Source organism: Peribacillus sp. YIM B13472 (genome assembly GCF_042788005.1).
Taxonomy (GTDB): Bacteria; Bacillota; Bacilli; order Bacillales; family DSM-1321; genus Peribacillus; species Peribacillus simplex_E.
In genome coordinates this window covers 1-115,343 of sequence record NZ_JBHZPG010000003.1, presented here as the reverse complement: position 1 = coordinate 115,343, position 115,343 = coordinate 1, and the positions used below count along the sequence as shown (strand labels likewise).

Here is a 115,343-nt window from a genome sequence, read left to right as displayed (position 1 = left end):
CGCAAATTGAAAGTAAGTGAAGCAAGAACCGTTTTAACAAATGAAGAAGCGGCAAAATTGATTGATATGGATGAAGTCACTTCCGATGCAGTATACGGGGCTGAGCAAAATGGGATTATCTTCATCGATGAAATAGACAAAATTGCCAGTAAGCAATCTGGAAGTTCATCAGCGGATGTATCAAGAGAGGGTGTCCAAAGGGATATCCTGCCAATTGTTGAAGGTTCGACAGTAGTGACTAAATATGGTTCAGTTAAAACGGATCATGTCTTATTCATTGCTGCAGGGGCCTTTCACATGGCTAAGCCATCCGACCTTATCCCTGAATTACAAGGTAGATTCCCAATTCGTGTAGAATTGAACAAACTGACTGTAGATGACTTTGTACGGATTCTTCATGAACCGGATAATGCTTTGTTAAAACAATATGTTGCTTTATTAGAAACTGAAGGTATAGAAATTGAATTTTCTGACGATGCTGTTCGTAAGATAGCTGAAGTGGCCTTCGAAGTAAATCAAAACACAGACAATATTGGTGCAAGAAGACTTCATACCATTTTGGAACGGTTGCTTGAAGACTTATCTTTTGAAGCTCCGGAAATAACGATGGAGAAGATTACAATTACGCCCCAATATGTCGAAGGTAAGCTTGGTTCTATCGCCCGGAACAAAGATTTAAGCCAGTTTATCCTTTAATTAAGAAACAATCTTGGCAATGAACATAAAATTACGGAAATACAACTTCATAGTTATTGTGAACCATGGTATTTTTAGGAGGAACAAATCAAATGAACTTATTAGCAAAAACAAGAAAAATCAATGCAATGCTTCAAAAAGCAGCAGGTAAAGCAGTTAACTTCAAGGAAATGGCTGAAAGTTTAAGTGAAGTTATCGAAGCGAATGTATTCGTCGTCAGCCGCCGCGGGAAATTACTTGGCATAGCGGTAAGTCAGCAAATTGAAAACGAACGCATGTACAAAATGTTGGAAGATAAACAATTCCCTGAAGAGTACACAAAAAACCTGTTCAATATTCCTGAAACCTCTTCGAATCTTGATATCGAAAGCGAATATACTGCTTTCCCAGTCGAAAACAAAGAGCTTTTCGCAACTGGATTAACGACGATCGTACCGATTATGGGTGGGGGAGAACGTTTAGGAACATTGGTTCTTGCCCGATTACAAGAAAAATTTCATGATGATGATTTAATTTTGGCTGAATATGGTGCGACTGTAGTCGGCATGGAAATCCTGCGTGAAAAATCTGAAGAGATAGAAGAAGAAGCTCGTAGTAAAGCTGTCGTTCAAATGGCAATTTCCTCGTTATCTTACAGCGAATTGGAAGCGATTGAGCACATTTTTGAGGAGCTTAAAGGTAATGAAGGTCTGCTTGTAGCATCCAAAATTGCAGACCGTGTCGGCATCACCCGTTCCGTTATCGTAAATGCCCTACGGAAACTGGAAAGTGCCGGAGTCATTGAATCCCGCTCACTAGGAATGAAAGGTACTTATATCAAAGTATTGAACGATAAATTCCTTCTTGAATTAGAAAAGCTTAAAAATAATTAACATACTAAAAAAGCAGTCCTTTAAAAAGGGCTGCTTTTTTTTGTGGTATTTGGATCTGTTGCTTTCTGGGACTAATAAGCAAAAGCGGGTGAATGTCAGGGGGAGAAAGGAAAAAGAGGTAATTCGAATTAAATGGAAATGTGAATATAGGCTTGATTTCTATTAGAATTGAAAAAATAGTTAAATTTTTCTTAAAAAGCGTAATTATATTATTATAACTGTTGTAATAGTGAAAATGAACGATGTTGTAACTTTTTGATTACTAAAACTCTATGGATAACGGTTTTAAGCCATTAGGGAATTTTGTCGAATGAATCAGCGTTTTGAAAAAAACGTTTTTTTTAAAAGGCAGTAATCCTTTGTTTTCTTATAAATCCTTTAATTAAAAGGGTAAAATCAACTAAAATGAAATAATTAATAGAAAGTAAATGTGAAAATTAGTTCTAAAGTATCAGGTATATAGGTTTGTTTTTCGATATGATATAAAAGCCAATAGAAGTAAAATTTGGTTAATATGTAGAATATCATATTAAAATGTAATATTAACCATGTAATCAAACTGAGAAAAACGACAAATTTAAACAATATGTGACAATTTCCGACGATAATAGGTCTAAAGTCTATGTGTTGTTTATGGACATAGTTATAATGTTTCTTTAAAATTAAAACGTAAATGCACTGGGTTAATTTATTGATAATGTAATTATCTGTTTATTATAGAAAGAGGTGATCGATATGGAGTTATTTTCAAATACTTTTCAATCACTAGAAAATGCCCTTAATTATTCTAATGTAAAACAAAAAGTCATTTCACAGAACATAGCCAATTCGGATACGCCTAATTATAAAGCCAAAGAGGTCAACAAAACGCAGTCCTTTAAGGCAGAGCTGGAATCTTCCCTGGAGTCATATCGTACCGATGAACGGCATTTTACTTTCAAGTCAGAGGGGAGTCATGCTTCTCAGATCGTGACGCAGAAAAATGTCCGATATAACAATAATGGAAATAGCGTGGACGTTGATAAGGAAATGACGGAGCTTGCAGCCAATCAGATTTATTATAATGCAGTAACCGACAGGCTTTCAGGTAAGTTTCAATCATTGCAGAATGTATTTAGAGGAGGTAAGTGATGGGAATCTTCCAAAGTATAAACATGACCGGATCCAGCTTGACGAGTCAAAGGGTAAGGATGGATGTAATCTCTGCTAATATGGCTAATGCCGATACGACCAGGGCGGAATATGACGCCGAGTCTAAAACATGGAAGCCGTACATAAGAAAATCGGTTGTGCTGCAAAGTAAGGAAAACGGTTTTTCAAGTTTCTTAAACGCAGCATCCCAAAAAACGAGCGAGGTAGGGAATGGAGTGAAGGTGACTGGAATAGTAAAAGATAAAACACCTTTTGAACTGGATTACAATCCCGAACATCCTGATGCCAATGAAGATGGTTATGTTGAAATGCCAAATGTCGATCCGCTTCGGGAGATGGTTGATTTAATGAGTGTCACACGTTCATACGAAGCAAATGTGACAGTTTTAAATGCATCAAAGGGAATGATGATGAAAGCTTTGGAAATTGGAAAATAAAAGTTTGAAAGGAGATTGTTGATATGGAGAGGATTTCTCTTTCTGCAGTGAACAATGCAAGTAATGTATTGAAAAAAAATCATACCAATACTAATACACCATACGAAGCACAGCGAAATTTTGCGTCGGTATTAAAAGAATCAATGAATAAAGTTAACGAAACACAAGTGTCATCAGATGATCTTACAACCAAATTGGTTAATGGAGAGGATGTTGAGCTTCACTCGGTGATGATAGCTTCACAAAAAGCCAGCGTTACCATGCAGGCTACATTAGAGGTTCGGAATAAGATTGTGGAAGCCTACCAAGAAATGATGAGAATGAGTATATAGCATTCATTTTTTAACCTCATTATATAGAGAAAAATGACTAGGGGGAAAAATACCCCAATCATAAATTCATAGACTGACCGGGGGATTTAAATGAATGAAGTACTAGTGAATTTTAATAACAAAATAGCTGCTTATTGGATGGGCCGCAGTAAAAAACAAAAATTCATGATGATTGGTTCAGCAGCATTAATTATCATCATCATTACGGCAGTTTCAATTTTAACCACGCGTACGACGCTGGTGCCCTTATATTCCAACTTAACTCCATCGGAAACGGGGAGCATTAAAGAAAATTTAGACAGTCAAGGGATTATGAATGAAATTTCTGAAAATGGAACGACCATAAAAGTTCCAGAAGAAAAACTGGATTCACTTAAGGTGGAACTGGCAGCAGAAGGTATTCCGGAATCTGGCAGAATCGACTATTCCTTTTTTAGTCAAAGTGCTGGAATCGGAATGACTGAAAATGAATTCAATATCATTAAACTGGATTCGATGCAAACGGAATTGGCCAGTTTAATAAAAAAGATTGATGGAGTAGAAGATGCCAGTGTTATGATCACTCTTCCTGATAAAGGAGTTTTTGTCAGTGATTCAGCTGGGGAAGCTTCAGCATCCATTGTATTGAATACGAAGCCCGGCTATAAATTTGAAGAAAGTCAAATCAATTCCCTTTATCATCTGGTCTCAAAAAGTGTTCCGAATCTCCCTACAGATAATATCGTCATTATGAACCAAGAGTTTGAGTACTTCGATCTTGAAAATGAAAATTCTTCTTTCGCTTCCGCATTTGCCACCCAAAATGAAATAAAAAAAGAAATAGAACGTGATATTCAAAGACAGGTGCAAAATATGCTTGGAACGATTATGGGGAGAGACAAAGTGGTTGTTTCAGTCACTACAGACATTGATTTTACTCAGGAAAATCGGGAAGAGAATTTAGTTGAACCGGTCGATGAAGAAAATATGGCTGGAATTGAGATTTCTGCGCAAAGGATCAATGAATCGTATAGTGGGGACGCAGCAGGTGCAGGAGGCGTTCCGCAAAGTGAGGATTCCTCAGATTCATTGGGATCCAGTTACGTTGAAGGCACAAACGGATCCGGTGATTATGAAAAAGTGGATGAAACGATAAATAGTGAAGTGAACCGAATCAAGAAGGAAATAGTCGAAAGCCCATATAAAGTTAAAGATTTAGGTATTCAGGTCATGGTCGAACCGCCCACCGCTGACGATCCGAATTCTTTATCTCAACAGAGTGTGGAGGATATTACACAAATCCTTGGTACGATAATACGCACGACAATCGAGAAAAAAGCTGAAGGGGAAGAACTGACGGACGAGGAGCTTAATAATAAAATTGCGATTTCCGTCCAGCCGTTTAACGGAAAAATGACGTTGCAAAAAGGTGAAGTGAATCCTTCGTTACCAATATGGGCATACATCGTAGGCGGAGTGCTAATTCTTGCCATTATCATTCTCTTAATCTTGTTCCTCCGATCCCGAAAGCAAGCTGAAATGGAAGAGAAGTACGTGGTTGAAGAGGAAGAAGTCGTATTCGATGTTCCGGATTTGAACAAAGAGAAGGAAACGGAAGCATTTTTAAAAAGAAAACAACTGGAGAAGCTTGCAAAAGAAAAGCCGGATGAATTTGCAAAATTATTAAGAAGCTGGATAGCAGAAGACTAGGAGGCTTTAGAAAGTGACAGATAGAAAAAAAAAGGCCGGATTGACTGGTAAACAGAAAGCTGCCATCCTCCTTATTTCCTTAGGCCCGGATGTTTCTGCATCCGTATATAAGCATCTTTCTGAACAGGAAATTGAGAGATTGACCCTTGAAATTTCGGGAGTGAGAAAAGTGAACTCCCATGATAAAGAAGAAATTCTGGAAGAATTCCATAATATTGCTTTAGCACAGGATTACATCTCGCAGGGCGGGATAGGATATGCGAAGCAGGTACTTGAAAAGGCATTAGGTAATGATCAGGCAACAGCCATCATTAACCGCTTAACATCATCCTTGCAGGTTCGGCCATTCGACTTTGCCCGAAAGGCAGATCCTGGACAGATCCTGAATTTCATCCAGAACGAGCATCCGCAGACCATTGCATTAATCTTGTCTTATCTTGATCCCACACAGGCTGGACAAATATTGTCTGAACTTCCGCAAGAGGTGCAGGCAGATATTGCAAGAAGGATTGCTTTAATGGATAGCACTTCTCCGGAAATCATCAATGAAGTGGAGCAAATACTCGAAAGGAAACTTTCTGCGACTGTAACCCAAGATTATACACAGACAGGTGGAGTGGAAGCTGTAGTAGATGTGTTGAATGGTGTTGACCGCTCAACGGAAAGAACGATTTTGGATGCACTTGAAATCCAAGATCCGGAGCTTGCTGAGGAAATCAAGAAAAGAATGTTTGTTTTTGAAGATATCGTGACCCTTGATGGCAGAGCGATTCAGCGAGTAGTCAGGGAATCTGATAACGAAGATCTTAAACTTTCTCTTAAAGTGGCTAGTGATGAAGTGAAGGAAATCGTTTTTCGAAACATGTCAAAACGTATGGTTGAAACCTTCCAGGAAGAAATGGAATATATGGGGCCAGTACGATTGCGGGATGTAGAAGAAGCACAATCAAGAATTGTTGCCGTCATTCGTCGTCTGGAAGAAACTGGAGATATCGTGATTGCCCGCGGCGGAGGGGATGATATCATTGTCTAGGATTATCAAATCCCAGCAGGCTAACCAGGAGAAAAGCAAAAAGATTGCAATAAAAGTCCGCCCTTTCGACTTTCCTCAAAATGATGATGCAGATGAGCGGAAAAACCGTCATTATATTCAATCTGATGAATTTCTCAATAATGCTAAACAGGAAGCGGAAACGTTATTGCTCGAAGCTAAACAAAAAGCCCAAGCAATTGCTGCAAAAATCCAGCAAGACCGAGAACAATGGGAGAATCAAGAAAAAGCAATGTTTATAGAACAAGCTCAAAAAGAAGGGTATCAGCAGGGAGTCGAAGATGGGATCCAAAAGGGTTATAACGAGATTGCAGCGGAAATAGCCTTCGCAAAAGAAGTGGTAGAGTCCTCTAAAAAAGATTATCGGCACAATATCGAATCATCTGAAACCGTTATTCTGAATCTTGCCCTGAAGGTGGCAGAGAAAATTATCGGGCAACAGCTTGAAAAAGATGAAGAGTCTTTTTTATCCATAGTCAAAAGAGCCATCAAAGAGGTGAGGGATTACCGTGAAGTGCAATTACATATCCATCCGATCCAATATCAATCGATTCTTTCTCATAAAGATGAGTTGATGGCAATCTTTCCGAAAAATACTGAGTTGTATATCTTTCCGGATGATGAGCTGGATTTAGGCAGCTGTATCATCGAATCCGAAAACGGAAGGATGGACGCCAGTGTCGACAGTCAGCTGCAGGAAATCAAATTGAAACTAACTGAATTGCTTGAAGGGGAGTAAAGATGAAAACTAGAGACCTATTGCCCTTAGTTGATGAAGTTGATCCATTCAAACACTATGGACGAATCAAACGTGTCGTGGGGCTAATGATAGAATCTCAAGGCCCTGAAAGCTCTGTAGGTGATGTTTGTTATATCTATACAGGTATACAAAAAAAGAAAAATCGAATCTTAGCTGAAGTTGTCGGTTTCCGTGATGAAATGGTTATTTTAATGCCATTTACAGCAGTTAGTGATATTGCACCGGGTTGTATCGTGGAAGGGAGCGGACGGAGCCTTGAGGTAAAGGTGGGAAGCGGGCTAATTGGCAAAGTAGTCGATCCATTGGGACATCCCATTGATGACTCACTGCTTCCAAAAGGTCTCGCGACAATTTCTGTGGATCAAGATCCGCCGAATCCGATGAAACGTCCTCCCATTAATGAACCGATAGATGTAGGAGTTCGGGTGATTGATAGTTTATTAACAGTTGGAAAAGGACAGCGTGTTGGTATCTTTGCAGGGAGCGGTGTCGGGAAAAGCACGTTGCTTGGTATGGTAGCAAGGAATACGACGGCTGACTTAAACGTAATCGCTCTTATTGGAGAACGTGGCCGTGAAGTTCGAGAATTCATTGAGAAAGATCTTGGACCAGAAGGGCTGGCACGATCAATCGTTGTAGTGGCAACATCTGACCAGCCAGCGTTGATGCGGATAAAGGGTGCATTGACGGCAACTGCCATCGCGGAATATTTTCGTGATAAGGGATTGAATGTGATGCTGATGATGGATTCGGTCACGAGGGTTGCGATGGCCCAGAGGGAAATTGGGCTTGCTATCGGGGAACCGCCGACGACCAAAGGATATACGCCATCCGTTTTTGCCATCCTTCCAAGGTTACTCGAAAGAACGGGAACAAATCAGTTGGGTACCATTACAGCTTTTTATACGGTACTAGTCGACGGTGATGATATGAATGAACCGATTGCTGATGCTGTCAGGGGAATTTTGGATGGTCACTTCATACTAGACCGTAACTTGGCCAATAAAGGACAGTTTCCAGCGCTCAATGTATTAAAGAGCATTAGTCGCGTCATGAATAATATTGTTGGTGACAAGCATAAGAACGCCGCAGAAAAATTGCGGGCAAATTTATCAACCTATATGGAGTCGGAAGATTTGATTAATATAGGAGCTTATAAGAAGGGTTCTTCCAAACAAATTGATAACTCGATTACAAGCTATCCGGAAATCATTTCATTTTTGAAGCAAGGAACCCATGAAAAAGCTTCCAAAGAAAATAGTATCAACGTCCTTGTCGAATTGATGGAGAAAGGTGATTAATAATGATTTATCAATATAAATTCGAGAAGATCCTGACCATCAAAGAAAAAGAAAAAACCGATGCACTAGCTAAATATAATGCTGCTTTAAAAAAATTTGAAGAAGTGGCAGAAAAGTTATATAAGCTTTTAAAGAAAAAAGAAGAGTTGCTTGAGTTTCAACAGGAAAAGCTGCGAAATGGATTATCCGTTCAGGAAATTCGTCATCATCAGTTATTTATGGACAACTTGGAAAAACTCTTAAGCCACTGTCAACAAGAAGTCATTGAAGCGCGATACAAGATGAATAATCAACGGGATATATTAATGGAAAGAAATATCGAGGTTAAAAAGTACGAGAAAATGAAAGAAAATGGTTTTCTTAAATTCCTCGATGTCATTAAGGAAGCTGAGAACAAACAAATGGATGGCATATCTATCCGGCAATTCTTAAGCAAAGGCGTAAGGTGATGGGATGCGTAAAAAAAGTGAATCTAATGGATTGGAAGAATTGAAAGAAAGCAAGATAAGTAAGTTTCAATGGTTTCTTGTCATCTTCATTCCATTGATCTTTGCGGTAACTGTAGCGTTGATCGTTTTTACAGTTGCAGGGGTGAATGTAGTGGAAAAGGCAAAGGAATTGTCTGCGAAAATACCCTTCACTGAATCGGATCAAAAGGATGAAGAGAAAGGGAAACCAGCCAAGAATGATGAGAAAGTTTCCATGAAACTCGAAAAATTAGAAACCGAGATTGAAAACAAGGAAAAAGAGATAGAAAAGCTTGAGGGCATCATTGATACACGTGACAAGGCCATTGCAAAGGCAGAAGCGGAAAAACAGCAGCTTCAAACGGAAATGAATCAACTTAGGGATAGTCAGAATAATAGTAAACAAGCGTTTAAAGATATAATCCGTACTTATGAAACGATGGCTCCCAAGAAGGCTGCACCTATCATTATGGAAATGAAAGACGAAGATGCAGTGGAGATTCTCTCTAGTATGAAAGCAGCCACTTTAGCTAAGGTTTTGGAGCAAATGACAACGGCTGATGCTGCAAGGTTAACGAAGAAACTAACGGAACAAAGTTCTTAAGTGGAAAGAGTGAGGAGGTGAATATATGAATTCAGCGATTAATTCTTTACTTGCCTTGGCATCATTAGGTCTAAAGGTACCAATTAAGCCAAAGCATCAAACTGATTCAGGGTTTGGTTCAGTCCTTCAATCAGCCATTGGGACAGAACCTCCCATTCCATCGGATATAAGCGCCATCACTGAAGGACGAATGTCTGTAATAAAGGATTTGCTTGTTTTTTTGAACTTGAAAGGCTATGTGAAACAGGGGAAGAGAGAGTTGCCGAAGCCCCTTCTGTAAACCAACAAGATAACAACCTAATTTTACAGGTCCTAAAAAATGTAGCCGGAAATGATGAGGGTGCCCTTGATGATTTCTTTGGGAGCATCGAAGATCTGGATTTAGAACAAGAAGTGGATGACTTCAGCCTGAATCCACAAAGTTTGTTATCAGCCAATGTCATGGATCTGTATACCATCCTGAAAAAAATTACTATTTTGAGCGAAGAAAAATGGCATGACCCCTCATTATCCGGTGTGGTGAATCTTTTGAAACTGGTGAAAACTCATGATCTTCTCTCGGAAAATAAGGATATGCCCCAAGATGAAGCGGCCATCCAGAAACAAATGAAACACCTGCTTGAAGGGTTAACGGGAAAGTTGGAGCGATGGCTGTCCAATCAGTCAAAAGCAGAACCTGATCAATCCAACACTCTGGAAAAAGGGCAAACTAAAACATTAGAAACATTGAAAAGTGCATTCTCGCAATTATCCGGGAGTGACAAGGTAAATAAAGACGGGACAGTCAGCAGCGGTGTGGCTTTGCAAAGTCCGGATAGTGGGAAACATCAAGGGACTGGTATGCCTTTTCTCATGACAAAGCTGGAGCAATTCGTCTTGGCAGCTCCCAAAGGTGAGCAAACTGTCAGTCAAGAAGAGTTTGTTAAACAATTTGAAAATATTTTGAGTAAGGCGAACTTTAGCGGAACTAACGGTGTAAATAAACTTTTGATCAGATTGACTCCTAAACATTTAGGGTCCCTAAGAATCGAGTTGATTCAAAAGGATGGTATGCTGTCAGCCAAGATTATGGCTTCTACTGCCCAGGCCAAGGAAATGCTGGAGAATCAGCTTCATGGCTTAAAACAAGCCTTTAGCGGACAAAACATTCAAATTGAAAGAATTGAAATATCACAGGCCTTCAATGCTTTTAACTCTGAGAAATTCAGCCATAAAGATGCGGATGAACATAATGAACAACAGGAGAGTAAGGAAGAAAGCAATGATGAAACGGAAAGCGAGTTTACGGGATCCCTTGCCGATGCTCTGTTAAATATGGAAGTGTAGGTGAAAAAATGACGACCATCGATACGTCACTATTATTATCAAAATCTCAAACTGAAAACAGAAAAACCGGGGATGCATTGGGAAAGGGTGATTTCTTGAAATTGTTGCTTACCCAGCTTCAAAAACAAGATCCGTCAAGTCCGATGGACAATACGGAATTCATCGCCCAAATGGCCACTTTTTCTTCTCTGGAACAGATGATGAATATGGGAGCCCAAATGGAAGAAATAATAGGGATCAATCAACAAAATAGTTTAATGAACTATAACTCTTTTGTCGGTAAGGAAGTAACTTGGCACAAATTGGATGAAGGCGATGGTGATCTTCCGATAGAAGAAGGGACAGGCATCGTTAAATCGATACAATATAAGGGTGATGGTGTTTATTTTCTTTTAGAAGATGGCACAAAGCTTGAACCCGCAAATATTTCAGCAATGAAACAACCAAGTTCCATGGCGAATAGCTTGACGGCGGCAAGTGAATTAATAGGCAAGCGTGTTTACTGGATGGACGATAAAAATGGTGAGTCGTCTGCTGTCGTAATCTCGGTATCCATGAGTAATGGCAAGCTGGAAATTGAAGTGGATGATGAAAATAACACTAAGTTATCATCAGAGCAATTGATAAAAATTGCTGAAGCTTAAGGGATGGGAATATGAATGAACTTGGTTTTCAAGTAAATTCCGCTCAGCTTTTGCCACAAACAAAATTACCGTTAAGGCAAAGGCAGATGATCCAACAAGACTTTCAACAGCATTTTCAAGTTGCTGTCTCCACAAATGAAAAATTGACCATTAGTAAACATGCTCAATTGCGGATAAGTCAACGGAATATAGAAATAGCACCAAAAACCTGGGACAAAATAGCTGATAAAGCCAATGAGGCCAAAAAGATGGGTGTAACTGAATCTCTTATCATTATTGATAATGCGGCACTCATAGTAAGCACGAAAAACAACAAGGTCATCACGGTCATGGACAGGGATGAAGCAACATCACAAATCTTCACGAACATCAATGGAACCATAATTTTAGATAAATAGGCTGGACCTGGAATAGGAAGCCTAGACTGTGGAATGACGGAAGGAGTCGATATATGAAAGTGGAGCTTTTACATGCTTCGTTCAATGTATTCGGGAATAAGCGGATTAAAAAACTTACAAACAAAATTGGATGTTATCGGTAATAACGTCGCCAATGTCAATACATATGGTTTCAAAAAAAGCCGTGTGACATTCAGCGATGCGATGAACCAAACGGTATCTGGTGCAAGTGCAGCAACAGCCAATAAAGGCGGAACCAATGCTAAACAAATTGGATTGGGCTCAACGATTGCTACAATCGATACGATCCATACACAGTCAAGCCTGCAAACGACCGGCCGCGATCTTGATTTAGGAATATCTGGTGATGGTTATTTTGTCGTCAAGCAAGGCGATTCACTTTCATATACACGTGCAGGAAACTTTTATCTGGATGATAACGGTACACTTGTCAACGCGAATGGTTTGAAAGTGCAGGCTTACAAAGTTGATGAAAACGGTAAACGATCAAAAACGATTGGCGACGTTGCCGTTAACGTCAATGCGATTTTACCTGCCATTGCCACTACTAAAATATCAGTAAGTGGTAATCTAGCTGCTGACGCAATTGATGGTACCGTATTTAGCCAGCAAATGAAAGTTGTGGATGAAAACGGTAAAGAACAAACGGCAACTATCTATTTCCAAAAAAACGGTGATGATAAATGGGAGCTTTTTGATGAAGAACCTGCTGCTTTGGGGGATACATCAACAACTAAACCAAAACCGTTCACTTCGGTGAATTTCGATGCAAATGGTCAGATAGTGGCAGCTGATAAAACCCAGACAGGTCAAAGCATTAACATTTCAAGCGGCAAAGAGGATGACTCGGATACAGCAGTTGATGAAAGCGTTCAAAAAGTTAATTTGGATTTTGATTTCTCGAACCTTACTCAAGTTAAAGGTTCCACTACTGCTCTTGTCAATCCGGATGGTAATAAAGAAGGAAAACTGGAAAGCTTTAATATTGGTGCATCAGGGGAAATAAATGGCGTTTATTCCAACGGTCTGATCACAACCTTAGGCCAACTGGCCGTCGCCAAGTTTTCCAATGCATCAGGCTTGACGAAAACGGGTGGTAACACTTTTCAGGAATCAATCAATTCAGGTACTGCAAACATCAATATCGCAGGTGAAGGGCGTGGTGTGATTGCATCAGGTTCATTGGAAATGTCCAATGTGGATTTATCCGAAGAGTTTACTGAAATGATCGTTGCACAACGTGGTTTCCAGTCGAATTCCAGGATCATCACGACGTCGGATGGAATTTTACAGGAATTGGTTAACTTAAAACGATAGGTTAAGGGAGGGAGGAGCCAGATGCTTTTGCTCTGGCTCCTAAATATCATTATCAAAGTCACAAGGCTCAATGGAAAATGCTTTCATATCAATGCATTGTACATAGACACAGTCGAGTCATTGCCAGATACGACCATTACTTTTACAAATGGTAAGAAAATCGTTGTGCTAGAGAAGGAAGAGGAACTGGTTGGAGCTATTATACAATTTTACCGTACCGTTAATATTCTCGGTTTTCGTAAGGATGTGGAGGAAAGTTCATGAAAAAAAATCTAATGTCTATTATGTTGATTATACTCGTGGCTATAACGCTTGTAGGTGTCATAGCGGTCGTGGTTGTGACAAAGTTATCAGATCCCACATCTGCCGAAGATAAACCTAGCATTGACGAAATTGTCAAATCATCAGTTGAGATTCCTGAAATTACTACGAATCTTGCCGGCAATGATTATATCAAAATCTCATTTATGGTCCTAACAGAAAATAAAAAAGCGAAAGAAGAGTTGGAAAAAAGAAATTTTCAAGTGAAAAATATAATTATTACCGAACTATCCGAAATGAAAGCGGAAGAGTTAACCGGTAAAAAAGGCAAGGAAAAGCTTCAAGAAGCTTTAAAGACTAGAATGAATGAATTAATGGAAGAAGGAAAAGTTGAAAAGGTTTATATAACTTCCTCGATACAGCAATAAGAACATCCTTGCTTCATTAAATAAGAAGGGGAAGCTTTGGAGGTGAGTGTTAATGTCCGGGGAAATATTATCGCAAAATGAAATAGATGCACTGTTATCGGCCATTTCCACAGGTGAAATGGATGCAGATGATTTAAAAAAAGAAGAAGTAGAAAAAAGAGTGAAAGTTTACGACTTTAAAAGGGCGCTTCGGTTTTCAAAGGATCAAATCCGCAGTTTGACTAGAATACACGAGAACTTTGCGAGGCTGCTGACCACATACTTTTCTGCTCAGCTTAGAACATATGTCCAAATATCGGTTGCTTCGGCAGATCAAATACCATACGAAGAGTTTATCCGATCGATTCCCAAAATGACCATCATGAATGTTTTTGAGGTACCGCCCTTGGATGGCCGGATCATTCTTGAGGTCAACCCGAATATCGCCTATTCCATGATGGATCGTGTTTTGGGCGGGCGGGGCATAAGCGTGAATAAGGTAGATAGTTTAACGGAAATAGAGACGAAAATCATGTCGAATTTATTCGAGAAGGCTTTTGAAAATTTACAGGAGGCTTGGGGAACGATTGTTGAAATCGAACCGGTGATGACAGAGTTCGAGGTGAATCCGCAATTTCTGCAACTGGTTTCACCCAACGATACTGTTGTGGTCATTTCCTTGAATACACAAATCGGCGAAACGAGCGGAATGATTAATGTTTGCATTCCTCACGTCGTATTGGAACCGATCATACCAAAGTTATCTGCTCATTATTGGATGGAAAATTCCCAAAAGGAAAAAATTCCAGAGGAAATCATGATTTTGGAAAAGCGTATCCGAAACGCAGATCTTCCCATTATTTCCGAACTTGGTTCTACGGATATCACTATCCAGGACTTTTTACTGCTTGATGTTGGCGATGTCATCGATTTGAATAAGGCAATCGATGAACCTTTGACGATTACAATTGGAGGGATTCCAAAATACAGTGGGCAGCCAGGAAAAGTAGGAAAAAAACATGCTATCCAGATTCTTGATATTTTGAAAGGGGGAGAAGAAGATGGTAAGTGATGAAATGCTTTCACAAGACGAAATAGATGCCCTTTTAAAAGGTACAAGTGATATAGAGGATGAGGTGATCCCTCTCACGATTGACGATTATTTATCAATGATGGAACTCGACGCCCTCGGTGAAATCGGTAATATCTCCTTCGGAAGTTCGGCCACTGCCCTATCCACTTTGTTGAATCAGAAAGTGGATATCACCACCCCGACGGTTACATTAATTGAAAGGGGACAGATCGCGGAAGAATTCCCGCATCCGTATGTAGCGATTCAAGTGCAATATACAGAAGGTTTTTCAGGTATAAATATGCTGGTCATCAAGCAGAGTGATGCTGCTATCATTGCAGATTTGATGCTTGGCGGAGATGGGGAGAATCCTTCTGACCTGCTTGGAGAAATTCAATTGAGTGCTGTTCAGGAAGCAATGAACCAAATGATGGGTTCTGCTGCGACATCCATGTCGACCATTTTCAGTAAAAAAGTGGATATTTCTCCACCTAGCATAGACTTACTTAATTTTTTAAACGGTGTAGGTGAAAATGCGATACCTGACGAGGATTTATTTGCAAAAATCTCGTTCCGCCTCCGTGTCGGCAACTTAATTGATTCCAGTATTATGCAATTGTTGCCATTAGAATTTGCTAAAGGGTTAGTTTCTGAATTATTAAATGGGACGAGCGAAAGCGAACCTACCGATATTAAAACGCAAAAAGTACTAAGTGATCCAGTAACAAACATTCCAAATCAGGAGCCGGCATCATTCCAGGACACCAGGTCTGATCGATCGGCAAACGAAACTTATGGACAAGGCGGTCACCAAACCCAACCTACGAACCAAATGCCGAATGCTCCACAACATTTTGGAGTTTCATCCGTACCAACAGGACAGCCGGTAAATGTTCAGCCGGCCAGTTTCACTAGTTTTCAGCCTTATCAGCTTCAGGAGTCTGAAACGAAAAATCTCAGCATGCTGATGGATATCCCTTTGCAAATAACTGTGGAGCTTGGAAGAACGAAACGCTCCGTCAAGGATATTTTGGAGCTGTCCTCCGGATCGATCATCGAATTGGATAAATTAGCAGGAGAGCCAGTGGATATCCTGGTAAACAGCCGCTTGATAGCAAAAGGTGAAGTAGTGGTGATTGATGAAAACTTTGGGGTACGTGTTACGGATATAATGAGTCAAAGTGAACGATTAAATAAAATAAGATAATTTGGGGGACGAGAATAATGGCTAATAGAATTTTAATTGTGGACGATGCAGCATTTATGAGAATGATGATAAAGGATATCCTTTCTAAAAATGGTTTTGAAATAGTCGGGGAAGCAGCAGATGGCGCCCAAGCAGTGGAAAAATATAAAGAAACCCATCCGGATCTTGTAACGATGGATATTACCATGCCCGAAATGGATGGGATTACAGCGTTAAAGGAAATTAAAAAGGTAAATCCTCAAGCTAAGGTCATTATGTGTTCAGCGATGGGGCAGCAAGCCATGGTCATTGATGCGATCCAGGCGGGTGCAAAAGACTTTATCGTGAAGCCATTCCAGGCAGACCGGGTATTGGAAGCCATAAATAAAGCATTAAGTTAAGAGGGTGTCTTCATATTGTTTTTAATTAAAAAATGGCTTCAGGTCTCACTGATGATAGCGGTATTCTTCTCTGGGGCCATACAGGTCCATGCGGAAAATCTTAAAAAAACAGTGAAGGATGTTTATGAGCAGCCAGATGATTTAAAGGTGGGTAAAGATGAATCAATAGACTGGAAATCTACCGAACAGGCTTCGAATCCTGACAAAGTGGGGATAACCGTTTGGGAGTTTCTTAGGATGATATTTGCTACTATTTTTGTTGTGGCCCTTCTATATATCCTATTGAAATTCATCAATAAAAAAAGTAAATCGTATCAAAAGGCAAATTCAGTGGAGAATTTAGGCGGTACGGGCCTTGGGGCAAATCGTTCAGTCCAGCTTGTTAAAGTCGGCGGGCGAATATTGGTGATCGGGGTTGGCGAAAATATTCAGCTCTTGAAAGAAATAGATGATCCCGAGGAATATGAACAGCTTTTGAAAGATCACAATGATAAGATCGATCAAATGATCCAGCCTGGGGAATTTGCAATGAAGTTGAAAAATAAGTGGTTGAAGAAAAGCGAATCCGAAACTGCCAGTTTCTCTGCAGAGTTCAAAAATCAACTTGATCAAATGTCTGATAGCAGGAAAAGGCTGTTAAATGAGCTTGGTAGGAAAGGAAGAGACAATGAATGAGTGAGTTCATGGAGTTTTTTAATAACAGTGATCCCACTAATGTCTCTACTTCCGTAAAACTTGTTCTTCTAATGACTATCTTATCGCTGGCTCCAAGCATATTGATCTTGATGACCTGTTTTACAAGAATCATCATTGTCCTGAGCTTTGTGAGAACATCGCTAGCTACCCAGCAGATGCCGCCGAACCAGGTGCTGGTCGGCCTGGCACTTTTCATGACATTCTTCATAATGGCACCGACTTTTCAGGAAGTGAATGAAAAGGCATTAACCCCATTATTTAATGAAGAGATAGATTTAGAAGAGGCGTATGTACAGGCCTCGATACCATTTAAGGAATTCATGAGTGCCCATACAAGGCAAAAGGATCTGGCGTTATTTTTGGAGTATGCCAAGGTGGATAAGCCGGAAACGATACAGGACATTCCCTTGACTGCCTTTGTACCAGCTTTTGCTATCAGTGAAATCAAAACGGCTTTTCAAATAGGTTTTATGATTTTCATTCCATTTTTGGTTATCGATATGGTCGTTGCAAGTGTCCTGATGTCGATGGGGATGATGATGTTGCCGCCAGTCATGATTTCCCTGCCATTTAAAATCCTCCTTTTCATTCTTGTTGATGGATGGTATTTAGTAGTGAAGTCTTTATTACAGAGTTTTTAAGCAGGTGAAAAAATATGAGTGCAGAGTTTGTAATTGATATAGCAGAAAAAGGAATTTATATGGTATTGATCATCGCTGGTCCATTGATGGTAATCGCTCTTATTGTAGGACTACTAGTAAGCATCTTTCAGGCGACTACACAAATTCAGGAACAAACCTTGGCATTTGTTCCAAAAATCGTCGCAGTCTTATTGGGACTCATTTTATTGGCTCCATGGATGCTGAGCCACCTATTATCATATGCAAATGAAATATTCGGTAATCTGAATCGATTTGTAGGGTAGTGCATGGAGGAACTATTTCCGCACTTTCCCGCTTTTTTATTAATTGTGGTACGGGTCACTACGTTTTTCGTGGCCATGCCGATTTTTTCGTACCGTTCAATACCGGTACAACATCGGGTAGGGCTTGGGATCTTCCTTGCCTGGATCATGTACTACACCATCGATGCTCCGGTTCTGGAATTGGATGTCACATTTTATTTACTGATCATGAAGGAAGCGCTGGTTGGGCTTTTCATCGGGTTTGCAGCTTATATGATTTTATCGGCCGTACAAATCGCTGGTGGATTGATTGATTTTCAAATGGGTTTTTCAATTGCGAATGTCATCGATCCCCAAACGGGGGCACAAAGCCCGCTGATGGGACAATACCTTTATACAATCGCTCTATTATTCCTATTGAGTACCAACGGCCACCATTTGCTTTTGGATGGAATTTTTTATAGTTATCAGTTCATTCCGATTGACCAATTATTTGTACCATTCGGAGATCATACACTGATAGAATATTTGGCCAAAGCCCTCAGCAAAGCTTTCATGATTGCTTTTCAAATGTCCATACCTGTAGTGGGAAGCATTTTTTTAGTGGATGTCACGTTAGGGATCCTTGCCAGGACGGTCCCTCAATTAAATGTGTTCGTTGTCGGGATTCCAGTGAAAATCATTGCCGGCTTTGCGGTTATCATACTGGTAATGGGGATGATGATGACAGTTGTAACACAACTCTTCAATTTCTTGCTTTTGACAATACGTCAACTAATGCAGTTGATTGGAGGCGTTTGATATGGAGAGTTTTCAGCTGGATTTACAGTTTTTCGCTGGAGAGAAAACCGAAAAGGCAACTCCAAAAAAACGTCAGGATTCGAAGAAAAAAGGTCAGGTGGCAAAAAGTCAGGATGTAAATACCTCTGTGAATTTAATTGCGGTGTTTTCTGTGCTATTGCTTATGGGACCATACATGTATAATCATCTGCTCGGTCTCATGAAAGAATACCTGCAACGTTTTTCCTTGAGTGGATTCAGCGAGGAGAATATGCAAATTATCATGATTGAGGTTTTAAAGGAGATGGGCTTAATCCTAGGGCCAGTTTTCGCAGCAGCGATAGTGGCTGGGATATTGGCTAATGTCATGCAAAACGGGTTTTTGTTTTCGACTGAATCCATTCAGTTCAAACTTGATAAATTGGATCCCATTAAAGGATTCAAACGTATTTTTTCAATGAGGGCCATTGTTGAATTATTGAAATCCACTCTTAAAATATCATTTGTTGGTGTTGTTGCCTTTTATGTACTATGGCAGCGCATGGACGAGATTATGATTTTATCACAGATTTCTGTGGAAGAAGCGATGGCAACGTTGGCGGATATTACGATTAAAGTGGGATTTTATGCTTCCGTGGCTTTATTGTTCATTGCTCTATTAGACTATTTGTACCAAAAATATGACTTTGAAAAAAACATCCGGATGTCCAAACAGGATATTAAGGATGAGTATAAAAATTCCGAAGGGGACCCGCTCATCAAATCCAAGATAAAGCAAAAGCAAAGGCAGATGGCCGCTCAAAGAATGATGCAGGAAATTCCCAATGCGGATGTCGTCATCACTAACCCGACGCATTTTGCTATTGCTTTAAAATATGATGAAGAAAAAGCTGAGGCTCCGTACGTAGTGGCGAAGGGCGTTGATTTTGTTGCTCAGAAAATTAAATTCATTGCTAAAGAAAACGATGTGGTCATGGTGGAAAATCGGCCTTTGGCCAGGTCTTTAAATGATCAAGCTGAATTAGGCCAGGCGATACCTGAAGAGTTCTTTAAGGCAGTCGCTGAAATACTGGCCTTTGTATATAAAACCAAAGGTAAACTGTAAAGAAGTAATAGGGTAACCCGCTAGTTAGGAGAGAAAAAACATGCGAGCAAGAGATTTAGTTGTTATATCAAGCGTCATCATGATCGTTGCCATGTTGGTCATTCCATTGCCAACCTGGTTGTTAAGTATTTTACTCCTTTTAAATATCTCTCTTGCGTTGCTGGTTCTATTGACTACGATGAATATGAAAGAACCTCTCCAATTTTCAATCTTTCCTTCCTTGCTCCTTTTACTGACATTGTTCAGGCTGGGGTTGAATGTTTCGACGACTCGTGCCATTTTGACCTATGGTGATGCTGGAGGAGTTGTAGAAACCTTTGGGTCGTTTGTAGTCGGCGGTAACGTGCTTGTAGGATTAGTTGTATTCATCATTTTGGTCATCATCAATTTCATCGTCATCACGAAAGGCTCCGAACGGGTCTCGGAGGTAGCGGCAAGGTTTACGCTGGATGCGATGCCAGGGAAACAGATGGCCATAGATGCAGATTTAAATGCTGGGATGATTTCCGAAAATGAAGCACGGGCCAGAAGGGAAAAAATCAGTAACGAAGCAGACTTTTATGGATCCATGGATGGAGCGAGTAAGTTTGTTAAAGGGGACGCCATAGCGGGCATCATCATTGTCATCATAAACTTGATTTTCGGTATGATTATTGGCTTCATGCAATTGGACATGAGCTTTGGAGAAGCAGCCGTCCATTTTTCCATGTTATCGGTTGGTGACGGTATCGTGAGTCAGGTACCTGCGTTATTGATTTCTACAGCTACGGGTATTGTCGTAACCCGGGCAGCCTCGAATGGAAACCTCGGAGCGGATATTGTTGAACAGTTATTCCAATTTCCCAAAATGCTTTACCTAACAGCAGCAACCATTTTCCTTTTAGGGTTATTCACTCCCATTTCCGACTTATTCACGATTCCGATCGCTGCTTTATTAGTTGTTGGAGGGTATACAATTTCAAGGATACCTAAGCAGGATGAAAATGAAAGGCAAGAAATGGAAGAAGTGCTGGAAACTGATGAAATGAAAAGTCCAGAAAGCGTCGTTAACCTTTTAAGTGTCGACCCGATCGAATTTGAGTTTGGATATGGATTGATTCCGCTTGCGGATGCCAATCAAGGGGGAGAACTGCTGGACCGAGTCGTCATGATCCGCAGGCAGCTTGCAATTGAATTGGGACTCGTGATCCCTGTCGTCAGAATACGTGACAACATTCAGTTGAATCCCAATGAGTATCGGCTGAAGATTAAAGGAAGTGTCATGGCCAAGGGGGAATTGCTCCTTAATCATTTCTTGGCCATGAGTCCAGGGATGGAGGATGATTCAATAGAAGGAATCGATACGATAGAACCGTCTTTCGGTTTACCGGCCAAGTGGATCACGGATGATATGAAAGAACATGCCGAGATGTTGGGTTATACAGTTGTGGACCCGCCAAGTGTTGTATCCACTCACTTGACGGAAGTCATAAAGGCCAATGCGCATGAATTATTGGGCAGGCAGGAAACGAAACAATTGATCGATCATCTCCACGAATCGGCACCTATACTAGTAGAGGAAGTCACTCCGAATCCCTTGTCCATAGGAGATGTACAAAAGGTATTGGCAAAATTATTGAAGGAAAAAGTTTCAATAAGGAACTTACCGATCATTTTCGAAACACTTGCTGATTATGGCAAGTTATCGACTGACACAGATTTGCTTACTGAATATGTAAGGCAGAATTTAGCCAGACAAATAACGAATTCTTTTCTTTCGGATGAAAATAGAATTAAAGTCATAACATTATCGGGGAAAGTGGAAAAGACCATCGCCGATGGTGTACAGCAAACCGAACATGGTAATTTTTTATCATTGGATCCAACTATATCGCAATCCATATTGGAGGCAATTGCAGCCAAATTGGAAGAGCTGAACCTAATGGATCACCAACCGATCTTACTCTGCTCTCCAGCGGTAAGGATGTATGCCCGGCAATTAACTGAACGTTATTTTCCTAATGTACCTATTCTTTCATACAATGAACTCGAATCGAATGTAGAAGTACAAAGTGTAGGGGTGGTGAATTTCGATTGAAGGTAAAGAAATATTTGGCACCATCAATGAACGAGGCAATGAAGCGAATAAGGGAGGAACTAGGCAGTGATGCGGTAATCTTAAGTTCAAACGCTGTATATACTGGCGGTTTCTTAGGATTATTCAAAAAGAGGAATATTGAAGTCATTGCAGCCATAGACCCCGTGTCCCAGCCTATCCAAACCGTAACCAAACAAAAATCGAAGAAGTTGCCATCAAAGCTGGAAGTGGCAATTCATGCTTCTGAACCTAATGAAGGCAATAGGGAAAGTGCGGACTTAGTAAAAGAAATCGAAGGTTTGAAAGATATGATAAAGAGTTTGCAAATCTATTCACCTGATAGAAAATATCCGGGGAAACTGCAGAAAATCCATGAATACCTAACCGAGCAGGAAGTGGATATATCACTTCGATTCCAAATCATGGATGAACTACTTGAAAAATGGTTCGTTTTTAAACAGCAATCCACTGATGAAGAGGTTCAAGTTTGGTTGGAAGAAGCCATGTTCGCGATTTTGGAAAAGGTCGAAAATGGAAAAAACGGGCTGCAAAAAAAGTATATTAATATTGTTGGCCCAACAGGTGTGGGAAAGACAACGACCCTGGCAAAAGTAGCTGCGGAAACCATGTTAAAGCATGATAAAAAGGTGGCTTTCATTACGACGGATACGTACAGGATCGCTGCAATAGATCAACTTAAGACATATGCCAAGATTCTAAACGTTCCCATTGAAGTCGCTTATAATCTGGAAGACTTCAAAAGGGCGGCTGAACGTTTCTCCCATTATGATTTTGTTTTTATTGATACGGCAGGAAGGAATTTCCGTAACCCGCAATATGTTAAGGATCTTAATGAAATCATCCATTTTACAGATGAGATGGAAACCTATTTAGTGTTGTCATTGACGTCTAAACAAAAGGATATGGAAGATATTTATCGACAGTTTGCTACCATACCGATTAAACAGGTCATTTTTACAAAAGCGGACGAAACATCCACTTTCGGGCCGATATTCAATTTTATACACACTCATAAATTGGGAGCGGCCTATATAACTGATGGACAGAATGTGCCAGACGATATTGAAATAGCTACATCATCACAGCTATTGAAAATGGCTTTCGGGGCTAAAAAATATGAAAGATCAAGCTGAGAATTTACGTAAAAGATTGGAAGCCCGCCAAAATAAATCAATGGCCAAAACGATTGCCGTATTAAGCGGAAAAGGTGGAGTGGGAAAATCAAACTTTACATTGAATTTTTCCATTGCCTTATCCCAAAGAGGCAAAAAGGTACTGGTGTTCGACATGGATATCGGTATGGCGAATATTGATATTTTGATAGGTAAACACTCTCCCTGCAGTATTATTGATTTTTTTGAAAAAGATTGTAGTTTGAAGGATATCATCATGTCAGGACCGGGAAATATTTCAATCATTACAGGTGGAACAGGGTTGACGGATCTCTTTTCACTTGATGAAGATAAGTATACTCGTTTTAATGAAGAATTCAGTTTATTGTTGGCGAATTACGATTACATCTTATTTGATATGGGGGCAGGCATCACTAAGGATTCCATGAAATTCCCGTTATGTGTGGATGAATTAGTCGTTATCACGACGCCTGAACCCACTTCTATCATGGATGCATACTCAGCAATGAAATATATCCATTCAGTAAATAAAGAGATTCCATTGTTCCTAGTTTGCAATCGGGTTTTCACGAGTAAGGACGGCAAAGAAACGATTAAGCGGCTCCAAAATGCACTAGTGAAATTTTTGGGACTGGAAACTGTAGCTCTAGGGTACTTGCCAGATGATAGAACCGTACCCAAATCTGCTACCAAACAAATGCCCTTTCTCCTTTTCGATTCTGAAGCCGATATATCCAAAGCCATTATGGACATTGCTTCGAGATATGCAAATCATTCATTTGGGGAAGAATTGACATTGCAAAAAAGCCATTTCCTCCAAAATATGAAGAGATATTTTTTTGGAAAGTAGGTCTCCTTATATGGGTAAAGTAAAAGTGCTGATAGTGGACGATTCTGCGTTTATGAGAAAGTTAATTTCAGAGTTTTTAGCAGAAGATAGCAGGGTGGAAATCATCGGGACTGCCAGGAATGGAAGAGATGCCATTGACAAAATAAAGTCTTTAAAACCTGATGTCGTGACTTTGGATGTGGAAATGCCGATTATGGACGGATTGGAAGCATTAAACCGGATAATGAATGAATGTCCAACCGCTGTAGTCATGTTATCAAGCACCACGAAAAAAGGAACGGAAAATACATTTGCCGCCATGAACAGTGGAGCCTTTGACTTTGTGGCTAAACCTTCGGGAGCCATTTCATTGGATTTACATAAAAGTTATGGCCGCCAGCAGGGCAAATGTTCACAAACTAGAAAAAAATGCGAAAAATATTGAAAGAAGCCCATCCGTTTGGGGGAGATATAGTGAAATAGATTCAATAAAAGTGTCAAAAAACGAAAAAAACCAAAAAAATGGTCCTATGGGTACAGGAAGATAATAGTCATCGGTACATCAACAGGAGGCCCGAGAGCTCTGCAGACTGTCTTGACAGGTCTCCCAGAAGAAATTGATGCTCCCATACTCATTGTCCAGCATATGCCCCCCGGTTTCACAAAATCCTTGGCAACACGCCTGAATTCATTATGCAAGATTAAAGTGAAGGAAGCTGAAGAGGGAGAACTGATTCAAAAAGGTGTCGCCTACATCGCACCTGGAGGTTTTCACTTGAAAGTGAGGAAGGTCGGGATGAACTGGGCAATCCTTTTGGATCAATCCGAAGTGCGTCATGGACATCGCCCGTCGGTTGATGTGCTATTTGAATCGGTAAGTGAAATGAATGATTCTGCGAAAATAGCCGTTATCATGACCGGGATGGGGATGGACGGGTCGAGGGGGCTTACCAATCTTAAACAAAAGGGTCCTTTAAAAGCGATAGCCGAATCACAGGAGACATCAATCGTTTTTGGTATGCCTAAGGCGGCAATCAATACCAAGTTAATAGATAGCGAAGAGGATGTAGAAAAAATAGCTAAAGCGATAATAAACTATTGTTAACACATGGAGGTGTGGGATTGTATGGATATGAATCAATATTTAGAGGTATTTATAGAAGAAAGTAAAGAACATCTTCAAACGTGCAGCGAACAGTTGCTGGTGCTTGAAAAGAACCCAGAAGACCTCTCGATCGTAAACGAAATCTTTCGTTCCGCCCATACCTTAAAAGGGATGTCGGCAACTATGGGGTATGAGGATCTAGCCAATTTAACTCATAAAATGGAGAATGTGCTGGATGCGATCCGAAACAGTCAAATCGCCCTTTCGCCTGAATTGTTTGATGTGATATTTTTAGCGGTTGATGATTTAGAAGCAATGGTCATGTCCATTGCTGAAGGTGGAGATGGAAAAAGAAATGTGAAGGATGTTGTCCATCAGCTGGAAATGATTGAAAAAGGGGAGTTGCCCTTTTCTTCCACCATTGCAGAGATTGCAGCAGCTTCTGCCGTCCTAGAAAAGAAGGAAATGATTGCGGGAGAGTACGATGAACTTGAATGGACAGTACTTCAACAGTCCAAAGATCAAGGCTTCAACAGCTTCGAAATTTCGATAGGGTTGCGTGAGGACTGTCTTTTAAAAGCTGCCCAGGTGTTTATGGTTTTCGAAGTGCTTGAAAAGTCAGGTGAAGTAATCAAGTCACACCCACCCGTCGAACTTTTGGAAGAAGAGCAATTCGATCAGCAATTTACGGTCACGATGGTAACAACAGAATCTGGTGAAGAGATAAAGAAAAAAATCATGAAGGTTACCGAAGTGGATCAAGTTGTTGTGAATGCACTTGATCTAGAAGGAATTCGGCATGAAGCCAATTCTAACGAGGATAAAGTTACTGAAATTCTAAAACAAGAGTCAAATAATGCCTTGCTTCCAACTGATAACGATGATAAGAAAAAACAGGCACCCGTTAAACCGGCATCAAGCAAGACCATTCGGGTGAACATTGAGCGGCTTGATATATTAATGAACTTATTCGAGGAACTAGTAATCGATAGAGGCAGACTTGATCAAATTTCCAGTGATTTGGCTAATCAAGAATTGCATGAAACGGTAGAAAGAATGTCCCGTATAACAAGTGATTTACAAACAATCGTATTGAATATGCGGATGGTGCCCGTGGAAACTGTATTCAATCGTTTTCCTAAAATGGTTCGTCAATTGGCAAGGGATTTAAACAAGAAAGTCAATTTGGAAATCACCGGTGCCGAAACGGAACTTGATCGTACAGTCATTGATGAAATCGGTGATCCTCTCGTCCATTTAATAAGAAATGCCATGGATCATGGAATTGAAACAACTGAAGAACGTTTGGCGAAAGGAAAGAATGAAGAAGGTAAAATCCTGTTGAAAGCCTATCACAGTGGTAATCATGTTTTCATTGAAATCGAGGATGACGGCGCAGGCATCAATAAAGATCGAGTCTTGAACAAGGCCCTATCCAATGGGATATTAACTAAGGAAACTGCCGCCACCCTAACGGATAAGCAAATCTATGAATTGATATTCGCTTCTGGTTTTTCAACAGCGGAAACCATTTCAGATGTATCGGGACGGGGTGTGGGGCTGGATGTGGTTAAAAATACTATTGAGTCCCTCGGTGGATCTGTCACGATCGATTCCAAAGAGAATGAAGGATCCATCTTCCTTATTCAACTTCCGCTTACATTGTCCATTATTTCTGTCATGCTGGTTGCAATCCAAAACGAAAAATATGCCATACCGCTTTCTTCCATTATTGAAACAGCAATCATAAAAAAAGCAGATATCATGAATGCCCATAATCAACAAGTTATTGATTACAGGGGGAAGGTTCTACCGCTTCTGTTCTTGAAAGATATATTCGAAGTGCCTATCAATCAGGAAGAAGAAGAGTCCCTCTCTGTAGTCATTGTAAGAAAAGGCGATAAATTAGCAGGATTAGTCGTTGATTCATTTATCGGGCAACTGGAAATCGTTCTGAAGTCACTAGGTAATTATTTAACCAGTGCATTTGCAATATCGGGGGCAACGATACTTGGTGATGGTCAAGTTGCTTTAATCATAGATTGCAACACATTGATTCATTGAATGATAGATAAATGGGGCAGGGTAATGGGACGTTGGTTCGACCGTGCCGATTCGTATTTCGTCAAGGCTTCCAATCATCATGAGTTTTTTTAAAAGGAGGGGAATAGATGTCGGAGGATATGAAAGTAATCGTATTTCAAATTAAGGATAAAGAATATGCAATTCCAGTGGATAAGGTCAGTGGTATCGAAAAGCTTCTGCATATTACCAGAGTTCCAAAGGCAGTAAAATTTGTTAAGGGAGTCATAAATTTAAGGGGTGTAATCACTCCAATTATTGATTTACGGGTTCGTTTTGGTTTCGAAGAGGTGGAATACGATGAATCAACAAGGATTATCGTCGTCATTCTGGATGGTATGGAAGTGGGGCTAATAGTGGACTCTGCCAATGATGTTTTGGATATTCCAGTGGAGAGTATCGAACCTCAGCCTGAAGTTGTGGGACATCTGGCTTTTGAATACATTAGCGGAGTGGCTAAAATTGAGAAGCGACTGCTCGTGCTAATTAATTTGGAGAAGGCCTTAAGTCTGGAAATGACTGAAAATATGTTAAGAGAAGGATAATCATATGTCATTCATTGAGAAAATCAACCCTCTTCAACTCGATATTTTGAAGGAAATCGGTAATATAGGTGCAGGGAACGCAGCAACTGCGCTTTCTGCCATCCTTAATAGGAAAATTGATATGAATGTTCCTGATGTCCGAATCGTTTCCTTTGATGAAATGATGGAAATGGCTGGCGGGGCCGATCACGTGGTTGCCAGCGTTTTCCTTAGAATAGAAGGTGATGCTTCAGGGAGTATGTTTTTTATCCTTTCGCTACCAGTAGCTGAATACTTGATTCGTAAGATGACTGGTGATGTGACCTTTTTGATAGATTCAGCACCCTATACTGAATTGGCACTCTCTTGCCTTCAGGAATTAGGGAATATTTTATCGGGATCCTATCTCTCTTCCCTTTCTGATTTCACTCGATTGAATATCCATCCATCCGTTCCATCCTTGAGCATCGATATGGTAGGGGCAACGATCAGTTATGGATTATTGGAATTATCTCAAGTAAGTGACGCAGCCATCGTCATTGATACAGTACTTGAAAAAGACCAGCTTTTTGCTGACTCCATTAATGGTCATTTCTTTCTATTACCTGATTCTGAATTTTTTGATATCATTTTTTCCGCTTTAGGAGTGTCACCTAATGACTGAACTGTCAAAGGTCCAGATTGTTAAGGTTGGAATAGCGGATATGAATATAATAAAACCTCCCTATACGATTCGTACTTCCGGGTTGGGGTCTTGTGTTGGTGTTGTGATTTATGATGAAAAAAAGAAATTGCAGGTTTGGCCCATATCATGCTGCCTGACTCTTCACTTGCTAAATCGGGACAGATCAACATGGCAAAATTTGCAGATACGGCGATAAAGGAATTAGTGCAGATCTTAGTAAAAGAAGGCGCAAGAGTGCCTTTCCTAAAAGCGAAGTTGGCTGGCGGAGCGCAAATGTTTCAAATTGCCTTTGGAGGGGATTTGATGAGAATTGGACCCCGGAATCCCGGAATGTGGAAGCTGTCCGGAAAGAGTTATCTGACTTGCGGATTAGAGTCGTTGCCGAAGATGTTGGCGGGAATTGCGGAAGAACGATCGAATTCAATTTAAATGATTGTTTGCTAAATATTCGGACCGTTACTAAAGGGACTAAAAACATATAGGATCGGAATTGGCTTTTGAAAAGCCAAAAATATGAAAGGTACACTTGCTACTGAATTATTATTGCATTTATGGCTTTAGGGGCCGTTTTGATCACAAATCGTATAACAAAATGTTAGGAGGATGTCCAATGTCTCATCTGACCATCGAAGAAGAGCAGTTATGTTGGAAAAATTGGGTGGATTGCAGAGATCCGCTAGCCGGGGACATTTTGATAAAGAAATACATACCTCTCGTATCGTATCATGTTCAACGTATTTCAGTAAGTCTTCCTAAAAATGTGAGCCGGGATGATATAAGGAGTTTAGGGATGATGGGGTTATTCGATGCCCTGGAACGCTTTGATACGAAGCGTGACCTGAAGTTTGACACATATGCATCTTTTAGAATTCGTGGTGCTATTTTAGATGGATTAAGGAAAGAGGATTGGCTTCCACGGAGTGCAAGAGATAAAGCCAAGAAAATTGAATCTGCAATAGAACAGCTGGAGCAGCAATACATGAGGAACCTTTCGCCAAATGAGATTGCCGCTGAATTGAATATCCCGGAAGGTGAAGTGTATGCTGCATTAAATGAGAATTTCTTTGCCAATGTACTATCAATTGATGAAAATCCCCAAGAGGACGATAAAGAAAGCGTGAATTTTCATATTAAAGATGAAAAGGCGGATTTACCTGAGGAACATGTGTTAAGGAAAGAACTATATGTGGAATTAGCCAAAGTCATAGAAACGCTTAATGAAAAAGAACAGTTGGTTTTACAGCTTTTTTATAAGGAAGAACTAACATTAACCGAAATCGGACAAGTGATGAGCCTATCTACGTCCCGGATATCCCAAATTCACTCGAAAGCGATATATAAATTAAGAAACACGATGCAAGATCAAAAGATTTAATCATGATATTTTGATTGAAGAGGGCTTTGGGGAGAACGAAGAAAGCCCCTATATGTCAACTTGAAAGAATTCTTACGGGTACCCGCATCAATAAATGATTCGAAATCACAGAATGTTCGAACTGTACTTTGTGTAATCAAGGAAAAACAACAGTGAAAAAAGATCCCCATCCGTATTAAGGTAACAGGATTGACTATTCCGGTTAATTAGGAGGCAATATGTCAGCGTTTTTTATATTTCTGTTGTTTGCATTAAACATATTCACCATTTTTGCCATCATCGTTTTATATCTTCGCCAAAATCGTTTAAGTAAGTTGGAAAAAGACCAAAAAGCCATCATTGGGGAAATGGAACAACTTTTGTCTGGTTATTTAATGGAGATGAAAGAGGACAACGAGACATTGGTAAAAGCATTCACCAAATCGGTGGCAATGAATCACGGTCATGGACAAAAAGGCCAAGAACATGTTTCAATCAAAGAAACTAAGGAAGATAAAGAAGAACAACAAGAACAACAAGAACAAAACATTGAGTATGAAGCGGGAAGTCGTGCCGCAGCTAAAATGCAGGCGATTGACGCTTATAAAATAGTACCTGAAGAAAATGAGGCCAATGCTTTACCCGTAAAAGTCGAGGATAAATTGGAGCTTTCATCGGCAGCCACTTCCCCTCAAAACGAGGGGAAGCCGGCTGGCATGGGATTTTCGGACATGCTGCTGGCTTCGTTAAATGAGCGGTCATTGAATGAAAAAGTGGATATGTTAGCGGATCAAGGGAATTCAGTAGAGGAAATCGCCAAAAAGTTATGTCGCGGTCAAACGGAGATAGAGCTATTACTGAAGTTTCGCAAGAATAGATAAAGTTATCTCTTGATTGTACAGAGCCTTTATGATATATTATGAAATGGTGTTAATACACACGCCCCGTGATTCTTGCAGATGGTGCTGTTACGACAGTTTCTGTATGAAAATGATCGGTGCGGAGGAAAAACAAAACCATTTAGGAGGAACTAAAATGTCAGTCATTTCTATGAAACAATTGCTTGAAGCTGGTGTGCATTTCGGACACCAAACACGTCGCTGGAACCCGAAAATGAAGAAATATATCTTCACTGAGCGTAACGGCATCTACATCATCGACCTTCAAAAAACAGTTAAAAAGGTTGAAGAAGCTTATAACTTCGTGAAAGAACTAGCTGCTAACGGTGGTACTGTTCTTTTCGTCGGAACTAAAAAACAAGCTCAAGAATCTGTTAAAGAAGAAGCTATCCGTTCTGGTATGTACTATGTAAACCAACGTTGGTTAGGTGGAACTTTAACAAACTTTGAAACAATCCAAAAACGTATCACTCGTCTTAAAAATATCGAAAAAATGGAAGAAAACGGAACTTTTGAAGTTCTTCCTAAAAAAGAAGTTATCCAACTTAAAAAAGAATGGGATCGCTTAGAAAAATTCTTAGGCGGTATTAAAGATATGAAGACTCTTCCTGATGCGATCTTCGTTATCGACCCTCGCAAAGAGCGTATTGCTGTTGCGGAAGCACACAAATTACACATTCCGCTTGTTGGTATCGTTGATACAAACTGTGATCCGGATGAAATCGATGTAGTTATTCCTGCGAATGACGATGCAATCCGTGCTGTTAAATTATTAACAGGTAAAATGGCAGATGCTATCTTAGAAGCTAAACAAGGCGAAGAAACAGCAACTGAAACAACTACTGCTTAATAAGTAAAAAAGGTTGCTTATTCAGTAAGAAAAAAGGTGATAAGAGGATAATGCCTTTTATCCCTTTTTTTTGCACTAAATGAACATACATAAAATCACTGTACGGAATGTCTTTTTAAAAAGGTATGGGCGATTTTTGAGGGATGAAAACATCAACTAGTTTAGCTCCGTCAAATTTTCTGAAAAAAGTTGATGTTTTTTCAGGAAAATTGTCAAGACTCGTTATTTTCTTTGATGATAACAAGTATTTTTGGCAATAATGGGTAAAGATTGAATAAATTGCATTTAATTTGAGGAGGATATATATTATGGCAATCACTGCACAATTAGTTAAAGAATTGCGTGAAAAAACTGGTGCTGGTATGATGGACTGTAAAAAGGCACTTGTACAAACAGAAGGCGATATGGAAAAGGCAATCGATTTCCTACGTGAAAAAGGGATTGCAAAAGCTGCTAATAAAGGCGATCGTATTGCTGCTGAAGGTTTAACTTCAATCGTTGTGGAAGGAAACCAAGCGGTTATTCTTGAAGTGAACTCAGAAACTGATTTCGTTGCTAAAAACGAAGGCTTCCAAACTCTTGTTAAAGAATTGGCTTCATTCCTTCTTGCTAACAAACCTGAAAGCGTTGAAGTAGCTCTTGAGCAAACAATGGAAAATGGAGCAAAAGTTGCAGATCATATCAATGCTGCTGTTGCAAAAATCGGGGAAAAATTAACTCTTCGCCGTTTCCAAGTCGTTTCTAAAACAGATAACGACGCATTTGGTGCATACCTTCACATGGGTGGACGTATCAGCGTACTATCAGTTCTTGAAGGTACAACTGACGAAGAGGCAGCTAAAGGCGTTTCAATGCATATCGCTGCAATTAACCCTAAATATATCTCTCGTGACCAAGTAGATGCCAGCGAACTAGAACGCGAACGCGAAGTTCTTACTCAGCAAGCACTTAATGAAGGAAAACCTGAAAAAATCGTTGCGAAAATGGTTGAAGGACGTATCAATAAATTCTACGAAGAAATCTGTGTTAACGAACAAGCTTTCGTTAAGAACCCTGATCAAAAAGTGGGACAATTCGTTGAATCTAAAGGCGGAAAAATCCAATCATTCGTTCGTTATGAAGTAGGGGAAGGTCTTGAAAAACGTCAAGAAAACTTTGCTGAAGAAGTAATGAATCAAGTTAAAAAAGACTAATTGTCAGATAATTAATAATAGGGAACACTCTTGTGTTCCCTATTTTTTGAAATGTCATGAATTTTTGGTAGTATTGCTAGAAAGCATGATGAACGAATGAAAAGATTACATAGTTGGAGGTTCTCATGAGTAACGCTAAATATAAACGTGTCGTTCTAAAACTAAGTGGCGAAGCATTAGCCGGTGAAGAAGGATTTGGAATTAACCCTGCAGTAATTAAATCCATTGCTGAACAAGTCAAGGAAGTGGCTGAGCTTGATGTGGAAGTGGCTGTTGTTGTCGGCGGCGGAAACATTTGGCGCGGAAAAATAGGCAGTGAAATGGGCATGGATCGTGCTAATGCCGATTATATGGGTATGCTGGCTACAGTCATGAACTCATTGGCATTACAAGACAGCCTTGATCAGCTTGGAATTGAAACGCGCGTGCAAACTTCCATTGAGATGAGACAAGTCGCAGAACCATACATTAGACGCCGTGCAATCAGGCACCTAGAGAAAAAGAGAGTGGTGATTTTTGCAGCTGGTACAGGTAATCCATACTTTTCAACGGATACCACTGCCGCCCTGCGTGCTGCTGAAATTGAAGCTGATGTCATCTTGATGGCGAAGAATAATGTGGATGGCGTATACAATGCAGATCCGGTTAAGGACAAAAATGCAGTGAAGTATGATAAACTTTCCTATCTTGATGTGATTAAAGAAGGGTTAGAAGTAATGGATTCAACTGCGTCCTCACTATGCATGGACAATGATATTCCATTGATCGTCTTCTCGATCATGGAAAAAGGTAATATTAAACGGGCCGTTTTAGGCGAAACGCTTGGAACTATCGTAAGGGGGAAATAAAAGATGCCGAAACAAGTTATTTCGAATGCGAAAACGAAAATGGAAAAAGCCATTGGAGCGTACACACGTGAATTAGCAAGCATCCGTGCCGGAAGGGCAAATGCCTCATTGCTTGATAGAATTTCGATTGATTATTATGGTTCGCCGACACCAGTTAATCAAGTGGCTGGCATTTCTGTCCCGGAAGCTAGATTATTAGTCATTCAACCATATGATAAAACGGTATTGGGTGAAATCGAAAAGGCGATTTTGAAATCAGACTTAGGCTTAAATCCTTCAAATGATGGATCGGTCATCAGGATAGCCATTCCGGCGTTAACTGAAGAGCGCAGAAAAGAGCTTGTGAAAGTTGTGAAAAAAGAAGCGGAAGAAGCTAAAATAGCTGTCCGTAATGTGCGTCGAGATGCTAATGATGATTTGAAAAAGCTTGAAAAAAGTGGTGAAATCACTGAAGATGATTTACGTGGCTATGCTGATGACATCCAAAAGATGACAGACGGCAATATCACGAAAATCGATGAAATTACAAAAGATAAAGAAAAAGAAATTTTGGAAGTATAATTTCCGCTGAAGAATTGATTAAATAAAGAGGGCCGAATCCATACCGGGTCATGTCTTGGTTCTAACATATAGGTGTGCTTAAAGGAGAAAACTGTTATAATAAGGTTTCTCCGATAATGATTACTCCTTGAGTTAGTATGTTGCATGCAAACGTTGGAGGTGGTCCTTTTTTTGCATTTTTCATGGTGATCATAACGGGTTTTAGAAAAAAAGAAGTAATGATTTCTCCCTTTCTAGCTTCTAATGAAGAAATAATTTTCATAATAATAATATGAGAACCAGTTTTTTTTTGATATTATAATATAGATTCTTTTTAAGCGGCAGAAAGCTTGATATACATAGTGCACGAAAACTTTGCCTTTGTAGAGAGATAAGTACAACCTGATGGGGGACTAACATATGTATTCACTTTGGAAGCGTTTCGTTAAAAAAGATGCTTCTTCCGATGTAACAAATAGGATTCAGCATATTAAACAGTTTGATGTTCCTCAGCATATCGCCATCATTATGGATGGGAACGGCCGTTGGGCCAAAAAGCGTGCATTGCCACGTGTAGCGGGTCATCATGAAGGTATGAAAACCGTTCGTAGAATTACGAAAGTTGCTAATAAATTAGGGGTCAAAACTTTGACGGTCTATGCGTTTTCCACTGAAAATTGGAAACGTCCGAAAAGTGAAGTCGACTTTTTGATGAAGCTTCCACAGGAATTTCTTGGGACATTTTTACCCGAGCTCATTTCCGAAAATGTAAGAGTTGAAATGATTGGGGACTTGTCTCACATCCCGTCACATACTCAAAGTGCCGTTAAACGGGCAATGGAAGACACGAAAGGCAATGATGGGATGATTCTGAATTTTGCCCTGAATTATGGAAGCCGCGGGGAGATTGTATCTGCAGTGAATAGCATTATTCAAGATGCTAAGAATGGTATAATAAAGGAAAATGTAACTGAGGAAATGCTATCCAGTTACTTGATGACCAAACATTTGTCGGATCCTGATTTACTGATCCGTACAAGCGGGGAAATCCGTTTAAGTAATTTCATGCTTTGGCAGGCGGCTTATACTGAAATGTGGTTTACTGAGGTGCTATGGCCGGATTTTAGTGAAGAGCATTTATTGCAGGCAGTTGAGGAGTATCAAAAGCGTTCACGAAGATTCGGTGGCGTTTAATGTAGAAGGTGAGGAAAATGGAATAATGAAACAACGAATTATTACGGCGGTCGTAGTTGCCGCTATCTTCATTCCACTAGTCATTTTAGGGGGAACTCCCTTTTTACTGACGGTTTATCTGTTAGGGTCAATTGGTTTGTATGAACTGATGAAAATGAAAAAGATACGTGTACTGTCTTTTGAAGCATTTCTTTCACACATATTACTGTGGGTGCTTTTATTGCCTAATGAGCATACCGCTTTTTTAGCAGAAATAAATTACGATAAAGTTCAAGTCTTCTTAATCGGGGTTTTGCTGCTGTTACTTTATACAGTCGTTTCAAAAAACCGTTTCACTTTTGATGACGCAGGCTTTCTAGTGATTTCAATCCTATATTTGGGGATAGGTTTCTACTACCTATTTGAAACACGTGACTCTTTGGGGTTGGGGCTGATCTATATCCTGCTTACCCTATTTACGATCTGGGCAACCGATTCCGGAGCCTACTTCATTGGTAAATCACTTGGTAAAAGAAAGCTTTGGCCAGAAATAAGTCCAAACAAGACGGTGGAAGGATTTATCGGCGGGTTATTTTCCGCTATGGTAGTGGGTGTTCTATTTTACTCCTTCTCCAACCTTGACTACACGTTATTACAATTATTATTGATTTCATTAATCATTGGGGTATTCGGGCAATTGGGTGATCTCGTCCAATCGGCGTATAAACGTCATTATGGCGTTAAAGATTCAGGGAAGCTTCTCCCGGGACACGGAGGAATTTTGGACAGGCTTGATAGCGTGATATTCATTTTACCGATTTTGCATTTATTGCATGTTTTATAATATAAATATAGGCAAGCGTTATTGAATTAGGAGATGAACAATTTGAAAAATATCAGCCTTTTGGGCGCGACTGGATCGATTGGTCAGCAAACAGCGGATGTTGTTAGGTCCCATCCAGATCAATTCAAGATCGTGGCGCTTTCTGCTGGAAAGAATATAGAATTGGTCAGGACTTATATACAAGAGTTTGAACCGAAACTGGTTTCAGTCCAGACGGAAGAAGATTATCATGTTTTGAAAAGTGAATTCTCCAGCCGTAAAGATATCGAGTTCATGTATGGAGACGAGGGATTGACTGCTGTTGCCGTTTATGGTCAGGCGACGATATTGGTCAATGCTGTCATCGGGAGCGTCGGTCTTTATCCGACACTTCAAGCAATTAAGGCTAAAAAAGATATTGCCATCGCCAACAAGGAGACTTTGGTGACGGCAGGTCATTTGGTCATAAGTGAAGCAAAAAAAGCGGGGGTCAGATTGCTTCCGGTTGACAGTGAGCATTCTGCTATTTTTCAGGCATTGCAAGGGGAAAAGGAAAAAAATATCGAACGGCTTGTCATTACTGCTTCAGGAGGCAGTTTTCGAGATCGGACCAGGGAAGAATTGAAGGATGTAACGGTGGAAGAGGCACTGAACCATCCGAACTGGTCAATGGGAGCTAAAATCACGATCGATTCAGCATCAATGATGAATAAGGGATTGGAAGTAATTGAGGCCCACTGGCTATTCGATCTTCCCTACGATAAAATTGATGTATTGCTACATAAAGAAAGCATCATCCATTCCATGGTTGAATTTCATGACTCCAGCGTGATAGCACAACTGGGGACACCGGATATGCGGGTGCCGATACAATATGCACTTACATATCCAGACCGTATTCCTCTAGTAGGACGCAAACGACTTAATCTTGCTGAAGCAGGCAAACTGCATTTTAGCAAGATGGATTTCACCAGATATCCTTGTTTGCAATTCGCATATAAAGCAGGTAAAATGGGCGGAACGATGACTACTGTGTTGAATGCCGCCAATGAAGCCGCAGTCTCTGCATTCTTATCTGGAAAGGTAACCTTCCTTGAAATTGAAACGTTAATTGAAAAAGCGCTGAATCAGCATTCCGTCATAGCTCTTCCAGATTTAGAAACGATTCAGGAAGTCGATAATATGACAAGGCAGTATATAGAATCTTTAGTGAAAGATAGGTGACCGGAACATGCAGACTTTAGAAACGATTATAGCGTTCATCATCATTTTTGGAGCTCTAGTATTTTTCCATGAGCTTGGGCACTTAGTGTTTGCAAAGCGAGCAGGAATTTTATGCCGTGAGTTCGCAATCGGTTTCGGGCCAAAAGTATTCACATATAAAAAGAAGGAAACCGTATATACCATTCGATTGCTCCCTCTTGGCGGGTACGTGCGTATGGCTGGTGAAGACGCAGAGAATATAGAATTGAAGCCCGGCTATCGGGTGGGATTAATGTTTGATAATGAAGAGAATGTTACAAAAATCATTTTGAACAATAAAGATAAATATCCTGATATTCGTCTTGTGGAAGTTGAAGTGATCGATCTTGATCATAAACTGATCCTTACTGGTTACGAAGAGGGCGAGGAAGATACACTAAAAACGTTTGCCATTCATAAAGAAGCGGTGATCGTTGAAAATGGTGTAGAGAACCAGATTGCTCCTTTTGACCGGCAATTTGCCTCAAAGTCGCTCGGGCATCGTTTCCTGACGATTATAGCTGGACCGGCAATGAATTTCGTTTTGGCTTTTGTCATTTTTGTGTTGATTGGCCTGTTTCAAGGAGTCGTGGTGGATGAAGCGAAACTTGGTGAGTTGACTCCAGATGGTTCGGCAGTAAATGCCGGTTTAAAATCGGGGGATGTCATTCAATCCATAGAAGGGACGGAAGTCTCCACTTGGGGAGATGTTCAGGAAAGCATTCAAAAGAACCCTGGGCAAGAGATCGAGTTCGTCGTTGACAGGGACGGGAAAACATTAGAAGTTCCGGTTGTTCCACAAGAAGTGGAGAGGGAAGGGAAGAAAATCGGCATTATCGGTGTTTACCCTCCGGTTGAAAAAGCACCGATTAAAGCTATACAATATGGTTTTACAGAAACGTATTTTTGGACAAAACAAATCTTCATCATCCTAGGTGACCTCGTAACGGGTGGATTTACGATCGACAGTTTATCTGGTCCTGTAGGAATATATAAATCAACTGAGGAAGTAGCGAAACAAGGTTTATTCACGTTAATGAAATGGGCTGGGCTGCTCAGCATTAACCTGGGAATCATGAACCTGCTTCCGTTGCCGGCATTGGATGGGGGAAGGCTGTTATTCTTTGTGGTCGAATTCTTAAGAGGGAAACCAATTGACCGTCAAAAAGAAGGAATGGTCCACTTTATCGGCTTTGCGTTGCTGATGTTATTGATGATTGTCGTTACATGGAATGACATCCAGCGATTCTTCCTGTAAGATAAGTTTGGATAATGCAAACCAGGCCAGCAGATTTATCTGTTGGCCGTTTCCTTATCTGAAGGGATTTCCTAGTTTTTTAACCGTTTTGGGGAAATTGTTTGTTTTCTAGGGAAATCGTAAGTATAATCGAGAATGAGTATATTAAATTAGCTTTTCTGAAAAACGCGGAAAGTCTTTTTTGTATGAAATGACCGTATTCATGTTGCGGTATGAATTTTACCGTAACTGCAAGTAATTTAAAGGAAATATTGAAGAGGTGCAGATATGAAACAAAGTATGACGTTGATCCCTACATTGAGGGAAGTGCCTGCAGATGCTGAAATCAAAAGTCATCAGCTGCTATTACGTGCAGGATTTATGAGACAAAACTCCAGCGGGGTTTATAGTTTTATGCCGCTTGGAAAAAAGGTGCTTCAAAAGGTTGAGGCGATCGTTAGGGAAGAGATGGAAAATGCTGGTGCAGTAGAACTATTGATGCCGGCTTTACAACAAGCCGAATTCTGGCAGGAATCTGGACGCTGGTATACCTATGGTCCAGAGTTGATGCGCCTTAAGGATCGCAACAACCGTGAATTTGCGCTTGGTGCCACACATGAAGAAGTGATAACCAGCTTAGTTCGTGATGAAGTGAAATCCTATAAGCGTCTTCCATTAACGGTATACCAGATCCAAACCAAATTCCGTGATGAAAAAAGACCGCGTTTCGGATTGTTGCGTGGACGTGAGTTCATCATGAAGGATGCTTATTCTTTCCATGCTAATCAAGAAAGTCTGGATGCTGTTTATAAAAATTTATATGCGGCATATTCGAATATATTTAGCCGTTGTGGGTTGAACTTCCGTGCCGTCATTGCCGATTCTGGGGCAATGGGTGGTAAGGATACACATGAATTCATGGTCCTGTCTGAAATTGGGGAGGATACCATCGCATATTCGGATACTACCGATTATGCAGCTAATATTGAAATGGCACCTGTGAGTGTAAAATATGAAAAAAGCACCGAAGAACAAATTGCACTTGAAAAAGTTCATACACCAGGTCAAAAATCGATTGAAGAAGTTGCTTCATTCTTGAATACAGATGCAGAGAAACTAATAAAATCGTTATTGTTTAAAGTGGATGAAAAGTATGTGCTAGTTTTGGTACGAGGAGATCATGAAGTCAATGATATCAAGCTGAAGAATTTCTATAATGCTTCAATCGTTGATTTGGTCGATCCAAACGAGACGAAAGAAGTCTTAGGATGTACAATTGGATCTCTTGGACCAATCAATGTCACTTCTGAAGTCGAAGTGATTGCAGATGTTGCCGTCGAGGCCATGGTTAATGGAATTTGTGGTGCAAATGAGGAAGACCACCATTATGTGAACGTAAATCCCGCTCGTGACTTTAACGTGGCCAATTATATAGATCTTCGTTTCATCCAAGAGGGTGACCCATCACCGGACGGAAACGGAAATATTAAATTTGCCAAAGGGATTGAGGTAGGCCACGTATTCAAACTGGGAACTAAATATTCTGAAGCTATGAATGCGACATTCCTGGATGAGAATGGACGGGCACAGCCTATGATCATGGGCTGTTATGGCATTGGTGTTTCCCGTACACTTGCTGCTGTTGCTGAACAATTCAACGATGAAAAAGGATTGGTCTGGCCAGCGAATTTAGCGCCATACCAAGTCCATTTGATTCCAATCAATATGAAGGATGAGGCTCAGGCTGCCCTGGCAGAAGATTTATATAATGATCTAAAGGCACAAGGCATGGAAGTTCTTATGGATGATCGTCAAGAACGTGCGGGCGTAAAATTCGCAGACTCTGACTTGATCGGTCTTCCTGTCAGGGTGACTGTTGGTAAAAAGGCATCCGAGGGAATCGTCGAAGTGAAAATCCGTAAAACGGGTGAGGTTCTTGAAATTGAAAGAGCTGAACTGACTCAAAAGCTTCACGAAATAATGGCATAATTTAAAAATAGCGGTATTAGGCATCATTCAATTGGATGATGCCTTTCCTTTTCATGGATTTGGATACTAGTGAAACATTCATGATATGTTATAATAGCCTCTGGTATCAAAAGAAAATGATAGTGAAAAATAAGAGATAGTAGATAGGGGAGAGAGGGAATGGATCAAAATCCAAATAGCGGTAGAGAGAGATTTCAACTCTTGCTCCAGCAAATGGGCTTGACTGAGGATGCCTTTGTGAATTATTTCATAGGTGCCGAAATTGATAAACTCTCAATCGAGAGGGAGTCCAAAACATGGCATTTTGCCTTTAATATACCTGCATTAATTCCTTGCAGTGTTCATACAAGACTTGCTACTCATCTAGCAAGTACGTTTTCCCATATTGCGAAGGTCACATTCAACTTGAACGTGGCTAATCCGCAAGTGACGGAACAATTGGTAAAAGAGTATTGGAAAAACTGCATCGGCGAGCTTGAAGGCATGTCTCCGGCACTGTTATCACTTCTAAATGAACAAGTGCCAACGGTGAATGGATATAAGCTTATCGTTAGCGCCCGAAATGATGCGGAGGCTGGTCAGTTGAAACGAAAATACTCCGGCATCATTTCGAATATCTACCAAACATTCGGTTTTCCTCCGTTGACACTGGAAGCGGAAGTGAAGGAAACGGTTTCGAATCCTGATTACCAGAAATTTTTAGAAGAGAAACAAAAGGAAGACGCAGAAAAGGGACTTGCTGCCCTAGTGGAAATGCAGAAAAAAGAATCGGAAAAAGGCGGCGACGATGCCGTCTACGACGGACCGGTTAAAATTGGCTATACGATTAAAGAAGATGCGGATTTCCGCAGGATCGAACAAATTATTGATGAAGAGCGCAGGATTGCTATCGAAGGCTTCGTATTTGATGCAGAAGTGCGTGAGTTACGCAGCGGACGGAGCCTGTTGACTTTTAAAGTCACTGATTATACGAGCTCGATATTGGTCAAAATGTTTTCGCGTGATAAAGAAGATGCTGCCATACTTGCCCGAGTGAAAAAAGGGATGTGGGTACGTGCCCAAGGCAGCATCCAAAATGATACATTCGTACGTGACCTTGTAATGATCGCAAATGATATAAATGAAATTTCTAAACAAGGACGGCAGGATAAGGCTCCAGAAGGGGAAAAGCGTGTAGAACTGCATATGCATACCCCAATGAGCCAGATGGATGCAGTGACACCTACTTCTACACTTGTTGCCCAGGCTGCAAAGTGGGGGCATAAGGCTGTGGCCATTACAGATCATGCGGGAGCACAATCATTCCCTGAAGCTTATAGTGCCGGGAAAAAGAATGGTATCAAAATCCTTTATGGTGTCGAAGTGAATCTTGTAGATGATGGTGTACCCATTGTTTATAATGAGGCGCATATCGCTTTGGCAGATGCCACCTATGTTGTATTTGACGTAGAGACGACAGGCCTGTCAGCCGTTTATGATACGATCATTGAATTTGCTGCAGTGAAAATTCGTGACGGTGACATCATTGATCGATTCGAGTCATTTGCGAATCCGCATCACCCACTATCCAATACGACGATAGAATTGACAGGAATCACTGATGATCTTGTAGAAAATGCTCCGGAAGTCTCGGAAGTACTAGAAAAGTTCAAGGAATGGGCGGGCGATGCGATTCTGGTTGCCCACAACGCAGCCTTCGATATGGGGTTTTTGAATATAGGCTATAAAAACTTGGGTTATCCTAAAGCTTCCAATCCTGTTCTTGATACATTGGAACTTGCCCGTTTCTTATATCCGGAGTTTAAAAATCACCGGTTAAATACATTATGTAAAAAGTTCGATATTGATTTGACCCAGCATCATAGGGCCATTTATGACGCCGAAGCTACAGGTTACCTTATGCTGAAGATGCTAAAGGATGCAATGGAAAAGGAGATTACCCATCATGATCAACTTAATGACAATATGGGTAAAGGAAATGCTTATCAGCGTTCCCGGCCGTCCCATTGTACGCTGATTGCGCAAACACAGGCTGGCTTAAAAAACCTTTTCAAATTGGTTTCAATATCACACATCGATTATTTCTATCGTGTGCCCCGACTCCCACGCTCACAACTTAAAAAGTATCGTGAAGGAATCTTGGTCGGATCGGGATGCGATAAAGGAGAAGTTTTTGAAGGGATGATGCAGAAGGGTTTTGAGGAAGTCGTCGATATTGCCGAATTCTACGATTATCTTGAAATCCATCCGAAGGAAGTGTATCAGCATTTGATTGAGCTTGAATATGTACGGGATGATAAATCATTAGAAACGATCATCTCCAATATCGTCAAGCTTGGTGAAAAATTGGATAAGCCAGTCGTAGCCACGGGAAATGTGCATTATTTGGATCCGAATGATAAAATTTACCGTAAAATCCTTGTGAATTCACAAGGTGGCGCAAATCCGCTGAATCGCCATAAGCTTCCTGACGTACATTTTCGGACAACAGATGAAATGCTGCGGGAATTCTCCTTCCTCGGTTCTGAGAAAGCCAAAGAGGTCGTGGTAACCAACACGAATAAAATCGCTGATATGATTGAAGAAATCAAGCCAATCAAGGATGAGTTATATACACCTAAAATTGAGGGTGCAGAAGAAGAAATGCGTCAAATGAGTTATGGCATGGCAAGGAAGATTTATGGAGAGAACCTGCCGGAAATCGTGGAAGCCCGTCTTGAGAAAGAATTGAAAAGCATCATTGGCCACGGTTTTGCCGTTATTTATTTAATTTCTCACAAACTTGTTAAAAAGTCCTTGAATGATGGTTATCTAGTTGGCTCAAGGGGATCGGTTGGGTCATCTTTCGTTGCCACCATGACTGAAATTACAGAGGTGAATCCGCTTCCGCCGCATTATGTATGTCCAGAGTGCAAGAAATCCGAATTCTTCAATGACGGTTCTGTAGGTTCCGGGTTTGACCTGCCAGATAAAGACTGTCCCGATTGTGGCATTGCTTATACAAAAGACGGGCATGATATCCCGTTTGAAACTTTCCTTGGATTTAAAGGGGATAAGGTTCCGGATATTGACTTGAACTTCTCTGGTGAATATCAGCCGAAGGCCCATAACTATACGAAGGTCTTATTCGGTGAAGAATATGTATATCGTGCCGGAACGATTGGTACGGTCGCTGAAAAAACGGCTTATGGATATGTAAAAGGGTATTCCTCTGATAATAACATCCATATGCGTGGAGCCGAGACTGATCGACTTGTTGCCGGTTGTACCGGTGTGAAAAGGACGACTGGACAGCACCCGGGCGGAATTATCGTTGTTCCGGATTATATGGATATCTATGATTTCACACCAATTCAGTTCCCTGCGGATGACAGGAATTCTGAGTGGAAAACAACTCACTTTGATTTCCATTCCATTCACGATAATATTTTGAAACTTGATATACTTGGTCACGATGATCCGACTGTAATCCGGATGCTTCAAGATTTAAGTGGCATCGATCCAAAGACCGTTCCCACCGATGATCCAGAAGTAATGAAAATATTCAGCAGTACTGAATCTTTAGGAGTTACCGAAGAACAGATCATGTGTAAAACGGGTACGCTTGGCATTCCAGAATTTGGTACGCGTTTTGTTCGGCAGATGCTTGAAGATACAAAACCTACGACATTTTCCGAGCTTGTTCAGATTTCAGGGCTTTCCCACGGTACGGATGTATGGCTGAGCAATGCACAGGAACTGATCCACAACCGCATATGTACATTAAGTGAGGTTATAGGCTGCCGGGATGATATTATGGTCTATCTGATATACCAAGGTCTAGATCCTTCCCTAGCGTTTAAAATCATGGAATCTGTACGTAAAGGGAAAGGGCTCTCGGAGGAATTCGAAGAGGAAATGAGGAAAAATGAGGTGCCGGAATGGTATATCGATTCATGTAAAAAGATTAAATACATGTTCCCGAAAGCCCATGCTGCAGCTTACGTCTTAATGGCTGTCCGGATTGCCTATTTTAAAGTGCATCTGCCTTTATTGTATTATGCAGCCTATTTCACAGTACGTGCCGATGATTTTGAAATCGACGCCATGACACGGGGATCGCAAGCAATCAAATCAAAAATGGAAGAAATCATGGTAAAGGGATTGGATGCATCCACAAAGGAAAAGAATACATTGACGGTTCTTGAACTTGCTTTGGAAATGTGTGAACGCGGATATTCATTCGCTAAAGTGGACTTGTACAAATCCAGTGCAGATCAGTTCTTAATTGAAGGAAATACTTTGATACCGCCTTTCAATTCGATACCCGGTCTTGGAACGAATGCGGCGATCAATATCGTCAACGCCCGGAAAAACGGTGAATTCCTTTCCAAAGAAGACCTTCAACAACGAGGGAAGGTTTCGAAGACCATCCTTGAATACCTTGATAAACAAGGCTGTCTGGAGTCATTGCCTGAACAAAATCAGTTATCTTTATTTTAAAGAGGAAACTGATTCCAAAAAGGAAGAAACAGACAAGATATTTGCATAAATATCTTGATTATGGTATATTTTTATTGGAAATACTAAGAGGAACCAATGGCAAGAGTGGGGAAACCCACTCTTTCGTGTTGTATTGACCATTTAATTTTGAATCCGAAACCAAGCGCATACAACGCACGTATGGAGGAAACAAATGAGTAAAAAGGTAACGGAAGTCGTAGAGGAATTAGCATTACCAATTCTTGAGGAATTGCAGCTTGAATTAGTCGAAGTGGAGTATGTGAAGGAAGGTAAAAGCTGGTTCCTTCGAGTGTACATTGATAAAGAAACAGGCGTAGATATTGAAGATTGCGGAAATGTGAGTGAAAAACTCAGTGAAAAGCTTGATGAGGTTGATCCGATTCCACAAAATTATTTTCTCGAAGTTTCATCACCCGGAGCTGAAAGGCCTCTGAAAAAAGAGAAGGATTTCCTTAATGCTATCGGTAAAAATGTTTACATAAAAACATACGAGCCCATTTTAGATGAAAAAGAATTCGAAGGAACCTTAACCAGTTTCGATGGTGCAGAAGTGACACTCGAAGTCAGAATCAAGACAAGAAAGAAAACGATCGTCATACCATTCGAAAAGGTAGCCAAAGCGAGATTGGCGATTACCTTCTCTTAAGTCAAGCAAATCATTAATTTAAATATCCGTAAGGGGGATCACCATGGGCAATGAGTTATTGGATGCTCTCTATATTTTAGAAAACGAAAAAGGAATTTCCAGGGAGGTTTTGATCGACGCGATTGAATCTGCCCTTATATCGGCATATCGCCGTAACTTTAACCAAGCACAAAATGTACGTATCGACTTGAATCTTGGTAAAGGAACTATGCGTGTATTTGCCAGAAAAGACGTTGTTGACGAAGTGTTCGATTCACGTCTGGAAATTTCTGTTGAAGAAGCAAGAGCAATTGATCCCAACTATCAGTTAGAGGATATTGTCGAAATGGAAGTAACACCTAAGGATTTCGGCCGTATTGCTGCACAAACAGCAAAACAAGTCGTCACTCAAAGAGTGCGGGAAGCTGAACGGGGCATCATTTATGCCGAATTCATCGATCGTGAAGAGGATATCATGACTGGCATCGTTCAACGCCAGGATTCCCGATTCATTTATGTGAGCCTAGGTAAAATCGAAGCTTTGCTCCCGGTGAATGAGCAAATGCCGAATGAACAGTATAAACCTCATGACCGCATTAAAGTGTTCATCACTAAAGTTGAAAAGACTTCCAAGGGTCCGCAAATTTTTGTATCCCGCTCACACCCTGGCCTTTTAAAACGTTTATTCGAAATCGAAGTGCCTGAAATTTTTGATGGAACAGTAGAAATTAAGTCAGTTGCCCGCGAAGCAGGCGACCGTTCAAAAATCTCCGTGCACTCCGATAACGAAGAAGTCGATCCTGTCGGTTCTTGTGTAGGCCAAAAAGGGCAGCGTGTTCAGGCCATCGTCAATGAATTGAAAGGTGAAAAAATCGATATCGTTAAATGGTCGGAGAATCCAGTCATTTTCGTTGCGAATGCTTTAAGCCCTTCAAAAGTACTTGAAGTTATTGTTAAAGAAGAGGAAAAGGCGACGACTGTAATCGTTCCGGATTATCAACTTTCCCTGGCAATTGGTAAGCGTGGACAAAATGCCCGTTTAGCTGCCAAGCTTACAGGCTGGAAAATTGATATCAAGAGTGAAACGGAAGCCCGCGAAGCTGGTATTTATCCTGTGGAAGAACAGGAATTCCTTTTGAGCAGAGATAGTTATGTTACTGAAGAGGAAACAGATTTCGAAGAGGATAACGAGTAATTCGAGGTGAAAAAAGATGAATAGCCGAAAAAAAATCCCGATGCGTAAATGTGTGGCGACAGGCGAAATGAAGCCGAAGAAAGAACTCATTCGCATCGTTCGATCTAAAGAAGGGGAAGTCAGCCTTGATCCGACCGGAAAAAAATCGGGAAGGGGAGCTTATTTGACTCTTGATCGGGATGTTATCGAGCTGGCCAAAAAGAAAAATGTGCTGGCTAATCACCTTAGTACCCAAATCGATTCTTCCCTTTATGAACAATTGCTTGAATTAGTGAATAAGGAGAAAAACTAACATCATGACCCAACAACAACAATGGATGTCTCTATTAGGTTTGGCCAATCGAGCACGCAAGCTAATTTCGGGTGAAGAATTAGTGGTTAAAGAGATTAGAAGCGGTAATGCCAAAGTTGTTATTTTATCCGCGGACGCTTCAAAAAACACTGAAAAAAAAATATCTGATAAGTGCGCATTTTATCAGGTTCCTTTAAAAAGAGTCGAAAGCAGGTCAATGCTCGGCCATGCGATAGGTAAGGATGCTAGAGTTGCCGTCGCAGTTCTGGATGAAGGTTTTGCACAAAAACTCCGAACGCTGCTCGATTAAATTTTACGGGGGTGAACGTATGACAAAATTGCGTGTATATGAATATGCAAAACAAAAGAACGTTTCAAGCAAGGATGTAATAAATAAACTTAAAGAAATGAATATAGAGGTAACAAACCATATGACAGCATTAGACGATTCAACTGTAAATAAATTAAACGATTCAATCAAACCTAAAAACGAAGATAAAAGCCAAGCTGCTGAACCAAAAGCTAACGCTACGGTCGCGAAGTACGAAGCTGAAGCGGATGAAAAGAGCACAGTCAATAAAGAAAAACTGAAGAAGAAACCACCCGTTAAACCTGTAGGGACGAAAAAACCAACAGGTCAGTTCAACAAGGGTCGCAATAACAAGAATAAAAATAATAAACAAAGACAACAAGCGCCTCAGGCACCTGTTACAAAACGTAAAGAAAGAGAACTTCCAGAGAAAATTACGTTTTATGAGTCTTTGACGGTTATGGAACTTGGAAAAAAACTTCACCGTGAACCTTCTGAAATCATAAAAAAGCTCTTTATGCTTGGTGTTATGGCAACAATCAACCAAACTTTGGATAAAGATGCAATTGAATTGATTTGTGCGGAATACGGTGTAGTGGCCGAAGAAGAGATTCGTGTCGACCTAACAGACCTTGAATCACTTGTCACTGAGGACGCTTCTGAAGATTTGATTGAACGTCCGGCTGTCGTGACGATCATGGGACACGTTGACCATGGTAAAACGACATTGCTTGATTCTATACGCCATACAAAAGTTACTGAAGGCGAAGCGGGCGGAATCACTCAGCATATCGGTGCTTATCAAGTTAAAGTTAACGATAAGAAAATAACTTTCTTGGATACACCAGGTCATGCTGCGTTTACAACAATGCGTGCCCGCGGTGCACAAGTTACCGATATCACCATTCTTGTCGTCGCTGCGGATGATGGCGTTATGCCCCAAACGATTGAAGCGATCAACCATGCCAAAGCGGCAGAAGTTCCAATTATCGTCGCTGTCAATAAGATGGATAAAGAGGCTGCCAATCCGGACCGTGTCATGCAAGAATTGACAGAACATGGTTTAGTTTCTGAAGCATGGGGCGGAGACACAATTTTCGTACCAATTTCAGCTAAAAACGGTGAGGGTATCGATAGCTTGCTTGAAATGATTCTTCTTGTCAGTGAAGTGGAGGAGTATCAGGCGAATCCATCTCGTAAAGCAAATGGAACGGTTATCGAAGCACGTTTGGATAAAGGACGCGGATCGGTTGCCACTTTGCTTGTTCAAAACGGAACGTTGAAAATCGGTGATCCGATTGTTATCGGTAATACATTCGGACGTGTTCGTGCTATGGTCAACGATCTTGGACGCCGTGTTAAGGATGCAGGTCCTTCGACACCGGTTGAAATCACTGGATTGAACGAAGTGCCACAGGCCGGCGATCGTTTCATCGTCTTTGAAGATGAGAAAACGGCCCGTCAAGTTGGGGAAGTGCGTGCACAGAGACAACTTGCTTCACAACGTAATGAGAAATCCCGTGTAACCCTAGATACATTATTCGAGCAAATGAAAGAAGGGGAAATTAAAGAATTGAACATCATTCTAAAAGCTGATGTTCAAGGTTCTGCAGAAGCAGTAGCCGCTTCCCTGAATAAAATAGAAGTGGAAGGCGCTAAAGTGAAAATCATACACATTGGCGTCGGTGCTATTACAGAGTCTGACATCATCCTTGCTACAGCTTCGAATGCAATCGTCATCGGATTCAACGTCCGTCCTGATGTGAATGCGAAGCGTGCAGCTGAATCAGAAAATGTTGATGTCCGTCTTCACCGCATCATCTATAAAGCAATTGAAGAGATCGAGTCGGCTATGAAAGGGATGCTTGACCCTGAATTCGAAGAAAAAATTATCGGTCAGGCTGAAGTTCGTACGACTTTCAAAGTATCCAAAGTAGGTACGATTGCCGGTTCTTACGTTACAGAAGGAAAAATTACACGTGATAGCGGAATTCGCTTAATTCGTGAAGGTGTCGTCATTTACGAAGGTGAAATTGATGCTTTGAAACGTTTTAAAGATGATGTAAAAGAAGTGGCAACGAACTATGAGTGCGGTATTACGATTAAAAATTACAACGACCTTAAAGAAGGCGATGTAATTGAAGCGTATGTAATGGAAGAGATCGAGCGTAAATGATCGTTGGCTCTGTTCAATGTGAATGCATCATCCATGACACCCATTCTTTGAAAGAAAAAAGGGCCGTGCTTCAGCGTGTAATGACACGACTTAAGCAGAAGTTCAATATTTCTGTAGCAGAGACCGATTTTCAGGATTTATGGCAGCGGACAAAGATTACTATCGTAACCGTAACATCCTCTAGGAAGGCTACTGAACGGGAACTTCAAAATGCCCTTAAATTTCTAGATTCTTTTCCGGAACTAGAGCGAACAATAACAGATATAGACTGGCTTTAGGCTATCGAGGTGATATTATGAGCCTTCGTTCAAATCGTGTTGGCGAACAAATGAAAAAAGAGCTAAGTGAAATTATCGGCAGAAAAATTAAAGATCCAAGAATCGGATTTGTAACAGTGACGGATGTCGCGGTTACAGGCGATTTACAACAGGCAACAGTTTATATTTCCGTTTTGGGTGACCAGGAACAAAGGGAGAAAACCCTTCAAGGTCTAGCTAAGGCGAAAGGATTCATGCGTTCAGAAATTGGGCAGAGAATCCGCCTGCGCAAAACCCCTGAGCTGTTTTTTGAATTTGATGAATCGGTCGATTATGGTAATCGTATTGAGTCATTGATTTCCCAAATCAATTCAGAGGATAAACCGGCTGAAAAAGACGAGGAATAAGCAAGCAGTAAAAGGAGGCCGACTCAATAAGTGCTTTGCACTTCTTGAAGTCGGTCTCTTTTTTTTGAAAACTGAATATGTAAAAAAGGAAAAACACCTTTCGGAATTGGAATTCATTTTGCTTTATGATAGTAGTTTAGGGTGTTTTATAAATGATGAGGTGAAAGCGTGAACGGTATTCTTCCATTATGGAAACCCAAGGGATTGACATCCCATGATTGTGTTTTTAAATTAAGAAAGATTTTAAAGACAAAAAAGGTTGGGCACACAGGTACATTAGATCCTGATGTAACAGGGGTTTTGCCTATTTGTATTGGCAGGGCAACTAAAATAGCCGAATATTTGACAGAAGCCGGTAAAGCGTATGAAGGGGAAGTGACCCTTGGTTTTTCAACGACAACTGAAGACGCAAGCGGTGAAAAAGTGGAAGAGAAAAAGATTGTTCAAGTGATTCAGCGTAAACGGATTCTTGAAGTGCTGGAATCATTGACTGGAAAAATTGAACAGACGCCGCCGATGTTTTCAGCGGTAAAAGTAAATGGGAAGAAGTTATATGAATATGCCCGTGCAGGGATAGAAGTGGAGAGGCCGACAAGGGAGGTCACCATCTATGAAATTACCCTTCTCGATGATCGTTCTGAATTTAAAGGGGAAACCATTTCTTTTCGTTTTCGCGTCAAATGCAGCAAAGGAACGTATATTCGGACGCTTGCAGTCATGATGGGTGAAGAACTGGGTTTTCCTGCCCATATGTCAGACTTGACACGTATTGAATCAGCAGGTTTTAAGCAGGAGGACTGTTTTACATTTGCTGAAGTGGAAGAGTTCATGGAAAGTGGACAAACGGATGAATTTTTATTGCCTTTGGAGCGGGGATTATTTCATTTGCCCAAATTTCAGATTAGTGATAAAGTAGCAAAGAAAGTACTTAACGGTGCGGTATTGGAACAAACAAAGGATGTTGTTGTTGAAAAAGGGAAGCCTTTTGTGATGGTCGATCCAGCAGATAAGGCCATTGCCATTTATCAAATACATCCGACAAAAGTGGGATTAATTAAACCTGTAAAAGTATTGGCACAAGAATTATAGACCGTTTTACCGCCGGAAAGAGGAGATTGAAAGGTGAAAGTGATCGCAATAGAGCATCCTCATCAATTTAATTCGGATGATTTTCCCGAGCTTGTAATGGCGCTTGGATTTTTTGATGGTATACATAAAGGTCATCAGATTGTTATTCAAACCGCCAAGAAAAAAGCCGATGAAATGAATCTTAAGTCAGCAGTCATGACATTTGACCCGCATCCTTCTGCAGTACTGGGTAGGAAAACGGAAAATATCCGCTATATCACTCCACTTGAAGATAAGGTGGATATCATAGAGTCGATGGAGATCGATTATTTATTCATTGTCCATTTCAGCAAGGAATTTGCTTCGGTACTGCCGGAACGGTTCGTTGACGAATACATTGCCGGGCTGAATGTGCGTCACGTAGTTGCAGGCTTTGATTATTCATACGGCCGCTATGGTCAAGGGTCGATGGAAGATTTGCCTGTTTACGCACAGGGCAGGTTCTCGCAGACAGTTGTTGAAAAGCAGACACTTGAAGATGAAAAGGTTAGCTCGACGAGAATCAGGGAAACTCTCGGTAATGGTAACTTTTCCGACTTTTATCATTTGGCAGGCCGCCGCTATTTAACGAAAGGTCATGTCGTTCACGGTGAAAAGCGGGGCAGGAAGCTGGGTTTCCCCACCGCTAATATTGAAGTAAGTGACGATTATATCTTCCCTGCTGCAGGCGTATATGCCGTCAGGATCAAAATAAGCGGTAAATGGTATTATGGAGTTTGCAATGTCGGCTACAAACCCACGTTCCACGAAGAAAAGCCTAAGTATCCCACTGTAGAGGTTCATGCATTGGAGTTCTCGGGAGATATTTATGGCAACCAGGTGTCGGTGGAATGGCATACAAGACTTCGGAGTGAAAAAAAATTTTCCGGACTTGAAGCATTGGTCGCTCAGATCGAAACGGATAAGCAAAATGCAATAGCCTATTTTGCAAAGCTTGAAGCATAAAAGACAATACTTGCAATTTTAATGAAAAACATGTATTCTATTGTATGTATGAAAATAACCATTGCTTGGCTAGTCGAGACTCCGACGCTGGCTCGGTAATAGGTGATTTTACAGAATTTTAGGAGGAATAATAACATGGCAATTACACAAGTACGCAAAAACGAACTTATCACTGAGTTCAGAACTCACGATACTGACACTGGATCTCCAGAAGTTCAAATCGCAGTATTAACAGAAGAAATCAACAACTTGAACGGTCACTTACGCACACACAAAAAAGACCACCATTCACGTCGCGGTCTTCTAAAAATGGTAGGTAAACGTCGTAATCTTTTAACTTACCTACGTAACAAAGACGTTACTCGTTACCGTACACTAATTAACAAATTAGGTCTACGTAGATAATTTTTTCAGGAAGGCGGGAAATTTCCCGCTTTTTTGATGTTAATCAAATGATTTGGACGTGTTCTACTTAAGGCTGGGCCTTCGTCCTTGGGACTCGGCAGGAGCCGGGTCCTTTTCCATTTATAAATGATTAGGATATACATAATCAAATGAATGAAATTTTTATTCATTTTACTGTTAATGCTTGTTTTTTTCGTGCATAATAGGAATAGTTTGGTTTTAACTCGAGTTCAGTTACTTTCACATATAAATGATTTAATCCAATACAGGTTTAGGTAAACTAAGCCTCTAAGTGAAGATTCAGAGAGGGGTTTAATTAATGGGACAGGAAAAACATACGTATTCATTTGACTGGGCCGGCCGTAATGTAACGGTAGAGATAGGGCAATTAGCCAAACAAGCGAACGGGGCAGTTTTAGTCCGTTATGGAGAAACTGCTGTATTAAGTACTGCGACAGCTTCAAAGGAACCTAGAAATGTCGACTTCTTCCCTTTGACAGTGAACTATGAAGAAAGACTTTATGCAGTCGGTAAAATTCCGGGAGGCTTCATCAAACGTGAAGGACGACCAAGTGAAAGGGCAATTCTTGCAAGCCGTTTAATCGATCGTCCAATCCGTCCGCTTTTCGCAGATGGTTTCAGGAACGATGTTCAGATCATCAGCATGGTCATGAGTGTCGATCAAGATTGCTCTACGGAAATGGCAGCCATGCTAGGTTCTTCCCTTGCACTTTCAGTTTCCGATATTCCGTTCGAAGGTCCAATTGCTGGAGTTGTAGTGGGGAGAATCAATAATGAATTCATTATTAACCCTACTGTTGACCAACTAGCCAAAAGTGACATCAATCTGACGGTTGCCGGCACTAAAGATGCTATAAACATGGTTGAAGCCGGAGCAAATGAAGTACCAGAGGAAACCATGCTTGAAGCAATCATGTTTGGACATGATGAAATCAAGAAAATCATTGCATTCCAAGAGAAAATCGTTGCTGAAATCGGCAAGGAAAAAATGCAGATCACTTTATATCAAGTGGATGCTGAACTGGAAGCAGAAGTGAAAGGCCTATGTGAAGCAGACTTGAACAAAGCTGTACAAGTTCAGGAAAAACATGCTCGTGAAGACGCCATCAAAGCAGTAAAAGATCGTGTGTTGGTTCATTATGAAGAAGAAACTGATGAAGAAAAATTAAAGCAAATCAAAGAAATCCTGAATAAATTGGTCAAATCTGAAGTTCGCCGTTTAATCACGGAAGAAAAAGTGCGTCCGGATGGCCGTAATCCTGACGAAATCAGACCATTATCATCAGAAGTTACCATTCTGCCCCGTACTCATGGTTCCGGATTGTTCACGCGTGGACAAACCCAAGCGCTATCCATCTGTACATTAGGTGCTCTTGGTGATGTGCAGATTCTGGACGGACTTGGTACCGAAGAGTCAAAACGTTTTATGCACCACTATAATTTCCCGCATTTCAGTGTTGGTGAAACTGGCCCTATCCGTGGGGCAGGACGCCGTGAAATCGGTCATGGTGCACTTGGTGAAAGAGCATTGGAACCTGTCATTCCAAACGATAAAGACTTCCCATATACAATCAGACTTGTTTCTGAAGTTCTTGAATCAAACGGTTCAACATCACAAGCAAGTATCTGTGCAAGCACTTTGGCAATGATGGATGCCGGTGTTCCATTGAAAGCTCCAGTTGCCGGTATTGCTATGGGTCTTGTCAAAACAGGTGAGCACTATACAATCTTAACGGATATTCAAGGTATGGAAGATCATCTGGGAGACATGGACTTTAAAGTCGCAGGGACTTCAAAAGGTGTTACTGCCCTACAAATGGATATTAAGATTGAAGGTCTATCAAGAGAGATTCTTGAAGAAGCTTTACTACAAGCCAAACATGGCCGGATGCACATTTTGGAATCAATGATGTCAACAATCAATCAACCGCGTGAGCAGTTATCCAAATATGCTCCAAAAATCGTTACAATGTCCATAAATCCGGATAAGATCCGTGATGTAATTGGACCGAGCGGAAAACATATCAACAAAATCATTGAAGAAACTGGCGTGAAAATCGACATCGAACAGGATGGAACGGTATTCATATCTTCTACTGATGAACCGATGATTCAAAAAGCGAAGAAAATCATTGAGGATATCGTACGTGAAGTCGTAGTGGGCGAACTATACTTAGGTAAAGTTAAACGTATCGAAAAGTTCGGTGCCTTCGTTGAAATCTTCAATGGTAAAGACGGTTTGGTACATATTTCTGAACTGGCTGAAGAAAGAGTCGGAAAAGTGGAAGATGTCGTTTCACTTGGCGATGAATTATTGGTCAAAGTTACTGAGATCGATAAGCAAGGAAGGGTAAACCTTTCCCGTAAAGCGGTCTTGAAAGAGCAAAAAGAGGCAGCCAACCCTTCTCAATCGTAATGGAAAATGAAAATCCGGCATGCGATTCCTTGTGAATCTGCATGCTTTTTTTGTTTGAAAGTATTGGAATATCCATATTGCGATGGCGTTATAAGCATGTCATGTTCTACCTTGTCCGTTTTCTTCATACATTTTGGTATGAAGGGGGCGTAAAAAATGAATAATAAATGGAAGCAGATAGTTGCGATAAGTGCCATTGCAGGTATATCATGGTTATTAGTGCAAAATCCATATACACAAGTTTATTTGACCCAATTAACCAATGATTCAGTTGCTTCAATGAAGCAAGAAGACGAGCTTCTTTTACAAATAAAAGAATCAACAAAAAAATATGAGATTGCACCACAGGATGCACGAATAGATTCTGTTTGGAAAACCGTTCCTGCATATAACGGCCTGAAGGTAAATATTGATGAATCGTATAAAGCCATGAAGAAGGAGGGCGTGTTCGATAAGGATAAGCTGGTATTTCAGCAGGTCCCTGCAAAGATTCATATGGAGGATCTGGATCCGGCTCCGATTTACCGGGCCCACCCCGAAAAGCCAGTGGTTTCATTTTTAATCAATGTGGCCTGGGGGAATGAATACTTACAAGATATGTTGGCCGTGTTAAAAAAGAATAATGTCAAGGCCACTTTTTTCCTTGAAGGGAATTGGACCAAGAAAAATCCTGATTTGGCCAAGATGATAAAGGGCGGCGGGCATGAAATTGGAAATCATTCTTTTTCACATCCCGATATGAAAAACATATCCGCACAAGCTACACGTGAGGAAATTCGAAAAACGAATGAAGTCATTGAAGCGGTGACAGGTTTGAAAATGAAATGGTTCGCACCACCAAGTGGAAGCTACCGGGATGAAACGGTGAAAATCGCGGATTCTTTCGGTATGGAGACCGCTATGTGGAGTGTGGATACGATCGACTGGCAAAAGCCAAGCCCTGAAGTCCTTCAACAAAGAGTGCTTTCTAAGATACACCCTGGAGCATTTATATTGATGCATCCGACGGAATCTACTGCAAAATCATTGGAGACGTTAATAATTGAAATAAAAAAGAAAGATTTAGATGTTGTTACCGTTTCGGAAGCAGTAGATGAAGAGCGATCGAATCCATAAAACATTGGTAACGATAGCAGCATAGAATGATTGGGAGGAATGTTAGTTGATTAAGAAATACACGTGTCAAAATGGAGTTAGAATTGTATTGGAAAATATTCCAACTGTACGCTCAGCAGCAATTGGAGTATGGATCAAAACAGGATCAAGAAATGAAACACCAGAATTGAATGGGGTTTCACATTTCCTGGAGCATATGTTCTTCAAAGGGACAACCACGAGAAATGCGCGTGAAATTGCCGAGTCGTTCGATAGTATTGGTGGACAAGTGAATGCATTCACTTCAAAAGAATATACATGCTACTATGCTAAAGTAATGGATAACCATGCAAGCTATGCGCTGGAAATCCTTGCTGATATGTTCTTCAACTCAACATTTGATGGGGAAGAATTGAAAAAAGAAAAAAATGTAGTCTACGAAGAAATCAAAATGTACGAAGACACACCCGATGACATTGTCCATGACCTTTTAAGCAAGGCGGTATATGAAAACCACCCCCTTGGCTATCCTATACTTGGGACGGAAAATACGCTTGAAACCTTCAATAGTGATACATTAAAAAAATACGTCCATGACATGTATACACCCGATAAAGTAGTAGTGTCCATTGCTGGGAATGTGGATGAAAAATTGATTCAGGAAGTCGAAAACTACTTTGGCTCGTATCAAGGAGGGGAAGACCGTCTTGAATTGGTCAAACCTTCCTTCCATGAAAATAGGATCACCCGTAAAAAAGAAACGGAACAAGCCCACTTATGCCTTGGTTACAAGGGGTTGGAAATCGGCAATGATAAAACATACAGTCTGATTACCTTAAATAATATTCTTGGAGGAAGCATGAGTAGCCGCCTATTCCAGGACGTCAGGGAGCAACGCGGCCTTGCCTATTCCGTTTATTCCTATCATTCCAGCTATCAAGATAGTGGTATGGTGACAGTATATGGTGGGACAGGCACAAACCAGCTTGACAGCCTGTATGAAACGATTCAGGAAACATTGGATACTTTAAAAAGGGATGGCATTACGGAAAAGGAATTACGGAATAGTAAAGAGCAACTTAAAGGAAGTTTGATGCTCAGCCTTGAAAGCACGAATAGCCGCATGAGCCGGAACGGAAAAAATGAGCTAATGTTGGGTGAGCACCGTTCCCTTGATGATATCATCATCAAGATTGACGAAGTGACAGAGGATACCGTCAATGAATTGGCAAATCAGATCTTTACGGAACATTCCTTGTCATTAGTGAGCCCGCTGGAAAACTGGGACAAATAATAACGACTAAGTCTGAACCTTCCTTTTATTAAAGGGAGGTCAGGCTTTTTTTCTTTGAATGTGGGAGGGTCCAGTTTTTTGGACAATATTTGGATAAATGCCTTCTAAGTTTACCTTTTTCGGATATAGATTGAATAGAAGGCGAAAAAGGGGGAACCAAATTTGAGGTTAAGCGAACTGAGCGGTAAGGAAATAGTCGATGTGAATAGGGCGGAAAGATTAGGAATCCTTGGTCAGACGGATTTGGAAATAGATGAAACTGGACAAATTACCTCGTTGATCATCCCATCTGTCAAATGGTTCGGCCTTTTAAGGAATGGCAGTGAAATAAGAGTGCCATGGGATCACATAAAAAAAATCGGTGCGGATATGGTCATCATTGATTTTCAAGAAGGACTTTCGCTTAAAGAAGGAGAGCAAATGGACGGATAATGACGCTCGCGCCTACTCCTTGGAATTTCTTGAAATGCAATCCCGAAAACGCCTTAGCTGGCAATAGCTAAGGCGTTTTTTGATTTCTTATCACCGTTTTTTAACTAAAAACATAAGATGGCAGGGTAACTAGAGAATGTAGCAAAAACCGAATTGCTTCCTGAAGGGATTGTATCACGGGGCAAGGAATGTTTAGGATCTTTTATATAAAGAAGGTGACGGTTTTAATGCTCACAGGCATGCAAATCGCTGTAATTGGTGGAGATGCGCGTCAGCTTGAAGTTGTCCGTAAACTGACGGAGCTTGATGCAAAGCTATTATTGGTAGGTTTTGAACAGCTTGACCATGCTTTTACCGGAGCGGTTAAGGAAAAAATGGAAGATATAAATTTCAAGGAACTAGACTCAGTTATTTTACCTGTCAGGGGCACGGATTCAGATGGGAAAGTAGAAACGATTTTTTCCAGTGAAGAGGTTGTTTTAACTGAAGAAATGATAAAAAAGACCCCGGCACATTGCACTTTTTATGCAGGAATCAGTAACGATTACCTCGATGAGATATTCAAGAGAGTGGATCGCAAACTCGTACTATTGTTCGAACGTGATGATGTGGCTATTTATAATTCGATTCCCACTGTTGAGGGTGCAATCATGATGGCCATTCAACATACGGATTTTACGATCCATGGATCGAATGTAGCCGTTCTTGGACTGGGAAGGGTCGGTATGAGTGTAGCCCGGTCATTCCATGCACTGGGAGCAAAAGTGAAGGTGGGGGCAAGAAAAAGCGAGGATATTGCGAGAATCAGTGAAATGGCATTAGCCCCTTTTCATTTAAATGATCTTGCTGGTGAAATGAAAAATGTGGATATATGTATCAATACGATTCCTTTTCCGATAATTACCGCACAGGTTATAGCCAAAATGCCCGTTCATACATTAATCATCGACCTTGCTTCAAAACCGGGAGGAACGGATTTTCGTTACGCTGAAAAAAGGGGAATTAAGGCGCTGTTGGCACCAAGCCTGCCGGGTATAGTTGCCCCGAAAACAGCTGGTCAGATATTAGCGAATGCACTGGGACTATTGATACAAGGCGAGTTCACGAAAAGGAAGGGGAAATTGATATGAGTCTCAAAGGTAAACGGATTGGTTTCGGATTAACAGGATCACATTGCACATATGATGAAGTGTTCCCGGAAATAGAAAAACTTGTAAATGAAGGGGCGGAAGTCATTCCAATCGTAACATCGACAGTTCAAAACACGGAAACCCGTTTTGGAAAGGGCGAGGATTGGGTCGAAAGAATAGAAAAATTGACGGGGAATCATGTCGTTGATACAATCGTCAAAGCAGAGCCTTTAGGACCTAAATTGCCACTTGATTGCATGGTGATCGCTCCTTTAACGGGTAACTCAATGAGTAAGATGGCAAATGCTCTTACCGATTCGCCAGTACTTATGGCTGCAAAAGCGACGATGAGAAATCACCGTCCAGTCGTGGTCGCGATATCAACAAATGATGCACTGGGGTTAAATGGTGTCAATCTAATGAGGCTGATGGCTGCAAAAGATATTTATTTCGTTCCATATGGCCAGGATAATCCCACAGGCAAGCCAAGTTCCATGGTTGCAAGGATGAGCATGATAAGGGATACGATCATAGCGGCACTGGAAAGGGAACAGATTCAACCTGTCATCGTCGAAAGGTTCAAGGATGATTTAGTCTGAACAAGTATTTCTGCCTCCAGCCCGCATTCTAACGACTGACATATATGCATAAATTTGTAGGTTGAAGTTATGAAAAACCACTCCGCTACCAGAATATTTTGTTAAAGTCCGACCCTTTGGAATGTTAATGTGATAAAATAAATGATATTCTGAACAAGAAGCAGTAAATCCAATAAATAACTAATTTAAGAGATAGAAAAGGAGTATGGATAAATGACTGAGACACAGGGATTGCGTATTGCAGTTGTGGGAGCAACTGGAGCAGTAGGACAACAAATGATTTCAACACTCGAACAAAGGGACTTACCGATAAAGAAAATCATCTTTTTATCATCGGCTCGTTCCGCTGGAATCAAACTTACATTTAAGGGCGAAGAAATCGAAGTGCAGGAAGCAAAACCTGAAAGCTTTGAAGGCATCGATATCGCTTTATTCAGTGCTGGAGGAAGCGTGTCTAAGGAATTGGCTCCAGAAGCAGTGAAACGCGGTGCGATAGTAGTGGATAATACGAGTGCATTCCGCATGGATGAAAATGTGCCGCTAGTCGTTCCTGAAGTAAATGAAGAAGACTTGAAACAGCATAATGGGATCATTGCAAACCCGAATTGTTCAACTATCCAAATGGTTGTGGCATTAGAACCTATCCGCCAGACATACGGGTTATCAAAAATTGTCGTTTCCACCTATCAGGCAGTCTCGGGTGCAGGTGCAGCAGCGATAAATGAATTAAAGGAACAGGCTCGTGACTTGCTTGATGAAAAAGAAATAGATCCGAAGATTTTACCGGTAAAAGGGGACGAAAAGCATTATCAAATCGCATTTAACGTCATTCCCCAAATCGATAAATTCCAAGATAACGGGTACACATTCGAAGAGATGAAAATGATTAATGAAACAAAGAAAATCATGCATATGCAAGACCTTCCAGTGGCTGCAACTTGCGTGAGGCTTCCTGTTGTAACAGGTCATTCGGAATCTGTATACATTGAAGTTGAAAAAGAAGGCATAGCGGCTTCTCAAATCAAAGATTTAATGAAAACGGCACCTGGAATAGTGTTAGAAGATGAACCCGAGCAACAAGTTTACCCTACGCCTGCTTCATCCGTCGGAAAGAATGATGTATTCGTCGGTCGGATTCGCAAAGATTTGGATGAAGATAAAGGCTTCCATTTATGGGTGGTTTCCGATAATCTATTAAAAGGAGCAGCTTGGAATTCCGTTCAAATTGCTGAGAGCCTTTTAAAATTAGGTTTGGTTACCGTTAAGTAATAATTTATTTTTAATGAACTAGATAGAAAATTAAATTCCAATAGGATAGAGAGTTTTTGTCAGCTTCCCGGATTGGGAAGCTGGCTTATATTTGGGGTGCATATTATGAAAATTATCGTCCAGAAGTACGGTGGTACATCCGTTCGCGATGAGGAAAGCCGTTCATTTGCCAAGGGGCATATTGAAAATGCGATTAAAGAAGGCTATAAAGTTGTGGTTGTAGTTTCAGCAATGGGAAGAAAAGGCGATCCTTATGCAACGGATACCTTACTTTCCCTAGTAAATGGAGCGAAAGCCAGCCTTTCAAAACGGGAACAGGATTTACTTATGTCAGTTGGAGAAACGATATCATCTGTCGTATTTACGAACATGCTCTTGGAACATGGTATTGATGCGGTCGCTTATACTGGAGCTCAAGCGGGATTCTTGACGAATACCGACTATTCAAGTGCGAAAATTATCGAAATGAAATGCGACCGTCTCATGAAAGAACTTGAGGTGAAGGATGTAATCGTTGTAGCAGGCTTCCAGGGAGCGGCTAAAAACGGGGACATCACGACCATCGGCCGTGGTGGAAGTGATACTTCAGCCGCTGCATTAGGTGCGGCATTGCAAGCTGAACGCGTCGATATTTTTACGGATGTGGAAGGAATCATGACGGCAGATCCACGTATTGCCGATCAAGCTCGTCCATTATCAATCGTTTCATACACGGAAGTTTGCAATATGGCATATCAAGGGGCGAAGGTCATTCATCCGAGAGCTGTTGAAATTGCGATGCAGGCGAAAGTCCCGATTCGGATAAGGTCAACATACAGCGAAGGTTTGGGGACCCTTGTTACAGGCATGAACAAGGGAAGCCAGGGCAGTGACATACGTGAAAGGCTCGTGACCGGGATTGCCCATGTACCAAAGATCACTCAAATCAAGGTCCGTGCGAAAAAAGATCAATATAATCTTCAGGCAGAAGTTTTCAAAGCAATGGCCAATGCCTCTATTTCAGTGGACTTTATAAATATATATCCAAGCGGCGTAGTTTATACCGTTTCGGAAGAGATGACAGAACTTGCCCTCTCGATTTTGGCCGAGCTTGGTCATGAACCGGTCATTGAAAGAAATTGTGCCAAGGTTTCAGTAGTCGGTGCAGGTATAAATGGTGTGCCAGGCGTTGCAGCGAAGATTGTCACAGCGCTTTCCGAAAAGGAAATTGCCATTCTCCAGTCAGCGGATAGCCATACGACAATTTGGGTACTCGTAAAAGAGGAAGATTTAATAGAAGCTGTTAATTCCCTGCACTATGCATTTCAATTGCATGAAAGGGAAGTCCAATGATCTGGTTTTTTAATGAATAAAGGTTTTAAAAATTAAAGAGGTGTTAGATGATGATATTTGGTAGAGTATCAACCGCAATGGTCACCCCTTTCGATGGCAAGGGAAATGTCGATTTTCAAAAGACGACTTCATTGGTTAATTACTTATTAACGAATGGAACCGATTCGCTTGTGCTTTCGGGAACGACAGGGGAATCTCCAACTTTATCTTCGGAGGAGAAAATTGCGTTATTGCGTCATGTTTCTAAGGTTGTTGAAAAACGTGTGCCCATCATCATGGGTACAGGAAGCAACAATACGTATGCTTCCATCGAGTTGACAAAAAAAGCGGAACAAAATGGCGCCGATGCGATAATGCTGGTGGCCCCGTATTATAGTAAAACGAATCAAGAAGGTCTGTACCAGCATTTTAAGGCTATTGCAGCTAGTACGACTCTCCCTGTTATGGTATATAATATCCCTGGGCGCGCTTCGATTAACATTGAACCGGAAACGATCATCCGCCTTTCAAAAATTCCTAATATCGTAGCCGTTAAGGAAGCGAGCGGGGATTTAAACGCTATGACCCAAATCATAGCCGGCACGGATGAAGATTTTGCGTTATATAGTGGGGACGACGCTTTAACACTCCCAGTATTGGCGATTGGTGGTGTGGGTGTAGTTTCGGTTGCTTCACATATAGCTGGTAATGAGTTGCAGAAAATAGTGGAGGCCTTCATCAGTGGGAATTTGAAAGAGGCAGCAAGGCTGCATCAGGAACTGTTACCGCTTATAAAAGGTTTGTTTGCAGCGCCAAGCCCTGCACCTGTTAAAACAGCGCTTCAGTTAAATGGAATTGACGTTGGCTCGGTGAGACTTCCAATCGTGCCATTGACGGAACAGGAGCGCCTTGCATTAACCAAGGTATTAAATAAATAAAAAGACACGGAACAAGCTGATCGTTGAAGATTGGCTTGTTTTTACATAATGATGTATATGAATGAGATATCCTTTCCGATTTCGGGATGAAAATATTTGAATTTTTTTATTATCAATCGAAATTGGATAAAAGTACAAAGAATCTCTAACATAATAGGTTGTTTTTTTGAATTAAATGAAAAAGTCCCTCTGAAAATGGTAAGTGTTGTCATGTTTTTTAAACATCGGTTATAATGAATTCATTGGGAAATTATGAACGGGAATTTTTAAGGAGGATATTCGATTGGGTAAAGATAAAAATAATGGAATAAAAGTCATTTCTCTTGGAGGACAAGGGGAACTTGGTAAAAATATGTACGTCGTTGAGGTGAATGAGGACATCTATCTTCTTGATGCAGGGTTAATGCTGCCTGAAGACGAAATGCTCGGAATCGATGCGGTTATCCCTGATATTTCTTATTTGATGGATAATAAGGAACGGGTGCAGGGGATATTCATTACCCATGGTCATGAAGACCATATGGGAGCGCTTGCTTATGTCTTGAAATATTTACCGGCACCTGTTTATGGAACAAAGCTTACACTAGCTTTAATCAAAACGAAATTAAAGGAAGATGGCTTTAACGGCAGGGCAACATTCACTGAAATCGATTCGGATTCTCTTTTAAGTTTCCCTCAAGCAGCCGTGTCTTTTTTCCGGACAAACCATAGTATTCCCGATTCCGTCGGAGTCGTGATCCACACTCGTGAAGGTGCAATCGTTTATACTGGGGATTTCAAATTCGATCAAGCAGCAACAGATCTATATAAACCGGAAATCGGTAAAATGGCTGGTATCGGTGAAGAAGGTGTCCTATGCTTGCTTTCGGATAGTACGGGTGCCGAGAGGCCAGGTTATACGACTTCAGAAGCAGTTGTGGCCAAAGATATTACAGAGGTTTTTCATGCAGCCTCCGGAAGGATCATCGTAGCGTGCTTCGCTTCGAACATCAACCGGATTCAACATGTTTTCAATGCAGCGGCAGCAAGTCGCAGAAAAGTGGCAGTTGTAGGAAAAAGCCTGCAACGCGTTTATGAAACAGCCTTGAACCTTGGCTACTTAAAGGTCGAAGAAGAGCTGATAATCCCGATTACTGAAATTAGCCAGTATGACGACCGTGAAATCGTCGTGTTATCGACAGGACATCAGGGGGAGCCCATTGCGGCACTTCAAAAAATGGCAAGACAGACCCACAAGCAGGTAACGATCAAAAAGGGAGACACAGTTTTGATCAGTGCATCCCCCCTACAGGGCGGCGAACTTATTTTATCCAAAACCGTCGATTTGCTTTACAGGGTAGGTGCTGAAGTGGTATCTGCAAATAAATATAAAGTGCACGTAACAGGGCATGGCAGCCAGGAAGAACTTAAAATGATGATCAATTTGATGAATCCAAAATTCTTGATCCCTGTACATGGGGAATACCGCCAGTTATATGCCCATCAAAAAGTTGGGATTGCTGCGGGAATTAAACGTGAAAACATCATAATTGCCGAAAAAGGTGATGTCATCGAACTAAAGGGCAATAAAATGGGTCTTTCCGGCAAAGTCTCTGCAGGAAATATCTTGATAGATGGCAGCGGTGTTGGAGATGTGGGTAATATCGTTCTTCGTGATCGGCGCTTGTTATCCCAGGATGGCATTTTGATTGTAGTGGTCACGTTGAACCGTCAGGATAAAAGCATTGCAGCAGGACCTGAAATCATTTCAAGGGGCTTCGTATATGTTCGCGAATCTGAAAAAATGATTGGGGAAGCAACTGAAATAGTAAGTGAAATCGTAAAGAAAAATGGGTCGCGCCAACCTTTTGATTGGTCCACGCTGAAGCAGGAAATGCGTGATGCGTTAAACCAATTCTTCTATGAAAAAACGAAACGCCGCCCAATGATTTTACCAATAATCATGGAATATTAAGTAAGGAACCCCTGGTTTAAAGAGTCAGGGGTTCTTTTTTCTGTGTCAAACCTCTTATATCTTGAAGAATGAAGTCCGAGACTCGAGACATAATAAAGCTATAGGCTTAAGAGAAAGGGGTTGGCATAGTGGATAATGCACCATTACCAAATGAAAATGAAGGCAAGCAGGAAGGTAAGAATTCAACTTTAATCGAAAAGATTCAACAGCTGGGGGCTACTAATGTTCCGCAACTATCTCAGGACTCAAAAATCCATTGTTTGACGATCATTGGACAAATTGAAGGACATATGCAGCTGCCTCCTCAAAATAAAACGACCAAATATGAACATGTTATTCCCCAAATTGTGGCAATTGAACAAAATCCCAATATAGAGGGGCTGCTTGTCATTTTAAATACAGTCGGAGGAGACGTCGAAGCGGGACTAGCCATCGCAGAAATGCTGGCTTCCCTTTCAAAGCCATCCGTCTCGATTGTACTTGGGGGAGGTCACTCGATCGGTGTGCCGATTGCGGTTTCGTGTGACCATAGCTATATAGCAGAAACAGCAACGATGACGATTCATCCCATTCGTTTGACAGGGCTAGTCATTGGCGTGCCTCAAACTTTTGAATACTTGGATAAAATGCAGGAAAGAGTCATTAAATTTGTTACGCGGCACTCCAACGTTTCGGAAGAAAGTTTTAAGGAATTAATGTTTGCTAAAGGAAATTTAACCCGTGATATCGGCACGAATGTAATCGGGGCCGAGGCAGTTGAAATCGGTATGATCGATGATGTAGGAGGAGTAGGCCAGGCCATGAGAAAACTAAATAGCTTCATGGAAGAAAGAAGGCCAAAAATTGCGGGGGAAGAGGAGGGGCTTCTGCAATGACGCTTTATACGATCGTTCCTGAAGAAATAATTTTCCCTCACCACCATGAGAAGACGGCAAATTTAATAGAAATGATCTATAATGGTGTACATGTGATGGTTGAACATGACGGTGGCCGCACGTTTCGCATTGATCGAATTGTAAGCACGGATCCTGAAGATTATATGAATGTACACATTCAGCCGGGGGCTGTCATAAATGTGTTCGAACAGATGAATCATTAGTAAAAACGACTAACTGAGGTAAATTATGATATACTGGAATGAAAATCAGCAGCCGCTTGGCTGCTTTATTCATTATATGGGCAAAATGTTCGTCTTAATAATAAATGGTATATATAACAAGGACAGGTACATATATATTTGGTATAATCAGTGAGCGAACGTTTGTTTCGAGAAGGGAAATCATGTAATGATGTTGAATAGGAAAGTTAGAATAGTTTCATGAAGAATCAGGTGATATTATGGCAAAGAAGAAACGCAGAAAAAAGAATAGTACAGAGAAGTTAAAACTAACGCTTAAATATGAATTGATCGGCCTCACTTTAATAGGTTTGGCCATCATTGCCATTGCCAAGCTTGGAGCAGTGGGAAACGGGACGGTCTTTTTAATCCGCTTCTTCATGGGGGAATGGTATATCCTCTTATTGTTGGGAGCAATTGCAGCTGGCTTCTATTTGATGATAAAGAGGGAGGTCCCTTACCTGTTAAAACGGCAATTCGTCGGGATGTATTTTCTCGTCGCGAGCATGCTCCTGCTAAGTCATGTGACACTGTTTAACATGCTTGCAGATGGAGGACCGTTTACGAAGCCAAGCGTCATTTCGAATACATGGGAACTATTCTGGATGGAAGTGACCGGCAAGGCCAGCACAAAGGACCTTGGTGGAGGTATGATTGGAGCGATATTATTTGCAGCCTCATACTTTTTGTTCGACGAAGCTGGATCGAAAATCGTTTCATTCCTTTTTATCATTGTAGGTGCCGTCCTATTGACCGGGAAAACGTTAGGTGATACCCTCGGCAAGTTTTTCAGGGGTCTTGGCGGCTTTTTCAAAAAGCAATGGTCCGCTTTCAGAGATGATATGAAAACGTGGAATGACGACAAAAAAGAAAAGAAAAAGAATCCCGTGAAAAAGAAGAAACGGGAAAACGATCCGGTAGAGGAAACGGATCAGCCCCTTCATCAAGAAGAGGAAACACAGCAAATGGCGACCGAACGGATCATTTCCAGCTTTGCTGATAAAGCCTATAGCGACGAAAACGAAATAATTCCCGTAGTTACGGAACCTGCAGCTGAAAATGCAGCAGAGGAACAGGATGACGCCGTTCCGCCTATGAATTTTACGGAAGTGGAGAATAAAGAATATCTTTTACCGCCTCTTTCTTTATTACTGCAGCCCAAAAAAACGGACCAAAGCGGAGAGTACCAATTGATCCATGAAAATGCGGCAAAACTTGAACGCACCTTTCATAGCTTTGGAGTGAAAGCGAGGGTCACTCAAGTTCATTTAGGCCCAGCCGTAACCAAATATGAAGTCCATCCGGATGTAGGGGTGAAGGTAAGTAAAATTGTCAGCCTATCCGATGACTTGGCCCTTGCACTTGCCGCAAAGGATATTAGGATCGAAGCCCCGATTCCCGGAAAATCGGCTATCGGAATAGAAGTGCCTAACTCCGAAGTGGCAATGGTGTCATTAAGGGAAGTTTTAGAGGCCAAAGAAGTTGACAAGCCTGACGCAAAACTGCAAATAGGCTTAGGGCGGAATATTTCTGGTGAAGCGGTTAAGGCGGAGCTTAATAAAATGCCGCATTTACTAGTGGCTGGTGCTACCGGCAGCGGGAAATCCGTTTGTATCAACGGGATTATCACGAGTATTCTGATGCGGGCAAAACCGCATGAAGTGAAAATGATGATGATCGATCCAAAAATGGTGGAGTTGAATGTCTATAATGGCATTCCCCATTTACTCGCACCTGTAGTGACCAATCCAAAGAAAGCTGCACAGGCTTTGCAAAAAGTGGTCAGTGAAATGGAAAGGCGCTATGAGCTATTTTCTCATTCCGGTACCCGTAATATTGAAGGCTACAATGATTATATTAACCGGTATAACATTGAAGAAGATGCCAAACAACCGCTCTTGCCTTATATCGTAGTCATTGTCGATGAGCTGGCAGATTTGATGATGGTCGCCTCAAATGATGTAGAGGATGCCATCACACGGCTTGCACAAATGGCACGTGCCGCGGGCATCCACTTGATAATTGCCACTCAGCGGCCATCCGTAGATGTAATTACAGGGGTCATTAAAGCGAACATCCCATCTCGAATTGCTTTTAGTGTCTCATCAATGACCGATTCAAGAACGATCCTCGACATGGGCGGAGCCGAAAAACTGTTAGGACGGGGTGACATGCTCTTCCTGCCTGCAGGAGCTTCAAAACCGGTTCGCGTTCAAGGGGCCTTTTTATCCGACAATGAAGTCGAGGAAGTTGTCACATATGTCATTTCACAGCAAAAAGCACAATATAACGAAGAGATGATACCGGATGAAATTGCAGAAACTTCAAATGGTGAAGTCGAAGATAGTTTATACGGGGATGCGGTGTCCTTGATCGTAGAAATGCAGACTGCATCTGTTTCCATGCTGCAGCGCCGTTTCCGGATTGGCTATACCCGGGCAGCAAGATTGATTGATGAAATGGAAGCGAGGGGAATTGTCGGTCCATATGAAGGCAGTAAACCACGAAATGTATTGGTTACTAAAGATGAACAGGATGAAGCGCATTCATCATAGTTGAAAAAAACCGGGCTGCAGCCCGGTTTTTTAATTATTCATCGCCTCGTCTAAATGTTTAAGGCAGAAGTCGGTAATCATCGCTTCTTCATCTTCTTCTAAATCGAATTCGAGTGCGCCTTCGTTCCCTTTTTCAAAAATATCATATTTAATCAATTTGCCTATTTGTTCTTCCACTACAAAAAGCACCCGGATATATAAACCATTTTCTGAAAAGAGCTCATCCTCTTCAGGCACTTCAATATCCAAGAACAACTCGTAACGTTCCCCGGACAAAATACCAAATGGATCATTCAATTTTTCAATCGTGTATTCTGTAATCTTTAACATCTTGTGTACATCCCTTCAAAGAAGATAAATCCTATTATACAGGAAAACATCATCTTGAACAGAGCTGCATTCATTTTGCATTTTCAAAATAAATTTATCTGATTTAGGAGAATAATCGTACAAATTCCTCGGTCATATCTAGATTGAAAGACACAGGGAAGGGTAATTTCTCCTAAATTCTTTTAAAGTAAATAGTAAAACACTATTTATTTATATCAAAAAAAATGTTATATTATTTTCGATTAGTAGGAATGATTCAACATCAGAGGTCTGATGTCTTAAGAAATTAGCTGGGGGAAACTGTATGTCAATAAAATCAGATAGTCGACATTTATATTTGCAGGTCATTGATTACCTGAAGCAGGATATTGAAGCAGGAGTCTATCAGGAAAATGAAAAATTCCCTTCAGAATTCGATCTTGCAAAAAAATTGGGAGTGAGTAGGGCGACACTTCGAGAAGCGCTGCGAATTTTAGAGGAAGAAAACATCATCATTCGCCGCCATGGAGTTGGGACTTTCGTCAATCCGAAACCTCGGTTCACTTCAGGTATCGAGCAATTAAAAAGTGTCACGAACATGATTGAAGAGGCAGGAATGAAGCCGGGTACGATTTTCTTAAGCTCGACGGCCCAAGAACCTACAGAAGAGGATATACGCAGGTTTTCTTGTTCAACAGATGAACGCATCGTCATCATCGAGCGAGTAAGGACAGCGAATGGGGAGCCAGTTGTCTACTGTATTGACAAAATTCCTGAATCTATACTATCAGAAAATTTTGACCGTAATGATGAGTCTCTTTTTGATATTTTGGAAAGAGATGCGCATCGGAAAATTACGCATGCCGTAGCGGAGATTGAGCCTATTGGATATCATGAGAAAGTTTCTCCTATCCTTAAATGCTCTCCAGAAGCCGCACTACTCGTTCTAAAGCAGATGCATCTGGATGATTGGGACCAGCCTATCCTGTATTCTGTTAACTACTTTAAAGCCAATATGTTCAGCTTTCATGTTCTTCGTAAACGTGTGTAGGCCTTGACTCTGCATACGGGTGAATGCAAGCGTTTGTTTTGATTCCTTAAAAGCCAAATCAAACGTATGCAAAAAAAAATTAACGAGAAGTGAAAACGCAAACATAAATGACTTTTCAGAACATTCCTGCTCAAAAAACTATGTAAATTAGGGGGATAAAAATTGAAAAAGCGCAAATTAGGTCTAGCTCTTTCACTTGTTCTTGCAGCAGGTACGCTACTAGGGGCATGTGGTAATTCAGAGAATGATGATAAAGAATCTTCAAATGGGAAAAACAAAGATAACTTCACGGTATCGATGGTAACTGATATTGGTGGTATCGATGACAAATCCTTCAACCAATCTGCTTGGGAAGGCCTTCAGGCTTTTGGAAAAGACAATGGATTGGAAAAAGGAAAAGACGGCTATAATTACCTTCAGTCAAAATCAGATTCTGAGTATACGACGAACCTAAATACTCTTGTTAAAGAAGATTACAATCTTATCTACGCTATTGGCTATGCATTAGCCGAATCTGTTGATGAAGTAGCAACACAGCGGCCTAAATCTCAATTTGCAATTGTTGATAGTGTTGTTAAACAAGATAATGTAGCAAGCATCGTTTTCAAAGAACAGCAAGGGTCATTCCTAGTAGGAGTTATTGCTGGCTTGCAGACAAAATCGGATAAAGTAGGCTTCATTGGTGGTGTGGATTCTGAACTAATTAAGAAATTTGAAGTAGGCTTTAAAGCTGGTGTTCTCTCTGTTAATCCTGATGCAAAAATTACAGCACAATATGCAGGATCGTTTGGTGATGCGGCAAAAGGACAACAAATGGCAAACAACATGTATTCATCAGGAATTGATATCATTTACCAAGCAGCTGGCGGAACTGGAAACGGCGTCTTCACATCTGCAAAGGAATTGAAGAAAAAAGATCCTAAAAAGAACATTTGGGTTATCGGGGTAGACCGTGACCAAAAAGAAGAAGGCGCATTGAAAGTGGATGGCAAGGACTACAATGTCACTTTGACTTCCATGGTAAAACGTGTGGATGTAGCAGTTCAAGATTTAGCGAAAAAGACAAAAGAGGGTAACTTCCCTGGTGGAGAAACAATTGAATATGGTCTTGAAGAAAACGGAATTATGATTTCGGAATCTCAAGAAAATGTAACCAAGGAATCATTAAAAGCGGTAGAAGAATATGTTGAAAAAATTAAATCTGGTGAACAAAAAACTCCTGGAACAGAAAAAGAGTTGAAGGAATTAGGATTTAAATAATTCAAGCATAACATGATAAGGAGAGGAGAAGGCCTGTCAAAGGCCTTCAAATCCTCCTTCATACTGAAGAAAAAGCCGAATGAAAGACTATAAAAGAATTTGTAGTTTTTCATTTGGTTTTTTATAAAAGAAAACCAATTAATGAGAACTATTAGGAATTTATCAATATCTCCTAGTTAGGTATCAGAATCCTCATTTTTATAGGAGTTGATTATACGTGGAACATGTAATTGAGATGCTTAATATTCGTAAAGAATTTCCTGGTATTATTGCAAATGATAATATAACCCTTCAAGTGAAAAAAGGGGAAATTCACGCATTGTTAGGTGAAAATGGAGCTGGTAAATCCACGCTTATGAATGTGCTTTTCGGATTATATCAACCGGAACAGGGCGAAATCCGAGTAAATGAGCAGATTGTTCAGATTACAAGCCCGAATGTTGCCAATGACCTCGGAATTGGGATGGTGCATCAGCATTTTATGCTGGTTGATCCATTTACAGTTACCGAAAATATCATTCTTGGAAAAGAACCATCAAAATATGGGAAAGTTAATGTAAAGGGAGCGAGTGAAGAGGTAAGGGAACTTTCTGAACGATATCATTTAAGCGTAGATCCAGATGCGAAAATCGCAGATATATCGGTGGGGATGCAACAAAGAGTAGAGATTTTGAAAACTTTGTACCGTGGTGCTGAAATTCTGATTTTCGATGAACCTACTGCGGTTTTGACACCCCAAGAAATAAAAGAATTAATAACGATTATGAAAGCTCTTATTAAAGAAGGAAAGTCGATTATCCTGATTACACATAAGTTAAAAGAAATTATGGAAGTTTGCGACCGGGTCACGGTTATTAGAAAAGGCAAAGGTATAGGTACAGTGAACGTAAAGGATACAAATCCTGATGAATTAGCCAGTTTAATGGTTGGGCGGGATGTAGTTTTTAAAACAGATAAATCGGTAGCAATTCCGCAAGAAGTCGTTTTAGAAGTGAAGAATCTGGAAGTGAAGGATTCCCGTGGTGTATCAGCTGTTCATAACCTTGACCTATCTGTACGTGCCGGTGAAATTATCGGAATTGCCGGAGTGGATGGGAACGGACAGTCTGAACTTATCGAGGCACTTACAGGATTGAAGAAAGTGGCTTCAGGTACTATAACATTAAACGGTAAACAAATACAAAATATGAAACCGCGTAAAATCACCGAATCTGGAGTAGGACATATACCTGAAGACCGTCATAAACATGGTCTTGTCCTTGATTTCAGCATTGGGGAAAATATCGTGCTACAAACTTATTATCAAGAGCCTTTTTCAACAGGAGGCATTTTACATTCGAAGAAAATATTCGAAAAAGCTCGTACTATCATAAAAGAATATGATGTCAGGACCCCTAATGAATATACACCGGCACGGGCACTATCAGGCGGTAATCAGCAAAAGGCAATTATCGGTCGTGAAGTCGACCGGAATCCTGATTTACTAATTGCAGCACAGCCCACACGTGGATTGGATGTTGGTGCAATCGAGTTCATCCACCGTCGATTGATTGAACAGCGTGATGCGGGGAAAGCTGTACTTCTCATATCTTTTGAGTTAGATGAAATAATGAATGTCAGTGATCGAATCGCTGTTATTTATGAAGGGGAAATCGTTGCAATAGTTGATCCTAAAGAAACAACAGAACAGGAATTGGGATTATTAATGGCTGGAAGTAAGCGTTCGGAAGCAGGTGAAAGAGAGAATGTCTAAATATTTTTATAAATTAACGAGTCCATTATTTGCTGTCATACTCGGATTGCTCGCCGGTGCCATTATCATGTTGGTCAGTGGGTATAATCCGGTTGAAGGTTATGGAGCAATGTTAGCGGGAATCCTAGGTGATTCCTACTATGCTGGAGAAACCTTAAGGACGATCATTCCTTATATTCTTGCTGGTTTAGCCGTTGCCTTCGCCTTTAGGACAGGACTGTTCAATATTGGAGTAGAGGGTCAATTAATTGTAGGTTGGCTTGCAGCGGTTTGGGTCGGTGTAGCTTTTGATCTTCCTAAGATCATTCACTTACCATTAGCAGTGCTTGCTGGTGCTGCAGCTGGGTCTCTATGGGCTTTTATTCCTGGGTATTTGAAAGCTAAATTCCGTGTGCACGAAGTAATTGTATCCATCATGCTTAATTACACTGCTTTATATGTAACGAATTATTTAATTCAAAATGTTATTTCTGATAACCAGGACAAAACTGAACGGATTGCTGAAACAGCATCTCTTCGTTCTCCATTTTTTGAGAGTTTAACAGACTTCTCCCGTCTTCACTGGGGAATCTTTATAGCGATCATTTGTGTATTCATCATGTGGTTCATCCTGGAAAAAACAAAAACCGGTTTCGAATTAAAAGCTGTTGGGTTTAATCAGCAGGCTTCGGAATATTCGGGTATGAGCGTAAACAAAAATATTATTCTATCTATGGTCATTTCTGGTGCGTTTGCAGGACTTGCTGGAGCTATGGAAGGCTTAGGCACTTTCGGCTATGCAGCCATTAAAGGTGGATTCACGGGAATCGGCTTTGACGGGATTGCGGTCGCCTTACTAGGAGGCAACTCAGCGATTGGGGTCGTGTTAGCTGCTTTCTTGTTCGGTGGTCTTAAAGCAGGGGCAATCAATATGCCATTGGAGACCGGGATTCCAAGTGAAATTGTTGATATTGTCATAGCATTAATCATATTCTTTGTTGCATCAAGTTATTTTATTCGTTGGATTGTGCAACGCTTTAAGAAGGGGGCGAAATAAGTGGACTTTTATCAAGTGTTACAAATCATCATTCCGTCCATGATTGCTTACGCTGCCCCGCTGATTTTCACTGCGCTTGGTGGTGTGTTTTCTGAACGATCTGGTGTTATCAATATAGGGTTAGAAGGGTTAATGGTAATTGGCGCTTTCACAGGAATCGTTTTTAACTTAATGTATGCAGATGTATTTGGAGTTTGGACACCATGGCTATCCGTTGTTGTCGCCATGCTTGCTTCCCTGCTATTTTCAGCTCTTCATGCAGTGGCATCGATAACATTCCGAGCGGACCAAACGGTAAGTGGGGTTGCTATTAACTTACTGGCGGTTGGACTCACATTATTTCTAGTAAAGAAGATTTATGATAAAGGGCAGACGGATATAATTACGGAGACTTTCCCGAGGATAGATATTCCCTTGTTAAGTGATATTCCTTTTATTGGTCCAATCTTCTTCTCAAATGGTTACTATATTGCATATCTTGCCATTATCGTAGCCATTATCGTTTGGTATATCATTTTTAAAACTCCATTCGGACTTCGTCTCCGGGCTGTAGGGGAACATCCGATGGCTTCGGATACAATGGGCGTAAATGTAACGAAGATCCGTTATCAAGCTGTCCTTCTTTCAGGAGCTTTTGCTGGTATCGGAGGAGCAATCCATGCGACTTTATTTGCGAATGATTTCAGTCATACGACAATAAATGGGCAAGGTTTCATGGCCATTGCCGCAATGATCTTTGGTAAATGGAATCCACTTGGAGCCATGGGAGCTGCGTTATTTTTTGGTTTGGCACAAAGTTTAAGTATTGTCGGATCCAGTCTGCCATTCATAAAAGACATACCATCCGTTTTCTTATTAATTATGCCATATATCTTGACGATCATTGCACTAACTGGTTTCATTGGACGTGCAGATGCTCCGAAAGCATCCGGACAGCCATACATCAAAGGGAAAAGATAAGTATTTAACCGGTCAGTAAACTTTGCTGACCGGTTTTTTCTTTTGAGATTGAGCCATAAGTGTTGGTGAGTTGGTGAAATACCAAAAAAAGTAGCTGTAACTTGCATGATTTTTCCTTTCACATGTATATTTTAAGTAGATGTTTAAAAGGGTTCCAATCTACAAACAATAAGCTAATAAAGGTGATTTATATAATGAGGAGGATTATTCATGTCTATTGCTTCCGATACAATTACGGAAAAAAGCGGCTACAAGCTTCATGTGGTCCAGACGGATAAATATAAAACGAATACTCTCGTGCTGAAGATGAAAGCCCCGTTGACAAAAGAGGACGTTACATATCGTGCATTGCTGCCATATGTGTTACAAAGCAATACAAGTAAATACCCTTCAACACCCGAGCTTCGATCATATCTTGATGATTTATATGGAGCAGGGTTTTATGTCGATGTAGCTAAAAAAGGAGAATATCAAATCATAAGTTTTACGATCGATATCGTTAATGAAAAATTCCTTAGTGATTCAACCCCGCTTCTCGAAAAGGCTTTTGGGTTATTATCAGAGGTGATCTTTAATCCGAAGAAGAACGGCGAAGCCTTTGACTCTAAAACGGTTTCCAATGAAATCCGTTCTTTAAAACAGCGGATTCAATCCATTTCCGATGACAAGATGCGATATTCAGCTACACGCCTTGTAGAGGAAATGTGCAAAAACGAACCATATGCTCTAGAAGCGAGCGGCAATCTTCAAGACTTGGAAACGATAACTCCAGAATCCCTTTACGCCTATTATAAAAAAGTGCTGACGGAGGATGAAATCGATTTATATGTGATCGGCGACATCGATGAAACGGAAGTGGAAGCTCTAGCAGACAAGTATGTGTCACTAAAAGAACGGGAGCCGGTGAGCCCGACAAGGAATACGGATAAAGACGTGGATAAGGAAAAAGAAATCATTGAAAATTCGGATGTGAAACAAGGTAAATTGAATATCGGTTATCGAACCAATGTGGCATATGGTGACCCGGAATATTATGCACTTCAGCTCTTCAATGGGATCTTTGGTGGTTTTTCACATTCAAAACTTTTCATTAATGTCAGGGAGAAAGCCAGCCTTGCTTATTACGCAGCTTCAAGGCTCGAAAGTCATAAAGGCCTATTAATGGTCATGGCGGGCATTGAAAATGCCAACTACAAGCAGGCACTGGAGATCATTCACGCACAAATGAATGAAATGAAGCAAGGGAACTTTTCCGAAGAAGAACTGGAACAAACGAAAGCGGTCGTAAAGAACCAGCTCCTGGAAACCATTGACGTGTCGAGAGGACTAGTGGAAATTTTATATCATAATGTGATTTCCGGCTTGGATATTTCACTAGACGATTGGTTTGCAAAAACAGAGCGGACGACAAAGGAAGAAATCGTTGCCGTTGGTCAAAAGATTCAGCTTGATACGATTTATTTCCTAACGGAAGCGGAGGTGCAAGGGTAATGGAGAAAATAGCATTCACTCAATTAAAAGAAGAACTTTTCCATGAAAAAATGGAGAATGGCCTAGAAGTATATATTCTTCCGAAAAAAGGGTTCAATAAATCATTTGCGACGTTTACGACAAATTATGGTTCAATCGATAATCATTTCAAACCATTGAATGGAACAGAATTCTCTAAAGTGCCTGATGGAATTGCCCATTTTCTTGAACATAAGCTTTTTGAAAAGGAAGATGGTGATGTTTTTCAGCAATTTTCAAAGCAGGGTGCATCTGCAAATGCCTTTACTTCTTTCACCCGTACAGCATATTTATTTTCCAGCACGTCCGATTTCGATAGGAATTTAACCACCTTAATTGACTTTGTCCAGGATCCTTACTTTTCGGAAAAGACGGTAGAGAAGGAAAAAGGAATCATTGGGCAGGAAATTAATATGTATGATGATAATTCAGACTGGCGATTATATTTCGGGACGATAGCCAATATGTATCATCAACATCCAGTGAAAATCGATATTGCCGGTACTGTGGAATCCATTGCGGATATTACGAAGGATATGCTTTACGAATGTTATAATACGTTTTACCATCCTAGCAACATGCTCCTATTCGTTGTAGGACCGGTAGATGTCGAAAGCACCATGAAACTGATTCGGGATAATCAAAGTAATAAAGGGTACAACGAACAACCTGCAGTGGAACGTAAATTTGACGAAGAGCCGGAAATCGTTGCCAAGGATAAGGAAGTCTTAAGGATGAATGTCCAGACACCAAAAGTGATGCTGGGTATCAAGGCCATCAATGTGCACCAATCAGGTGTACAGCTTTTGAAAAGGGAATTGGCGACCAATATTTATTTGGAAATGCTGTTTGGCAAGAGTTCACCTTTGCATGAGGAGCTATATGAGGAAGGGTTGATCGATCAAAGCTTCTCTTATGATTATACACAGGAACAAGGTTTTGGGTTTGCGTTAATTGGCGGGGACAGTGCCAAACCTGATGAGTTGACGGAGTCTTTATTTGGTATCCTGCAAAAATCAAAAGCCGGAACCGGCCTGAATGAAGAAAGCCTGCAAAGGACAATCAAGAAAAAAATCGGTTCTTTCCTTCGTTCCCTGAATTCTCCGGAATATATAGCGAATCAATTCACCAGATATGCATTCAATGATATGAACTTGTTCGATGTTGTATCGGTATTGGAAAAACTAACGATCGAAGATATCAGGGAGGTCGCCAAGGACTTAATATCCGATCAACGGATGACTGTCTGCCAGGTACTTCCTAAATAATATAAAGGGGGCGGCAAAGTGGGGAAACGTTTTGCCCTTATTACTGGAGCCAGCGGAGGAATCGGCAGGGAAATCGCTATAAAGCTCGCCGAGGAGAATTACTCACTTTATTTACATTATAACAGCAATGAAGAAGCGATACTTGAATTGATTGAAGAACTGAAGCCTCATCAAGTCGAACTTATTCCGGTTCAAGCGGATTTGGCTGCACCGGATGGATACAAGAAATTGGCGGAAAATATTTTTGCCCTCCATGCAATCGTCCTTAATAGTGGTAATAGCTATTATGGGCTTATATCAGACATGGATGAGACAATCGTTAATGAAATGGTCCAGCTGCATGTAACGAGCCCTTTCCAATTAACGAAGGAACTGCTTCCAAAGCTTATGTACCAAGAACAGGCTGCCATCGTTGCGGTCACATCGATTTGGGGGCAGACAGGTGCATCTTGTGAAGTGTTATATTCTATGGTCAAGGGCAGTCAAAATGCTTTTATCAAGGCGCTTAGCAAAGAAGTATCGCTCAATGGAATCCGGGTGAATGCCGTTGCCCCCGGTGCGATTTCCACTTCCATGCTCGAATCATTCAGTGCGGAAGATCTGGAAATCATCAAAGGCGATATCCCGATGGGCAGGATGGGGCATTCCAAAGAAGTCGCCGAGGCCGTATACTATTTGCTTTCCGACAAGTCGTCTTATATAACCGGGCAAATCTTAGGCGTAAATGGCGGATGGTACACATGATTTTTTTTAGACATGTATAATTTTCTCGGTTCCTTCACAAAATATCTATGTACTATTTTTAAGGAAAGGGTGACCATACATGTCTGTACTGGACAATTGGGATCAATGGAAAAATTTCTTAGGCGACAGATTAAATCAAGGTGAACAACAAGGTTTGTCAGAAAGTGCTGTTAACAACTTGGCTTTCGAAATCGGTGATTACCTGGCTCATCAGGTTGAGCCCCAGAATGATCAGGAGAAAGTTCTTGCTGATCTTTGGTCGGTCGCAAGCGATCAAGAAAAGCATGCTATGGCAAGCGTCATGGTCAAGTTAGTCGAGAACAATGGAACGAAGTAAAATATCAATTCCAAAAGGCCCTGTTATTAAATAACAGGGCCTTTTGGATTGAAGTGGATGACTATTTATCCCCTTATATAAAAATGAATATTTTTCTAGGGTTTTTCCTTTTAACTTATCACGAAATGCTATATTATAGAAGCTAGACAATTAATATTAAAGTGTTCAGACCTTGAAAATTTACGATGGATAAGTTTTTTGCCCCTGAGAGGGTAAAGACTTTTAGGCTTAAGGAGTGTTATCGTGGATAATAAAGAATGGTATTTTGAATATGAAATTCAAGTCAACCGTCCTGGTTTATTAGGGGATATTTCATCCCTTCTGGGTATGCTTTCCATTAATATCATCACCATCAACGGGGTCGATGAAGGCAGGCGTGGTTTACTTTTGTTGGCGAAAGACAGCCGTAATATAGAAAGGTTCGAGTCAATCCTCCGTACGATGGATACGATAAAGGTCATTAAGCTTAGGGAACCTAAATTGCGTGATCGCCTCGCAGTCAGGCATGGACGTTATATTCAGCGCGATGCCGATGAGAAAAACACCTTTAGGTTTGTTCGTGATGAACTAGGCTTGCTTGTCGATTTCCTGGCCGAGCTATTTAAACAGGAAGGTCATAAATTAATTGGGATACGAGGGATGCCGCGTGTCGGGAAAACTGAATCTATCGTAGCCTCGAGTGTATGTGCTAATAAGAGATGGTTGTTTGTGTCATCGACCCTTTTAAAGCAGACTATCCGCAGTCAGCTAATTGAGGATGAATATAATAATGATAATTTGTTCATTTTAGATGGAATTGTTTCCACTCGCCGTGCAAATGAGCGTCATTGGCAGTTGATTCGCGAAATTATGAGGCTTGATGCTGTCAAAGTAATCGAACATCCGGATGTTTTTGTCCAAAATACGGAGTATACCCTTGAAGACTTTGATTATATTATTGAATTGCGAAACAATCCTGAAGAAGAAATAACATATGAAGTTGTCGACCAAAAAGACCAGTTCTCAGGGTCCGATTTTGGTTCCTTTGACTTTTAAAATGGCAGGTGTTTTATTTGACTGAGTTGGGTAATCGATTAAAGGAAGCTAGGGAAGCCAAAGGTCTTAGCTTGGATGATTTGCAGGAATTAACAAAGATTCAAAAGCGTTACCTTATTGGCATTGAAGAGGGAAATTACAGTATGATGCCTGGAAAGTTCTATGTACGGGCATTCATAAAGCAATATTGTGAAGCGATCGGACTGGATTCAGAAGAGATTTTCGAACAATATAAGAGTGAGATACCATCGGTCTATAGCGAGGAATTGCCAGAACAGCTTTCAAGGGTCCAATCCCGGAAAACAATGCCGGCAGGAGATTCAAAGGTTGTAGAAATGTTACCGAAAATCTTGGCTGCCGTTTTAGTCATTGGTGCGGCCGTATTGATTTGGGTGCTGGTATTGAATTATATGAGTAATCCGGATAACGATGACAAAAAGGACGCAAAACAGAGCGATGCCGTGGGTTACAATAAAAGTGAAGAGTTTAACAAAGAAGAAGAGACTGCAGACCAAAAACAGAATGAAGAAAAATCAGATTCATCTGATAAGAAGAATGAAGAAGATGCAGTTGTCAAGGATGAAAAGAAAGAGCAAAAACTTGCCGTCACCAGTTCCAACGGTAAAAATAGTACGTATGAATTAAAAAATACCGATACCTTTAAATTAAAGGTGACCTCCAAAGGCTCACCATGGGTAGGCATAAAAAATGGTGAAGGTAAATTACTTTTCCAGGGTACTATCGACAAGGACAAAAGCCAGGAAATTGATTTCACCAATGAGAAAGAAGCTGTCATAAATATAGGCAGAGCATATGAAACTGAGATTTATGTGAATGATGAGAAGCTGGAGTATTCCATTTCACCGACTGAAGTGAATACGCAATTGGTTACGATACAATTTACGAAAGCCGAATAGTCATCTTATAGATGACTATTTTTGCTCTATATAATAGTAAGGCGACGGGAAATGCTTTACCCGGCATATAAGATTGGATTTTGAGTTAAATTATACATATAAGCATTATTTTAGTCTAAGACGCATTGCCTAAATGGCAGGCGTAAATTTTGGAGGTAAAAGTTTTGAATCTGCCTAATAAGATTACAGTAGCAAGAATCTGTTTAATACCAGTATTTTTAATCATCATGCTCGCTCCTTTTTCTTGGGGGACGCTAACTTGGGGAGACTACAGTTTGCCAGTGGCGCACCTGGCTGGAGCCATCCTCTTTATTATCGCTTCCACTACGGATTGGATCGATGGCCATTTTGCAAGAAAATATAATATGATTACTGATTTAGGGAAATTTTTAGATCCATTGGCTGATAAACTTCTGGTTTCGGCTGCCTTAATCGTTTTGGTTGATCTAGATTTAATGTACGGTCAATCTTGGATAGCCATCGTGATCATAAGTCGCGAGTTTGCAGTCACCGGATTGCGTTTGGTGTTAGCGGGTACAGGGGAAGTGGTAGCAGCGAACCAGCTTGGAAAAATTAAAACATGGGCACAAATTGTTTCTATTTCGGCTTTATTGCTGCATAACCTTCCATTTGCCCTCATTTCACTTCCTTTTGCAAATATCGCATTATGGATTGCATTAATCTTTACAATCTGGTCAGGTTTGGATTATTTTATAAAAAACAAAGAAGTATTTGTTAATTCAAAGTAAATCGAATGGTGGTTTTGAAAAGATGGATGCAGAAATCATTGCAGTGGGCTCAGAGCTTCTTTTAGGACAAATCAATAACACTAATGGAAGATTCTTATCGCAGCAGTTTGCGGAAATGGGGATCAACGTTTTTTACCATACTGTGGTCGGGGATAACGACCGCCGTTTACAACAAGCTATAGAAATCGCTGAATCAAGGGCGAACTTGATTGTCTTTACAGGTGGACTTGGCCCTACCAAAGATGATTTGACGAAAGAAACGATTGCTCGCCATATAGGGAAAAAGCTCGTTTTTAATGATGAAGCTTTGCAATCCATTGAAGCTTACTTCCAAAAACGGGAACGTCCGATGACGGAAAACAACAAAAAGCAGGCCCTTGTCTTAGAAGGCAGTGAAGTGTTGGCAAACGATCATGGGATGGCACCGGGAATGGTCTTGTCCAAATCTGGGATTACATATATGCTTCTACCTGGTCCGCCAAGTGAAATGGAGCCGATGTTTTTAAGTTATGGTTATGAAAAGATCATGAATAAATTGGAAAAGCATGAACGGATCGATTCCAAGGTTCTTCGGTTCTACGGTATAGGTGAAGCCGAACTGGAAACGGTGATTGAAGATCTTCTTGTCAATCAAACGAATCCGACAATTGCCCCGCTGGCAGCCGAAGGGGAAGTGACGTTAAGGATCACCGCTAAAGACTCTTCTAAAGAAAAATGCGAAGAGCTTATATTGGAAGCGGAAAAAGAAATTCTTAGCAGGGTCGGCAAGTTCCATTATGGAAGTGATAATACTTCGCTAATAAAGGAACTTGTAAAAGAATTAACGGTCCGCAAGCTTTCGATTGCGGCAGCTGAAAGCTTGACCGGAGGGATGTTCCAAGAACAGCTGACAACCATCCCGGGCGCCGGTAAAGTCTTCAAAGGCGGGATGGTCTGCTATACGAATGATGCGAAGTCGAATGTCCTCGGCGTCAGTGATGATACCATATCCAAGCATGGGGTGGTCAGCGGTGAGTGTGCTATGGAAATGGCCTCTAATGTCCGGAGCAAGCTCGATGCGGATGTGGGCATAAGCTTTACGGGCGTTGCAGGGCCGGATGAACAAGAAGGCAAGCCTGTAGGGACAGTATTTATTGGCATTTCCTATCGGGATGGAAATACTCATTTCAAGGAGTTGAATCTTTCCGGAAGCAGGGCGCAAAACCGTATTCGGAGTGTGAAGTACGGCTGTCATTACCTATTAAGGGATTTATAAACGCTATAAGCAGAGCTTTTTACAGCTCTGCTTTTTATTTGGTTTTAGAAGTTTGTTTCTTGAAAAATAGGGAAAAAAAGAAAAAAGTTAATTCAATGAAAATGTTTTTTTGGGGGAGTAAGTGAAACAAAATGGAGATTTCTTTAAGATAAAACGCTTTTTTACAAAGAATATCCCGAAAGAAAAAAACGAATGAATGTTCGACTTTTTGCTTGGCAAAATAGTAAAAAGAGTATATAGTAAAGATAGGTTTTGAGACAGGATACAAACCTTGATCTCAAATAATTGCTAACGTAAGTACACCTTTAATCGGACAGCCGATTATTTGAATATAGAGGAGGAAATTGAGTGAGTGATCGTCAAGCGGCTTTAGATATGGCGTTAAAACAAATTGAAAAACAATTTGGTAAAGGTTCTATTATGAAACTTGGGGAACAGTCTGATCGTAGGATTTCAACGATTTCAAGCGGTTCTTTAGCATTGGACGTAGCATTGGGAGTTGGCGGATATCCAAGAGGCCGGGTCATTGAGATATATGGACCTGAAAGCTCTGGTAAAACGACTGTTGCATTACATGCTATTGCAGAGGTCCAAAAGACTGGCGGCACGGCTGCATTCATTGATGCCGAGCATGCTTTAGATCCAGCATATTCAGAAAAACTCGGTGTGAATATCGATGAGTTACTGCTTTCACAGCCTGATACGGGTGAACAAGCCTTAGAGATCGCTGAAGCGCTAGTTCGAAGTGGAGCGGTAGATATCATTGTCATTGACTCGGTGGCAGCACTTGTTCCTAAAGCTGAAATCGAAGGCGAAATGGGAGATTCCCATATGGGTCTTCAAGCCCGGATGATGTCTCAGGCACTTAGAAAACTGTCTGGTGCCATTAATAAATCAAATACCATTGCCATTTTCATTAACCAAGTCCGTGAAAAAATCGGTGTTATGTTTGGGAATCCAGAAACGACTCCGGGAGGCCGGGCATTGAAGTTCTATTCAACTGTTCGTCTGGAAGTGCGGCGTGCGGAACAATTAAAACAGGGTAATGAAATCGTCGGTAATAAAACGAAAATCAAAGTTGTAAAAAACAAGGTTGCTCCACCATTCCGTCAAGCAGAAGTTGACATCATGTATGGTCAAGGGATTTCCCAGGAAGGTGAAATCATCGATATGGGTGCAGATCTTGATATCGTCCTTAAAAGCGGCTCATGGTATTCATACAATGAAGAGCGTGTCGGACAAGGCCGCGAAAATGCGAAGCTGTTCTTGAAAGAAAATCGGGATATCGCTCAGGAAATTTCTCAGAAAATCAGAGATCACTATAATCTCGATGGAGAGCATGAATTACCGCCAGAAGAAAATGAACCAGAAGAGCATTTTGAATTGCTTGATTAATGATATTTAGAAAAGGCCTAAGCTTGTTCGCTTAGGCCTTTTATGTATATTTTGAGAAAAGTGCGAAATTTTCAGCGGATTAAAGGGCATTGAAATCAGATTTACAGACTTCTTCCATAATGAATGCTATAGATTATGATGGTTGATATTAAGAAAACTTGAATAATCATTGATACATAAGGGACAAACGCTTGACAATAAAAATTCTCAACTATACAATTAATATGTATATTTTACAATTTTTCAAACTAAAATTTTGAAAATTAAGTGCTGTATATTGAATTTATGTGCAATGTACTTGCCGACAGTTCAACATTTTATGTAAAAAGTTCATAGCAAGGGGAGGTGAAACGATGGAACCCATGACAATCATCTTCACTTTGCTTGGCCTAATCGTCGGTGCAGTTGTTGGTTATTTTATTCACAAATCAAAATTTGAGAGTAAAATAGCAGGGGCAAAGGGCTCTGCAGAACACATCCTTGAGGATGCAAAACGTGAAGCGGAAGCACTTAAGAAAGAAGCCTTGTTGGAAGCAAAAGATGAAATTCATAAAGTTCGTGCCGATTCGGATCGGGAAGCCCGTGAAAGAAGGAACGAATTACAAAAACAAGAAAATCGGTTATTGCAAAGAGAAGAGAATCTGGACCGCAAGGATGAAACGTTAGACAAACGTGAGAGCCTTTTGGAGAAAAAAGAAGATTCTCTAAACCAAAGACAACAGCATATTGAAGAGATGGAAAGCAAAGTGGACGAGACGGTTCGAAAGCAGCAAACAGAGCTTGAACGTGTTTCCGGTTTAACTCGTGAAGAAGCTAAAGCAATCATTATCGACCGAATGGAAAACGAGCTGGCTCACGATGTAGCGCTTATGATTAAAGAAAGTGATACCCGTGCCAAAGAAGAAGCTGATAAAAAAGCAAAAGAAGTCCTTTCTCTTGCCATTCAGCGTTGTGCGGCTGATCATGTTGCAGAAACCACCGTTTCTGTAGTAAATCTTCCAAACGATGAAATGAAAGGACGGATAATCGGACGTGAAGGACGAAATATCCGGACGTTAGAAACGCTAACAGGTATTGACCTTATTATTGATGATACTCCTGAAGCTGTCATTTTATCCGGATTTGATCCAATTAGACGGGAAACGGCACGCTTGGCTCTTGAGAAACTTGTTCAGGACGGACGGATTCATCCGGCTCGCATTGAAGAAATGGTTGACAAAGCAAGACGTGAGGTAGATGAACATATTCGTGAAATTGGTGAACAAACAACCTTTGAAGTTGGAGTTCACGGTCTCCATCCAGATCTCATCAAAATACTAGGACGTTTGAAGTTCCGTACCAGTTATGGGCAAAACGTACTTAAACATTCAATTGAGGTGGCCCAGCTTTCAGGTTTACTGGCCGCTGAGCTTGGTGAGGATGAAGTTCTTGCCCGCCGTGCAGGTTTATTGCATGATATTGGGAAAGCGATTGATCATGAAGTGGAAGGCAGTCATGTTGAAATTGGCGTTGAATTAGCAACCAAATATAAAGAGCATCCAACTGTCATTAACAGCATCGCTTCACATCATGGCGATACGGAACCAACTTCCATCATATCAGTGCTTGTGGCTGCCGCTGATGCATTATCAGCTGCAAGACCGGGAGCTAGAAGTGAAACGCTTGAAAATTACATTAGAAGACTTGAAAAACTTGAGGAAATTTCCGAATCCTATGATGGAGTGGAAAAATCTTTTGCGATTCAAGCCGGACGAGAAGTGCGGATTCTAGTGAAACCAGAACAAATCGATGATCTTTCGGCACATCGACTCGCACGTGATATCCGGAAAAGGATTGAAGAAGAGCTCGATTACCCAGGTCATATAAAAGTCACGGTCATACGTGAAACAAGAGCAGTCGAATACGCCAAATAATTGTAAAAGAAAGACGAAGTGGTGCAAACCACTTCGTTTTTTCTATTTCCGATATTAGTCGTTAAGCGTAATTCCTATAATTACCCCAAATTATGTTACAATACATACTTGAATAATTCATATAATTAGGTGAATCTAGAAAGGATTTTACAATGAAATTGCTATTTATTGGAGATGTAGTGGGGTCTCCTGGTCGTGACATGATCCAAGAATACCTTCCTAAGTTAAAAGAAAAGTATCGTCCGCATATCACGGTCATCAATGGCGAGAATGCAGCAAGTGGCCGGGGAATTACAGAAAAGATTTACCGCAGTTTTTTAGAGTGGGGAGCGCAGGCGGTAACCATGGGAAACCATACATGGGATAATCGTGATATTTTCAATTTTATTGATGAAGCGAAATATCTCGTCCGTCCAGCTAACTTTCCAGAAGGGGCACCTGGAGAAGGAATGAAATTTTTAAAATTGAACCATCATGAAATAGCGATCATCAATTTGCAAGCGAGAACATTCATGCCTGATTTGGATTGTCCGTTCAAAAAGGCGGAAGAACTCGTGGCGGAGGCTCGAAAAAAGACACCGATCATCTTTGTCGATTTTCATGGAGAAGCTACAAGTGAAAAGCAAGCTATGGGGTGGTTCCTGGATGGGAAGGTTACAGCCGTTGTCGGTACACACACACACGTCCAGACAGCCGATAACCGTATATTACCTGCAGGCACCGCTTACATATCAGATGTAGGCATGACAGGACCATATGATGGTATCCTTGGTATGGAAAGAGGGGCAGTCATCCATCGGTTCCTAACTAGCCTTCCTGTACGTTTCGAAGTGCCAAAAGAGGGGCGGACCCTTTTAAGTGGAGTTCTCCTTGAAATTGATGATAAAACCGGCAAGGCAATAAAAATAGAAAGGATACTGATTAACGAAGATCATCCATTTTATCAATGATTCGAACGGATGGACAGTCAAACTGTCCATCCGTTTTTCCATTCATTAATAAATGGTGGACAATCCCGTTTTTCTTTGTCATACAAGTTTTACTTGATGAATATAGTAGCAGTGGAAAGTGTTATAACTATTGAGCCAAGTTAGAATCGGCAGGGAAAACAAGGAGGACTAGGAATGGAAATATTAAAAGTTTCAGCAAAATCTAATCCTAATTCTGTAGCAGGCGCACTAGCGGGAGTGCTCAGGGAAAGAGGAGCAGCCGAAATTCAAGCAATCGGTGCAGGTGCGTTAAATCAAGCCGTCAAGGCAGTAGCAATCGCGAGAGGGTTTGTCGCACCTAGTGGAGTCGACTTGATTTGTATTCCTGCCTTTACAGATATACTTATTGATGGCGAAGAGAGAACGGCAATAAAACTAATCATTGAACCAAGATAATTTCATGTTTGGGTGCCCTGTTTGTCGGAAGGCGAGCAGGCTCTTTTTTGTCCTGAAATCCAAAGGACGAAAAATCCATGTCCCTTTATAATGGAATATATAATCTTAAAAAAGATACAGGAAGGGGAATTACATTGGCGATTTTTGATGCACATTGTGATGTGCTGATGAAAATGTTCATCGATCCGGATATTTCTTTTACGAATAGTGATAAATTACATATAACAAAGCGGGGATTATTGGATGAAGGGGGAAAGGTCCAATGTTTTGCAATATATATTCCTGAAAAAGTCCACCCTGATATGAGGTTTCAAGCCGCTTTGGCGATGGTGGATATTTTTCATGAAAAGATTTTATCTGAGCCGGAAATGAAATTTATAAAGACCAAGGCAGACATCGAAACTTTAAAAGAAGAGGAAATAGGTGCAATGCTAACTTTGGAAGGGTGCGATTGCATTGGGAATGATTTGTTGAAACTAAAAACACTTATTCATCTTGGAGTGTCCTCCGTAGGTCTAACTTGGAATTACGCTAACTTGGTAGCGGATGGGGCATTAGAAACAAGAGGGGGCGGCTTGACAGGGTTTGGAACAGAGGTGGTGGCACTATTGAATGAGAAGTCAATTTGGTGTGATTTATCCCATTTATCTGAAGCTGGATTTTGGAACACCCTGAAGTTGGCGAAATTCCCAATTGCCTCCCATTCGAATGCTCATCATCTTTGTCCGCATCCACGAAATTTAAAGGACGGGCAGATAAAAGCCCTTTTGCAGAGAAATGGGGTGATCGGCGTAACCTTTGTCCCGCAATTTCTTTCAAATGACGGTTCGGCTACGATAAAGGATATCTTGAAACATATAGAACATATATGCAGTTTGGGAGGGGAAAGACAAATTGGATTAGGGTCTGACTTCGATGGAATCGATCATATGGTAGAAAATTTAATGTCTTATAAGGATTATCATAACTTAATCAATGAACTGAACAGGCTATATTCCAGTGAGTTTGTAAAAGGACTCCTTTTTGATAATTTCACCCGTAATTTTCCTCTTGAAAAGGTAATATCTTAAGTGATTTTCAATTCTTACTATATAGATATGAATAAATATTCTGAAAATATAAAAAATAAAAGCAAAAAGGTTGCAATTTAATGATTTAACCGATAGAATTGAAAGCGTTTAGTACACCTTTCCTAAAATAGAACGATTAATTATACATAGTTGAATGTTCTGAAGAGAGGTGCGGTTAAATGCATTTATATACGAACGTCCTAAAGGAGTGTAAGACATGATCAATCAACTTTCATGGAAAGTTGGCGGACAACAAGGTGAAGGTATTGAAAGTACAGGAGAAATATTCTGTATTGCCCTCAATCGCTTAGGTTATTACTTGTATGGCTACCGTCATTTCTCATCCCGAATCAAGGGTGGACACACGAATAACAAAATTCGTGTAAGTACTACGGAAACTCGTGCTATCTCTGATGATTTAGACATCTTAGTTGCTTTTGACCAAGAAACAATTGACGTCAATTATAAAGAATTACATGAGGGTGGCATCATAATCGCAGATGCAAAATTCAAACCTGTCTGCCCAGAAGATACAAAGGCAGAATTATATATTGTTCCATTTACGGAAATAGCAGCCGAATTAGGAACATCATTAATGAAAAATATGGTGGCCATAGGCGCGACATGTGCTGTTCTAGGAATGGAAATTTCCGTATTCAACGATGTGGTTGATGAAATATTCGGCCGTAAAGGTGAAGAAATCGTTAAGAAGAATATGGATGCCATTACTGCTGGCTATAAGGCAATGGAAGTGTTGCTTGGAGAAAAACTGGGAGCAATGGAACTGGAAAAGGCAGACGGCCAAAAACGAATGTTCATGATTGGTAACGATGCCATCGCTTTAGGCGCAGTTGCAGGCGGTTGCCGCTTCATGGCAGCTTACCCGATTACTCCAGCCTCTGAAATTATGGAATACTTAATTAAAAAACTTCCTCAATTTGGTGGGACGGTCATACAAACTGAAGATGAGATCGCGGCGGCTACAATGGCAATCGGTGCAAACTATGGCGGTGTACGTGCCATCACAGCTTCAGCTGGACCTGGACTTTCCTTGAAAATGGAAGCGATTGGTTTAGCGGGCATTACCGAAACGCCAATTGTCATCGTCGATACTCAACGTGGCGGTCCATCTACGGGACTTCCTACAAAGCAGGAGCAATCCGATTTAATGGCGATGATTTATGGTACACATGGTGAAATACCTAAAATCGTCATGGCTCCGAGTACTGTTGAGGAAGCTTTTTATGATACGGCAGAAGCATTCAACCTTGCAGAGGAATATCAATGTCCAGTTATCGTTTTATCCGACCTACAGCTATCATTAGGTAAACAAACGGTTCAGCCGCTTGATTACGGCAAAGTGGAGATAAGACGCGGAAAATTGGTTGACTTTGAAATTGAAGAGTCTGAAAACAAATCTTACTTCAAGCGTTATGAAGTAACGGAAGACGGAGTCTCACCACGTGTAGTGCCTGGTATGAAAAATGGAATTCACCATGTTACAGGTGTTGAACATGATGAAACGGGCAGACCTTCTGAGACGGCTTTGAATCGTAAATTGCAAATGGATAAACGGATGCGTAAGCTGAATAATTTAACTAACACATTCCAAACACCAGTATACAAAAACACACCGCATGAAGAAGCGGATTTATTAATTCTTGGCTTTAACTCAACACGCGGGACGATTGATGAAGCGATCGGCAGGTTAGAAACGGATGGAATGAAAGTGAATCATGCGCATATCCGTTTGATTCATCCTTTCCCAGCTGATGAAGTCCTATCATTGGTGCAGAGTGCTAAGAAAGTGGTAGTTATTGAAAATAATGCGACTGGACAATTGGCTAATATTATCAAGATGAATGTTGGACATGTTAATAAAATTAAAAGCATCCTAAAATATGATGGCAACCCATTCCTCCCGCATGAAATTCACACACAATGCAAGGAGATGTTCGAATATGGCAACGTTTAAAGAGTTTCGTAATGATGTAAAACCTAACTGGTGTCCTGGCTGCGGAGATTTCTCCGTTCAGGCTGCCATGCAGCGTGCGGCAGCCAATGTAGGACTGGAGCCGGAGAATTTGGCCGTTGTTTCCGGTATTGGCTGTTCAGGTCGTATATCGGGTTACATCAAGTCCTATGGTTTCCATGGCATCCATGGCCGCTCACTGCCAATTGCCCAAGGAGTTAAAATGGCCAACCGTGAATTGACCGTTATAGCTTCAGGCGGTGACGGAGATGGTTTTGCGATCGGGATGGGACACACCATCCATGCGATCCGCCGTAATATCGACATTACGTATATTGTCATGGATAACCAAATTTATGGATTGACAAAAGGCCAGACTTCTCCTAGGTCCGCTGCTGGATTTAAAACGAAATCCACTCCAGAAGGATCAATAGAACAAGCTGTTTCACCTATGGAATTAGCATTGTCAGCTGGTGCTACGTTTGTCGCCCAAAGCTTTTCCACTGACTTGAAAGACCTGACGGCGATCATTGAAGCAGGGATAAATCATAAAGGGTTCTCCTTTATCAATGTTTTCTCTCCTTGCGTAACATATAATAAGATCAATACGTATGATTGGTTTAAACAAAACTTAACTAAATTGAACACGATTGAAGGCTATGATTCATCAAATAAAGAACAGGCCATGCAGACTTTGATGCAACATGACAGCCTTGTGACAGGGATTATTTATCAAGACTCTTCACGCCCTTCGTACCAGGAATTAGTGCCAGGGTATGCTGAAAAAGGGTTAAATAAATCAGAGCTGACACTGGATCAAGAACACTTTGATAAGCTCGTTGCTGAATTTATGTAAAAAGTTAAAAGGTTCACCCCTTAAGATGGGGTGAACCTTTTTTGTGATTAATTGGAAAGCTCAGTAGAGAGAATCACCATAATCCCTAAATTAGCTTACTACCAACCGTTATTGCATCCACAGCCGAATGAGAAGATATTGCAACGATTTCTTCTGCGACAATGGCGGTTGCGATCACGGTCGCGATCACGGTCACGATCATGGTCACGATCACGGTCGCGGTCGCGCCTATTACAGCCTCTCACGGCACGACAAAAATCGTCTGCGATTCTATCGTTATTATTGTCGTTACGATGATGGTCCCGGTCCCGATCCCGATCCCGATCCCGATCCCGGTCGTGATCGCGGTCGCGGTCGCGTCTATTACAGCCCCTCACAGCACGACAAAAATCGTCTGCGATTCTGTCGTTATTGTTGTTATCACGATGATCATGATTATTGCATCCACATGACATATAAGTCACTCCTTCAATAATTTTGTTGTACAAGATATCTTATTCGAGAGCGGACAAGATGCTATAGAAACATGACCCATTTAACAAAAATGTACGAAAGCCTAAAAATCATCATTATTAATGTGAAAAGGCCGGTACAAAAGCGATTATGGTATTTTTGTGATGGATTTTTCATATCTTTACTTATTGAGGTAAATGAAAAAGAACAGCCCTATTTTTCAGGGGGAATGTACATGTTGAGAGGTAAAATGAAAGCCATCGTCAAACACCACCGAGGTTATGGGGCACAATTACAAGTTGTCGATATACCGGATATTCGTGATGACGAGGTATTGATTAGGGTGAAAATGACCTCGATCTGCGGAACGGATATTCATATTTTCACCTGGGATGAATGGTCACAGGGAAGGGTGAGCCCGCCATACGTATTTGGGCACGAATTTGCTGGGGAAGTAATCGAGATAGGAGCAAGGGTCAGCAATGTTTCAATTGGTGATTGTGTATCTGCCGAAACACATATCGTTTGCGGTACATGCAGGCAGTGCTTAACCGGGCAATTCCATATTTGTCAAAAAACAAACATTATCGGTGTTGATAAACAAGGGTGCTTTGCAGAGTATATAGCTCTGCCAGCCAAAAATTTATGGAAAAATCCAAGTGATATGCCACTCGATATAGCTACCATCCAAGAACCGATGGGGAATGCAGTCCATTCAGTGCTAGCTGGCGAGGTGCTGGGTAAAACGGTGGCAATAATCGGTTGTGGTCCAATTGGGCTTATGGCGATTGCTGTAGCAAAGGCCGCAGGTGCTGATAAAGTAATCGCTCTTGATATTAATGATTATCGACTTCAGCTAGCCAAAAAGATGGGTGCCACACACCTCATTCATTCAATGAATCAGGATCCAGTGGAAATCACGAAAAGCCTCACAAGTGCGGATGGGGTGGATGTTGTTTGTGAAATGAGCGGTAATCCAGCAGCTATCCAACAAGGGTTCAAGATGGCGACCAATGGTGGAAGAATATCCATTCTAAGTCTGCCTTCTAAGCCCGTCACGATTAATATAACAGAGGATATCGTATTCAAGGGTCTTACTGTCCAAGGGATAACTGGAAGGAAGATGTTTTCAACCTGGCAACAGGTTTCAAGTCTGCTTGAAAGTGGCAAGGTTGATGTAAAACCAATGATTACCCATCGGTTCTCACTCAGTGATTTTGAAAAGGGATTTGAACTGATGATCAAAGGCCAGTGTGGTAAGGTTCTCCTTATACCTTGAACACCTAAAACGGTGGAAATTGCATGGTCTGCATTTGAAAAATCATGAAAGGGGAAAGCGTCATCCAAAAATGATAAGAAGAGGCTAAATTCGTCATAGCCTCTTCTTTCATGTTCTTATTTTCAATATTTGTGAAAAATTTCTTACAATTGAAGAAGCCACGACAGAATGATTGTTTCTTGCTGTTAAAAGCTTTATACTATGATAATGTGGATATATCACACTTAATAGCTAATATTTACTGGAAATTCTTAAAAAGGAATCCGTATAAATCCATTTGATGATAGGTCTTGGAATAGTTGGTGAAAGAAATAAACTAACTATTTTGAAAGGAGATTAACTATGAACGAGAAACAACGATTAGAATCACAACAAGTACAGGCTGAGAATCCAGCGGACAAAAAATCCGAAAAGGACTTCAGTAAGTACTTTCAAGCCGTTTATATTCCGCCTTCCTTAAAGGATGCGAAAAAGCGAGGAAAAGAAGAGGTAGAATATCATGATGACTTTGCCATTCCTGAAGGCTTCCGCGGAATGGGAGAAGGTAAAAAGTTTTACATTCGCACTTTTGGCTGTCAAATGAACGAACATGATACAGAAGTCATGGCGGGCATCTTTATGGCACTTGGTTATCAGGCGACAGACTCGGTGGATGATGCTAACGTCATTTTACTTAACACTTGTGCGATTCGGGAAGGCGCAGAGAATAAAGTGTTCGGTGAATTGGGGCATTTGAAATCATTGAAATTGGAAAAGCCGGATCTACTGCTTGGGGTTTGCGGCTGTATGTCACAAGAGGAGACAGTTGTAAAGCGGATTCTAGAGAAGCACCATTTTGTAGATATGATTTTCGGAACGCATAACATCCACCGCCTGCCGCAAATTCTTAATGAAGCTTATCTTTCCAAGGAAATGGTCATCGAGGTTTGGTCTAAAGAAGGTGATGTAATCGAGAACCTTCCGAAAGTGCGTAAAGGAAAAACCAAGGCATGGGTCAATATCATGTATGGCTGCGATAAGTTTTGTACATACTGCATCGTACCTTACACAAGGGGGAAAGAAAGAAGCCGCAGGCCTGGAGATATCATCCAGGAAGTCCGTCATTTAGCGGCACAGGGTTACAAGGAAATAACCCTGCTTGGACAGAATGTGAATGCTTACGGTAAAGATTTTACGGATATCGATTATCGTTTCGGCGATTTGATGGATGAAATCCGCAAAATCGACATTCCGCGTATTCGTTTTACGACAAGCCATCCCCGTGATTTTGATGATCATTTGATTGAAGTACTGGCTAAAGGCGGAAATCTCGTTGACCATATCCATCTTCCAGTTCAATCGGGAAGTACGGAAACACTTAAAATCATGGCCCGTAAGTATACACGCGAACAATATTTAGAGCTAGTTAAAAAAATCAAGGAAGCTATCCCAAGTGCATCGCTAACCACGGACATCATTGTAGGCTATCCGAATGAAACGGAAGAGCACTTTGAAGAAACGATGTCATTATACCGTGAAGTTGGTTTTGATGCAGCATATACTTACATCTATTCACCACGTGAGGGAACACCGGCTGCGAAAATGCAGGATAATGTACCGATGGAAGTGAAAAAGGAACGTCTGCAACGCTTGAATGCCCTTGTAAATGAAACGTGCGCATTGAAAATGAAAGAGTATGATGGACAGATTGTTGAAGTGCTCGTTGAAGGCGAAAGCAAGAAGAATGCGGAAGTATTAGCAGGTTATACAACGAAAAATAAGCTCGTGAACTTCAAAGGACCAAAATCCGCTATTGGCAAAATCGTAAAAGTGAAAATCACCGGAACGAAAACATGGTCATTAAATGGGGATATGGTTGAAGAAGCAACGGCGATTGAGGTGGAGTAATATGACTAAATATACTAAAGATGACATTCTGAATAAAGCGGCCGAGCTTGCTGAAATGATCGCAAGCACGGAAGAAGTCGATTTCTTTAAACGGGCAGAAGCTCACATCAATGAAAATCAAAAAATCCGTGAAATGATCGCCAGCATCAAGAGTTTGCAAAAACAGGCTGTAAACTTCCAACATTACGGCAAAGAGAAAGCATACAGTCAAGTGCAGGCCAAAATTGATGCACTGGAAAAACAATTGGATGAACTTCCGATCGTGCAAGAATTCAAACAATCCCAAGTGGATGTAAATGATCTTTTACAAATGGTCTCATCACAGGTATCGAATAAGGTGACGGACCTGATTATTGAATCAACCGAAGGCGATGTCCTTCGCGGTGAGACAGGTTCACAGGTACAAGCAGGCGGCGGAAGCTGTTCATGAATATTAAAAAAGCCCTTCTGGTTTCAGAAGGGCTTTTTTAATATGCGGAAATCCTTATACAGTGCCCATTCGTGACACATATCCCAAAACATGCGCATAAAATAACCTAGGTTTAAAACATTACAGCAGTTTTCAAACAATTAAAATTCTACGCACAATAGACTTTTACCACGCATAGGATGAATGGAAACTGTATGAGGAGGGTTCGCTAGCATGTCACAATATAGAGAGATAATTACTAAAGCGGTGGTGGCAAAAGGACGTAAATTCACAAAGTCCTCTCACACCATTTGCCCGGCTCATCATCCTTCTAGCATTCTAGGTTGTTGGATCATCAACCATAAATACGATGCAAAGAAAGTCGGCAAAAAGGTAGAAATTCACGGCAGCTACGAAATCAACGTCTGGTATTCTTATAACCATAATTCGAAGACGGAAGTTGTAACTGAAAAAGTGCAATATACCGACGTTATTTCGCTGAAATACCGTGATCCCGATTATCTTGATGACCATGAAATCGCTGCAAAAGCTGTCCAACAGCCGAATTGTTTAGAAGCATGCATCTCCCCATGTGGACAAAAAATCATTGTCCATGTGGAAAGGGAATTCTTTGTGGAAGTCGTCGGCGAAACGAAAATTTGTGTCGCTGTAAGTCCAGATGGCCGCTGTGAGGATGACTGGGGCTCTGATTTCGATGATGAGGATTTCGAAGATTTAGATCCGGATTTCCTTGATGAATTCGAAGACGAATAGAATATAGAAATTAATACCGGATGACATTCCCTTCATCCGGTTTTATTTAATTTGAAGTGGGACAAGTCCCTATGGCTTTGCAGATACAGCTAGCTTACAATGTAAAGGATAATTGATTTACCATGCAATTTCGAATACAGGCCATGTTGCATTTTCGTATGTTATAATGAAGGACATAAATGTGTAATAGATTATAGTTTGGAAAGGTTTTGAAGGAATGGCTGGATATACTCCAATGATACAGCAATATTTAAAAATTAAGGCAGAGTATCAGGATGCCTTTTTATTTTTTCGTTTAGGCGATTTTTATGAAATGTTTTTTGACGATGCACTGAATGCATCACAAGAGCTCGAAATCACATTAACGAGCCGAGAAGGCGGTAGTGAAGAGCGAATTCCGATGTGCGGCATTCCGTATCACTCGGCAGCTAATTATATTGATATATTGATAGAAAAAGGTTTTAAAGTAGCTATTTGTGAACAAACCGAAGATCCGAAGCAAGCGAAAGGTGTGGTACGCAGGGAAGTTGTCCAGCTGATTACCCCGGGAACGAAAATGGATAGTAAGGGTCTTCGTGAAAAGGAAAATAATTATATTGCCACCATCACTTATTTTACGGATGGTCAGTTTGGCTTTGGATACAATGATTTATCGACAGGGGAAAATAAGGTTACATTGATTGAGAGTTTCGAGGAAGTTCTGAATGAATTTGCCATCCTTGGTGCGAGTGAAGTGGTCATTGCCGAGGATTTCAATGAAGAATGGAAAAAAAGGCTTCAAGAACGGGGCGCAGCCGCTCTATCCCTAGAGAGTAATTTGGTCCAAAGCGAGTCATTCGCTCCATTGCTTCATTTGTTAAAAGACCAGAAACTGGCGACAACGACCTCACGTTTATTGAATTATCTATACCGTACCCAAAAACGCAGCCTGGATCATTTACAGCCAGTGCTTGCATATGAAACATCACAATATATGAAAATTGATTATTATAGCAAACGTAATTTGGAATTAACTGAAACCATTCGTTCCAAAGGTAAAAAAGGCTCATTACTATGGCTGCTTGATGAAACAAAAACAGCCATGGGCGGAAGGATGTTGAAGCAATGGATTGATAGACCGCTCATAAATAAAAAACAGATCGAGCGGAGACAAAGCCTTGTTGAAACCCTGAAAAATCAATACTTCGAACGACAAGACTTACGTGAACGCCTGAAGGAAGTGTACGACTTGGAGCGGCTTGCCGGAAGGGTGGCCTTCGGGAATGTAAACGCTCGGGACTTGATTCAACTGAAACGTTCCTTGCAACAGGTGCCGGTCATTCGTGAAATCGTGAAGTCAATGGCTTCCAATCAGGATATTTCAATCCTGGCCGATAAATTGGATCCTTGTGAAGAAGTGACGGATTTACTTGAAACGGCGCTTGTAGAAAACCCTCCATTGTCCGTGAAGGAAGGGAATATCATTCAGGATGGTTTCCATAAGGAGCTGGATACATACAGGGATGCCAGCAGAAACGGGAAAACTTGGATTGCACAGCTTGAACGCGAAGAGCGGGAACGCACCGGGATCAAATCCTTGAAAATCGGATATAATCGTGTATTTGGCTATTACATTGAAGTCACACGAGCAAATTTGCATCTGCTTGAAGAAGGCCGTTATGAACGGAAGCAGACTTTAACGAATGCCGAACGTTATATCACACCTGAATTGAAAGAAAAGGAAGCTTTGATTTTACAAGCAGAAGAAAAAAGCATCAGTTTGGAGTATGACTTATTCCTCAATCTTCGTGAAGAGGTCAAAAGCTATATCCCGCGCTTACAGGATTTGGCGAAAGGCGTCAGTGAACTGGATGTCCTGCAGTGCTTTGCGACGATTAGTGAAGAACGCCATTATGTGAAGCCTGTCTTTTCCGATGATCGAAGAATCGTACTGAAGGAAGGCAGGCATCCAGTGGTCGAGAAAGTCCTTCAATCACAGGAATATGTCCCCAATGACTGCTTTATGGATGGAGATCGGGAGTTACTCTTGATCACAGGGCCCAATATGTCGGGTAAAAGTACGTATATGCGTCAAATAGCGCTAACATCGATTTTAGCGCAAATTGGATGCTTCGTATCCGCAAGTATAGCTGAATTACCTATTTTTGATAAGGTATTTACCAGGATTGGCGCGGCAGATGATTTGATTTCCGGTCAAAGTACATTCATGGTCGAGATGCTTGAAGCAAGAAATGCCATCATGAATGCGACAGAAAACAGTTTGATATTATTTGATGAAATAGGCCGGGGAACATCAACTTATGATGGGATGGCGCTTGCTCAGGCTATCATTGAATATATTCATGAGGAAATTGGGGCAAAGACACTCTTTTCGACTCATTATCACGAATTGACTGTATTGGCAACGGAACTCCCAAAATTGAAAAATATCCATGTAAGTGCCATTGAGCAAAATGGAAATGTCGTTTTCCTTCATAAAATTAAAGAAGGGCCAGCAGATAAAAGCTATGGAATTCATGTGGCTAAGCTTGCTGATTTACCGGAGCAGTTAATAGATCGGGCGGCTGCTATTTTAGCCCAGCTAGAGAATGAAAATGGACAGGCAAAGGCGATTCCTGAACAGCCTGCTGCTGAAAAAGCATCTATTGCCGAAGCTGCCCCTGTTGCATCCGTCAATGAGGCACAGCTTTCCTTCTTTCGAGAAGAAGCTCCTAAAGGAAGGGTGAATTCTTCACCAAAGGAAAAAAAGGTGCTGGATGACATAAAATCACTGGATATCCTTGAAATGACGCCGCTTGAGGCAATGAATACCCTTTATAAATTACAAAAGAAACTTAAATGAGAATTAAAGCGAGGCGATAAAAATGGGAAAAATCATACAGCTTGATGAGGCTTTATCTAATAAAATCGCAGCTGGCGAAGTTGTTGAACGCCCAGCCTCAGTCGTTAAGGAACTTGTGGAAAACGCAATAGATGCAAACAGTACCATTATAGAGATTGAATTGGTGGAGGCTGGACTTGGTTCCATTCGGATCGTGGATAATGGCGATGGGATTTTACCTGATGACATAGAAGCCGCATTTAAACGTCACGCCACTAGTAAAATTAAAGATGAAAATGATCTCTTCCGAATCCGAACACTTGGCTTCCGCGGTGAAGCCATGCCCAGTATTGCTTCAGTTTCCCGTTTTGAAATGAAAAGCAGCACTGGCGAAGGGGTAGGAACGCGCATACTTCTTGAAGGAGGCTTGGTTAAGGAACTTGAGGCTTCATCCAGCCGTAAAGGAACGGATATCCTGGTTTCCGACTTGTTTTTTAATACCCCTGCACGGTTGAAATATATGAAAACCATTCATACCGAGCTAGGAAATATTACGGATGTCGCTAACAGGCTCGCACTTTCACATCCGGATGTTTCTATACGGTTAACACACAATGAGAAGCGTATCCTCCATACGAATGGTAACGGTGATGTCAGGCAGGTGCTAGCGGCAATCTATGGTACGAATATTGCCAAAAAGATGATTCCGGTTCAGGCAAGCTCCTTGGATTTCAAATTATCCGGATATATCGTCATGCCCGAGATCACCCGGGCATCAAGGAATTACATTTCAACCATGATAAACGGGCGCTTCATTAAAAACTATGCGCTCGTGAAAGCAATCCTGGATGGGTATCATACACTTCTTCCAATTGGACGTTTTCCAATCGCTTTGCTGAATATCGAAATGGATCCGATTCTTGTCGATGTCAATGTACATCCATCCAAAATGGAGGTAAGGCTCAGCAAGGAACAGGAATTGTACAGTCTTGTATCGGAAACGATTAAATTTTCGTTTAAAAAGATGTCTCTAATACCAAGTGGATATACACCAGCAGCAAAGCCGGAACAGGTGAAAAGTGAGCAAACCACTCTGGAATTGGACCATGTTGTGGAAAGCGGCAAGCGGGTCCTGGAAGAAGCCAAGAAAGAAGCTTCCCTCTTGAAGGATACCTTGATTCGGGAAAAGCAGGAACAAAAGAATTACGTGGATCATAATGAAGATTTCAATCTTGAACCAATAAAGGAAATAATCTATAGCACTGAACAGCAGCAAATGGAAGATGTCTATGTACCGGTCTTACAAGATGATGAAAGCAAATCATATTTCGAGTCTGCTGAAAAGTTTACAACCTACACAGTCGAACAAGAGGAGGAAATCGAGGCGAATGAACCGGAAAGCCGCATCCCTCCGATGTACCCGATTGGGCAAATGCATGGAACATATATTTTCGCCCAAAACGAAAAGGGCTTGTATATCATAGACCAGCATGCTGCCCAGGAACGGATCAAATACGAATACTTTAAAGAAAAAGTCGGTCGAGTTGAAAACGAGCTACAGGATATGCTGGTCCCCATCACCCTTGAATTTTCAACGGATCAATGTATCCGGATAAATGAATATCGGAATGAGTTGGAAAAAGTCGGCGTCTTTTTAGAGGAGTTTGGCTATAATGCCTATATTGTCCGATCGCATCCACAATGGTTCCCTAAAGGAATTGAACAGGAAATCCTTGAGGAAATGATAGAACAATTGCTATCGATGAAAAAGGTCGACATCAAAAAATTGCGCGAAGAAGCAGCCATCATGATGAGCTGTAAAGCCTCCATAAAGGCAAACCGTCATCTGCGCAATGATGAAATCCAAGCACTATTGGATGAACTAAGGCGGACAACCGATCCCTTCACATGCCCTCATGGAAGACCTATCATCATCTCATATTCCATATATGAAATGGAAAAAATGTTCAAACGGATCATGTAATTAAAAGCAATGGAGAATCCTTAGGTAATGGGGTTCTTCATTGCTTTTTTAGTTAAATGACCACATTTATTGGTCTATGCTCTTTATTCCTAGAGCTTTTGAAAAGTTTTCTGCTGAAGAGTCCTGATTTTGAATGTCCTAATCTTTCTGATACCACTTTGGAATTTTCTCCAATCTCCAACATTATAGTTGCATGTGTATGGCGTAAATCATGAAATCGAATCCTCTTCCTTCCGGCAAGCTTAATATCATAAAGAAACTGTTTGTGTATCGTATTGGGATTGACCGGTTTTCCACCAAAAGCAGAAACGACAAAGTGATCCTCTATTAACTTCAACCCCACTTCTAGTAGTTGTGCCTGTTTCTTAACTTTGTATGATTGTAATTCTTCAATGTAAGCGGATAAACAATTCGATCAGGGTGGTTTTGTATGTCCGGTGATCCTTTATACAACTCTAACAGGTGCGTTAGCTCCATAAGGCATAAAGGCCACAATAATTGTTCTCTTTTTTCACTAACCTGAACTTTATTAGGGAAGGAGTTTTTCTTCTGCTTTGAACAAGAATGTCTGTTCGATAAAATTAATGTAAAGGAGGAATCTTTCTATTGGGTACAATTCGTGATAGAGGGCTCGTTAAATAGGGGAGGTTGATTATTTCTTAAATAAAAAGCCTATCCTTGATGAATTCCAGATTGAAGAGTTTGAACACCACATTTGTTATGCGATGGAATATCATTTACCTACGAGGGAAATCCACATATATCCTATCACGAAAGAGTTACGTATTCAGAAGAAAGATAGCTCCTTTGAGGCATATACAGTTTAATGAGATTATTGTAGATGATTAATAAAAGCCCATCTCTAAAGTGAGAGGGGCTTGTTTTTTTGTTTTAATTAGGCTTAACTTTCTTAACTAACTCTAAATTTTGGTTCTCCATTTTAGGCCAATTTATAATAGCAACGTGATTATCCAGTCAGAATCCTAAATAGTTTATTAGTTAATGAAGATTGTCTATACCATTAATTAAAATATGCATAACGTATTAATAAGGTTTTTAGTATGAGCAAATTTAATAAGAATGGAGAACGATAATGGCAAATGGATGTAACCAAAATCCGATAGGGGCGTGTTCGGAAGCGGAAGGAATCAATACAACTGCTAATGGGACAGCCTCTCATGCGGAAGGAATGAATACAATTGCAAACGGGACTGCTTCTCATGCGGAAGGAAGTACCACAACTGCTGGTGGTAACGCTACACATACGGAAGGGTATGATACCGAAACAACTGCTGATACGGCACACGCAGAGGGATCTACTACGATAGCAAGCGGGGTTGCTTCCCATGCAGAGGGTTATCAAACTACCGCTATTGCAAATACTTCCCATGCTGAAGGAAGTGAAACAATCGCGACGGGAAACTCCTCCCATGCGGAAGGGTTTCGGACAGCGGCGACAGCAGATACAGCACATGCAGAGGGATCTACTACCACAGCAAGCGGGGTTGCTTCCCATGCGGAAGGTTTTAAAACTAATGCAATTGGAGCTCAATCGCATGCTGAAGGGAACAATACAATAGCTGCCGGAGCTAATTCACACACAGAAGGTTTGAATACGCAAACAACGATAAGCGGTGTTAACGCGCATGCGGAAGGAGAAGGGAATACAGCAAGTGGCAGGGCCTCCCATGCGGAAGGAGGTGGAGTAGATCAAATGGGTAATCCCGCACCTACCTTAGCAAGCGGGGATGGTGCTCACGCAGAAGGCATAGGGACAACAGCTAGTGGTCCTGGAGCCCATGCAGAAGGATTCCAAACATCTGCCAGTGGTCCTGGAGCCCATGCAGAAGGATTCCAAACATCTGCCAGTAATCCTGCTGCCCATGCGGAAGGAATTAGTACAAACTCCAATGGACTTGCTTCTCATGCCGAAGGCGTCGATACAACGGCGAATGGATTTGCTGCGCACGCGGAAGGATTAAGTACAAATGCTAGTGGGGATTCTTCCCATGCAGAAGGGGAGGGTTCTGTCTCCAGTGGGCCACGTTCTCATGCGGAAGGGCAAAGTACAACCGCCAGTGGAGATGCTTCTCATGCCGAAGGGCAATCTACAATTGCTGATGGACTATTTTCCCATTCTGAGGGAAATTCTACAACGACAAATGGATTTGAAGGAGCCCATATTATGGGATTAAATGGGGCGGTTAACGACGTAGATGGTGACCCAATTTATTCGTGGAATGTAGCTTTCGGAGTAGAGCAGTATGACCCTACAGGACTGGTTGGTAAACTTCTGAATAACGGTAATATGTTTATTGACGGTGCATATGGGACACCAGCCGGTGATTACGCAGAGATGTTTGAGACTGAAGATGGAAACCCAATTGATGTTGGCTACTTTGTTGCAGCATCAAATGAAGACAAAATTCGAAAAGCCACTTCAATAGACCACTTTATTTTAGGCATTACTAGTGCAACGCCAGGTGTATTGGGAAACAGTGGAGGTTTGCGCTGGCAAGGAAAATATCAAACCGATGAATGGGGAAGAAAAAAATATCATGATGTCACTCTTCCAGCTCAAAAAGACAAAAAAGGGAATGAAATTATTCCAGAAAGAAAAATAAAGCAACCCGTTCTTAATCCGGAATGGAACCCTAACCAAGAGTACTTGTCTCGTGTAAATCGACAAGAATGGGTAGCTGTAGGGATAATTGGTCAAATACGGGTTCGAGATGATGGAACAAGTGAAACTCACGGGTATTGCTGGCCAAATGATGAGGGGATCGCGACTAAAGCGGAGAAAGGATTTTTTGTATTAAAGCGTACCGGACCGAATCAAGTATTAGTTTTGGTCACTCCACTTCAAAAAAATTAAATGGTTAATACCATTGTATAGATCGGTTAGCTGATGAAGTGTAAAGAACGTATGATAATATGGAAAAACAAAACTCCAGAAAGATACAAAGAATCAGGATTGAACACATTTGTATGGGGGGGGTTCCTTGTTATTAAGGGGGATCAAATTGAGAATCCCTTATATTATAAGAAGAAACTCGGTAGAATACTGGGGATTGTATAACGGATAATTGTATCCAAGCGTGTTATGGATTTTATAATATCCATAAATCACGTTTGGTGACCACCATAATGTAAGGTGTGGCGAAGTAAATGAATACGGCTTTTTAACGGGTCATGTAATTAAAAGCAAGGGAGAACCCTTATGTAAAGGGGTTCCCCCTTGCTTTTTCGATTTCGATTTATTAGACGCCATCCATGAAGCGGGTATAGGACTTGAACAGGGTTAAACGGGTTCCAGGCACTTTCTTCAATAATAATAATATGGCGGGGTAGGCTGGTATTGATAGTTGTAAGACGGGGCAGTATACATTTGGTTATCATAGTGATTAGTATATTGAGGATACTGCTGCATGTCTTCTTCGGCCGCTCGATGGCAATTGGCTGGCGGACCGATGAATGTTGATGGCTGAACTGGTGCAATTACTTTTTTCCATTGGTTTTCATCCATGCAATAAGTATGAGCCATAATATTTGCAGGCGTCAATTTCAAGATATCTGAACCGAGGATCACCTCAGGTGTCGGTGCATTAAAAATGGCGAGCAAGTGGGTATTATCAGCATTAGCCACTTCATAATGCCACCAACCTTGTGGGACGTTGGCTACTTGACCGGGTTTAATGGGATAATTTTGAATTTGCTTTGTAAATGGATTCAGTAAGGAAACGGTTGCCGCTCCAGAAATGCAATACACTAGCTCCGCTGCATTTTGGTGATAATGCGGTTCTACGACATTGTCTGTACTGAGGTAAATATCTAATAATGAAACATTTTCGAGGGTATTTAATTGTTTAACACCTAATGCATTAATATAGTTTTGATTGTCTTTTTTCATGAAATTGCTTTTATTGACATCGAAAAAGAATTGTGTGGATGGTGAAGTATAGTCCATATAAGAGACCATGAATTTATCATTCCTTTTTTAAGACTTGATTTTTCAGGATATGTTAAATCTCATTCTAATGTGCACTAACCCAGTGGTTATGTGTCTATCGAGGTGATAAGGGTTGCTGATGATACTGTCATTGAATGAATGATAAAACAGTGACTTCGGGTAACGTATTAGTCATGGTTATTATATCAATATTATTTTATATATTTTATAACCGAAATTACTAATCTGATTATTGGATATAATCAAACTTTTAATAAGCAGGATTTCCCCATTGCGTGACTTTAAATTACAGTGATATAATGTTCTCTATGATTTTAAAGTTTAACATAGGAAGTGGCTAAATTGTCGAACAATTCAAAAGAGAGTAAATTCGTCCCGTACGTCTCTGCATCTAAATCTCTACCGGAATTAACTGCAACTGCAATCATTCTAGGGATCATTCTTGCAATCGTATTCGGGGCGGCAAATGCATACTTAGGCCTACTTATTGGTTTAACTGTCTCTGCTTCAATACCCGCAGCGGTAATTTCAATGGCTATCTTAAGAGGGGTTTTTCGCAGGGATTCAATATTAGAAAACAATATTGTGCAAACGATGACCACAGCAGGTGAAGCTATTGGTGCCGGTGCTGTATTTACCATACCAGCATTATTCATGTGGGACATGGACGTGAGTCAAGGATTCATCATTTTCGTTGTATTAACTGGGGGATTTTTAGGGGTCTTCATGATGGTTCCCCTTCGCCAGCTTTTGATTGTAAGGGAACATGAAACATTACCATATCCTGAAGGTACGGCATGTGCCGAGGTCCTGAAGTCAGGAGAAAAGGGTGGTACAAGCGCGAAACTAATCGGAGCCGGTTTGGTTATCGGCGGTGTCGTTAAAGGGCTTGGTGATGGATTTAAGCTTTTCAAGACAGAGGTTGAAACAGGAATCACGAATTTTAAAAATGCAGTGGTTGGTCTTGATGCCTTTCCTTCCCTTTTAGGTGTAGGTTATATTATTGGACCGCGTGTTGCAGGACAAATGCTAGGTGGGGGTTTATTAGCCTGGGTCGTTCTAATACCGGCCATCAGCTTTTTTGGCGGAAGCAATGGAACAGCCATTTTCCCCTCTGATGTACCGATCGGTGAATTGGATGCATGGGGAATTTGGGATAATTATATACGCTATATTGGTGCTGGTGCCGTTGCAACTGGCGGATTGATCACATTGATCAAAACATTACCAATACTTTTCAGTTCAGTTTTTGATACTCTTAAAGGCGTAAAAGCCAATAAAGGACAACTAAAATCAGGTTCGATCCGTACAGAACAAGACATGCCGGCTAAATACGTTTGGCTGGGAACGACCATCGTAATTTTAATCATTGCTTTCACACCTATAACAGATGTAGGAATCATCGGTGCGATTGCAATTGCGATTTTTGGATTTTTATTCGTTACAGTGGCTTCAAGGGTTGTTGGAATCGTTGGAAGTTCTTCTTCCCCTGTTTCTGGAATGACGATAGCTACACTATTGATTGTGGCCATTGTCTATAAAGCTACTGGTTTTACTGGTACGACTGGAATGGTAGCCGCATTAACCGTCGCTGCGATCATTTGTACGGCACTTGCGGTTTCAGGTGATGTTTCACAAGATCTAAAAACAGGATATATCGTCGGCGGAACACCATGGAAACAACAAATTGCCATGATGATAGGTGTTGTTGCGTCCGCTTCTGTCATTGGTTTTATCCTGGTTCTGATGGATAATGCATATACGATGGGATCTGCAGAACTACCTGCACCTAAAGCGGCACTAATGAAAATACTTGCTGAAGGTGTTCTAGGGGGGGATTTACCTTGGACCCTCATCTTTATCGGTGCTGCTATTTCCATCACATTAGAGTTTTTCGGTCTGAATTCACTTGTTGTTGCAGTAGGCATTTACTTGCCGGTTCATACTAGTGCCCCAATCATGATCGGTGGATTTATTCGATTCTTCGTTGAGTTCTTCTCGAAAACAAAAGAAGCGCTTAAAGAACGGGTTGATAGAGGGGTATTATTTGCCTCTGGTTTAATAGCAGGTGAATCATTGATTGGTGTTCTTATTGCCATATTGATCGCAGCAGGCGTCCAAGTTCCGGCTGCGGCTAAATTAGCCAGCAATTTGCTGCCATTCCTACTATTCCTTGCTCTAGCTGGATTGCTTTGGTTCGTATCCAGCAAAGGGAAAAAAGAAGATGCTTCGTAAACGCCAATCAAAGAAGAGGAACCTGTTAACTATGGTTCCCCTTTTGGAAAGACGCGTCACTATGGTACATGAATCTTCGGAAGCAACTTTTTTGGTCATTCAAAGGACCAATTTTGTGGAACGAATTACAATTCGTTTCTTTAAACAACCATCAGTCCGTAAAATCAAGCTTGATAAGTTTGGGGCATATGCCATTAAACAGATGCAGTTCCAAAGGAATGTAAATCAGATTTCTGAAGCGATGAGTGAACATTTTGGCGAGGATGCGGAACCAGCCTTACCGAGGTTGATGAAGTTTCTGGAGATTCTTGAGGTTCATGATTGGATCATATGGGATGATGAAGAAGAAAAATGAAAAAAAGCTGAAGCACTTCTGGGTGCTTCAGCTTTTTTCTGTTTTAAATAAATTTTCATTAGGTTTACGACATTTTATTAACCTGCATTTTCTAGAATTGGACTATTAGTATAATTATTTGTAATAACTTTATATAAGTTGTATTCTTGTACTGCTGTTCATGATTAATAAAAGCAAAAATATTCATATTTTGAAGAGCAGGTGGGTTATTATGGGAAGGGTACAAGGTAAAATAGATAGCATTAGTGACAGGTGGAGCTTCAGGTATAGGGTTATCCATATCCACACTGATGGCTAAAGAAGGCGCAAAAGTCGTGATTGCTGATTTTAACGAAGCAGGAGCAAAATAAGCGGCCGAAAACATTAAAAAACAAGGTGGGGAAGCGGCTGGAGTATTCTTGGATGTTGGACCGAGCAGATTCTATCCAGGCAGCAGTCGACTTTACAATTGAACAATATGGTGCGGTTACGGTACTTGTTAATAATGTGGGTGTAACTAACCTGCATAAAGATCTGGATGTCGTGAATTTAGATTTGGAAGAATGGAACCGACTGATGTGAATTTAAAAAGTGTCCTATTGGGAAGCAGGTTTGCAATTCCTCACATGATTAAAGCGGGAGGGGGATCGATAATCAATACTGCCTCGATGGCTGGGTTTACAGGTGACACCGTACGCTCTGCATATGGTGCGTCCAAAGCGGGGGTAGTGAATTTGACCGGTATATCGCTGCACAGTATGGTAAAGATCATATTCGTTGTAATGGAGTGGCACCGGGCCTTATTTTAACTCCTGCAGCGAAAAAAAATATGCCTCAGGCCGTACTCGATATTTTTGCCAAATTTAATGCATTGCCATATCATGGTGAAGCGGAAGATATCGGCTATACCGTGCTATTCCTTGCATCTGACGAGTCCAAATTCATTACAGGTCAGACGATCCAAGTGGAAGGCGGTCATTATATAGCCAACCCAAGCATCTCTGATTTTAATGATTATGTAACTAAAGAAAAATCCAATTAATTGTCTGGACATTCATATAACAAAACCTTACCCTGGATAAGATCAGCCTTATCCGGGGTTTTTAATTAGGAAGCCCTAAATTTTAAAAAACATGAAGCAGGTGTAAATAACAATGGAAGAAACGAATTATGATGAAATGCTGAACATCAGGACGGAAGGTGAACAAAAAAAATTCAATGATTCCTTGCATTATCACCGCTATGAGCCTACGCCATACAGTGCATTAGAACATTTATTCAAAAAATATGCACTGAAAAGAAATGATCGCATTGTGGATTTTGGATGCGGTAAAGGACGCTTGAATTTTTTTATCCATCACTTATATCAATCATCTGTAGTTGGCGTGGAGATGAATGAAAATTTCTATAAAGAAGCGATCGAGAATCTGAATGGCTACATGAAGAAAAGGAAAAACAACAATGGAAATATAGAATTCCACTGTTGTTTGGCAGAAGAATATGATATTGATACGAAAGACAATCGTTTTTATTTCTTTAATCCGTTCTCGGTACAGATTTTCATGAAAATCATCAATAACATTTTGCTTTCCTTTGAAAAAGAACCGCGCCAAATCGAAATTATATTATTTTATCCTTCACAGGATTATATTTTTTTCCTCGAAAATCAAACCGCATTCGAGCTGAAAAACGAAGTGATGTTACCTGGCTTGACTGAATCTAATCCTTTTGAGAAATTCGTCATATACGAATTGTTGAATTGAATGGATACTCGTTTTTTGGTGATAATCAAGTATATATTAAAAGCACCCAAGCAATCATTGATGCTTGGGTGCAATGAGTGAAGCCATTAAAGATGCTTAATTTACAGCATATTGTAAAATCTTTTGAGACTGTGGTACATATTGTTTTCCTATATAAAATTGAAGCCAAATCATAAAAATTAAATGGTCCAGGGCTTCCGGCTGTTGTCCGTATCTCCCTAGTCTATTAGATTAGGTTATGATTTCCTCTCATAATGTAGTCGATTTGCGTAAGATTTTTTTTAATTAAAGTTCCAGTTGGTTTCAGAAATTCCCTCCCTTTCCACCGACTGTCTGTAAAACCTCATCAAGGAAGATCCAGCCGAGGCTGGCTAGCCCGTTATTTTGTAGCAGTGTCGCAAATTTCTTCAATCTAGTGAGGGTTTCATCAGTAAAAAGCGTCTCCTTTTAAAAATTATGATTAGGTGTGTGCTCGAATTAGAATCAAAATGCCGTATTAAAAGTTTACAAAAAAATGGGATGCCTTAATTAATAAGGCATCCGTCTTATTTCAATAGTTCCGCTCGATGATAAAGTGTGCGCGATCGCCTCTAAAGAGAGTTTTAGAGAATTCAATGACCGATCCGTCATTCTCATATGTGTAAGTTTCTAAGGAAAAACAAGGTGAGCCGTTCGGTACATCCAATTTGTCAGAAATGGAATCGTCGGCAAGTGAAAATTCCAAGTGTTCGACGGTTTTTTTTACTTTTAAATTGAATTGTGTTTCAAGTACTTTAAAGAGTGACTTTTCACAAGCTTCGATATTAAGCCCGGGTGTTTTATACCAAGGGAGAAAGGCAATTTCATATTGAAGGGGGATGTCGTTTACGTAACGTATCCGTTCCAGTTTATTTACAGGGTCTCCAATATTCTGTTTGAAAAGCTTGGCAAGGGTAGCATTTGCTTCAATCACCTTTAAGCTAATGACCTTTGTAGAAGGGTTTTTACCTTGCATCGTGACTTGCTCAGAGAACTTTTCAACCGTGCTTGTAAGAAATTGCTTCACTTTATTCTCCGAAACGAAAGTCCCTTTGCCTTGAACACGGTAGATATAGCCTTCGACGTTCAATTGCTGCAAGGCCGTACGAACTGTTGTCCTGCTTACTCCGTATATTTTACAAAATTCGGCCTCCGTCGGTAATTTTGTATTTGGTTGATATTCGCCATTTTTTATGAGATCGATAATCGATTCCTTAACTATGGAATGCAAAGCCGCTTCTTTATTCATGGTCTCCACAGTGATTCCTCCTATGTTCATTCCCAATATATACATATAGATTATCTCGGATAAGTGCAATAATCAACTTTAAATCGAAAATTTGTAGTAACAAATTAAAAATTGTGTTGATATTTTTTATATTTGTAACTACAATGTATGTATGGAGGTAATAATACCCATTTCATATCGCCTTTCAAGGGAAGTGATAAAACAAAGTAACATCGATTAGTACAAAAATGTGGTTTAGTCTTAATTGAAAATACTGAATAATCAATCATTAAAAGGGGGGTAATTTAAATGAATATCTTATTATGTTGTTCTGCGGGGATGTCTACTAGTTTATTAGTTACCAAGATGGAAGAAAGCGCTAAAAAACAAGGGATAGAATGTCATATATGGGCTGTGGGTTCTACAGAAGTGAACAATGAAATAGATAAGGCCGATGTGATTTTATTAGGTCCGCAGGTTAGATATCTTCTTTCCAAGTTACAGGAATCGGGTAAAGAAAAGGGTATTCCAGTCGCAACCATCAATCCAATGTTCTATGGACTATGTAATGGTGAAGAAGTACTAAAACAAGCCACTACTTTAATAAAAGGAGAATAAGGATATGATGACTTTTATTGATAAGTATATTATGCCTGGGGCGGTAAAGGTAGGAAATAACCGGCATTTGCTTGCGATTCGTGACGCATTGATTGGAATGATAGCGATTACAATGATTGGGTCATTCGCCGTCCTGTTTAATAATCTCGGGCAAGTCATCAAGCCTTACGGAAGAATGATGGAGGCCATCTTCGGTCCTGCATGGAATACGCTGGGCGGTGATATTTGGTTTGGAACCTTTGCATTCATGACGGTATTCGCTGTATTCGGCATCTCTTATAAATTGGCACGATCCTACGGTGACGATGGTTTTGAAGCGATGCTGGTTTCCGCAGCCTGTTTCTTCTTATTATTGCCTCAAATCGGAAATGTCACTTTAACCATCGATGATAAGGATGTAACAGGCGGGGCATGGGGTTTTGTAAGCGTGAACTATTTTAATGCTACAGCCCTATTTACAGGAATTGTCGTTGCCTTAATTGCCACTGAAATCTTTGTGAGACTTTCACGAGTGAAATATTTAGTCATCAAGCTGCCAGATGGAGTACCCCCAGCGGTAGCCCGTTCATTTGCAAAGTTAGTGCCGGGTATGGCGACGATTTTTATCGCTGGTGTATTCGGACTGCTATTCCGTAAAGTTACGGATGGGCAAATCTTGAATGACTGGCTTAGTAAAGTGATTGTATCTCCATTACAAAGTGCAGTAGATTCATTGCCATTCGCTATTTTACTAGTATTTCTTGTTCATTTATTATGGATGATCGGTTTGCATGGACCCAATATCCTCGGCGGGATAACGACACCGCTTTTTGAAAGTTCGGGAGTGAAAAATATCGATTTATATGCAAAAGGCGTCAAAGACATGGATCAATACGGGGTATTGGCGGGTTCCTTCCTGGATGCATTTGTTTATTTAGGCGGATCTGGTGCAACATTGGGCCTTATCATTGCAATGATCATTGCCGGTCGGAAACGGTATAAACAGATGATTGCACTCGGAGGGGCACCAGGAGTGTTCCAGATTAACGAACCCATTCTTTTCGGATTGCCTATCGTTCTGAATCCAATGTGGTTCATCCCATTTGTTCTCGGCCCGGTAATTACTACGGTGATCTCATATATCGCGGTAAGCAGCGGAATGGTTTTCCCGATCGTCGCTAAGATTCCATGGGTTACCCCTCCGATCGTGGGTGGATTCCTGGCCACAGGCGGGCATATGTCCGGAGCGGTCTTGGCTGCAATCAATTTAGTCATTTCAACAGCGATTTATTTACCATTCGTTTATGCTCAAGTGAAGTTAGACACTAAAAATAAACCAGAGCTTACAAAAGATTCAGAAACGCTAAGCGTTTAAGAAAGTAGTGATGAAAATGGAAAAAGAAGAATTATACCAACTATCCTTTCAATTGATTTTATATAGCGGGAATGCGAGAAGCTTTGCAATGGAAGCGATGCAGGAAGCAAAGAAAAGGAATTTTGATTCTGCTCGCGTCAAAATAGCCGAGGCCGAAACGGAATTACTGCAAGCCCATAAATACCAAACCCAATTAATTCATGCTGAGGCGGGCGGGGACCAATTTGATCTTCCCATTATTCTGGTGCATGCACAAGATCATTTAATGACAGCGATGACTATAAAGGATCTTGCAATCGAAATGATTGATCTACGGGAAGAATTCTTACATGCAGATGCTGTGAAGGAGAGGACTGCTGAATGAGCAAAGGGTTGAAGATTGTCACGATTGGCGGAGGTTCGAGCTATACGCCTGAACTGATCGAAGGTTTCATCAAATATCATGAAAAACTTCCGGTGAGTGAAATTTGGCTCGTGGACATCGAAGCGGGAAAGGAAAAGCTTGAAATTGTCGGGAATTTGGCAAAAAGGATGATTGAAAAGGCTGGTGTGAATATTGAAGTCCATCTCACGCTAGACAGAAAGAAAGCGCTTAAAGGCGCTGATTATGTAACAACCCAGTTGCGGGTTGGCCAGCTCGCAGCAAGGGCGCTTGATGAAAAGATTCCATTGAAACACGGAGTGATCGGACAGGAGACGAATGGACCAGGCGGGCTTTTCAAGGCTTTTAGAACGATTCCCGTCATTCTGGATATTGCTCATGAAATGGAGGAATTATGTCCGGAAGCATGGCTGATTAACTTCACGAATCCTGCAGGAATGGTAACGGAAGCAGTTCTGCGTCACAGTAATATTTCCAAAATCATCGGCCTTTGCAATGTGCCGATTGGTATGGAACGAGGTGTTGCGGATTTAATGGAGGTGGAGCCATCTAGAGTCCGGATCGACTTTGCTGGCTTGAACCATATGGTTTACGGCTTGGATGTATTCGTTGATGGCGAGAGTGTCAAAGATCAAATCATCCATTTGATTACAGATCCATCTAATGCTGTCACGATGAAGAATATCCATGCAATGGGCTGGGAACCTGAATTCCTAAGAGCGTTAAACCTGTTTCCGTGTCCATACCACAACTACTATTATAAAACGGGAGATGTGCTAGCACAAGAATTGAAGGATGCAGAAAAAGGGGAAACACGTGCAGAGGTCGTTCAAAGACTTGAAACAGGTTTATTCGAGCTATACAAAGACAAGGATCTGGCTATCAAGCCGCCGCAGCTTGAAGAGCGCGGAGGTGCGTACTACAGTGATGCGGCAGTAAGGTTGATTTGCTCGATGCATACTGATAAGCGAGATATTCAAGCGGTAAATACCGTAAACCATGGTGCGATTGAAGGCATCCCCTATGGCTCGGCGATTGAAACCAGTTGCGTGATAACTAAGGATGGTCCTAAGCCTATCAATGTAGGTGAGCTTCCTGTCGCAGTCCGCGGTTTAATTCAGCAAATCAAATCCTTTGAAAGGGTAGCCATCGAAGCTGCAATTTCAGGGGACTATGATACTGCGTTGCTTGCCATGACAATCAATCCACTCGTTCCAAGTGATCGGGTTGCAAAACTTATCTTAGACGAAATGCTGGAGGCGCATAAAGATTATTTGCCGCAGTTTTTTGAAAAAAAGGAGTTGCAGGATAATTTATCATGATTGAAGTCCTTGTAAATGCAGATGATTTCGGGTTAACTAAAGCGGTGAATTATGGGATTTTGGATAGCCACAAATATGGAATTGTCAATTCGGCAACGATCATGATGAATGCGAAAGCAACGGAGCATGCGATTGAAATCGCAAAGAAGACACCTTCGTTGAAGGTAGGTATACACTTAGTGCTGACATGGGGTGAACCTTTATTGAGTGATGTTCCGAGTTTAGTTGACGAATCAGGTTTCTTTAAAAAGCAAGGTTTGATATATGGGGATCCTGCCGGTATTTCCTTGAGGGAATTGGAGAGGGAGTGGTCAGCACAAATCGAAAGATTCTTGGAATTTGGTCTATTTCCGACTCATTTCGACAGCCATCATCATGTACACGGAATCACAGCATTTCTACCTGTAATAAAAAAGCTGTCTGATAAATACGGATTGCCAGTGCGTAATGCCGGAACGCACCTGGCTGGGATTCAAACCGTAACAGATGTATTCCTGGATGATTTTTATGGAGATATGGTGGTTGAAGATTATTTTAAAAACTTGAAGGGGAGGGTAACGGATGGGGCGAGCATAGAGATAATGACCCATCCTGCTTATATGGATGAAGAATTGATGGAAGTCTCCTCTTATAATGATAAACGCTTGAAAGAAACCCGGATTTTGATAAATGCAAAATTACCTGAGGGATTTGCCCTTAGATACAGCATCAACCAAGTTAAGATTTGATTTCTTTAATTACAAAAGAGGACCATTCATCAAATGATGAATGGTCCTTTTAAATTCAATGAGTGCTATATCCAAAAATTAATAAGCCAAGCTGAATAGGGCTTTGATGTGTGATAGATAGCGAACATTACTTGCTTCTTTCATCAATGTAGC

The 115,343-nt window shown here is 40.9% G+C and carries 109 protein-coding genes and 3 pseudogenes (1 of these 112 running past the window's edge); 107 read left to right on the top strand and 5 right to left on the bottom strand.

The window, feature by feature from the left end; genetic code table 11:
- From hslU to ACFX4I_RS03390, 69 genes and pseudogenes are all read left to right on the top strand, one after another.
- Positions 1-696, top strand: partial view of an ATP-dependent protease ATPase subunit HslU gene (gene hslU, locus ACFX4I_RS03730; protein WP_230301356.1) — the 3' portion only. 714 nt of this gene lie to the left of the window's left edge; only the last 696 of its 1,410 coding nucleotides appear in the window; its start codon lies off the left edge, out of view; its stop codon occupies positions 694-696.
- 92 nt (positions 697-788) lie between these two features.
- Entirely contained in the window at positions 789-1,568 is a 780-nt protein-coding gene (codY, locus tag ACFX4I_RS03725) for a GTP-sensing pleiotropic transcriptional regulator CodY (RefSeq protein ID WP_057278408.1), read from the top strand.
- Between the two features lie 735 nt (positions 1,569-2,303).
- Complete coding sequence (gene flgB, locus ACFX4I_RS03720) at positions 2,304-2,699, top strand: flagellar basal body rod protein FlgB (RefSeq protein WP_377419244.1); 396 nt, start codon at positions 2,304-2,306, stop codon at positions 2,697-2,699.
- Positions 2,699-3,157 (top strand): flagellar basal body rod protein FlgC, encoded by a 459-nt coding sequence (flgC, locus tag ACFX4I_RS03715; protein WP_309519248.1) that lies wholly within the window; start codon positions 2,699-2,701, stop codon positions 3,155-3,157. The genes flgB and flgC overlap by 1 nt, the downstream gene beginning before the upstream one ends.
- A gap of 23 nt (positions 3,158-3,180) precedes the next feature.
- Positions 3,181-3,489 (top strand): flagellar hook-basal body complex protein FliE, encoded by a 309-nt coding sequence (gene fliE, locus ACFX4I_RS03710; protein WP_377419242.1) that lies wholly within the window; start codon positions 3,181-3,183, stop codon positions 3,487-3,489.
- A 90-nt stretch (positions 3,490-3,579) separates the two neighbouring features.
- On the top strand, positions 3,580-5,178 hold the full coding sequence (gene fliF / locus ACFX4I_RS03705; protein ID WP_377419240.1) for a flagellar basal-body MS-ring/collar protein FliF: 1,599 nt from the start codon (positions 3,580-3,582) through the stop codon (positions 5,176-5,178).
- 13 nt (positions 5,179-5,191) lie between these two features.
- Entirely contained in the window at positions 5,192-6,211 is a 1,020-nt protein-coding gene (gene fliG, locus ACFX4I_RS03700) for a flagellar motor switch protein FliG (RefSeq protein WP_377419238.1), read from the top strand.
- Positions 6,204-6,968: a flagellar assembly protein FliH gene (gene fliH, locus ACFX4I_RS03695; RefSeq protein WP_377419236.1), complete on the top strand. Its 765-nt coding sequence runs from the start codon at positions 6,204-6,206 to the stop codon at positions 6,966-6,968. Before fliG ends, fliH begins: the two co-directional genes overlap by 8 nt.
- A 2-nt stretch (positions 6,969-6,970) precedes the next feature.
- Entirely contained in the window at positions 6,971-8,290 is a 1,320-nt protein-coding gene (fliI, locus tag ACFX4I_RS03690) for a flagellar protein export ATPase FliI (protein WP_377419234.1), read from the top strand.
- 2 nt (positions 8,291-8,292) lie between these two features.
- On the top strand, positions 8,293-8,739 hold the full coding sequence (gene fliJ, locus ACFX4I_RS03685) for a flagellar export protein FliJ (protein ID WP_377419232.1): 447 nt from the start codon (positions 8,293-8,295) through the stop codon (positions 8,737-8,739).
- A 4-nt stretch (positions 8,740-8,743) separates the two neighbouring features.
- A complete protein-coding gene (locus ACFX4I_RS03680; protein ID WP_377419230.1) occupies positions 8,744-9,361 on the top strand; it encodes a MotE family protein in 618 nt (205 codons plus the stop codon).
- Positions 9,362-9,386: 25 nt separating this feature from the next.
- Entirely contained in the window at positions 9,387-9,641 is a 255-nt protein-coding gene (locus tag ACFX4I_RS03675) for a hypothetical protein (protein WP_377419228.1), read from the top strand.
- A gap of 113 nt (positions 9,642-9,754) precedes the next feature.
- The gene (locus ACFX4I_RS03670; RefSeq protein ID WP_377419226.1) at positions 9,755-10,687 is read left to right on the top strand and encodes a flagellar hook-length control protein FliK; all 933 of its coding nucleotides are present in this window, start codon (positions 9,755-9,757) and stop codon (positions 10,685-10,687) included.
- A gap of 8 nt (positions 10,688-10,695) precedes the next feature.
- Positions 10,696-11,331 carry a flagellar hook assembly protein FlgD gene (flgD, locus tag ACFX4I_RS03665; protein WP_377419224.1) on the top strand — a complete coding sequence of 212 codons (636 nt, stop codon included), beginning with the start codon at positions 10,696-10,698 and terminating at the stop codon, positions 11,329-11,331.
- An 11-nt stretch (positions 11,332-11,342) separates the two neighbouring features.
- Positions 11,343-11,729 carry a TIGR02530 family flagellar biosynthesis protein gene (locus tag ACFX4I_RS03660; RefSeq protein ID WP_377419222.1) on the top strand — a complete coding sequence of 129 codons (387 nt, stop codon included), beginning with the start codon at positions 11,343-11,345 and terminating at the stop codon, positions 11,727-11,729.
- Between the two features lie 72 nt (positions 11,730-11,801).
- Positions 11,802-13,067, top strand: a complete 1,266-nt coding sequence (locus tag ACFX4I_RS03655; protein WP_377419220.1) for a flagellar hook protein FlgE — start codon at positions 11,802-11,804, stop codon at positions 13,065-13,067.
- 48 nt (positions 13,068-13,115) lie between these two features.
- Positions 13,116-13,331: a flagellar FlbD family protein gene (locus ACFX4I_RS03650; RefSeq protein ID WP_076367895.1), complete on the top strand. Its 216-nt coding sequence runs from the start codon at positions 13,116-13,118 to the stop codon at positions 13,329-13,331.
- Entirely contained in the window at positions 13,328-13,756 is a 429-nt protein-coding gene (gene fliL, locus ACFX4I_RS03645) for a flagellar basal body-associated protein FliL (protein ID WP_377419218.1), read from the top strand. The genes ACFX4I_RS03650 and fliL overlap by 4 nt, the downstream gene beginning before the upstream one ends.
- Before the next feature lie 52 nt (positions 13,757-13,808).
- A complete protein-coding gene (gene fliM, locus ACFX4I_RS03640) occupies positions 13,809-14,807 on the top strand; it encodes a flagellar motor switch protein FliM (protein ID WP_377419216.1) in 999 nt (332 codons plus the stop codon).
- A complete protein-coding gene (gene fliY / locus ACFX4I_RS03635; protein WP_230301340.1) occupies positions 14,797-16,014 on the top strand; it encodes a flagellar motor switch phosphatase FliY in 1,218 nt (405 codons plus the stop codon). Before fliM ends, fliY begins: the two co-directional genes overlap by 11 nt.
- A 17-nt stretch (positions 16,015-16,031) precedes the next feature.
- On the top strand, positions 16,032-16,394 hold the full coding sequence (gene cheY / locus ACFX4I_RS03630; protein WP_063231856.1) for a chemotaxis protein CheY: 363 nt from the start codon (positions 16,032-16,034) through the stop codon (positions 16,392-16,394).
- 15 nt (positions 16,395-16,409) lie between these two features.
- A complete protein-coding gene (locus tag ACFX4I_RS03625) occupies positions 16,410-17,069 on the top strand; it encodes a flagellar biosynthetic protein FliO (RefSeq protein WP_230301339.1) in 660 nt (219 codons plus the stop codon).
- The gene (gene fliP / locus ACFX4I_RS03620) at positions 17,066-17,731 is read left to right on the top strand and encodes a flagellar type III secretion system pore protein FliP (RefSeq protein ID WP_230301338.1); all 666 of its coding nucleotides are present in this window, start codon (positions 17,066-17,068) and stop codon (positions 17,729-17,731) included. Before ACFX4I_RS03625 ends, fliP begins: the two co-directional genes overlap by 4 nt.
- 14 nt (positions 17,732-17,745) lie before the next feature.
- Positions 17,746-18,015, top strand: a complete 270-nt coding sequence (fliQ, locus tag ACFX4I_RS03615; protein ID WP_076366504.1) for a flagellar biosynthesis protein FliQ — start codon at positions 17,746-17,748, stop codon at positions 18,013-18,015.
- A 3-nt stretch (positions 18,016-18,018) separates the two neighbouring features.
- On the top strand, positions 18,019-18,795 hold the full coding sequence (gene fliR, locus ACFX4I_RS03610) for a flagellar biosynthetic protein FliR (RefSeq protein ID WP_377419214.1): 777 nt from the start codon (positions 18,019-18,021) through the stop codon (positions 18,793-18,795).
- 1 nt (position 18,796) lies between these two features.
- Positions 18,797-19,879 carry a flagellar biosynthesis protein FlhB gene (flhB, locus tag ACFX4I_RS03605; RefSeq protein ID WP_377419212.1) on the top strand — a complete coding sequence of 361 codons (1,083 nt, stop codon included), beginning with the start codon at positions 18,797-18,799 and terminating at the stop codon, positions 19,877-19,879.
- A gap of 40 nt (positions 19,880-19,919) precedes the next feature.
- A complete protein-coding gene (gene flhA / locus ACFX4I_RS03600; RefSeq protein WP_377419210.1) occupies positions 19,920-21,956 on the top strand; it encodes a flagellar biosynthesis protein FlhA in 2,037 nt (678 codons plus the stop codon).
- The gene (gene flhF, locus ACFX4I_RS03595; RefSeq protein WP_377419208.1) at positions 21,953-23,110 is read left to right on the top strand and encodes a flagellar biosynthesis GTPase FlhF; all 1,158 of its coding nucleotides are present in this window, start codon (positions 21,953-21,955) and stop codon (positions 23,108-23,110) included. Before flhA ends, flhF begins: the two co-directional genes overlap by 4 nt.
- On the top strand, positions 23,094-23,960 hold the full coding sequence (locus ACFX4I_RS03590) for a MinD/ParA family protein (RefSeq protein WP_377419206.1): 867 nt from the start codon (positions 23,094-23,096) through the stop codon (positions 23,958-23,960). Before flhF ends, ACFX4I_RS03590 begins: the two co-directional genes overlap by 17 nt.
- A gap of 10 nt (positions 23,961-23,970) precedes the next feature.
- Positions 23,971-25,044, top strand: a pseudogene (locus ACFX4I_RS03585) (protein-glutamate methylesterase/protein-glutamine glutaminase).
- A gap of 21 nt (positions 25,045-25,065) precedes the next feature.
- A complete protein-coding gene (locus tag ACFX4I_RS03580; protein ID WP_377419204.1) occupies positions 25,066-27,108 on the top strand; it encodes a chemotaxis protein CheW in 2,043 nt (680 codons plus the stop codon).
- Positions 27,109-27,215: 107 nt separating this feature from the next.
- Positions 27,216-27,671 (top strand): chemotaxis protein CheW, encoded by a 456-nt coding sequence (locus tag ACFX4I_RS03575; protein WP_230301330.1) that lies wholly within the window; start codon positions 27,216-27,218, stop codon positions 27,669-27,671.
- Between the two features lie 4 nt (positions 27,672-27,675).
- On the top strand, positions 27,676-28,314 hold the full coding sequence (locus ACFX4I_RS03570; RefSeq protein WP_377419202.1) for a chemotaxis protein CheC: 639 nt from the start codon (positions 27,676-27,678) through the stop codon (positions 28,312-28,314).
- Positions 28,307-28,817 (top strand): annotated as a pseudogene (locus ACFX4I_RS03565) (chemotaxis protein CheD). The gene ACFX4I_RS03570 and the pseudogene ACFX4I_RS03565 overlap by 8 nt, the downstream one beginning before the upstream one ends.
- A gap of 128 nt (positions 28,818-28,945) precedes the next feature.
- Positions 28,946-29,710, top strand: coding sequence for a FliA/WhiG family RNA polymerase sigma factor (locus ACFX4I_RS03560; protein ID WP_377419200.1), 765 nt, complete (start codon positions 28,946-28,948; stop codon positions 29,708-29,710).
- A gap of 218 nt (positions 29,711-29,928) precedes the next feature.
- The gene (locus tag ACFX4I_RS03555; protein WP_377419198.1) at positions 29,929-30,570 is read left to right on the top strand and encodes a hypothetical protein; all 642 of its coding nucleotides are present in this window, start codon (positions 29,929-29,931) and stop codon (positions 30,568-30,570) included.
- A gap of 154 nt (positions 30,571-30,724) precedes the next feature.
- Entirely contained in the window at positions 30,725-31,438 is a 714-nt protein-coding gene (gene rpsB / locus ACFX4I_RS03550; protein ID WP_095678842.1) for a 30S ribosomal protein S2, read from the top strand.
- Between the two features lie 308 nt (positions 31,439-31,746).
- Positions 31,747-32,631: a translation elongation factor Ts gene (tsf, locus tag ACFX4I_RS03545; RefSeq protein ID WP_230301325.1), complete on the top strand. Its 885-nt coding sequence runs from the start codon at positions 31,747-31,749 to the stop codon at positions 32,629-32,631.
- 125 nt (positions 32,632-32,756) lie between these two features.
- Positions 32,757-33,479 (top strand): UMP kinase, encoded by a 723-nt coding sequence (gene pyrH, locus ACFX4I_RS03540; protein WP_034313639.1) that lies wholly within the window; start codon positions 32,757-32,759, stop codon positions 33,477-33,479.
- 3 nt (positions 33,480-33,482) lie between these two features.
- The gene (frr, locus tag ACFX4I_RS03535) at positions 33,483-34,040 is read left to right on the top strand and encodes a ribosome recycling factor (protein ID WP_053534379.1); all 558 of its coding nucleotides are present in this window, start codon (positions 33,483-33,485) and stop codon (positions 34,038-34,040) included.
- Between the two features lie 399 nt (positions 34,041-34,439).
- Positions 34,440-35,213 carry an undecaprenyl pyrophosphate synthase gene (locus tag ACFX4I_RS03530; RefSeq protein ID WP_283932788.1) on the top strand — a complete coding sequence of 258 codons (774 nt, stop codon included), beginning with the start codon at positions 34,440-34,442 and terminating at the stop codon, positions 35,211-35,213.
- A 25-nt stretch (positions 35,214-35,238) separates the two neighbouring features.
- Complete coding sequence (locus tag ACFX4I_RS03525) at positions 35,239-36,036, top strand: phosphatidate cytidylyltransferase (RefSeq protein WP_230304101.1); 798 nt, start codon at positions 35,239-35,241, stop codon at positions 36,034-36,036.
- Positions 36,037-36,078: 42 nt separating this feature from the next.
- Complete coding sequence (dxr, locus tag ACFX4I_RS03520) at positions 36,079-37,239, top strand: 1-deoxy-D-xylulose-5-phosphate reductoisomerase (RefSeq protein ID WP_230304100.1); 1,161 nt, start codon at positions 36,079-36,081, stop codon at positions 37,237-37,239.
- A 7-nt stretch (positions 37,240-37,246) separates the two neighbouring features.
- Complete coding sequence (gene rseP, locus ACFX4I_RS03515) at positions 37,247-38,515, top strand: RIP metalloprotease RseP (protein WP_230304099.1); 1,269 nt, start codon at positions 37,247-37,249, stop codon at positions 38,513-38,515.
- Positions 38,516-38,782: 267 nt separating this feature from the next.
- A complete protein-coding gene (locus ACFX4I_RS03510) occupies positions 38,783-40,483 on the top strand; it encodes a proline--tRNA ligase (RefSeq protein ID WP_377419195.1) in 1,701 nt (566 codons plus the stop codon).
- A 159-nt stretch (positions 40,484-40,642) separates the two neighbouring features.
- Positions 40,643-44,965, top strand: coding sequence for a PolC-type DNA polymerase III (locus ACFX4I_RS03505; protein WP_377419193.1), 4,323 nt, complete (start codon positions 40,643-40,645; stop codon positions 44,963-44,965).
- A 193-nt stretch (positions 44,966-45,158) separates the two neighbouring features.
- Complete coding sequence (gene rimP / locus ACFX4I_RS03500) at positions 45,159-45,632, top strand: ribosome maturation factor RimP (RefSeq protein WP_230302755.1); 474 nt, start codon at positions 45,159-45,161, stop codon at positions 45,630-45,632.
- Between the two features lie 43 nt (positions 45,633-45,675).
- Positions 45,676-46,806, top strand: coding sequence for a transcription termination factor NusA (nusA, locus tag ACFX4I_RS03495; protein ID WP_076366463.1), 1,131 nt, complete (start codon positions 45,676-45,678; stop codon positions 46,804-46,806).
- 16 nt (positions 46,807-46,822) lie between these two features.
- Positions 46,823-47,098, top strand: a complete 276-nt coding sequence (rnpM, locus tag ACFX4I_RS03490) for an RNase P modulator RnpM (protein ID WP_061462443.1) — start codon at positions 46,823-46,825, stop codon at positions 47,096-47,098.
- 4 nt (positions 47,099-47,102) lie between these two features.
- Entirely contained in the window at positions 47,103-47,408 is a 306-nt protein-coding gene (locus ACFX4I_RS03485; protein ID WP_061144653.1) for a YlxQ family RNA-binding protein, read from the top strand.
- 19 nt (positions 47,409-47,427) lie between these two features.
- Positions 47,428-49,584 carry a translation initiation factor IF-2 gene (gene infB, locus ACFX4I_RS03480; RefSeq protein ID WP_230302754.1) on the top strand — a complete coding sequence of 719 codons (2,157 nt, stop codon included), beginning with the start codon at positions 47,428-47,430 and terminating at the stop codon, positions 49,582-49,584.
- The gene (locus ACFX4I_RS03475) at positions 49,581-49,862 is read left to right on the top strand and encodes a DUF503 domain-containing protein (RefSeq protein WP_057913375.1); all 282 of its coding nucleotides are present in this window, start codon (positions 49,581-49,583) and stop codon (positions 49,860-49,862) included. Before infB ends, ACFX4I_RS03475 begins: the two co-directional genes overlap by 4 nt.
- A gap of 17 nt (positions 49,863-49,879) precedes the next feature.
- Positions 49,880-50,248: a 30S ribosome-binding factor RbfA gene (gene rbfA, locus ACFX4I_RS03470; protein ID WP_034313607.1), complete on the top strand. Its 369-nt coding sequence runs from the start codon at positions 49,880-49,882 to the stop codon at positions 50,246-50,248.
- A gap of 168 nt (positions 50,249-50,416) precedes the next feature.
- Complete coding sequence (truB, locus tag ACFX4I_RS03465; RefSeq protein ID WP_230302753.1) at positions 50,417-51,337, top strand: tRNA pseudouridine(55) synthase TruB; 921 nt, start codon at positions 50,417-50,419, stop codon at positions 51,335-51,337.
- 33 nt (positions 51,338-51,370) lie between these two features.
- A complete protein-coding gene (ribF, locus tag ACFX4I_RS03460) occupies positions 51,371-52,321 on the top strand; it encodes a bifunctional riboflavin kinase/FAD synthetase (RefSeq protein WP_230302752.1) in 951 nt (316 codons plus the stop codon).
- Positions 52,322-52,456: 135 nt separating this feature from the next.
- Positions 52,457-52,726 carry a 30S ribosomal protein S15 gene (rpsO, locus tag ACFX4I_RS03455; protein ID WP_057913371.1) on the top strand — a complete coding sequence of 90 codons (270 nt, stop codon included), beginning with the start codon at positions 52,457-52,459 and terminating at the stop codon, positions 52,724-52,726.
- 319 nt (positions 52,727-53,045) lie between these two features.
- A complete protein-coding gene (gene pnp / locus ACFX4I_RS03450) occupies positions 53,046-55,163 on the top strand; it encodes a polyribonucleotide nucleotidyltransferase (RefSeq protein ID WP_230302751.1) in 2,118 nt (705 codons plus the stop codon).
- A 156-nt stretch (positions 55,164-55,319) separates the two neighbouring features.
- Positions 55,320-56,279, top strand: coding sequence for a polysaccharide deacetylase family protein (locus ACFX4I_RS03445; protein WP_230302750.1), 960 nt, complete (start codon positions 55,320-55,322; stop codon positions 56,277-56,279).
- 46 nt (positions 56,280-56,325) lie between these two features.
- The gene (locus tag ACFX4I_RS03440) at positions 56,326-57,552 is read left to right on the top strand and encodes a M16 family metallopeptidase (RefSeq protein WP_230302749.1); all 1,227 of its coding nucleotides are present in this window, start codon (positions 56,326-56,328) and stop codon (positions 57,550-57,552) included.
- 162 nt (positions 57,553-57,714) lie between these two features.
- Positions 57,715-57,984, top strand: coding sequence for a YlmC/YmxH family sporulation protein (locus ACFX4I_RS03435; RefSeq protein WP_230302748.1), 270 nt, complete (start codon positions 57,715-57,717; stop codon positions 57,982-57,984).
- 227 nt (positions 57,985-58,211) lie between these two features.
- On the top strand, positions 58,212-59,114 hold the full coding sequence (gene dpaA / locus ACFX4I_RS03430) for a dipicolinic acid synthetase subunit A (RefSeq protein ID WP_230302757.1): 903 nt from the start codon (positions 58,212-58,214) through the stop codon (positions 59,112-59,114).
- On the top strand, positions 59,111-59,713 hold the full coding sequence (locus ACFX4I_RS03425; RefSeq protein WP_230302747.1) for a dipicolinate synthase subunit B: 603 nt from the start codon (positions 59,111-59,113) through the stop codon (positions 59,711-59,713). Before dpaA ends, ACFX4I_RS03425 begins: the two co-directional genes overlap by 4 nt.
- A gap of 213 nt (positions 59,714-59,926) precedes the next feature.
- Positions 59,927-60,982, top strand: coding sequence for an aspartate-semialdehyde dehydrogenase (gene asd / locus ACFX4I_RS03420; RefSeq protein ID WP_230302746.1), 1,056 nt, complete (start codon positions 59,927-59,929; stop codon positions 60,980-60,982).
- 105 nt (positions 60,983-61,087) lie between these two features.
- Positions 61,088-62,314 carry an aspartate kinase gene (dapG, locus tag ACFX4I_RS03415; protein WP_230302745.1) on the top strand — a complete coding sequence of 409 codons (1,227 nt, stop codon included), beginning with the start codon at positions 61,088-61,090 and terminating at the stop codon, positions 62,312-62,314.
- A 47-nt stretch (positions 62,315-62,361) separates the two neighbouring features.
- A complete protein-coding gene (dapA, locus tag ACFX4I_RS03410) occupies positions 62,362-63,231 on the top strand; it encodes a 4-hydroxy-tetrahydrodipicolinate synthase (RefSeq protein ID WP_098370980.1) in 870 nt (289 codons plus the stop codon).
- A gap of 283 nt (positions 63,232-63,514) precedes the next feature.
- Positions 63,515-65,185 (top strand): ribonuclease J, encoded by a 1,671-nt coding sequence (locus tag ACFX4I_RS03405; RefSeq protein ID WP_377419189.1) that lies wholly within the window; start codon positions 63,515-63,517, stop codon positions 65,183-65,185.
- Between the two features lie 128 nt (positions 65,186-65,313).
- A complete protein-coding gene (locus ACFX4I_RS03400; RefSeq protein ID WP_309487155.1) occupies positions 65,314-66,060 on the top strand; it encodes a ClpP family protease in 747 nt (248 codons plus the stop codon).
- Positions 66,057-66,284, top strand: a complete 228-nt coding sequence (locus tag ACFX4I_RS03395) for a YlzJ-like family protein (RefSeq protein WP_098370978.1) — start codon at positions 66,057-66,059, stop codon at positions 66,282-66,284. Before ACFX4I_RS03400 ends, ACFX4I_RS03395 begins: the two co-directional genes overlap by 4 nt.
- Positions 66,285-66,523: 239 nt before the next feature.
- Positions 66,524-68,857 carry a DNA translocase FtsK gene (locus ACFX4I_RS03390; protein WP_377419187.1) on the top strand — a complete coding sequence of 778 codons (2,334 nt, stop codon included), beginning with the start codon at positions 66,524-66,526 and terminating at the stop codon, positions 68,855-68,857.
- A 30-nt stretch (positions 68,858-68,887) separates the two neighbouring features.
- Here the strand turns inward: ACFX4I_RS03390 and ACFX4I_RS03385 are convergent, their stop codons facing one another.
- Positions 68,888-69,187: a DUF6509 family protein gene (locus ACFX4I_RS03385; RefSeq protein ID WP_230302742.1), complete on the bottom strand. Its 300-nt coding sequence runs from the start codon at positions 69,185-69,187 to the stop codon at positions 68,888-68,890.
- A 304-nt stretch (positions 69,188-69,491) separates the two neighbouring features.
- Between ACFX4I_RS03385 and ACFX4I_RS03380 the strand changes: the two genes are divergently transcribed.
- The 27 genes from ACFX4I_RS03380 to mutL all read left to right on the top strand — a co-directional run bounded on the left by ACFX4I_RS03380 (position 69,492) and on the right by mutL (position 101,238).
- A complete protein-coding gene (locus ACFX4I_RS03380) occupies positions 69,492-70,217 on the top strand; it encodes a GntR family transcriptional regulator (RefSeq protein ID WP_192204071.1) in 726 nt (241 codons plus the stop codon).
- 162 nt (positions 70,218-70,379) lie between these two features.
- Entirely contained in the window at positions 70,380-71,477 is a 1,098-nt protein-coding gene (locus tag ACFX4I_RS03375; protein WP_309519262.1) for a BMP family lipoprotein, read from the top strand.
- Between the two features lie 217 nt (positions 71,478-71,694).
- Entirely contained in the window at positions 71,695-73,230 is a 1,536-nt protein-coding gene (locus ACFX4I_RS03370) for an ABC transporter ATP-binding protein (RefSeq protein ID WP_089364408.1), read from the top strand.
- Complete coding sequence (locus ACFX4I_RS03365) at positions 73,223-74,266, top strand: ABC transporter permease (protein WP_284471250.1); 1,044 nt, start codon at positions 73,223-73,225, stop codon at positions 74,264-74,266. The genes ACFX4I_RS03370 and ACFX4I_RS03365 overlap by 8 nt, the downstream gene beginning before the upstream one ends.
- Positions 74,267-75,226 (top strand): ABC transporter permease, encoded by a 960-nt coding sequence (locus ACFX4I_RS03360; protein WP_377419185.1) that lies wholly within the window; start codon positions 74,267-74,269, stop codon positions 75,224-75,226.
- A 210-nt stretch (positions 75,227-75,436) separates the two neighbouring features.
- Positions 75,437-76,717 carry an EF-P 5-aminopentanol modification-associated protein YfmF gene (gene yfmF, locus ACFX4I_RS03355; protein WP_377419183.1) on the top strand — a complete coding sequence of 427 codons (1,281 nt, stop codon included), beginning with the start codon at positions 75,437-75,439 and terminating at the stop codon, positions 76,715-76,717.
- A complete protein-coding gene (gene yfmH / locus ACFX4I_RS03350) occupies positions 76,717-78,003 on the top strand; it encodes an EF-P 5-aminopentanol modification-associated protein YfmH (protein WP_377419181.1) in 1,287 nt (428 codons plus the stop codon). Before yfmF ends, yfmH begins: the two co-directional genes overlap by 1 nt.
- A gap of 18 nt (positions 78,004-78,021) precedes the next feature.
- Complete coding sequence (gene ymfI / locus ACFX4I_RS03345) at positions 78,022-78,747, top strand: elongation factor P 5-aminopentanone reductase (protein ID WP_098370969.1); 726 nt, start codon at positions 78,022-78,024, stop codon at positions 78,745-78,747.
- Between the two features lie 79 nt (positions 78,748-78,826).
- A complete protein-coding gene (locus ACFX4I_RS03340) occupies positions 78,827-79,084 on the top strand; it encodes a DUF3243 domain-containing protein (RefSeq protein ID WP_230303237.1) in 258 nt (85 codons plus the stop codon).
- Between the two features lie 243 nt (positions 79,085-79,327).
- The gene (locus ACFX4I_RS03335; RefSeq protein WP_034313530.1) at positions 79,328-80,119 is read left to right on the top strand and encodes a DUF3388 domain-containing protein; all 792 of its coding nucleotides are present in this window, start codon (positions 79,328-79,330) and stop codon (positions 80,117-80,119) included.
- 8 nt (positions 80,120-80,127) lie between these two features.
- Positions 80,128-81,036, top strand: coding sequence for a helix-turn-helix domain-containing protein (locus tag ACFX4I_RS03330; RefSeq protein WP_230303236.1), 909 nt, complete (start codon positions 80,128-80,130; stop codon positions 81,034-81,036).
- A gap of 164 nt (positions 81,037-81,200) precedes the next feature.
- Positions 81,201-81,785 (top strand): CDP-diacylglycerol--glycerol-3-phosphate 3-phosphatidyltransferase, encoded by a 585-nt coding sequence (gene pgsA / locus ACFX4I_RS03325; RefSeq protein ID WP_230303235.1) that lies wholly within the window; start codon positions 81,201-81,203, stop codon positions 81,783-81,785.
- 22 nt (positions 81,786-81,807) lie between these two features.
- A complete protein-coding gene (locus ACFX4I_RS03320; RefSeq protein ID WP_377419178.1) occupies positions 81,808-83,040 on the top strand; it encodes a competence/damage-inducible protein A in 1,233 nt (410 codons plus the stop codon).
- Positions 83,041-83,388: 348 nt separating this feature from the next.
- Positions 83,389-84,435 (top strand): recombinase RecA, encoded by a 1,047-nt coding sequence (gene recA / locus ACFX4I_RS03315; protein ID WP_377419176.1) that lies wholly within the window; start codon positions 83,389-83,391, stop codon positions 84,433-84,435.
- Positions 84,436-84,788: 353 nt separating this feature from the next.
- Positions 84,789-86,348, top strand: coding sequence for a ribonuclease Y (gene rny, locus ACFX4I_RS03310; protein ID WP_063231807.1), 1,560 nt, complete (start codon positions 84,789-84,791; stop codon positions 86,346-86,348).
- A gap of 152 nt (positions 86,349-86,500) precedes the next feature.
- Positions 86,501-87,298, top strand: coding sequence for a TIGR00282 family metallophosphoesterase (locus ACFX4I_RS03305; protein WP_230303233.1), 798 nt, complete (start codon positions 86,501-86,503; stop codon positions 87,296-87,298).
- A gap of 174 nt (positions 87,299-87,472) precedes the next feature.
- Positions 87,473-87,733, top strand: coding sequence for a stage V sporulation protein SpoVS (gene spoVS, locus ACFX4I_RS03300; RefSeq protein WP_029281188.1), 261 nt, complete (start codon positions 87,473-87,475; stop codon positions 87,731-87,733).
- A gap of 77 nt (positions 87,734-87,810) precedes the next feature.
- Entirely contained in the window at positions 87,811-88,803 is a 993-nt protein-coding gene (locus ACFX4I_RS03295; RefSeq protein ID WP_377419174.1) for a dipeptidase, read from the top strand.
- A 217-nt stretch (positions 88,804-89,020) separates the two neighbouring features.
- Positions 89,021-90,778 (top strand): 2-oxoacid:acceptor oxidoreductase subunit alpha, encoded by a 1,758-nt coding sequence (locus ACFX4I_RS03290; RefSeq protein ID WP_076366399.1) that lies wholly within the window; start codon positions 89,021-89,023, stop codon positions 90,776-90,778.
- Positions 90,765-91,631 carry a 2-oxoacid:ferredoxin oxidoreductase subunit beta gene (locus tag ACFX4I_RS03285; protein ID WP_230303231.1) on the top strand — a complete coding sequence of 289 codons (867 nt, stop codon included), beginning with the start codon at positions 90,765-90,767 and terminating at the stop codon, positions 91,629-91,631. The genes ACFX4I_RS03290 and ACFX4I_RS03285 overlap by 14 nt, the downstream gene beginning before the upstream one ends.
- 161 nt (positions 91,632-91,792) lie before the next feature.
- Positions 91,793-92,083 carry a hypothetical protein gene (locus tag ACFX4I_RS03280; RefSeq protein WP_377419172.1) on the top strand — a complete coding sequence of 97 codons (291 nt, stop codon included), beginning with the start codon at positions 91,793-91,795 and terminating at the stop codon, positions 92,081-92,083.
- Positions 92,084-92,319: 236 nt separating this feature from the next.
- The gene (tdh, locus tag ACFX4I_RS03275) at positions 92,320-93,363 is read left to right on the top strand and encodes an L-threonine 3-dehydrogenase (protein WP_377419170.1); all 1,044 of its coding nucleotides are present in this window, start codon (positions 92,320-92,322) and stop codon (positions 93,361-93,363) included.
- Between the two features lie 342 nt (positions 93,364-93,705).
- Positions 93,706-95,250, top strand: a complete 1,545-nt coding sequence (miaB, locus tag ACFX4I_RS03270) for a tRNA (N6-isopentenyl adenosine(37)-C2)-methylthiotransferase MiaB (protein ID WP_048684706.1) — start codon at positions 93,706-93,708, stop codon at positions 95,248-95,250.
- 1 nt (position 95,251) lies between these two features.
- Positions 95,252-95,680: a YlbF/YmcA family competence regulator gene (locus ACFX4I_RS03265; RefSeq protein ID WP_034313499.1), complete on the top strand. Its 429-nt coding sequence runs from the start codon at positions 95,252-95,254 to the stop codon at positions 95,678-95,680.
- A 213-nt stretch (positions 95,681-95,893) separates the two neighbouring features.
- Positions 95,894-96,433: an outer spore coat protein CotE gene (locus ACFX4I_RS03260; protein WP_057278378.1), complete on the top strand. Its 540-nt coding sequence runs from the start codon at positions 95,894-95,896 to the stop codon at positions 96,431-96,433.
- Positions 96,434-96,650: 217 nt separating this feature from the next.
- Positions 96,651-99,275, top strand: a complete 2,625-nt coding sequence (mutS, locus tag ACFX4I_RS03255; protein WP_377419168.1) for a DNA mismatch repair protein MutS — start codon at positions 96,651-96,653, stop codon at positions 99,273-99,275.
- A gap of 22 nt (positions 99,276-99,297) precedes the next feature.
- Entirely contained in the window at positions 99,298-101,238 is a 1,941-nt protein-coding gene (mutL, locus tag ACFX4I_RS03250) for a DNA mismatch repair endonuclease MutL (protein ID WP_377419166.1), read from the top strand.
- Between the two features lie 52 nt (positions 101,239-101,290).
- Here the strand turns inward: mutL and ACFX4I_RS03245 are convergent, their stop codons facing one another.
- Positions 101,291-101,575: a tyrosine-type recombinase/integrase gene (locus ACFX4I_RS03245; protein ID WP_377419164.1), complete on the bottom strand. Its 285-nt coding sequence runs from the start codon at positions 101,573-101,575 to the stop codon at positions 101,291-101,293.
- Between the two features lie 756 nt (positions 101,576-102,331).
- Here ACFX4I_RS03245 and ACFX4I_RS03240 point away from each other — a divergent pair.
- The gene (locus ACFX4I_RS03240; RefSeq protein ID WP_377419162.1) at positions 102,332-104,113 is read left to right on the top strand and encodes a peptidase G2 autoproteolytic cleavage domain-containing protein; all 1,782 of its coding nucleotides are present in this window, start codon (positions 102,332-102,334) and stop codon (positions 104,111-104,113) included.
- 450 nt (positions 104,114-104,563) lie between these two features.
- On the opposite strand, the gene ACFX4I_RS03235 is transcribed toward ACFX4I_RS03240, so the two are convergent.
- On the bottom strand, positions 104,564-105,217 hold the full coding sequence (locus ACFX4I_RS03235) for a cupin domain-containing protein (protein ID WP_377419160.1): 654 nt from the start codon (positions 105,215-105,217) through the stop codon (positions 104,564-104,566).
- A 333-nt stretch (positions 105,218-105,550) separates the two neighbouring features.
- On the opposite strand from ACFX4I_RS03235, the gene ACFX4I_RS03230 reads away from it, so the two are divergent.
- The 5 genes and pseudogenes from ACFX4I_RS03230 to ACFX4I_RS03210 all read left to right on the top strand — a co-directional run bounded on the left by ACFX4I_RS03230 (position 105,551) and on the right by ACFX4I_RS03210 (position 109,540).
- Positions 105,551-107,443, top strand: coding sequence for an OPT family oligopeptide transporter (locus tag ACFX4I_RS03230; protein WP_377419158.1), 1,893 nt, complete (start codon positions 105,551-105,553; stop codon positions 107,441-107,443).
- Positions 107,433-107,798 (top strand): PqqD family protein, encoded by a 366-nt coding sequence (locus tag ACFX4I_RS03225; RefSeq protein WP_377419156.1) that lies wholly within the window; start codon positions 107,433-107,435, stop codon positions 107,796-107,798. The genes ACFX4I_RS03230 and ACFX4I_RS03225 overlap by 11 nt, the downstream gene beginning before the upstream one ends.
- 245 nt (positions 107,799-108,043) lie before the next feature.
- On the top strand, positions 108,044-108,148 hold the full coding sequence (locus ACFX4I_RS03220) for an SDR family NAD(P)-dependent oxidoreductase (protein WP_377419154.1): 105 nt from the start codon (positions 108,044-108,046) through the stop codon (positions 108,146-108,148).
- A gap of 25 nt (positions 108,149-108,173) precedes the next feature.
- A pseudogene (locus ACFX4I_RS03215) lies at positions 108,174-108,819 on the top strand (SDR family NAD(P)-dependent oxidoreductase).
- Between the two features lie 112 nt (positions 108,820-108,931).
- Complete coding sequence (locus tag ACFX4I_RS03210) at positions 108,932-109,540, top strand: methyltransferase domain-containing protein (RefSeq protein WP_377419152.1); 609 nt, start codon at positions 108,932-108,934, stop codon at positions 109,538-109,540.
- Between the two features lie 550 nt (positions 109,541-110,090).
- Here the strand turns inward: ACFX4I_RS03210 and ACFX4I_RS03205 are convergent.
- Positions 110,091-110,807: a GntR family transcriptional regulator gene (locus ACFX4I_RS03205; RefSeq protein ID WP_377419331.1), complete on the bottom strand. Its 717-nt coding sequence runs from the start codon at positions 110,805-110,807 to the stop codon at positions 110,091-110,093.
- 288 nt (positions 110,808-111,095) lie between these two features.
- Here ACFX4I_RS03205 and ACFX4I_RS03200 point away from each other — a divergent pair, with 288 nt between their 5' ends.
- From ACFX4I_RS03200 to chbG, 5 genes are read left to right on the top strand one after another with little or no spacing between them, the layout of a single operon-like run.
- The gene (locus tag ACFX4I_RS03200; protein ID WP_230303804.1) at positions 111,096-111,404 is read left to right on the top strand and encodes a PTS sugar transporter subunit IIB; all 309 of its coding nucleotides are present in this window, start codon (positions 111,096-111,098) and stop codon (positions 111,402-111,404) included.
- 4 nt (positions 111,405-111,408) lie between these two features.
- A complete protein-coding gene (locus tag ACFX4I_RS03195) occupies positions 111,409-112,758 on the top strand; it encodes a PTS sugar transporter subunit IIC (RefSeq protein ID WP_377419150.1) in 1,350 nt (449 codons plus the stop codon).
- A 16-nt stretch (positions 112,759-112,774) separates the two neighbouring features.
- Positions 112,775-113,122 (top strand): PTS sugar transporter subunit IIA, encoded by a 348-nt coding sequence (locus ACFX4I_RS03190; protein ID WP_098370952.1) that lies wholly within the window; start codon positions 112,775-112,777, stop codon positions 113,120-113,122.
- A complete protein-coding gene (locus ACFX4I_RS03185) occupies positions 113,119-114,462 on the top strand; it encodes a 6-phospho-beta-glucosidase (RefSeq protein ID WP_283932796.1) in 1,344 nt (447 codons plus the stop codon). Before ACFX4I_RS03190 ends, ACFX4I_RS03185 begins: the two co-directional genes overlap by 4 nt.
- Positions 114,459-115,190, top strand: coding sequence for a chitin disaccharide deacetylase (gene chbG / locus ACFX4I_RS03180; RefSeq protein WP_377419147.1), 732 nt, complete (start codon positions 114,459-114,461; stop codon positions 115,188-115,190). The genes ACFX4I_RS03185 and chbG overlap by 4 nt, the downstream gene beginning before the upstream one ends.
- 78 nt (positions 115,191-115,268) lie before the next feature.
- Here the strand turns inward: chbG and ACFX4I_RS03175 are convergent.
- On the bottom strand, positions 115,269-115,343 hold a 75-nt coding region (locus ACFX4I_RS03175), incomplete at its 5' end, for a hypothetical protein (RefSeq protein ID WP_238141571.1).

Coding starts and splice junctions, on each gene's coding strand:
- codY (WP_057278408.1), top strand. CDS start 789: ATGAACTTATTAGCAAAAACAAGAAAAATCAATGCAATGCTTCAAAAA.
- flgB (WP_377419244.1), top strand. CDS start 2,304: ATGGAGTTATTTTCAAATACTTTTCAATCACTAGAAAATGCCCTTAAT.
- flgC (WP_309519248.1), top strand. CDS start 2,699: ATGGGAATCTTCCAAAGTATAAACATGACCGGATCCAGCTTGACGAGT.
- fliE (WP_377419242.1), top strand. CDS start 3,181: ATGGAGAGGATTTCTCTTTCTGCAGTGAACAATGCAAGTAATGTATTG.
- fliF (WP_377419240.1), top strand. CDS start 3,580: ATGAATGAAGTACTAGTGAATTTTAATAACAAAATAGCTGCTTATTGG.
- fliI (WP_377419234.1), top strand. CDS start 6,971: ATGAAAACTAGAGACCTATTGCCCTTAGTTGATGAAGTTGATCCATTC.
- fliJ (WP_377419232.1), top strand. CDS start 8,293: ATGATTTATCAATATAAATTCGAGAAGATCCTGACCATCAAAGAAAAA.
- ACFX4I_RS03680 (WP_377419230.1), top strand. CDS start 8,744: ATGCGTAAAAAAAGTGAATCTAATGGATTGGAAGAATTGAAAGAAAGC.
- ACFX4I_RS03675 (WP_377419228.1), top strand. CDS start 9,387: ATGAATTCAGCGATTAATTCTTTACTTGCCTTGGCATCATTAGGTCTA.
- flgD (WP_377419224.1), top strand. CDS start 10,696: ATGACGACCATCGATACGTCACTATTATTATCAAAATCTCAAACTGAA.
- ACFX4I_RS03660 (WP_377419222.1), top strand. CDS start 11,343: ATGAATGAACTTGGTTTTCAAGTAAATTCCGCTCAGCTTTTGCCACAA.
- ACFX4I_RS03655 (WP_377419220.1), top strand. CDS start 11,802: ATGCTTCGTTCAATGTATTCGGGAATAAGCGGATTAAAAAACTTACAA.
- fliL (WP_377419218.1), top strand. CDS start 13,328: ATGAAAAAAAATCTAATGTCTATTATGTTGATTATACTCGTGGCTATA.
- fliM (WP_377419216.1), top strand. CDS start 13,809: ATGTCCGGGGAAATATTATCGCAAAATGAAATAGATGCACTGTTATCG.
- fliY (WP_230301340.1), top strand. CDS start 14,797: ATGGTAAGTGATGAAATGCTTTCACAAGACGAAATAGATGCCCTTTTA.
- cheY (WP_063231856.1), top strand. CDS start 16,032: ATGGCTAATAGAATTTTAATTGTGGACGATGCAGCATTTATGAGAATG.
- fliP (WP_230301338.1), top strand. CDS start 17,066: ATGAGTGAGTTCATGGAGTTTTTTAATAACAGTGATCCCACTAATGTC.
- fliQ (WP_076366504.1), top strand. CDS start 17,746: ATGAGTGCAGAGTTTGTAATTGATATAGCAGAAAAAGGAATTTATATG.
- fliR (WP_377419214.1), top strand. CDS start 18,019: ATGGAGGAACTATTTCCGCACTTTCCCGCTTTTTTATTAATTGTGGTA.
- flhB (WP_377419212.1), top strand. CDS start 18,797: ATGGAGAGTTTTCAGCTGGATTTACAGTTTTTCGCTGGAGAGAAAACC.
- flhA (WP_377419210.1), top strand. CDS start 19,920: ATGCGAGCAAGAGATTTAGTTGTTATATCAAGCGTCATCATGATCGTT.
- ACFX4I_RS03590 (WP_377419206.1), top strand. CDS start 23,094: ATGAAAGATCAAGCTGAGAATTTACGTAAAAGATTGGAAGCCCGCCAA.
- ACFX4I_RS03580 (WP_377419204.1), top strand. CDS start 25,066: ATGGATATGAATCAATATTTAGAGGTATTTATAGAAGAAAGTAAAGAA.
- ACFX4I_RS03575 (WP_230301330.1), top strand. CDS start 27,216: ATGTCGGAGGATATGAAAGTAATCGTATTTCAAATTAAGGATAAAGAA.
- ACFX4I_RS03570 (WP_377419202.1), top strand. CDS start 27,676: ATGTCATTCATTGAGAAAATCAACCCTCTTCAACTCGATATTTTGAAG.
- ACFX4I_RS03560 (WP_377419200.1), top strand. CDS start 28,946: ATGTCTCATCTGACCATCGAAGAAGAGCAGTTATGTTGGAAAAATTGG.
- ACFX4I_RS03555 (WP_377419198.1), top strand. CDS start 29,929: ATGTCAGCGTTTTTTATATTTCTGTTGTTTGCATTAAACATATTCACC.
- rpsB (WP_095678842.1), top strand. CDS start 30,725: ATGTCAGTCATTTCTATGAAACAATTGCTTGAAGCTGGTGTGCATTTC.
- tsf (WP_230301325.1), top strand. CDS start 31,747: ATGGCAATCACTGCACAATTAGTTAAAGAATTGCGTGAAAAAACTGGT.
- pyrH (WP_034313639.1), top strand. CDS start 32,757: ATGAGTAACGCTAAATATAAACGTGTCGTTCTAAAACTAAGTGGCGAA.
- frr (WP_053534379.1), top strand. CDS start 33,483: ATGCCGAAACAAGTTATTTCGAATGCGAAAACGAAAATGGAAAAAGCC.
- ACFX4I_RS03530 (WP_283932788.1), top strand. CDS start 34,440: ATGTATTCACTTTGGAAGCGTTTCGTTAAAAAAGATGCTTCTTCCGAT.
- ACFX4I_RS03525 (WP_230304101.1), top strand. CDS start 35,239: ATGAAACAACGAATTATTACGGCGGTCGTAGTTGCCGCTATCTTCATT.
- rseP (WP_230304099.1), top strand. CDS start 37,247: ATGCAGACTTTAGAAACGATTATAGCGTTCATCATCATTTTTGGAGCT.
- ACFX4I_RS03510 (WP_377419195.1), top strand. CDS start 38,783: ATGAAACAAAGTATGACGTTGATCCCTACATTGAGGGAAGTGCCTGCA.
- ACFX4I_RS03505 (WP_377419193.1), top strand. CDS start 40,643: ATGGATCAAAATCCAAATAGCGGTAGAGAGAGATTTCAACTCTTGCTC.
- rimP (WP_230302755.1), top strand. CDS start 45,159: ATGAGTAAAAAGGTAACGGAAGTCGTAGAGGAATTAGCATTACCAATT.
- nusA (WP_076366463.1), top strand. CDS start 45,676: ATGGGCAATGAGTTATTGGATGCTCTCTATATTTTAGAAAACGAAAAA.
- rnpM (WP_061462443.1), top strand. CDS start 46,823: ATGAATAGCCGAAAAAAAATCCCGATGCGTAAATGTGTGGCGACAGGC.
- ACFX4I_RS03485 (WP_061144653.1), top strand. CDS start 47,103: ATGACCCAACAACAACAATGGATGTCTCTATTAGGTTTGGCCAATCGA.
- infB (WP_230302754.1), top strand. CDS start 47,428: ATGACAAAATTGCGTGTATATGAATATGCAAAACAAAAGAACGTTTCA.
- ACFX4I_RS03475 (WP_057913375.1), top strand. CDS start 49,581: ATGATCGTTGGCTCTGTTCAATGTGAATGCATCATCCATGACACCCAT.
- rbfA (WP_034313607.1), top strand. CDS start 49,880: ATGAGCCTTCGTTCAAATCGTGTTGGCGAACAAATGAAAAAAGAGCTA.
- rpsO (WP_057913371.1), top strand. CDS start 52,457: ATGGCAATTACACAAGTACGCAAAAACGAACTTATCACTGAGTTCAGA.
- pnp (WP_230302751.1), top strand. CDS start 53,046: ATGGGACAGGAAAAACATACGTATTCATTTGACTGGGCCGGCCGTAAT.
- ACFX4I_RS03445 (WP_230302750.1), top strand. CDS start 55,320: ATGAATAATAAATGGAAGCAGATAGTTGCGATAAGTGCCATTGCAGGT.
- dpaA (WP_230302757.1), top strand. CDS start 58,212: ATGCTCACAGGCATGCAAATCGCTGTAATTGGTGGAGATGCGCGTCAG.
- ACFX4I_RS03425 (WP_230302747.1), top strand. CDS start 59,111: ATGAGTCTCAAAGGTAAACGGATTGGTTTCGGATTAACAGGATCACAT.
- asd (WP_230302746.1), top strand. CDS start 59,927: ATGACTGAGACACAGGGATTGCGTATTGCAGTTGTGGGAGCAACTGGA.
- dapG (WP_230302745.1), top strand. CDS start 61,088: ATGAAAATTATCGTCCAGAAGTACGGTGGTACATCCGTTCGCGATGAG.
- dapA (WP_098370980.1), top strand. CDS start 62,362: ATGATGATATTTGGTAGAGTATCAACCGCAATGGTCACCCCTTTCGAT.
- ACFX4I_RS03395 (WP_098370978.1), top strand. CDS start 66,057: ATGACGCTTTATACGATCGTTCCTGAAGAAATAATTTTCCCTCACCAC.
- ACFX4I_RS03390 (WP_377419187.1), top strand. CDS start 66,524: ATGGCAAAGAAGAAACGCAGAAAAAAGAATAGTACAGAGAAGTTAAAA.
- ACFX4I_RS03385 (WP_230302742.1), bottom strand. CDS start 69,187: ATGTTAAAGATTACAGAATACACGATTGAAAAATTGAATGATCCATTT.
- ACFX4I_RS03380 (WP_192204071.1), top strand. CDS start 69,492: ATGTCAATAAAATCAGATAGTCGACATTTATATTTGCAGGTCATTGAT.
- ACFX4I_RS03365 (WP_284471250.1), top strand. CDS start 73,223: ATGTCTAAATATTTTTATAAATTAACGAGTCCATTATTTGCTGTCATA.
- yfmF (WP_377419183.1), top strand. CDS start 75,437: ATGTCTATTGCTTCCGATACAATTACGGAAAAAAGCGGCTACAAGCTT.
- yfmH (WP_377419181.1), top strand. CDS start 76,717: ATGGAGAAAATAGCATTCACTCAATTAAAAGAAGAACTTTTCCATGAA.
- ACFX4I_RS03340 (WP_230303237.1), top strand. CDS start 78,827: ATGTCTGTACTGGACAATTGGGATCAATGGAAAAATTTCTTAGGCGAC.
- ACFX4I_RS03320 (WP_377419178.1), top strand. CDS start 81,808: ATGGATGCAGAAATCATTGCAGTGGGCTCAGAGCTTCTTTTAGGACAA.
- rny (WP_063231807.1), top strand. CDS start 84,789: ATGGAACCCATGACAATCATCTTCACTTTGCTTGGCCTAATCGTCGGT.
- ACFX4I_RS03305 (WP_230303233.1), top strand. CDS start 86,501: ATGAAATTGCTATTTATTGGAGATGTAGTGGGGTCTCCTGGTCGTGAC.
- spoVS (WP_029281188.1), top strand. CDS start 87,473: ATGGAAATATTAAAAGTTTCAGCAAAATCTAATCCTAATTCTGTAGCA.
- ACFX4I_RS03295 (WP_377419174.1), top strand. CDS start 87,811: ATGTCCCTTTATAATGGAATATATAATCTTAAAAAAGATACAGGAAGG.
- ACFX4I_RS03290 (WP_076366399.1), top strand. CDS start 89,021: ATGATCAATCAACTTTCATGGAAAGTTGGCGGACAACAAGGTGAAGGT.
- ACFX4I_RS03285 (WP_230303231.1), top strand. CDS start 90,765: ATGGCAACGTTTAAAGAGTTTCGTAATGATGTAAAACCTAACTGGTGT.
- ACFX4I_RS03280 (WP_377419172.1), top strand. CDS start 91,793: ATGGCGGTTGCGATCACGGTCGCGATCACGGTCACGATCATGGTCACG.
- tdh (WP_377419170.1), top strand. CDS start 92,320: ATGTTGAGAGGTAAAATGAAAGCCATCGTCAAACACCACCGAGGTTAT.
- miaB (WP_048684706.1), top strand. CDS start 93,706: ATGAACGAGAAACAACGATTAGAATCACAACAAGTACAGGCTGAGAAT.
- ACFX4I_RS03265 (WP_034313499.1), top strand. CDS start 95,252: ATGACTAAATATACTAAAGATGACATTCTGAATAAAGCGGCCGAGCTT.
- ACFX4I_RS03260 (WP_057278378.1), top strand. CDS start 95,894: ATGTCACAATATAGAGAGATAATTACTAAAGCGGTGGTGGCAAAAGGA.
- mutS (WP_377419168.1), top strand. CDS start 96,651: ATGGCTGGATATACTCCAATGATACAGCAATATTTAAAAATTAAGGCA.
- mutL (WP_377419166.1), top strand. CDS start 99,298: ATGGGAAAAATCATACAGCTTGATGAGGCTTTATCTAATAAAATCGCA.
- ACFX4I_RS03240 (WP_377419162.1), top strand. CDS start 102,332: ATGGCAAATGGATGTAACCAAAATCCGATAGGGGCGTGTTCGGAAGCG.
- ACFX4I_RS03235 (WP_377419160.1), bottom strand. CDS start 105,217: ATGGTCTCTTATATGGACTATACTTCACCATCCACACAATTCTTTTTC.
- ACFX4I_RS03225 (WP_377419156.1), top strand. CDS start 107,433: ATGCTTCGTAAACGCCAATCAAAGAAGAGGAACCTGTTAACTATGGTT.
- ACFX4I_RS03210 (WP_377419152.1), top strand. CDS start 108,932: ATGGAAGAAACGAATTATGATGAAATGCTGAACATCAGGACGGAAGGT.
- ACFX4I_RS03205 (WP_377419331.1), bottom strand. CDS start 110,807: ATGAATAAAGAAGCGGCTTTGCATTCCATAGTTAAGGAATCGATTATC.
- ACFX4I_RS03200 (WP_230303804.1), top strand. CDS start 111,096: ATGAATATCTTATTATGTTGTTCTGCGGGGATGTCTACTAGTTTATTA.
- ACFX4I_RS03195 (WP_377419150.1), top strand. CDS start 111,409: ATGATGACTTTTATTGATAAGTATATTATGCCTGGGGCGGTAAAGGTA.
- ACFX4I_RS03190 (WP_098370952.1), top strand. CDS start 112,775: ATGGAAAAAGAAGAATTATACCAACTATCCTTTCAATTGATTTTATAT.
- ACFX4I_RS03185 (WP_283932796.1), top strand. CDS start 113,119: ATGAGCAAAGGGTTGAAGATTGTCACGATTGGCGGAGGTTCGAGCTAT.
- chbG (WP_377419147.1), top strand. CDS start 114,459: ATGATTGAAGTCCTTGTAAATGCAGATGATTTCGGGTTAACTAAAGCG.